Origin of the sequence: Kluyvera sp. CHPC 1.251 (assembly GCF_036759945.1) — a bacterium.
Classification (GTDB): domain Bacteria; phylum Pseudomonadota; class Gammaproteobacteria; order Enterobacterales; family Enterobacteriaceae; genus Kluyvera; species Kluyvera sichuanensis.
In genome coordinates, this window is record NZ_JAPKIC010000012.1 from 1 (window position 1) to 114875 (window position 114875).

At 56.2% G+C, this 114875-nt stretch carries 108 protein-coding genes and 1 pseudogene (1 of these 109 running past the window's edge); 67 read left to right on the plus strand and 42 right to left on the minus strand.

Going from position 1 to position 114875, the window contains the following annotated elements; all coding sequences use genetic code 11:
- Window positions 1-320: 320 nt before the first annotated feature.
- Complete coding sequence (queG, locus tag V6940_RS19440) at window positions 321-1460, minus strand: tRNA epoxyqueuosine(34) reductase QueG (RefSeq protein WP_333496988.1); 1140 nt, start codon at window positions 1458-1460, stop codon at window positions 321-323.
- On the opposite strand from queG, the gene nnr reads away from it, so the two are divergent.
- The 15 genes from nnr (at window position 1459) to V6940_RS19515 (ending at window position 19363) form a co-directional block, all read left to right on the plus strand.
- Complete coding sequence (nnr, locus tag V6940_RS19445; protein ID WP_333496989.1) at window positions 1459-2985, plus strand: bifunctional ADP-dependent NAD(P)H-hydrate dehydratase/NAD(P)H-hydrate epimerase; 1527 nt, start codon at window positions 1459-1461, stop codon at window positions 2983-2985. The genes queG and nnr overlap by 2 nt on opposite strands.
- Window positions 2978-3439, plus strand: a complete 462-nt coding sequence (gene tsaE / locus V6940_RS19450; RefSeq protein ID WP_123651147.1) for a tRNA (adenosine(37)-N6)-threonylcarbamoyltransferase complex ATPase subunit type 1 TsaE — start codon at window positions 2978-2980, stop codon at window positions 3437-3439. Before nnr ends, tsaE begins: the two co-directional genes overlap by 8 nt.
- A gap of 16 nt (window positions 3440-3455) precedes the next feature.
- The gene (gene amiB / locus V6940_RS19455) at window positions 3456-4841 is read left to right on the plus strand and encodes an N-acetylmuramoyl-L-alanine amidase AmiB (protein ID WP_333496990.1); all 1386 of its coding nucleotides are present in this window, start codon (window positions 3456-3458) and stop codon (window positions 4839-4841) included.
- A gap of 9 nt (window positions 4842-4850) precedes the next feature.
- Window positions 4851-6719, plus strand: a complete 1869-nt coding sequence (gene mutL, locus V6940_RS19460) for a DNA mismatch repair endonuclease MutL (RefSeq protein ID WP_333496991.1) — start codon at window positions 4851-4853, stop codon at window positions 6717-6719.
- Entirely contained in the window at window positions 6712-7662 is a 951-nt protein-coding gene (miaA, locus tag V6940_RS19465; RefSeq protein WP_333496992.1) for a tRNA (adenosine(37)-N6)-dimethylallyltransferase MiaA, read from the plus strand. The genes mutL and miaA overlap by 8 nt, the downstream gene beginning before the upstream one ends.
- Window positions 7663-7796: 134 nt before the next feature.
- The gene (gene hfq, locus V6940_RS19470; protein ID WP_333496993.1) at window positions 7797-8102 is read left to right on the plus strand and encodes an RNA chaperone Hfq; all 306 of its coding nucleotides are present in this window, start codon (window positions 7797-7799) and stop codon (window positions 8100-8102) included.
- Between the two features lie 75 nt (window positions 8103-8177).
- On the plus strand, window positions 8178-9458 hold the full coding sequence (hflX, locus tag V6940_RS19475; RefSeq protein ID WP_333496994.1) for a ribosome rescue GTPase HflX: 1281 nt from the start codon (window positions 8178-8180) through the stop codon (window positions 9456-9458).
- Between the two features lie 155 nt (window positions 9459-9613).
- The gene (hflK, locus tag V6940_RS19480; protein ID WP_035893322.1) at window positions 9614-10876 is read left to right on the plus strand and encodes an FtsH protease activity modulator HflK; all 1263 of its coding nucleotides are present in this window, start codon (window positions 9614-9616) and stop codon (window positions 10874-10876) included.
- Between the two features lie 2 nt (window positions 10877-10878).
- The gene (hflC, locus tag V6940_RS19485) at window positions 10879-11883 is read left to right on the plus strand and encodes a protease modulator HflC (protein WP_333496995.1); all 1005 of its coding nucleotides are present in this window, start codon (window positions 10879-10881) and stop codon (window positions 11881-11883) included.
- Between the two features lie 70 nt (window positions 11884-11953).
- Window positions 11954-12151, plus strand: a complete 198-nt coding sequence (locus V6940_RS19490; protein WP_064546860.1) for a DUF2065 domain-containing protein — start codon at window positions 11954-11956, stop codon at window positions 12149-12151.
- A gap of 102 nt (window positions 12152-12253) precedes the next feature.
- A complete protein-coding gene (gene purA, locus V6940_RS19495; protein ID WP_185669316.1) occupies window positions 12254-13552 on the plus strand; it encodes an adenylosuccinate synthase in 1299 nt (432 codons plus the stop codon).
- Between the two features lie 227 nt (window positions 13553-13779).
- Window positions 13780-14205, plus strand: a complete 426-nt coding sequence (nsrR, locus tag V6940_RS19500; protein ID WP_035893314.1) for a nitric oxide-sensing transcriptional repressor NsrR — start codon at window positions 13780-13782, stop codon at window positions 14203-14205.
- 38 nt (window positions 14206-14243) lie between these two features.
- Window positions 14244-16703 carry a ribonuclease R gene (gene rnr, locus V6940_RS19505; RefSeq protein WP_333496996.1) on the plus strand — a complete coding sequence of 820 codons (2460 nt, stop codon included), beginning with the start codon at window positions 14244-14246 and terminating at the stop codon, window positions 16701-16703.
- Between the two features lie 120 nt (window positions 16704-16823).
- A complete protein-coding gene (gene rlmB / locus V6940_RS19510; RefSeq protein ID WP_035893302.1) occupies window positions 16824-17555 on the plus strand; it encodes a 23S rRNA (guanosine(2251)-2'-O)-methyltransferase RlmB in 732 nt (243 codons plus the stop codon).
- A gap of 185 nt (window positions 17556-17740) precedes the next feature.
- Complete coding sequence (locus tag V6940_RS19515) at window positions 17741-19363, plus strand: isovaleryl-CoA dehydrogenase (RefSeq protein WP_333496997.1); 1623 nt, start codon at window positions 17741-17743, stop codon at window positions 19361-19363.
- A 61-nt stretch (window positions 19364-19424) separates the two neighbouring features.
- Here V6940_RS19515 and yjfN read toward each other — a convergent pair whose 3' ends face one another.
- The gene (gene yjfN / locus V6940_RS19520) at window positions 19425-19712 is read right to left on the minus strand and encodes a DUF1471 family protease activator YjfN (RefSeq protein ID WP_305067772.1); all 288 of its coding nucleotides are present in this window, start codon (window positions 19710-19712) and stop codon (window positions 19425-19427) included.
- A 116-nt stretch (window positions 19713-19828) separates the two neighbouring features.
- A complete protein-coding gene (bsmA, locus tag V6940_RS19525; protein ID WP_220439642.1) occupies window positions 19829-20137 on the minus strand; it encodes a biofilm peroxide resistance protein BsmA in 309 nt (102 codons plus the stop codon).
- 206 nt (window positions 20138-20343) lie between these two features.
- Between bsmA and yjfP the strand changes: the two genes are divergently transcribed.
- A complete protein-coding gene (gene yjfP, locus V6940_RS19530) occupies window positions 20344-21081 on the plus strand; it encodes an esterase (protein ID WP_333496998.1) in 738 nt (245 codons plus the stop codon).
- Here the strand turns inward: yjfP and ulaR are convergent.
- Together ulaR and ulaG are read right to left on the minus strand one after the other, a co-directional pair.
- Window positions 21078-21833, minus strand: coding sequence for an HTH-type transcriptional regulator UlaR (ulaR, locus tag V6940_RS19535; RefSeq protein WP_333496999.1), 756 nt, complete (start codon window positions 21831-21833; stop codon window positions 21078-21080). The genes yjfP and ulaR overlap by 4 nt on opposite strands.
- A 223-nt stretch (window positions 21834-22056) precedes the next feature.
- On the minus strand, window positions 22057-23121 hold the full coding sequence (gene ulaG, locus V6940_RS19540; RefSeq protein WP_333497000.1) for an L-ascorbate 6-phosphate lactonase: 1065 nt from the start codon (window positions 23119-23121) through the stop codon (window positions 22057-22059).
- Window positions 23122-23483: 362 nt separating this feature from the next.
- On the opposite strand from ulaG, the gene ulaA reads away from it, so the two are divergent.
- Genes ulaA through V6940_RS19570 form a run of 6 tightly spaced genes read left to right on the plus strand, consistent with a single transcriptional unit; the run spans window position 23484 to window position 27894 of the window.
- Entirely contained in the window at window positions 23484-24884 is a 1401-nt protein-coding gene (gene ulaA / locus V6940_RS19545) for a PTS ascorbate transporter subunit IIC (protein ID WP_185669106.1), read from the plus strand.
- A 12-nt stretch (window positions 24885-24896) separates the two neighbouring features.
- Complete coding sequence (ulaB, locus tag V6940_RS19550) at window positions 24897-25202, plus strand: PTS ascorbate transporter subunit IIB (protein WP_185669107.1); 306 nt, start codon at window positions 24897-24899, stop codon at window positions 25200-25202.
- A gap of 9 nt (window positions 25203-25211) precedes the next feature.
- Complete coding sequence (gene ulaC / locus V6940_RS19555) at window positions 25212-25682, plus strand: PTS ascorbate transporter subunit IIA (protein ID WP_185669108.1); 471 nt, start codon at window positions 25212-25214, stop codon at window positions 25680-25682.
- Window positions 25683-25695: 13 nt separating this feature from the next.
- Window positions 25696-26346, plus strand: a complete 651-nt coding sequence (gene ulaD / locus V6940_RS19560) for a 3-keto-L-gulonate-6-phosphate decarboxylase UlaD (RefSeq protein WP_333497001.1) — start codon at window positions 25696-25698, stop codon at window positions 26344-26346.
- Window positions 26347-26356: 10 nt separating this feature from the next.
- Window positions 26357-27211 carry an L-ribulose-5-phosphate 3-epimerase gene (locus V6940_RS19565; RefSeq protein ID WP_333497002.1) on the plus strand — a complete coding sequence of 285 codons (855 nt, stop codon included), beginning with the start codon at window positions 26357-26359 and terminating at the stop codon, window positions 27209-27211.
- Entirely contained in the window at window positions 27211-27894 is a 684-nt protein-coding gene (locus tag V6940_RS19570) for an L-ribulose-5-phosphate 4-epimerase (protein WP_333497003.1), read from the plus strand. The genes V6940_RS19565 and V6940_RS19570 overlap by 1 nt, the downstream gene beginning before the upstream one ends.
- A 125-nt stretch (window positions 27895-28019) precedes the next feature.
- Here V6940_RS19570 and V6940_RS19575 read toward each other — a convergent pair whose 3' ends face one another.
- Complete coding sequence (locus V6940_RS19575) at window positions 28020-28295, minus strand: DUF1471 domain-containing protein (protein WP_185669112.1); 276 nt, start codon at window positions 28293-28295, stop codon at window positions 28020-28022.
- 340 nt (window positions 28296-28635) lie between these two features.
- Here V6940_RS19575 and rpsF point away from each other — a divergent pair, with 340 nt between their 5' ends.
- From rpsF to V6940_RS19600, 5 genes are all read left to right on the plus strand, one after another.
- Window positions 28636-29031, plus strand: coding sequence for a 30S ribosomal protein S6 (gene rpsF / locus V6940_RS19580; protein WP_035893279.1), 396 nt, complete (start codon window positions 28636-28638; stop codon window positions 29029-29031).
- A gap of 6 nt (window positions 29032-29037) precedes the next feature.
- Window positions 29038-29352 (plus strand): primosomal replication protein N, encoded by a 315-nt coding sequence (priB, locus tag V6940_RS19585; RefSeq protein ID WP_062776065.1) that lies wholly within the window; start codon window positions 29038-29040, stop codon window positions 29350-29352.
- A 4-nt stretch (window positions 29353-29356) separates the two neighbouring features.
- The gene (gene rpsR / locus V6940_RS19590; protein WP_002210155.1) at window positions 29357-29584 is read left to right on the plus strand and encodes a 30S ribosomal protein S18; all 228 of its coding nucleotides are present in this window, start codon (window positions 29357-29359) and stop codon (window positions 29582-29584) included.
- Between the two features lie 39 nt (window positions 29585-29623).
- Window positions 29624-30073: a 50S ribosomal protein L9 gene (gene rplI / locus V6940_RS19595; RefSeq protein WP_064546889.1), complete on the plus strand. Its 450-nt coding sequence runs from the start codon at window positions 29624-29626 to the stop codon at window positions 30071-30073.
- Between the two features lie 146 nt (window positions 30074-30219).
- Entirely contained in the window at window positions 30220-31146 is a 927-nt protein-coding gene (locus V6940_RS19600) for a DMT family transporter (protein WP_333497004.1), read from the plus strand.
- A gap of 52 nt (window positions 31147-31198) precedes the next feature.
- On the opposite strand, the gene V6940_RS19605 is transcribed toward V6940_RS19600, so the two are convergent.
- On the minus strand, window positions 31199-31840 hold the full coding sequence (locus tag V6940_RS19605) for an OapA family protein (protein ID WP_333497005.1): 642 nt from the start codon (window positions 31838-31840) through the stop codon (window positions 31199-31201).
- 209 nt (window positions 31841-32049) lie between these two features.
- Between V6940_RS19605 and fklB the strand changes: the two genes are divergently transcribed.
- The 3 genes from fklB to nudI all read left to right on the plus strand — a co-directional run bounded on the left by fklB (window position 32050) and on the right by nudI (window position 34997).
- Window positions 32050-32670, plus strand: coding sequence for an FKBP-type peptidyl-prolyl cis-trans isomerase (fklB, locus tag V6940_RS19610; RefSeq protein ID WP_220439636.1), 621 nt, complete (start codon window positions 32050-32052; stop codon window positions 32668-32670).
- Between the two features lie 302 nt (window positions 32671-32972).
- A complete protein-coding gene (gene cycA / locus V6940_RS19615; protein ID WP_185669115.1) occupies window positions 32973-34379 on the plus strand; it encodes a D-serine/D-alanine/glycine transporter in 1407 nt (468 codons plus the stop codon).
- A gap of 192 nt (window positions 34380-34571) precedes the next feature.
- Window positions 34572-34997 carry a nucleoside triphosphatase NudI gene (gene nudI / locus V6940_RS19620; protein WP_035893267.1) on the plus strand — a complete coding sequence of 142 codons (426 nt, stop codon included), beginning with the start codon at window positions 34572-34574 and terminating at the stop codon, window positions 34995-34997.
- Window positions 34998-35035: 38 nt separating this feature from the next.
- On the opposite strand, the gene ytfE is transcribed toward nudI, so the two are convergent.
- A complete protein-coding gene (ytfE, locus tag V6940_RS19625) occupies window positions 35036-35698 on the minus strand; it encodes an iron-sulfur cluster repair protein YtfE (RefSeq protein ID WP_333497006.1) in 663 nt (220 codons plus the stop codon).
- Between the two features lie 231 nt (window positions 35699-35929).
- On the opposite strand from ytfE, the gene V6940_RS19630 reads away from it, so the two are divergent.
- Window positions 35930-37579 carry a methyl-accepting chemotaxis protein gene (locus tag V6940_RS19630; protein WP_333012830.1) on the plus strand — a complete coding sequence of 550 codons (1650 nt, stop codon included), beginning with the start codon at window positions 35930-35932 and terminating at the stop codon, window positions 37577-37579.
- A 3-nt stretch (window positions 37580-37582) separates the two neighbouring features.
- On the opposite strand, the gene V6940_RS19635 is transcribed toward V6940_RS19630, so the two are convergent.
- From V6940_RS19635 to V6940_RS19645, 3 genes are all read right to left on the minus strand, one after another.
- Window positions 37583-38548 carry a DMT family transporter gene (locus tag V6940_RS19635; protein WP_333497045.1) on the minus strand — a complete coding sequence of 322 codons (966 nt, stop codon included), beginning with the start codon at window positions 38546-38548 and terminating at the stop codon, window positions 37583-37585.
- 76 nt (window positions 38549-38624) lie between these two features.
- Complete coding sequence (locus tag V6940_RS19640; RefSeq protein WP_220439634.1) at window positions 38625-39449, minus strand: AraC family transcriptional regulator; 825 nt, start codon at window positions 39447-39449, stop codon at window positions 38625-38627.
- A gap of 81 nt (window positions 39450-39530) precedes the next feature.
- Window positions 39531-40379 (minus strand): SDR family oxidoreductase, encoded by an 849-nt coding sequence (locus V6940_RS19645; protein ID WP_333497007.1) that lies wholly within the window; start codon window positions 40377-40379, stop codon window positions 39531-39533.
- An 84-nt stretch (window positions 40380-40463) separates the two neighbouring features.
- Here V6940_RS19645 and V6940_RS19650 point away from each other — a divergent pair, with 84 nt between their 5' ends.
- The gene (locus V6940_RS19650) at window positions 40464-40850 is read left to right on the plus strand and encodes a winged helix-turn-helix transcriptional regulator (protein ID WP_220439632.1); all 387 of its coding nucleotides are present in this window, start codon (window positions 40464-40466) and stop codon (window positions 40848-40850) included.
- 106 nt (window positions 40851-40956) lie between these two features.
- Here the strand turns inward: V6940_RS19650 and V6940_RS19655 are convergent, their stop codons facing one another.
- The gene (locus tag V6940_RS19655; RefSeq protein WP_333497008.1) at window positions 40957-42900 is read right to left on the minus strand and encodes a bifunctional 2',3'-cyclic-nucleotide 2'-phosphodiesterase/3'-nucleotidase; all 1944 of its coding nucleotides are present in this window, start codon (window positions 42898-42900) and stop codon (window positions 40957-40959) included.
- Between the two features lie 212 nt (window positions 42901-43112).
- Here V6940_RS19655 and cysQ point away from each other — a divergent pair, with 212 nt between their 5' ends.
- Entirely contained in the window at window positions 43113-43859 is a 747-nt protein-coding gene (gene cysQ, locus V6940_RS19660; protein ID WP_185669123.1) for a 3'(2'),5'-bisphosphate nucleotidase CysQ, read from the plus strand.
- Here the strand turns inward: cysQ and V6940_RS19665 are convergent.
- Window positions 43856-44410, minus strand: a complete 555-nt coding sequence (locus V6940_RS19665; RefSeq protein WP_333497009.1) for a YtfJ family protein — start codon at window positions 44408-44410, stop codon at window positions 43856-43858. The two genes, cysQ and V6940_RS19665, sit on opposite strands and share 4 nt — an antisense overlap.
- 321 nt (window positions 44411-44731) lie before the next feature.
- Here V6940_RS19665 and V6940_RS19670 point away from each other — a divergent pair, with 321 nt between their 5' ends.
- Window positions 44732-44938, plus strand: coding sequence for a DUF1107 domain-containing protein (locus V6940_RS19670; RefSeq protein WP_035893246.1), 207 nt, complete (start codon window positions 44732-44734; stop codon window positions 44936-44938).
- A 70-nt stretch (window positions 44939-45008) separates the two neighbouring features.
- Here the strand turns inward: V6940_RS19670 and V6940_RS19675 are convergent, their stop codons facing one another.
- From V6940_RS19675 to V6940_RS19705, 7 genes are all read right to left on the minus strand, one after another.
- On the minus strand, window positions 45009-46352 hold the full coding sequence (locus tag V6940_RS19675; RefSeq protein ID WP_185669125.1) for a hemolysin family protein: 1344 nt from the start codon (window positions 46350-46352) through the stop codon (window positions 45009-45011).
- A gap of 261 nt (window positions 46353-46613) precedes the next feature.
- The gene (locus V6940_RS19680; RefSeq protein ID WP_333497010.1) at window positions 46614-47417 is read right to left on the minus strand and encodes an acyltransferase; all 804 of its coding nucleotides are present in this window, start codon (window positions 47415-47417) and stop codon (window positions 46614-46616) included.
- Window positions 47418-47521: 104 nt separating this feature from the next.
- Window positions 47522-49066: an MFS transporter gene (locus V6940_RS19685; RefSeq protein WP_333497011.1), complete on the minus strand. Its 1545-nt coding sequence runs from the start codon at window positions 49064-49066 to the stop codon at window positions 47522-47524.
- A 91-nt stretch (window positions 49067-49157) separates the two neighbouring features.
- A complete protein-coding gene (locus V6940_RS19690; protein ID WP_333497012.1) occupies window positions 49158-50177 on the minus strand; it encodes a Gfo/Idh/MocA family protein in 1020 nt (339 codons plus the stop codon).
- A 12-nt stretch (window positions 50178-50189) separates the two neighbouring features.
- Window positions 50190-51257 (minus strand): Gfo/Idh/MocA family protein, encoded by a 1068-nt coding sequence (locus tag V6940_RS19695; protein WP_333497013.1) that lies wholly within the window; start codon window positions 51255-51257, stop codon window positions 50190-50192.
- 2 nt (window positions 51258-51259) lie between these two features.
- Window positions 51260-52438: a Gfo/Idh/MocA family protein gene (locus V6940_RS19700; protein ID WP_333497014.1), complete on the minus strand. Its 1179-nt coding sequence runs from the start codon at window positions 52436-52438 to the stop codon at window positions 51260-51262.
- 19 nt (window positions 52439-52457) lie between these two features.
- Window positions 52458-53612 (minus strand): Gfo/Idh/MocA family protein, encoded by a 1155-nt coding sequence (locus V6940_RS19705; protein ID WP_333497015.1) that lies wholly within the window; start codon window positions 53610-53612, stop codon window positions 52458-52460.
- Window positions 53613-53803: 191 nt separating this feature from the next.
- Between V6940_RS19705 and V6940_RS19710 the strand changes: the two genes are divergently transcribed.
- Window positions 53804-54859 (plus strand): LacI family DNA-binding transcriptional regulator, encoded by a 1056-nt coding sequence (locus V6940_RS19710; protein ID WP_333497016.1) that lies wholly within the window; start codon window positions 53804-53806, stop codon window positions 54857-54859.
- Between the two features lies 1 nt (window position 54860).
- Here V6940_RS19710 and msrA read toward each other — a convergent pair whose 3' ends face one another.
- Window positions 54861-55499, minus strand: coding sequence for a peptide-methionine (S)-S-oxide reductase MsrA (gene msrA / locus V6940_RS19715; protein WP_333497017.1), 639 nt, complete (start codon window positions 55497-55499; stop codon window positions 54861-54863).
- Window positions 55500-55768: 269 nt separating this feature from the next.
- On the opposite strand from msrA, the gene tamA reads away from it, so the two are divergent.
- From tamA to V6940_RS19730, 3 genes are read left to right on the plus strand one after another with little or no spacing between them, the layout of a single operon-like run.
- On the plus strand, window positions 55769-57502 hold the full coding sequence (tamA, locus tag V6940_RS19720) for an autotransporter assembly complex protein TamA (protein ID WP_333497018.1): 1734 nt from the start codon (window positions 55769-55771) through the stop codon (window positions 57500-57502).
- A complete protein-coding gene (gene tamB / locus V6940_RS19725; RefSeq protein ID WP_333497019.1) occupies window positions 57499-61275 on the plus strand; it encodes an autotransporter assembly complex protein TamB in 3777 nt (1258 codons plus the stop codon). Before tamA ends, tamB begins: the two co-directional genes overlap by 4 nt.
- A gap of 2 nt (window positions 61276-61277) precedes the next feature.
- The gene (locus V6940_RS19730) at window positions 61278-61622 is read left to right on the plus strand and encodes a gamma-glutamylcyclotransferase family protein (protein ID WP_035896263.1); all 345 of its coding nucleotides are present in this window, start codon (window positions 61278-61280) and stop codon (window positions 61620-61622) included.
- 109 nt (window positions 61623-61731) lie between these two features.
- On the opposite strand, the gene ppa is transcribed toward V6940_RS19730, so the two are convergent.
- Window positions 61732-62259 (minus strand): inorganic diphosphatase, encoded by a 528-nt coding sequence (gene ppa, locus V6940_RS19735; RefSeq protein ID WP_005134479.1) that lies wholly within the window; start codon window positions 62257-62259, stop codon window positions 61732-61734.
- A 402-nt stretch (window positions 62260-62661) separates the two neighbouring features.
- On the opposite strand from ppa, the gene ytfQ reads away from it, so the two are divergent.
- From ytfQ to V6940_RS19760, 5 genes are all read left to right on the plus strand, one after another.
- Window positions 62662-63618 (plus strand): galactofuranose ABC transporter, galactofuranose-binding protein YtfQ, encoded by a 957-nt coding sequence (gene ytfQ, locus V6940_RS19740; RefSeq protein WP_123651118.1) that lies wholly within the window; start codon window positions 62662-62664, stop codon window positions 63616-63618.
- Between the two features lie 131 nt (window positions 63619-63749).
- Entirely contained in the window at window positions 63750-65252 is a 1503-nt protein-coding gene (gene ytfR / locus V6940_RS19745) for a galactofuranose ABC transporter, ATP-binding protein YtfR (RefSeq protein WP_333497020.1), read from the plus strand.
- A 10-nt stretch (window positions 65253-65262) separates the two neighbouring features.
- Complete coding sequence (ytfT, locus tag V6940_RS19750; RefSeq protein ID WP_220439619.1) at window positions 65263-66288, plus strand: galactofuranose ABC transporter, ATP-binding protein YtfT; 1026 nt, start codon at window positions 65263-65265, stop codon at window positions 66286-66288.
- A complete protein-coding gene (gene yjfF / locus V6940_RS19755) occupies window positions 66275-67276 on the plus strand; it encodes a galactofuranose ABC transporter, permease protein YjfF (protein ID WP_185669137.1) in 1002 nt (333 codons plus the stop codon). Before ytfT ends, yjfF begins: the two co-directional genes overlap by 14 nt.
- A gap of 86 nt (window positions 67277-67362) precedes the next feature.
- Window positions 67363-68925 (plus strand): methyl-accepting chemotaxis protein, encoded by a 1563-nt coding sequence (locus V6940_RS19760; RefSeq protein WP_333497046.1) that lies wholly within the window; start codon window positions 67363-67365, stop codon window positions 68923-68925.
- A 110-nt stretch (window positions 68926-69035) separates the two neighbouring features.
- Here the strand turns inward: V6940_RS19760 and fbp are convergent, their stop codons facing one another.
- Window positions 69036-70034 carry a class 1 fructose-bisphosphatase gene (gene fbp, locus V6940_RS19765; RefSeq protein WP_185669138.1) on the minus strand — a complete coding sequence of 333 codons (999 nt, stop codon included), beginning with the start codon at window positions 70032-70034 and terminating at the stop codon, window positions 69036-69038.
- Between the two features lie 176 nt (window positions 70035-70210).
- Between fbp and mpl the strand changes: the two genes are divergently transcribed.
- Together mpl and V6940_RS19775 are read left to right on the plus strand one after the other, a co-directional pair.
- Window positions 70211-71581 (plus strand): UDP-N-acetylmuramate:L-alanyl-gamma-D-glutamyl-meso-diaminopimelate ligase, encoded by a 1371-nt coding sequence (gene mpl, locus V6940_RS19770; protein ID WP_106927557.1) that lies wholly within the window; start codon window positions 70211-70213, stop codon window positions 71579-71581.
- Window positions 71582-71771: 190 nt separating this feature from the next.
- A complete protein-coding gene (locus tag V6940_RS19775; RefSeq protein ID WP_333497021.1) occupies window positions 71772-72293 on the plus strand; it encodes a GNAT family N-acetyltransferase in 522 nt (173 codons plus the stop codon).
- A 12-nt stretch (window positions 72294-72305) separates the two neighbouring features.
- On the opposite strand, the pseudogene V6940_RS22800 reads toward V6940_RS19775, so the two are convergent.
- Window positions 72306-72383, minus strand: a pseudogene (locus V6940_RS22800) (hypothetical protein); the annotation flags it as partial.
- Between the two features lie 66 nt (window positions 72384-72449).
- A complete protein-coding gene (yjgA, locus tag V6940_RS19780; RefSeq protein ID WP_185669140.1) occupies window positions 72450-73001 on the minus strand; it encodes a ribosome biogenesis factor YjgA in 552 nt (183 codons plus the stop codon).
- Between the two features lie 106 nt (window positions 73002-73107).
- On the opposite strand from yjgA, the gene pmbA reads away from it, so the two are divergent.
- The 12 genes from pmbA to V6940_RS19840 all read left to right on the plus strand — a co-directional run bounded on the left by pmbA (window position 73108) and on the right by V6940_RS19840 (window position 83920).
- Complete coding sequence (gene pmbA, locus V6940_RS19785) at window positions 73108-74448, plus strand: metalloprotease PmbA (RefSeq protein ID WP_333497022.1); 1341 nt, start codon at window positions 73108-73110, stop codon at window positions 74446-74448.
- Window positions 74449-74508: 60 nt separating this feature from the next.
- On the plus strand, window positions 74509-74895 hold the full coding sequence (gene cybC / locus V6940_RS19790; RefSeq protein ID WP_035892750.1) for a cytochrome b562: 387 nt from the start codon (window positions 74509-74511) through the stop codon (window positions 74893-74895).
- Window positions 74896-75185: 290 nt separating this feature from the next.
- Window positions 75186-75524 carry a glycine dehydrogenase gene (locus V6940_RS19795; protein WP_185669143.1) on the plus strand — a complete coding sequence of 113 codons (339 nt, stop codon included), beginning with the start codon at window positions 75186-75188 and terminating at the stop codon, window positions 75522-75524.
- Window positions 75525-75534: 10 nt separating this feature from the next.
- Entirely contained in the window at window positions 75535-75897 is a 363-nt protein-coding gene (locus V6940_RS19800; RefSeq protein WP_004206501.1) for an SFCGS family glycine-rich protein, read from the plus strand.
- 2 nt (window positions 75898-75899) lie between these two features.
- Window positions 75900-76199 carry a DUF4312 family protein gene (locus V6940_RS19805; protein ID WP_035892752.1) on the plus strand — a complete coding sequence of 100 codons (300 nt, stop codon included), beginning with the start codon at window positions 75900-75902 and terminating at the stop codon, window positions 76197-76199.
- Window positions 76200-76220: 21 nt separating this feature from the next.
- Window positions 76221-76997 (plus strand): DUF4311 domain-containing protein, encoded by a 777-nt coding sequence (locus V6940_RS19810; protein WP_333012840.1) that lies wholly within the window; start codon window positions 76221-76223, stop codon window positions 76995-76997.
- A 12-nt stretch (window positions 76998-77009) separates the two neighbouring features.
- Window positions 77010-77654, plus strand: a complete 645-nt coding sequence (locus V6940_RS19815; protein ID WP_035892755.1) for a DUF4310 family protein — start codon at window positions 77010-77012, stop codon at window positions 77652-77654.
- Window positions 77655-77696: 42 nt separating this feature from the next.
- A complete protein-coding gene (locus V6940_RS19820; RefSeq protein WP_333497023.1) occupies window positions 77697-78830 on the plus strand; it encodes an amidohydrolase/deacetylase family metallohydrolase in 1134 nt (377 codons plus the stop codon).
- Complete coding sequence (locus V6940_RS19825) at window positions 78814-79932, plus strand: DgaE family pyridoxal phosphate-dependent ammonia lyase (RefSeq protein WP_333497024.1); 1119 nt, start codon at window positions 78814-78816, stop codon at window positions 79930-79932. Before V6940_RS19820 ends, V6940_RS19825 begins: the two co-directional genes overlap by 17 nt.
- A complete protein-coding gene (dagF, locus tag V6940_RS19830) occupies window positions 79929-80669 on the plus strand; it encodes a 2-dehydro-3-deoxy-phosphogluconate aldolase (protein WP_333497025.1) in 741 nt (246 codons plus the stop codon). Before V6940_RS19825 ends, dagF begins: the two co-directional genes overlap by 4 nt.
- A 166-nt stretch (window positions 80670-80835) precedes the next feature.
- Window positions 80836-81987, plus strand: a complete 1152-nt coding sequence (locus V6940_RS19835) for a lactonase family protein (RefSeq protein ID WP_333497026.1) — start codon at window positions 80836-80838, stop codon at window positions 81985-81987.
- A 22-nt stretch (window positions 81988-82009) separates the two neighbouring features.
- Entirely contained in the window at window positions 82010-83920 is a 1911-nt protein-coding gene (locus V6940_RS19840) for a BglG family transcription antiterminator (RefSeq protein WP_333497027.1), read from the plus strand.
- A gap of 17 nt (window positions 83921-83937) precedes the next feature.
- Here the strand turns inward: V6940_RS19840 and nrdG are convergent, their stop codons facing one another.
- The 5 genes from nrdG to treR all read right to left on the minus strand — a co-directional run bounded on the left by nrdG (window position 83938) and on the right by treR (window position 91305).
- Entirely contained in the window at window positions 83938-84402 is a 465-nt protein-coding gene (gene nrdG / locus V6940_RS19845) for an anaerobic ribonucleoside-triphosphate reductase-activating protein (protein ID WP_123651106.1), read from the minus strand.
- A 108-nt stretch (window positions 84403-84510) separates the two neighbouring features.
- Window positions 84511-86649 (minus strand): anaerobic ribonucleoside-triphosphate reductase, encoded by a 2139-nt coding sequence (gene nrdD, locus V6940_RS19850; RefSeq protein WP_333497028.1) that lies wholly within the window; start codon window positions 86647-86649, stop codon window positions 84511-84513.
- 395 nt (window positions 86650-87044) lie between these two features.
- The gene (treC, locus tag V6940_RS19855) at window positions 87045-88688 is read right to left on the minus strand and encodes an alpha,alpha-phosphotrehalase (protein ID WP_333497029.1); all 1644 of its coding nucleotides are present in this window, start codon (window positions 88686-88688) and stop codon (window positions 87045-87047) included.
- 54 nt (window positions 88689-88742) lie between these two features.
- Window positions 88743-90164 (minus strand): PTS trehalose transporter subunit IIBC, encoded by a 1422-nt coding sequence (gene treB, locus V6940_RS19860; RefSeq protein WP_185669153.1) that lies wholly within the window; start codon window positions 90162-90164, stop codon window positions 88743-88745.
- 193 nt (window positions 90165-90357) lie between these two features.
- Window positions 90358-91305 (minus strand): trehalose operon repressor TreR, encoded by a 948-nt coding sequence (gene treR / locus V6940_RS19865; RefSeq protein WP_333497030.1) that lies wholly within the window; start codon window positions 91303-91305, stop codon window positions 90358-90360.
- A gap of 355 nt (window positions 91306-91660) precedes the next feature.
- Here treR and mgtA point away from each other — a divergent pair, with 355 nt between their 5' ends.
- The gene (gene mgtA, locus V6940_RS19870; RefSeq protein WP_333497031.1) at window positions 91661-94369 is read left to right on the plus strand and encodes a magnesium-translocating P-type ATPase; all 2709 of its coding nucleotides are present in this window, start codon (window positions 91661-91663) and stop codon (window positions 94367-94369) included.
- 130 nt (window positions 94370-94499) lie between these two features.
- Here the strand turns inward: mgtA and ridA are convergent, their stop codons facing one another.
- From ridA to V6940_RS19890, 4 genes are all read right to left on the minus strand, one after another.
- On the minus strand, window positions 94500-94886 hold the full coding sequence (ridA, locus tag V6940_RS19875) for a 2-iminobutanoate/2-iminopropanoate deaminase (protein ID WP_333497032.1): 387 nt from the start codon (window positions 94884-94886) through the stop codon (window positions 94500-94502).
- A gap of 73 nt (window positions 94887-94959) precedes the next feature.
- Window positions 94960-95421 carry an aspartate carbamoyltransferase regulatory subunit gene (gene pyrI / locus V6940_RS19880; RefSeq protein ID WP_123651198.1) on the minus strand — a complete coding sequence of 154 codons (462 nt, stop codon included), beginning with the start codon at window positions 95419-95421 and terminating at the stop codon, window positions 94960-94962.
- A gap of 12 nt (window positions 95422-95433) precedes the next feature.
- The gene (gene pyrB, locus V6940_RS19885; protein WP_333497033.1) at window positions 95434-96369 is read right to left on the minus strand and encodes an aspartate carbamoyltransferase; all 936 of its coding nucleotides are present in this window, start codon (window positions 96367-96369) and stop codon (window positions 95434-95436) included.
- A gap of 36 nt (window positions 96370-96405) precedes the next feature.
- On the minus strand, window positions 96406-96510 hold the full coding sequence (locus tag V6940_RS19890) for a pyrBI operon leader peptide (RefSeq protein ID WP_072351778.1): 105 nt from the start codon (window positions 96508-96510) through the stop codon (window positions 96406-96408).
- Between the two features lie 263 nt (window positions 96511-96773).
- Here V6940_RS19890 and V6940_RS19895 point away from each other — a divergent pair, with 263 nt between their 5' ends.
- A complete protein-coding gene (locus tag V6940_RS19895) occupies window positions 96774-97226 on the plus strand; it encodes a YhcH/YjgK/YiaL family protein (RefSeq protein WP_185669164.1) in 453 nt (150 codons plus the stop codon).
- Window positions 97227-97396: 170 nt separating this feature from the next.
- Here V6940_RS19895 and argF read toward each other — a convergent pair whose 3' ends face one another.
- Window positions 97397-98401: an ornithine carbamoyltransferase gene (gene argF, locus V6940_RS19900; RefSeq protein ID WP_333497034.1), complete on the minus strand. Its 1005-nt coding sequence runs from the start codon at window positions 98399-98401 to the stop codon at window positions 97397-97399.
- 160 nt (window positions 98402-98561) lie between these two features.
- On the opposite strand from argF, the gene rraB reads away from it, so the two are divergent.
- From rraB to V6940_RS19915, 3 genes are all read left to right on the plus strand, one after another.
- On the plus strand, window positions 98562-98984 hold the full coding sequence (gene rraB, locus V6940_RS19905) for a ribonuclease E inhibitor RraB (RefSeq protein WP_035892780.1): 423 nt from the start codon (window positions 98562-98564) through the stop codon (window positions 98982-98984).
- Between the two features lie 52 nt (window positions 98985-99036).
- Complete coding sequence (gene miaE, locus V6940_RS19910) at window positions 99037-99795, plus strand: tRNA isopentenyl-2-thiomethyl-A-37 hydroxylase MiaE (protein ID WP_333497035.1); 759 nt, start codon at window positions 99037-99039, stop codon at window positions 99793-99795.
- Window positions 99796-99920: 125 nt separating this feature from the next.
- The gene (locus tag V6940_RS19915) at window positions 99921-100751 is read left to right on the plus strand and encodes a topoisomerase II (protein ID WP_333497036.1); all 831 of its coding nucleotides are present in this window, start codon (window positions 99921-99923) and stop codon (window positions 100749-100751) included.
- Between the two features lie 26 nt (window positions 100752-100777).
- Here V6940_RS19915 and V6940_RS19920 read toward each other — a convergent pair whose 3' ends face one another.
- Window positions 100778-101278 (minus strand): GNAT family N-acetyltransferase, encoded by a 501-nt coding sequence (locus tag V6940_RS19920; protein ID WP_333497037.1) that lies wholly within the window; start codon window positions 101276-101278, stop codon window positions 100778-100780.
- Between the two features lie 205 nt (window positions 101279-101483).
- Between V6940_RS19920 and V6940_RS19925 the strand changes: the two genes are divergently transcribed.
- Window positions 101484-102338: a DUF3289 family protein gene (locus V6940_RS19925; protein WP_333497038.1), complete on the plus strand. Its 855-nt coding sequence runs from the start codon at window positions 101484-101486 to the stop codon at window positions 102336-102338.
- Window positions 102335-102859, plus strand: coding sequence for a DUF943 family protein (locus tag V6940_RS19930; protein WP_333497039.1), 525 nt, complete (start codon window positions 102335-102337; stop codon window positions 102857-102859). The genes V6940_RS19925 and V6940_RS19930 overlap by 4 nt, the downstream gene beginning before the upstream one ends.
- A gap of 39 nt (window positions 102860-102898) precedes the next feature.
- Here the strand turns inward: V6940_RS19930 and V6940_RS19935 are convergent, their stop codons facing one another.
- The 3 genes from V6940_RS19935 to pepA all read right to left on the minus strand — a co-directional run bounded on the left by V6940_RS19935 (window position 102899) and on the right by pepA (window position 107822).
- Window positions 102899-105754: a valine--tRNA ligase gene (locus tag V6940_RS19935; protein ID WP_333497040.1), complete on the minus strand. Its 2856-nt coding sequence runs from the start codon at window positions 105752-105754 to the stop codon at window positions 102899-102901.
- Window positions 105754-106197 (minus strand): DNA polymerase III subunit chi, encoded by a 444-nt coding sequence (gene holC, locus V6940_RS19940; RefSeq protein WP_035892786.1) that lies wholly within the window; start codon window positions 106195-106197, stop codon window positions 105754-105756. The genes V6940_RS19935 and holC overlap by 1 nt, the downstream gene beginning before the upstream one ends.
- Window positions 106198-106310: 113 nt before the next feature.
- Window positions 106311-107822, minus strand: coding sequence for a leucyl aminopeptidase (gene pepA / locus V6940_RS19945; RefSeq protein WP_035892787.1), 1512 nt, complete (start codon window positions 107820-107822; stop codon window positions 106311-106313).
- Window positions 107823-108089: 267 nt separating this feature from the next.
- Between pepA and lptF the strand changes: the two genes are divergently transcribed.
- Complete coding sequence (gene lptF / locus V6940_RS19950) at window positions 108090-109190, plus strand: LPS export ABC transporter permease LptF (protein ID WP_333497041.1); 1101 nt, start codon at window positions 108090-108092, stop codon at window positions 109188-109190.
- On the plus strand, window positions 109190-110272 hold the full coding sequence (gene lptG, locus V6940_RS19955; protein ID WP_333497042.1) for an LPS export ABC transporter permease LptG: 1083 nt from the start codon (window positions 109190-109192) through the stop codon (window positions 110270-110272). The genes lptF and lptG overlap by 1 nt, the downstream gene beginning before the upstream one ends.
- Window positions 110273-110445: 173 nt before the next feature.
- On the opposite strand, the gene V6940_RS19960 is transcribed toward lptG, so the two are convergent.
- On the minus strand, window positions 110446-111945 hold the full coding sequence (locus V6940_RS19960) for a helicase HerA-like C-terminal domain-containing protein (RefSeq protein ID WP_035892791.1): 1500 nt from the start codon (window positions 111943-111945) through the stop codon (window positions 110446-110448).
- Between the two features lie 135 nt (window positions 111946-112080).
- Here V6940_RS19960 and V6940_RS19965 point away from each other — a divergent pair, with 135 nt between their 5' ends.
- Window positions 112081-113718, plus strand: coding sequence for a dihydroxyacetone kinase subunit DhaK (locus V6940_RS19965; RefSeq protein WP_333497043.1), 1638 nt, complete (start codon window positions 112081-112083; stop codon window positions 113716-113718).
- Window positions 113719-113760: 42 nt separating this feature from the next.
- Here V6940_RS19965 and ahr read toward each other — a convergent pair whose 3' ends face one another.
- Entirely contained in the window at window positions 113761-114780 is a 1020-nt protein-coding gene (gene ahr / locus V6940_RS19970; RefSeq protein ID WP_123651094.1) for an NADPH-dependent aldehyde reductase Ahr, read from the minus strand.
- 74 nt (window positions 114781-114854) lie between these two features.
- Window positions 114855-114875, minus strand: the final stretch of a protein-coding gene (locus V6940_RS19975; RefSeq protein WP_333497044.1) for a class I SAM-dependent methyltransferase. Its footprint extends 561 nt past the window's final position; only the last 21 of its 582 coding nucleotides appear in the window; its start codon lies beyond the right edge, outside the window; the stop codon is at window positions 114855-114857.

The following is a 114875-nucleotide window of genomic DNA, read 5'->3' on the forward strand; positions in this document are numbered from 1 at the left end:
ACGACCTTGCCAAGGTCGGGGTCGCGAGTTCGAGTCTCGTTTCCCGCTCCAAATTTTCTTCCAAATCAAAAATACTTCCACAATGCGTTAAGTCATTGAGGTTGTTTTTTTCGTTTCTGAAATACTCTTGTAAACAGAGTTATCCACAGGCTGTTATCACGTTCTTCGCTCGCTAATGTTTTCTGAATTTTTACAGTTTTTCTTAACTTATTGAAATGTAATGAGATATATCATTTCAAAATGTTAGCGAGATCGCTTGACGAACTTTGGCGTGTTGAAACGCAATGTCTTTTTATTTTTACTCACAGGCTGTGAATATATCACGCATCGCGCGGTAGCCCTTTTTCCACCACTCTCACCAGACGCTGTTTCTTCGGCAGCTGCACCTCAACCACGTTCTCATTTCGACGCGTAATTTGCTGCGACACAGCCCATTCAATGTGTTCATCGAGTAGTGGGTGCTCACCTCGGCGGCTCTCCAGCGCGTTTAGCGTAGCGTCGCTCCACGGGGCGTTACCCAGCGCAACGGCGATATTGCGCAGCCAGCGCAGGTGGCCGATACGGCGAATGGCCGAACCTTCCGTCACCTTCAGGAAATGTGCTTCGTTCCAGGCGAACAGCTCGATAAGCTCAGGGGCATGCAGCGCCTTGCGCGGACTAAAGTCGGCTTCATCGGTCAGCTGTGAGAAGCGGTTCCACGGGCAGATTAGCTGGCAGTCATCGCAGCCGTAAATACGATTGCCCAATAGTGGACGAAATTCTTCCGGGATGGCGCCTTCGAGTTCGATGGTCAGATAGGAGATACAGCGGCGAGCATCAACGGTGTAGGGCTCGACGATCGCGCCGGTGGGGCAGATGGTCATGCAGGCCACGCAGCGCCCGCACTCTTCGGCTACCGGTTGATCGATGGGCAGGGGGATATCAACCAGCAGTTCGCCGAGGAAAAAGAACGATCCGGCATCGCGGTTGAGGATAAGCGAGTGCTTACCTGTCCAGCCAATTCCTGCTTTTTCCGCTAGCGGGCGCTCAAGAATAGGCGCAGAGTCGACAAACGGTCTAAAATTCAGCGAGACGCACTGTTCCTGAATCATTTCGCCGAGCTTTTTAAGGCGGTTACGCAACAGCTTATGATAATCACGCCCCAGGGCATAACGGCTGACGTAACCTAGATCGGGATTTTTCAGCGTGCTGGCAAAGGCCGCATTGGCGGGAAGATAGTTCATGCGAACGCTAATCACCCGGAGCGTACCGGGCTGCAGTTCGTGCGGACGCGCGCGCATCATACCGTGACGCGCCATCCACTCCATCTCGCCGTGATATTGTTTATCCAGCCATGCCTGCAGTTTGGGCTCGGAGGCGCTGAGATCGGTATCGGTGATGCCGACCTGCTGAAAGCCCAGTTCGGTGCCCCATTGTTTGATTTGTTGCGCTAATTGATTGAGATCGAGGGGCTGTGACATGACGGACCATACATTGACGAGTAACCCCCAAAGTATACCACACTCCATTTGGCCTGCGGATGACCTGCGTCGCGCTGAAAAAACGGCGGCACAGAGCCTCGGCCTTTCCCTTTACACCCTAATGCAGCGCGCGGGCGAAGCGGCGTTTAACCTCGCGCGTGCCGCGTATCCCGCTCGCCGTCGCTGGATTGTCCTCTGCGGGCATGGCAATAACGGCGGTGATGGCTACGAGGTTGCGCGGCTGGCGCAGGCCGCTGGTATTCAGGTGACGCTGTTGGCGATAGCCAGCGATAAGCCGCTGCCAGAAGAGGCACACGCGGCTCGTGAGGCGTGGCGTGCGGTGGGCGGCGAGATTTACCCGGCGGATTCGGATTGGTCGCAGGATGCTGATCTGATTATTGATGGCCTGCTCGGCACCGGACTACAAAGCGCACCGCGCGAGAACGTCGCGAGCCTGATTGAGCGGGCTAACGCCTTCCCGGCACCGATTATCGCGCTGGATATTCCCTCCGGGCTGAACGCTCAGACCGGCACGACGCCCGGCGCGGTTATCCAGGCCGCTCACACCATCACCTTTATCGCTCTGAAGCCAGGTCTGTTGACCGGCAAGGCGCGCGACGTTGTTGGGCATCTGCACCATGATGCGCTGGGTCTCGATGCCTGGCTGGCAACCCAGCACACCAACATTCATCGATTTGATGCTTCACAGTTGATCCAGTGGTTTGCGCCACGCCGCCCAACGTCGCACAAAGGCGATCACGGTCGTTTGGTGGTGATCGGTGGCGATCAGGGTACTGCCGGCGCTATCCGTATGACCGGTGAGGCGGCACTACGAGCCGGTGCGGGGCTGGTGCGGGTGCTGACTCGCACTGAAAACGTCGCGCCGATTATTACCGCACGGCCTGAACTGATGGTGCATGAACTGACGCCGCAGACCCTCGATGAGGCGCTGGAATGGGCGGATGCTATCGTGATTGGCCCCGGCCTGGGGCAGGCCGAATGGGGCAAACAGGCGCTGCGGAAAATCGACAATTTCCGTAAACCCACCCTTTGGGATGCCGATGCGCTGAACCTGCTGGCAATCAAACCGGATAAACGTCACAATCGCGTGATCACGCCGCACCCCGGCGAAGCCGCACGGCTGCTCAACTGTCGGGTGGCCGACATTGAGAACGATCGCTTACTTTCCGCGCAGCGTCTGGTAAAACGGTACGGCGGTGCGGTGGTGCTGAAAGGCGCCGGTACGGTCGTGGCAGATGAGCAGGGCGCGATCGGAATTATTGATGCGGGAAATGCCGGTATGGCCAGCGGCGGAATGGGCGATGTGCTTTCGGGCATCATCGGCGCATTGCTGGGGCAGGCATTATCGCCGTATGATGCAGCGTGCGCAGGGTGTATCGCCCACGGTGCCGCCGCCGATGAACTGGCGGCGCGCTATGGCACCCGCGGTATGCTCGCGACAGACCTCTTTTCCACGCTACGGCGTGTTGTTAACCCGGATGTGATTGACGTAAACCATGACTAATCGAGTGATTCCTTTATCTGACGAGCAGGCAACCCTGGACCTTGGCAACCGAGTGGCGAAAGCCTGCGTCGGTGCAACCGTCATCTATCTGTACGGCGATTTAGGTGCCGGGAAAACCACCTTTAGCCGTGGATTCCTGCAGGCGTTAGGTCATAACGGCAACGTCAAAAGCCCCACCTATACCCTGGTCGAGCCGTATCAGCTCGCCGACCTGATGGTTTATCACTTTGATCTGTACCGCCTTGCCGATCCCGAGGAGCTCGAATTTATGGGGATCCGCGATTACTTTGCTAACGATGCCATCTGCCTGGTGGAATGGCCGCAACAGGGCGCAGGTGTTCTGCCCGAGCCGGATATCGAAATACACTTAGATTACCAGGCGCAAGGGCGTGAGGCGCGCATCAGCGCGGTCTCCTCATTAGGTGAGTCTCTGCTGGCGCGGTTTGCCGGTTAATTTAAGGGATCCCAGGATGATTTTTCGCGCAAAAGGGTGGTTGATGGCCGCGCTGATGCTGGTCGGTGTACCGGCAATGGCGGCGAGTTTATCCGATATTCAGGTGGCGAACAGTGAAACGCAGGCGCGGATCACGTTCAGCTTTATGGGCGATCCAGAGTACAACTTTAGCCAGGACGACAAACGTAGCGTCGTGCTGGATATCAAACAAACTGGCGTGATTCAGGGGCTGCCGCTGCGCTTTAGCGGCAACAACCTGGTGAAAGCCATTCGTTCCGGTACGCCGAAAGACGATCAGACTTTACGACTGGTGGTCGATCTGACCGAGAACGGCAAAACCCGAGCGGTGAAGCAGCAGAATGGCGCGAACTATGTCGTGGTGTTTACCATTAACGCCGACGTTCCCCCACCGCCGCCTCCACCGCCAGTCGTGGCGAAGCGAGTGGAAACCCCAGTTGTAACGCCAGCACCGACGCAGCCGGGGCGTAACCCGTTCAGCGGCAGCCGTAACGGCGGTAGCACTACGAACAGCGGTAACGATAGCGGCAGCTTCAGCGGCGAACGCCAGCCGGCGATTGCCAGCACCGTGACGCCAACCCCGCGTCCGTCTTCCCGCGCGCGCAGTGTCTCGGGGGATAAAGTGATTATCGCTATCGACGCCGGTCACGGCGGTCAGGACCCTGGGGCGATTGGTCCTGGCGGCACGCGTGAGAAAAACGTCACCATCGCCATTGCGCGTAAGCTGCGTGGGCTGTTAAACGATGACCCGATGTTTAAGGGCGTGCTGACCCGCGACGGCGACTACTTTATTTCGGTGATGGGCCGTTCTGATGTGGCGCGTAAGCAGAATGCCTCTTTCCTGGTGTCGATTCACGCGGATGCCGCGCCGAACCGCGATGCGACCGGTGCTTCCGTATGGGTGCTCTCTAACCGTCGCGCGAACAGCGAAATGGCGGGCTGGCTCGAACAGCATGAGAAACAGTCCGAACTACTGGGCGGCGCGGGTGATGTACTGGCCAACAGCCAGGCTGATCCATACCTGAGCCAGGCGGTGCTGGATCTGCAGTTCGGCCATTCGCAGCGCGTAGGGTATGATGTCGCGACCAGCGTGATCAGCCAGCTTCAGCAGGTGGGGAATCTGCATAAACGTCGCCCTGAACATGCCAGCCTTGGCGTGCTGCGTTCGCCGGATATTCCGTCCATTCTGGTCGAAACCGGCTTTATCAGTAACAGCAGCGAAGAGCGCCTGCTGGGCAGCGATGATTATCAACAGAAGATCGCGGAAGCTATTTATAACGGTTTACGTAACTATTTCACGGCGCATCCGATACAATCCGGCCCTCGTGACGAACAGTCGCAGACCGCCAGCGCCGCGTCATCATCCAGGACGCTCGTTAACTAAGGAGTTTTCATGCCGATACAGGTTTTACCGCCGCAGCTTGCGAACCAGATTGCCGCGGGTGAAGTGGTTGAGCGGCCTGCATCGGTAGTGAAAGAGCTGGTGGAGAACAGTCTCGATGCGGGAGCAACCCGCATCGATATTGATATCGAACGCGGCGGCGCCAAGCTTATCCGTATTCGCGATAACGGCTGCGGCATCAAAAAAGACGAGCTGGCGCTCTCGCTGGCACGTCACGCGACCAGTAAAATCGCCTCGCTTGATGACCTTGAGGCGATTATCAGCTTAGGTTTTCGCGGCGAAGCGCTGGCGAGTATCAGCTCGGTCTCGCGTCTGACCATCACCTCACGGACCGCAGAGCAGCAGGAGGCGTGGCAGGCCTACGCAGAAGGGCGCGATCAGGACGTGACGGTAAAACCGGCGGCGCATCCGGTAGGGACGACGCTGGAAGTGCTGGACCTGTTCTACAACACCCCGGCGCGGCGCAAGTTTATGCGCACCGAGAAAACCGAATTCAACCATATCGATGAGATTGTTCGCCGCATTGCGCTGGCGCGCTTCGATGTGAGCATTAACCTGACCCACAACGGCAAAGTGGTTCGCCAGTATCGCGCGGTGGCCGAAGGCGCACCGAAAGAGCGTCGGCTGGGGGCGATTTGCGGCGTGCCGTTCCTTGAGCATGCGCTGGCCATTGAGTGGCAGCACGGCGACCTGGCGCTGCACGGCTGGGTGGCTGACCCGAAACACACCACGCCTGCGCTGGCTGAAATACAGTACTGCTACGTGAACGGCCGCATGATGCGCGATAGGCTCATCAACCATGCGATTCGTCAGGCGTGTGAAGATAAACTCGGCGCTGACCAGCAGCCGGCGTTTGTTCTTTATCTCGAGATTGACCCGCATCAGGTCGACGTGAACGTTCACCCGGCGAAGCACGAGGTGCGTTTTCATCAGTCCCGCCTGGTGCATGATTTTATCTATCAAGGGGTGCTCAGCGTGCTGCAACAGCAGCTGGATGCGCCTCTGCCGCTGGCGGAAGATGATGAACCGGCGCCGCGCGTTCTGCCGGAGAACCGCGTTGCCGCTGGACGCAACCAGTTTGCTGAACCGGCGGTGGCACGCGAGCCAGATATGCCGCGCTATCAAGCGCCAACCGGCGGCGGTAGCGCTGGGCGAAGTAGCGGTGGTGGTGCCAACGGCAGTTGGCCAAACGCTCAGCCGGGCTATCAGAAACAGCAGGGGGCGCTCTATCGCCAACTGCTGAATACCCCAGAGAAGACGCCGGAACCGGTAAAAGCACCGGAGGCGGATAATCTTGCCGGGCACAGCCAGAGCTTCGGGCGTGTGCTGGCGATTGTCGCCGATAGCTGTGCGCTGCTGGAGCGTGGCGACAAGCTCAGCCTGCTGGCGTTGCCGGTCGCGGAGCGCTGGCTGCGCCAGGCGCAGTTGACGCCGGGTGAGGCAACTATCTGCGCGCAGCCGCTGCTGATCCCGCTGCGTCTAAAGGTGACCGACGACGAGCGGAAAACGCTGGAGCGGGCTCAAGAAACGTTGAACCTGCTCGGCATTGAAATACTGCTCGAAGGGCAGCACGCCACGATCCGCGCCGTGCCTTTACCCTTACGACAACAAAATTTACAAATCTTGATTCCTGAACTGATAGGCTACCTGGTGGAGCAGAGTATGGTTGACGCCGGGAACGTTGCGCAGTGGCTGGCCCGTAATCTGGCAAGCGATCACGCGCAATGGAACATGGCGCAGGCCATTTCGATGCTGGCAGACGTTGAACGTCTTTGCCCGCATCTGGTCAAAGCTCCGCCGGGTGGTCTGTTACAACCCGTTGATTTAGATTCTGCGATGAACGCCCTGAGACATGAGTGACGTAACCGAGGCGAGCCTGCCTAAGGCAATTTTTTTGATGGGGCCAACCGCTTCGGGCAAGACGGCGCTGGCTATTGAATTACGTAAAGTTTTGCCAGTAGAGTTGATTAGTGTTGATTCTGCCCTCATCTATCGGGGAATGGATATCGGCACCGCTAAGCCGAGTGCGGAAGAGCTAGAAGCCGCGCCGCATCGACTGTTAGATATTCTCGATCCGTCGCAGGCATACTCTGCGGCGGACTTCCGCCGCGATGCGCTTGCGCAGATGGCGGAGATCACCGCCGCAGGGAAAATTCCGCTGCTGGTCGGTGGCACGATGTTGTATTTCAAGGCGTTGCTTGAAGGTTTATCACCGCTGCCCTCAGCCGACCCGGAAGTTCGGGCGCGGATTGAGCAGCAGGCGGCAGAGCAAGGATGGATGGCGCTGCATCAGCAGCTACGGGAAATCGACCCCGTTGCCGCTGAGCGTATTCATCCGAATGATCCGCAAAGACTTTCCCGAGCACTGGAAGTTTTTTTCATTTCGGGTAAAACTTTAACGGAGCTGACACAAACGTCAGGAGACGCTCTGCCCTATAAGGTGCATCAGTTCGCCATCGCCCCGGCGAGCCGTGAACTGCTCCATCAGCGCATTGAGCAGCGTTTTCATCAGATGTTAGCTTCAGGTTTTGAAGCAGAAGTGCGGGCGCTATTTGCCCGTGGAGATTTGCATACGGATATGCCTTCCATTCGTTGTGTGGGATATCGCCAGATGTGGTCGTACCTTGAAGGCGAGATTTCATATGATGAAATGGTTTATAGAGGAGTTTGTGCCACGAGACAGCTAGCGAAGCGCCAGGTGACGTGGTTACGCGGTTGGGAAGGGGTTCACTGGTTAGATAGTGAGCAGCCGGAGCAGGCGTTTAGCCAATTATTACAGGTAGTGGGTGCTAGTGTAGACTGAATGTGTAAAATTGAGTCGTATCGTGCGCAATTTTCAGAATCGTAAGGTTCATACGCAACATCGCTCAAGTTGCCGCAATGCGGCTTGAAAGACGACGTGTATAAGTACAAATAAGCATATAAGGAAAAGAGAGAATGGCTAAGGGGCAATCTTTACAAGATCCGTTCCTGAACGCACTGCGTCGGGAACGTGTTCCAGTTTCTATTTATTTGGTGAATGGTATTAAGCTGCAAGGGCAAATTGAGTCTTTTGACCAGTTCGTGATCCTGTTGAAAAACACGGTCAGCCAGATGGTCTACAAGCACGCAATTTCTACCGTAGTTCCGTCTCGTCCAGTTTCCCATCACAGCAACAATGCTGGCGGCGGCACTGGCAGCAACTACCACCACGGTAGCAACGCGCAGAGTTCTGCGTCGCAAGACAGCGAAGAAACCGAATAAGGTTGATGGCTGTTTATCCATGTCGGGGAGCCGGATTATTCGGGTTCCCCGCTGGTATTTCAGGAGATATAACGCTTGTTTGACCGTTATGACGCCGGTGAGCAGGCGGTGCTGGTACACATCTATTTTACGCAAGACAAAGATATGGAAGACCTCCAGGAGTTTGAATCTCTGGTCTCTTCCGCCGGCGTCGAAGCATTGCAGGTGATTACTGGTAGCCGTAAAGCGCCGCACCCAAAATATTTTGTTGGTGAAGGTAAGGCTGTCGAGATTGCGGAAGCCGTCAAAGCGACGGGCGCTTCCGTTGTGCTGTTCGATCATGCACTTAGCCCAGCGCAGGAGCGTAACCTTGAAGCCCTGTGTCAATGCCGGGTTATCGACCGTACCGGTCTGATCTTAGATATTTTCGCCCAACGTGCGCGTACCCATGAAGGTAAGCTGCAGGTTGAGCTGGCGCAGCTGCGCCATCTGGCCACGCGTCTGGTGCGCGGCTGGACACACCTTGAAAGACAAAAAGGCGGTATCGGTTTACGCGGCCCGGGTGAAACCCAGCTCGAAACCGACCGTCGTTTACTGCGTAACCGTATTATGCAGATCCTCTCGCGCATTGAGCGAGTAGAGAAACAGCGTGAGCAGGGACGTCGTGCCCGCGTGAAGGCCGATGTGCCAACGGTGTCGCTGGTGGGTTACACCAACGCCGGCAAATCGACGCTGTTTAACCATATTACGCAGGCGGAGGTTTACGCCGCCGACCAGCTGTTTGCGACCCTTGACCCAACGCTGCGTCGTATTGACGTGGCGGACGTGGGCGAAACCGTGCTGGCGGATACCGTAGGCTTTATTCGTCACCTGCCGCACGATCTGGTGGCGGCCTTTAAAGCCACCTTGCAGGAAACCCGCGAAGCGACGCTGTTGCTTCACGTGATTGACGCAGCGGACGTTCGGGTACAGGAAAACATCGACGCGGTGAACACGGTTCTCGAAGAGATCGACGCGCACGAGATCCCAACCCTGCTGGTGATGAACAAAATCGATATGCTGGACGATTTCGAGCCGCGTATTGATCGTGATGAAGAGAACAAACCTATCCGGGTGTGGCTGTCTGCGCAAACCGGGGTAGGCATACCACTCCTTTTTCAGGCGTTAACCGAACGGTTAGCCGGCGAAGTTGCGCAGCACACGCTGCGTTTACCTCCGCAGGCCGGGCGTTTGCGTAGCCGCTTTTACCAGCTTCAGGCAATTGAAAAAGAGTGGATGGAGGAGGACGGCTGCGTCAATTTGCAGGTTCGTATGCCAATTGTCGACTGGCGTCGCCTCTGTAAACAAGAACCGACACTGGCAGACTACGTCGTCTGACCGTGCAGCTTGCCTGAACATTAGCCCTTTGGGCACCCAGCGGTTCAGATCGCCTCAACGCGACCGTCACCACCAGGAAGGCGATGACGGTTAACCGCGAAAAGATCTGAACTGGGAAAAGGTATATCACCGCATAACAAATATGGAGCATAAACATGGCGTGGAATCAGCCCGGTAATAACGGACAAGACCGCGACCCGTGGGGAAGCAGCAATAATCAAGGCGGCAACTCCGGGGGGAATGGAAATAAAGGCGGTCGCGATCAGGGTCCGCCGGATTTGGATGATATCTTCCGTAAGCTGAGCAAAAAGCTCGGTGGATTTGGGGGCGGTAAAGGGGGTTCCGGCAACGGAAGTTCAACCCAGGGGCCGCGTAGTCCTATGGGCGGACGTATTGTCGGTATCGCTGCCGCAGCCGTTGTCGTCATCTGGGCGGCCAGCGGGTTCTATACCATTAAAGAAGCCGAGCGTGGTGTCGTGACGCGCTTTGGTAAGTTCAGCCATCTGGTTGAGCCGGGTCTGAACTGGAAGCCGACCTTCGTTGATGAAGTCACTCCAGTGAACGTTGAAGCGGTTCGCGAACTGGCCGCGTCCGGCGTGATGCTGACCTCCGACGAAAACGTCGTGCGCGTTGAAATGAACGTGCAGTACCGCGTGACCGACCCGCAGAAATATCTGTTCAGCGTGACCAGCGCTGATGACAGTCTGCGTCAGGCTACCGACAGCGCCCTGCGTGGCGTTATCGGCAAGTACACCATGGACCGTATTCTGACCGAAGGTCGTACCGTTATTCGTAGCGATACCCAGCGCGAGCTGGAAGAGACCATCCGTCCGTACAACATGGGTATCACCCTGCTGGACGTCAACTTCCAGGCCGCTCGTCCGCCGGAAGAGGTGAAAGCCGCGTTTGATGATGCGATTGCCGCACGTGAGAACGAGCAGCAGTACATCCGTGAAGCGGAAGCGTACACCAACGAAGTGCAGCCACGTGCGAACGGTCAGGCGCAGCGTATTCTGGAAGAAGCGCGTGCGTATAAGACTCAGACCGTACTGGAAGCACAGGGTGAAGTGGCGCGCTTTGCGAAAATCCTGCCGGAATATAAAGCCGCACCGCAGATTACCCGCGAGCGTCTCTATATCGAGACCATGGAAAAAGTGCTTAGCCATACCCGCAAAGTGCTGGTTAGCGACAACAAGAATGGCAACCTGATGGTACTGCCGCTGGATCAAATGCTGAAAGGCGGCAACGCCCCGGCAGCAAAGAGCGATAGCAGTGGTGCGAATAACCTGTTGCGCCTGCCGCCTGCGTCCTCTTCCAGCAGCAGCGCAAGCAACACGTCGTCTGCCAGTCAGGGCAATATCATGGACCAACGCCGCGCTAACGCGCAGCGTAACGACTACCAGCGTCAGGGGGAATAACGATGCGTAAGTCAGTTATTGCGATTATCATCATCGTGCTGGTAGTGCTTTACACCTCTATCTTCGTGGTTAAAGAAGGCGAGCGTGGGATTAAGTTCCAGTTCAGCAGCGTCGTGCGTGACGGCGACAAGAAACCGCTGATTTATGAGCCAGGTCTGCACTTCAAGGTGCCGTTCATTCAGTCGGTGAAAATGCTCGATGCCCGTATCCAGACCATGGATAACCAGGCCGACCGTTTCGTGACCAAAGAGAAAAAAGACCTGATCGTCGACTCTTACATCAAGTGGCGCATCAGCGACTTTAGCCGTTACTTCCTGGCGACCGGCGGCGGTGACGTCTCCCAGGCCGAAGTACTGCTGAAACGTAAGTTCTCTGACCGTCTGCGTTCTGAGATTGGTCGTCTGGACGTGAAAGACATCGTTACCGACTCCCGTGGTCGTCTGACGCTGGAAGTTCGTGACGCCCTGAACTCCGGTTCTTCCGGTGCTGAGGACGAAGTGGCTACGCCAGCTGCGGATAACGCGATTGCCGAAGCCGCTGAGCGTGTAGAGCAGCAGGCAAACATCAAAGGGCCAACCATTAACCCGAACAGTATGGCGGCGTTAGGGATTGAAGTGGTCGATGTGCGTATTAAGCAGATCAACCTGCCTGCAGAGGTTTCTGAAGCTATCTACAACCGTATGCGCGCCGAGCGTGAAGCTGTTGCCCGTCGTCACCGTTCACAGGGTCAGGAAGAGGCAGAAAAACTGCGCGCTACCGCTGACTATGAAGTGACGAAGACGCTGGCAGAAGCTGAACGTCAGGGTCGTATCATGCGTGGTGAAGGTGATGCAGAAGCCGCTAAGCTGTTTGCTGATGCCTTCAGCCAGGATCCAGACTTCTATGCCTTCATCCGTAGCCTGCGTGCGTACGAAGCGAGCTTCGATAGCAATCAGGACGTGATGGTACTGAGCCCGGATAGCGACTTCTTCCGCTACATGAAGAACCCAGGCAACACGACGCGTTAATCGCGCGCAAGCCTGAACAAAACCACCGCCTCCTTTGGGAGTCGGTGGTTTTCTTTTATAAGGATGATCAATGAATTCCACAATCTGGCTGGCGCTTGCGCTGGTGTTAGTGCTTGAAGGCCTGGGGCCGATGCTTTATCCGAAAGCCTGGCGCAAGATGATTTCTACGATGACTCAATTACCGGATACGATGTTACGTCGATTTGGCGGTGGTCTTGTGGTCGCTGGAGTCGTGATCTACTACATGTTGACGAAAACGATTGGCTGATTAAAAAGAGAACACTAAAGCACGATTTTATGGGTAAAAAGTGCTGTATATCTGAAAAAGCGATGGTAGAATCCATTTTTAAGCAATCGGTGATTTTGAAAAATGGGTAACAACGTCGTCGTACTGGGCACCCAATGGGGTGACGAAGGTAAAGGGAAGATCGTCGATCTTCTTACTGAGCGTGCAAAATATGTTGTTCGCTATCAGGGTGGTCACAACGCAGGCCATACTCTCGTAATCAACGGTGAAAAAACCGTCCTCCATCTTATTCCATCAGGTATTCTCCGTGAGAATGTAACCAGCATCATCGGTAACGGTGTTGTGCTGTCTCCGGCTGCGCTGATGAAAGAGATGAAAGGCCTGGAAGACCGTGGTATCCCGGTTCGCGAACGTCTGCTGCTTTCCGAAGCATGCCCGTTAATCCTCGACTATCACGTCGCGCTGGATAACGCTCGCGAAAAAGCTCGTGGTGCGAAAGCTATCGGTACTACCGGTCGTGGTATCGGTCCTGCTTACGAAGATAAAGTGGCTCGTCGCGGTCTGCGCGTGGGTGACCTCTTCGATAAAGCAACCTTCGCCGACAAACTGAAAGAAGTGATGGAATATCACAACTTCCAGCTGGTGAACTTCTACAAAGCTGACGCGGTTGACTACCAGAAAGTGCTGGACGATGTGATGGCGGTTGCCGACATCCTGACCAGCATGGTTGTTGACGTTTCTGACCTGCTGGATCAGGCTCGTCAGCGCGGTGACTTCGTGATGTTCGAAGGCGCGCAGGGTACGCTGCTGGATATCGACCACGGTACCTATCCGTACGTGACCTCTTCCAACACCACCGCAGGTGGCGTAGCAACCGGTTCTGGCCTTGGCCCGCGCTATGTTGACTACGTACTGGGCATCATCAAAGCGTACTCCACTCGCGTGGGTGCCGGTCCATTCCCGACCGAACTGTTTGATGAAACCGGTGAGTTCCTGTGCAAGCAGGGTAACGAATACGGCGCCACTACCGGCCGTCGTCGTCGTACCGGCTGGCTGGACTCCGTTGCCGTGCGTCGCGCAGTGCAGATCAACTCCCTGTCCGGCTTCTGCCTGACCAAGCTGGACGTTCTGGACGGCCTGAAAGAAGTGAAGATCTGCGTGGGCTACCGCATGCCGGATGGCCGCGAAGTGACCACCACTCCGCTGGCAGCTGATGATTGGGAAGGTATCGAGCCAATCTATGAAACCATGCCGGGCTGGTCTGAAACCACCTTTGGCGTGAAGGAACGTAGCGGCCTGCCACAGGCAGCGCTGGACTACATCAAGCGTATTGAAGAACTGACCGGCGTGCCGATCGATATTATTTCGACTGGCCCAGACCGTACCGAAACCATGATCCTGCGCGACCCGTTCGACGCATAATTCTGGTTCGTCGTGCAGCGCCCGATGGCGCTGCGCTTATCAGGCCTACTACTCGGTAGGCCGGATAAGACGTAAAGCGTCACCATCCGGCTTAATCGTGCGTTAAATCCTCGCTTTTTCCTTCCCGAACTGAAATAAATTAGCGGCTCAGTCGCTGGCTGGTTTATCATCAATATAATTAATATCAACAGGCTCACCCTGTTTTTCCCCTTTTTCCTGAGGTTGATGTGCAGTTAACAAGTTTTACCGATTATGGACTACGTGCGCTGATCTACATGGCGTCACTGCCGGAAGGCAACATGACCAGCATCTCGGAGGTAACCGAGGTCTACGGCGTGTCGCGTAACCATATGGTTAAAATAATCAACCAGCTCAGTCGCGCCGGATACGTGATGGCCGTGCGGGGAAAAAATGGCGGGATCCGTCTGGGTAAACCAGCAAAGGATATCCGCGTCGGAGACGTGGTGCGTGAACTCGAACCGTTATCGCTGGTGAACTGCAGCAGCGAATTTTGCCATATTACGCCAGCCTGTCGTTTGAAACAGGCGCTTGCTCAAGCCGTGCAATGTTTTCTCAAGGAGTTGGATAACTACACACTGGCTGATTTGGTTGAAAAGAATCAACCACTATATAAATTATTGCTGGTGGAGTAACGACTCCCGCCAGCAGCGATGATGACGGAGGAACCGACATGTCAAAAGATCCTTTCCTGGAACGCGAAGCAGAAAAATATTCGAATCCTATCCCGAGCCGGGAATTTATCCTCGAACACTTAACAAAACGCGAAAAACCGGCCAACCGTGAAGAACTGGCCGTCGAACTCAATATTGAAGGCGAAGAGCAGATTGAAGCGCTGCGCCGCCGCCTGCGCGCTATGGAGCGCGATGGGCAACTGGTCTTTACCCGCCGCCAGTGCTATGCGCTGCCGGAACGTCTCGACCTGCTGAAAGGCATGGTCATCGGCCACCGCGATGGCTTCGGCTTCCTGCGCGTTGAAGGCCGTAAAGACGACCTGTATCTGTCGAGTGAACAGATGAAAATGTGCATGCACGGCGATGAAGTGCTGGCACAGCCGCTGGGCGCGGACCGTAAAGGCCGCCGCGAAGCGCGTATCGTCCGCGTACTGGTGCCGCGTAATGCGCAGATCGTCGGCCGCTACTTTACCGACGCCGGTGTGGGCTTTGTCGTCCCGGACGACAGCCGCCTGAGCTTTGATATCCTCATCCCGCCTGAGTCGGTGATGGGCGCACGCATGGGCTTTGTGGTGGTGGTCGAACTGACCCAGCGCCCAACCCGCCGTACCAAAGCGATTGGTAAAATCGTTGAAGTGCTGGGCGACAACATGGGTACCGGCATGGCCGTTGAGATGGCGCTGCGCACCCATGAAATTCCCTACGTCTGGCCGCCAGCGGTTGAAGCACAGGTTGCCGGGCTGAAAGAGCAGGTGCCTGAAGAGGCGAAAGTGGGTCGTGTAGATCTGCGCGACCTGCCATTGGTCACCATCGACGGCGAAGACGCCCGTGACTTCGATGATGCGGTCTACTGCGAGAAAAAACGCGGTGGCGGCTGGCGCCTGTGGGTTGCCATTGCTGACGTCAGCTACTACGTGCGCCCACCGACGCCGCTGGATGGCGAAGCGCGCAACCGCGGTACATCGGTCTACTTCCCAACGCAGGTTGTGCCAATGCTGCCGGAAGTGCTCTCCAACGGCCTGTGCTCGCTGAACCCGCAGGTTGACCGCCTGTGTATGGTTTGCGAAATGACCATCTCGTCGAAGGGCCGCTTAACCGGCTTTAAATTCTACGAAGCGGTGATGAGTTCCCACGCGCGTCTGACCTATACCAAGGTCTGGCATATGCTGCAGGGCGACCAGGAGCTGCGTGAACAGTACGCGCCGCTGGTGAAACACATTGAAGAGCTGCATAACCTCTACAAAGTGCTGGATCAGGCTCGCGCTGAGCGTGGCGGGATCTCGTTTGAGAGCGAAGAAGCGAAGTTCATCTTCAACGCCGAGCGCCGCATTGAGCGTATCGAACAGACCCAGCGTAATGACGCGCACAAACTGATTGAAGAGTGCATGATCATGGCGAACATCTCGGCGGCGCGTTTCGTCGAGAAAGCTCAGGAGCCTGCGCTGTTCCGTATTCACGACAAGCCAACGACCGAAGCGATTACCGCGTTCCGTTCGGTGCTGTCTGAACTTGGCCTCGAACTGCCTGGCGGCAACAAACCGGAGCCGCGTGACTACGCCGAGCTGCTGGAATCCGTCGCCGACCGTCCTGACGCCGAAATGCTGCAAACCATGCTGCTGCGTTCGATGAAACAGGCTATCTATGACCCGGAAAACCGCGGTCACTTTGGCCTCGCGCTGCAGTCCTATGCGCACTTCACTTCGCCGATTCGTCGTTATCCTGACCTGTCACTGCACCGCGCCATTAAGTATCTGCTGGCGAAAGAGCAGGGCCATAAGGGCAACAGCACCGATACCGGCGGCTACCATTATTCGATGGAAGAAATGCTGCAGCTGGGTCAGCACTGCTCGATGACCGAACGCCGCGCTGACGAAGCCACCCGTGACGTATCTGACTGGCTGAAGTGTGACTTCATGCAGGATCAGGTGGGTAATGTCTTTAACGGCGTGATCGCGAGCGTGACCGGCTTTGGCTTCTTCGTGCGTCTGGACGAGCTGTTCATCGATGGTCTGGTTCATGTTTCTTCACTGGACAACGACTACTATCGCTTTGACCAGGTCGGTCAGCGTCTGATTGGTGAATCTGGCGGCCAGACCTATCGTCTTGGCGACCGCGTGGAAGTTCGCGTGGAAGCGGTCAACATGGACGAGCGTAAAATCGACTTCTCGCTGATCTCCAGCGAGCGCGGTCCGCGTAACGTCGGTAAAACCGAGCGCGAGAAAGCGAAGAAAGGCAGCGGCGGCAAGCCGAACGCCAGCCGTCGTCGTCAGGCGGGCAAGCGCACGAACTTTGAGCCGGACAGCGCCTTCCGCGGTGAGAAGAAAGGTAAAGCGAAAGCTAAACCGGCTTCTACCGAGAAAGGGGCGGCGAAGAAGGCCAAAAAGCCTTCTACCAAAACCCAGAAAATCGCCGCAGCGACCAAAGCTAAGCGCGCCGCGAAGAAGAAAGTAGCGGAATAACCTCATTCCCCTTACCCCGACCCTCTCCCCTTAGGGGCGAGGGAGGGCTGTTCCTCTCCCTTCCAGGGAGAGGGCTAGGGGGAGGGTAATCACAACGTAGAATTAACAACGAGTATATTCATGAGTGAAATGATTTACGGCATCCACGCAGTGCAGGCACTGCTGGAGCGCGCGCCTGAACGTTTTCAAGAAGTTTTTATTCTGAAAGGCCGCGACGATAAGCGCCTGATGCCGCTGATCCATGCGCTCGAAGCGCAGGGCGTGGTGATTCAGCTGGCGAACCGTCAGTTCCTGGATGAGAAAAGCGAAGGTGCCGTGCACCAGGGCATTATTGCGCGCGTGAAGCCGGGCCGTCAGTATCAGGAAAACGATCTGCCGGATCTGATCGCTTCGCTCGACAGCCCGTTCCTGCTGATCCTCGACGGCGTGACTGACCCGCACAACCTCGGTGCCTGCCTGCGTAGCGCCGATGCCGCTGGCGTGCACGCGGTTATCGTCCCGAAAGACCGTTCGGCGCAGCTGAATGCGACGGCGAAAAAAGTAGCCTGTGGCGCCGCCGAAAGCGTACCGCTGATCCGCGTAACCAACCTGGCGCGTACCATGCGTATGCTGCAGGAAGAGAGCGTCTGGATTGTTGGCACCGCCGGTGAAGCGACCCACACGCTGTATCAGAGCAAAATGACCGGCGCGATGGCGTTGGTGATGGGGGCGGAAGGCGAAGGTATGCGCCGTCTGACCCGCGAACACTGCGATGAGCTGATCAGCATTCCAATGGCGGGCACCGTATCGTCGCTGAACGTCTCCGTGGCAACCGGCATCTGCCTGTTTGAAGCGGTGCGCCAGCGCAGCTAACCGCCTGATGGCGCTGTGTTTATCAGGTCTACAAAGCCTGCAGCCCGTCCAGGCGAAGCGCCGCCGGGTTCTGCGTCAAACCACGCTCTGTATGATCTAAGCCACCCTTTCGGGTGGCTTTTTTATTGTGCATCTTCCCTGACCGTCCATACTTAACTGGTTGCCCATTGACGGAGGGAGACACAATGAATTGGCAAACACATACCGTTTTTAATCAACCTATCCCTTTAAATAACAGCAACCTGTTCCTCTCTGACGTCGCGCTGCGTGAGGCTGTTACCCGCTATGATGCCGGCTGGGACAGCGAGCTGCTGGCGAGCATCGGCCAACAGCTTGGCACCGCCGAGTCGCTGGAGCTTGGCAGACTTGCCAACGCTCATCCTCCTGAACTATTACGCTATGACCCACAGGGGCAGCGGCTTGACGATGTTCGCTTTCACCCCGCCTGGCATCTGCTGATGCAGGGGCTTTGCGCTAACCGGGTGCATAACCTTCCCTGGGAGGAAGAGGCCCGCAGCGGGGCGTTTGTCGCTCGCGCCGCGCGCTTTATGCTGCATGCGCAGGTGGAAGCCGGCACGCTGTGCCCCATTACCATGACCTTTGCTGCCACGCCGCTGCTGCTAAAAACACTGCCGCCGCTTTTTGCCGACTGGCGCTCGGCGCTGCTTAGCGATCGCTATGATCCGCACCAGCTACCGGGTGCGCAGAAACGCGGGCTTCTGATCGGCATGGGGATGACCGAAAAACAGGGTGGTTCGGATGTGCTGAGCAACAGCACGCGGGCGGAACGGCTGGAGGACGGCAGCTATCAGCTTACCGGGCATAAATGGTTTTATTCGGTGCCGCAAAGCGATGCGCATCTGGTGCTGGCACAGGCCAGCGGCGGGTTAACCTGTTTCTTTGTACCGCGCCTGCTGCCTGATGGCACCCGCAATGCGATTCGCCTTGAGCGGCTGAAAGACAAGCTTGGCAATCGCGCCAATGCCAGCAGCGAAGTGGAGTTCCAGCAGGCGCTTGGCTGGCCGCTGGGCGAAGAGGGCGACGGTATCCGGCAAATCCTCAAAATGGGCGGACTGACGCGCTTTGACTGCGCGCTGGGCAGCCATAGTCTGATGCGTCGCGCGCTGTCGGTAGCGCTGTACCACGCCTTCCAGCGTCAGGCATTTGGCCATAACCTTGTCGACCTGCCGCTGATGCGCCAGGTGCTGGGGAAAATGGCGCTCCAGCTGGAAGGGCAGACCGCGTTTATGTTCCGTCTTGCCAGCGCCTGGGGTCAGAATCATCAGCCACAGGAGGCGCTGTGGGCGCGTCTTTTCACCCCAGCAGCCAAATTTGCCATCTGCAAGGCGGGCATTCCGTTTGTGGCGGAGGCGATGGAGGTGCTGGGTGGGATCGGCTACTGCGAAGAGAGCGAGCTGCCGCGCCTGTACCGGGAGATGCCGGTTAACAGTATCTGGGAAGGCTCAGGCAATATTATGTGTCTCGACGTGCTACGAGTGCTGGTGAAGCAGCCGGATGCCGTGGCGCTGCTGATGGCTGAATGCAATGAGGTGAAGGGCCAGGATCGGCATTTTGACCGGCACTGGCGGCAGCTACAGCAGCGGCTGCGGAAGCCTTCCGAATCTCAGGGACGTGAAATCACGCATCAGCTGTACCTGCTGGGGGTTGGCGCACAGATGCTGCGTCATGCGTCGCCGCCGATGGCTCAGGCCTGGTGCCGGATGATGTTGGATCCGCGAGGCGGTGCGTTGCTCAATGAGGCGGTGATGAATGACCTGCTGTGTCGGGCGACGGGCGGAGGACGATAGGCAAGAGAAGCGGGTGGAAGAGGCGTGACGAGCGTAACGCTTCTTCCACTAGTGATGAGTGTTAGGCATAGATAATCGCCTGTGCACGCCAGTTATCCTGCTGGGGCTCTTCATACATCTGCACAATACGATACCAGGAAGCGCCCTGTTCATCCGCCTTACGGGCGATGACCTGTTCGACATCTTCCAGGCTTCCGGTGACGTTATTCACCGAAATCAGCCCAATTTCATTTAGCCCCGTTACGCAGTCTGCGCTGGCGAACTCTGCAGATTGCGCCGCCGCGGCATGGCTGCCGCCTGACAAAAGCAGGGTAGATAAGGTAAGTGTTTGTTTCATCGTCAGCTCCATTTCACATAACCCAGTGGGGGCAGTCCATAGCAGACGCATATCCTGTATCCAGACAGAGGCGCCATTGTGCATCAGGGAAACGTGAAACGGTGCAAACCTACGTAAAGCTCGTAAAACTACTTACGGTAAAGGATGGCCTGCGCATACCACTGGCCTGGCACTACGGTGTCATCCATCATGACTATCACGTAGTAATCTGCCTTTTGCGCGGTGACTTTCTCTTTGATAGACGCTTCAACATCCATCGGAGAGCCAAACACCAACGCGCTAACCGTACCCATGCGCTGCAAACCTTCCGTCTGGTTGCGGCGAATCTCCTGCGGGTGGTCGGTGACCGGTGGAGGCGCTTCAGGAGTGCCTTCCAGAATGGTACAACCGCTCAACAAGAGCGCCAGCAACAGTGGGATAAACCGTCGTTTAGCCATTTCCCGTTTCCTGATAGTCATAGTGTAGTGGGGAAAACATTTCGCTTTAGGCGAATGTTCCTGATTTGTTAACCATAGCGCTATTTTCGAATGAAAATATCACGATTTCGTAACCGGGTTCTCAATGTTATAAATCAGGGGTATTGTCGTCATCATACTGCATCAATTTTCGTATGCCATCTCAGCATAGCTAAAGGAGATAACCCATGATTGAACTGGAAATGCGTACCCTGGCAGGACAGCAAATTTTGCATGCTTACCCAAAGGGATGTAGTGAAAAGGCGCTTCCCAGCATAGTGTTTTATCACGGTTTCACCTCGTCGAACGTTGTTTATAGCTATTTTGCCGTGGCGTTAGCGCAGGCGGGCTTTCGGGTGGTGATGCCCAACGCTGCCGAGCACGGGGAGCGCTTTAACGGTGATGGCGCCGAGCGGCTACAGCATTTCTGGCAGATTCTGGTGCAGAACTTTACCGAGTTCCCGGCGCTACGCGATGCGCTACTGGCAAGCGGGCTGGTGAGCGATGGGCGGTTAGCGGTGGCGGGAGCCTCGATGGGTGGCATGACCGCGCTGGGGCTGATGGCGCAGCATCCGGAGCTGAAGTGCGTGGCGAGCCTGATGGGGTCGGGCTATTTCACTTCGCTTTCCCAGACCTTATTCCCACCGTCAGCAGCAAACACCATCGAGAAGGCGCGCCTGCTGGCACCGCTGGCGAAGTGGGATATCGGACATCAACTGGCACGTCTGGCGGACCGGCCTTTGCTGCTCTGGCATGGAGAGGAGGATGATGTGGTGCCGGCGGGGGAGACGTTCCGTCTACAGCAGGCGCTATGTGAGTCCGGGTTGGACGCGCGTCTTACCTGTGTCTGGCAGGCGGGCGTTCGCCACCGTATTACGCCTGAAGCGCTGGACAGTACGGTGGCCTTTTTCCGCCAGTATCTTTAAACGCGGATGACCTTCACACCCTGATCCTCAAGCTTCTTGAGGATCTCCGGATCAGCCTGTTTGCCGGTGATCAGCATATCGATCTCATCGGCGCGGCTGAACAGCATGCCCGCCCGTTCGCCAACCTTGCTGCTATCGACCAGTACCACAAGTTTACCCACCACGTTCAGCATTTTCTGTTCTGCCATGGCGGTGAGCATGTCAGTTTTGTATAACCCCTCCGCCGTCAGCCCTTTGCCGCTGGTAAACATCCAGTGCCCGGCGTACAGGCTGTTTTCGCTGCCCTGTGGGCTGAGCGTGATGGCGTGGCTGCGGTTGTACTGCCCGCCCATAATGATCACGCTGTCGTGCTCTTGATCGATAAGGTAATTCGCCAGCGGCAGATAGTTGGTGATGATCTGTACCGGTTTGCCGCAGATCTCCTGACCCACCAGGAAAGCGGTCGATCCGCAGTTGATCACCACGCTTTCACCTGGCATCACCAGCTGCGACGCCGCTTTCGCGATGCGCACTTTCTCGTCGTGATTTTGTGCCTGGTGAATGTTCATCGGTGACCAGCGCGGGCGCTGCTGGTTTACGGCCTCGGCGCCGTTGCGCACTTTTTTCAGCTTGCCGCTTTCATCAAGCTTGTTGATGTCCCTGCGGGCCGTGGCGGGTGAGATCCCCAGACGGGAAATCACCTGCTCTACTGTTATAAAACCCGCTTGCGCCAGCAGGTCCAGTAGAATCTGATGTCTTTGCGCTTCCGTCATGAGCTAATCCGAAAAAAAATGATGATTAAAGATGATATTTGAAAAATAGCCAAAATACTAAAAGTATATGGGCTATTTCCCGGAGTCGATGCTGATGCATCTCGTCCGGGCGACAGAGTGGGGAGGCCTGATAAGCGTAGCGCCATCAGGCAACACGGAGCAGGATGCCGGATGGCGGCGTAACGCCTTATCCGGCCTACAAAGGTTCGCTCGGCCCCTAAATTTACAAGAACGATTTAAACGGCAGATCCGGCTCAATGGTAAAGCAATCATCGAAGCCGCGCGGATAGTGATATTCGAAGTTATCTTTATCCAGCGGCCAGGTAAACTTGCCGCCAACCTGCCAGATAAACGGCTTGAATCCGTATTTCAGGCGATCTTTTTTCATTTCCCACAGCACGCGAATTTCCTGAGGGTCGGCCTGGAAGTTTGACCAGATATCGTGGTGGAAAGGGATCACCACTTTGGTGTTCAGCGCTTCGGCCATACGTAGCATATCGGCGCTGGTCATTTTGTCGGTGATTCCGCGCGGGTTCTCGCCGTAGGATCCTAGCGCCACGTCGATATGGTGCTCGTTGCCGTGTTTGGCGTAGTAGTTCGAGTAGTGGGAGTCACCACTGTGATACAGGGTGCCGCCCGGCGTTTTGAACAGGTAGTTTACGGCGCGCGCGTCCATACCGTCCGGCAGAATGCCAGCGGCTTTTTGATCGGCAGGCAACGTAATCAGTGCAGTGCGATCAAAGGCATCAAGTGCATGAATTTCAATGTCTTTTACCTTCACCACGTCGCCTGGTTTCACCACGATGCAGCGTTCTTTTGGTACGCCCCAGCCCACCCACAGATCGACGCAGGTTTGTGGCCCGATAAACGGCACATCGTCCGCGCAGTTCTGCATGACGGCGGCCGCCACGTTCACGTCGATATGATCGTTATGATCGTGAGTTGCCAGTACCGCGTCGATCTGACGGATAGCGAACGGATCCAGCACAAACGGCGTGGTACGCAGATTCGGCTGTAATTTTTTCACCCCCGCCATGCGCTGCATCTGGTGACCCTGCTTCATCAGCGGGTTGCCGTGACTCTGTTTCCCCGTACCGCACCAGAAATCGACGCAGATGTTGGTGCCGCCCTGTGATTTCAACCAGATACCGGTGCAGCCCAGCCACCACATCGCAAAAGTGCCCGGCGCGACCTGCTCCTGCTCAATCTCTTCATTCAGCCAGCTACCCCATTCAGGAAAGGTGCTCAGGATCCAGGATTCTCGCGAGATGGTTTCAACTTTACTCATCGTGTTTTCCTCTTAAATCGTCATAAGTAATCACATTGTGATTTGTTGTGATTGATACTGTCACCGTTTTTTCATTATTGCAATGATGTTTTTTGACGTGTGAGAGGACGATCTCAATGGGTGGTAACCATAAATCAATAATTGTTAATCTATGTTTTATTATTATATTGTTGATTTAATTGATTTAATTTTGTGTTTTTTGAATGGTTATTAATTCCACCCTTTAAATGTGCTTATTATTGCGGCGTGCGTCACATTTAATCAAATTACATCTTGTTGTGATTATTTTTGATTATTAGAGTGTGTCACACCACCGCTGAGCAGGGTTGCTGGTTCAGCCACTTCATTTATCGGAGAGCGTTATGGAGATCCTCTACAACATCTTTACCGTCTTTTTTAATCAGGTGATGACTAACGCCCCGCTGCTGCTGGGTATCGTGACCTGTCTCGGTTATATCCTGCTGCGCAAAAGCGTCAGCGTGATTATCAAAGGCACCATCAAGACGATTATCGGCTTTATGCTGCTGCAGGCGGGGTCCGGCATCCTGACCAGCACCTTCAAACCGGTGGTGGCAAAGATGTCCGAGGTCTATGGCATCAACGGCGCCATCTCTGATACCTACGCCTCAATGATGGCAACCATCGAACGCATGGGTGATGCCTATAGCTGGGTGGGATATGCGGTGCTGTTAGCGCTGGCACTAAACATCTGTTATGTGCTGCTGCGGCGCATTACGGGGATCCGCACCATCATGCTCACCGGGCACATCATGTTCCAGCAGGCTGGGCTGATTGCGGTGTTCTTCTATATCTGCGGCTACTCCATGTGGACCACCATTATCTGCACCGCGGTGCTGGTGTCGCTCTACTGGGGTATTACCTCCAATATGATGTACAAGCCGACCCAGGAAGTGACGGATAACTGCGGCTTCTCCATCGGTCACCAGCAGCAGTTTGCGTCATGGATTGCCTACAAGGTTGCGCCGTTCCTCGGTAAAAAAGAGGAGAGCGTGGAGGATCTGAAGCTGCCGGGCTGGCTCAATATCTTCCACGACAACATCGTCTCTACCGCCATCGTGATGACGGTCTTCTTCGGCGCGATTCTGCTGTCGTTTGGTCTGGATGTGGTGCAGGCGATGGCCGGTAAAACCCACTGGACCATCTACATCTTGCAAACCGGCTTCTCGTTTGCGGTGGCGATTTTCATCATCACCCAGGGCGTACGTATGTTTGTCGCCGAGCTGTCCGAAGCCTTTAACGGTATCTCTCAGCGCCTGATCCCCGGTGCCGTGTTGGCGATTGACTGCGCCGCCATTTATAGCTTCGCGCCCAACGCCGTCGTATGGGGCTTTATGTGGGGCACCATCGGCCAGCTGATTGCCGTGGGCATTCTGGTCGGCTGCGGCTCTTCCATCCTGATTATTCCGGGCTTTATCCCGATGTTCTTCTCCAACGCCACCATCGGCGTCTTTGCCAACCACTTCGGCGGCTGGCGCGCGGCGCTCAAAATTTGTCTGGTGATGGGGATGATCGAAATCTTTGGCTGCGTATGGGCGGTGAAGCTGACCGGCATGAGCGCCTGGATGGGCATGGCCGACTGGTCAATTCTGGCACCGCCGATGATGCAGGGCTTTGCCTCCATCGGGCTGATTTTCATGGCTGTCATTATCGTGATTGCCCTGGCTTATATGTTCTTCGCTGGCCGCACCCTGCGTGCCGAAGAAGATGCGGAAAAACAAATGGCAGAAGTTTCTGCTCACTAAGGAGTGTTGATTATGACCGTACGTATCCTGGCTGTATGTGGTTGTGGGCAAGGCAGCTCCATGATTATGAAGATGAAAGTCGACCAGTTCCTCAAAGAGCAGGGCGTTGATCACACGGTAAACAGCTGTGCGGTAGGCGAGTACAAAAGCGAGCTGAGCGGGGCCGACATTATTATCGCCTCCACTCACGTAGCGAGCGAAATCACCGTCTCCGGCAATAAATACGTGGTTGGCGTACGCAATATGCTCTCGGCGGCCGACTTCGGTCCGAAGCTGATGGAAGTCATCAGCGCGCATTTCCCGAAAGACGTGAAGTAAGGACAACCCATGAAGCTACGTGATTCATTGGCGGAGAATAAATCTATCCGCCTGCAGGCGGAAGCCAATAGCTGGCAAGAAGCGGTCAAAGTGGGTGTTGACCTGCTGGTGGAGGCCGGTGTGGTGGAGCCGCGCTACTTCCAGGCGATTCTGGATGGCGTTGAGCGTTTCGGCCCGTACTTTGTGATTGCTCCAGGTCTGGCGATGCCGCACGGCCGCCCGGAAGAGGGGGTGAAGAAAAACGGCTTTGCGCTGGTCACCCTGAAAACGCCGATGGTGTTTAACCACGAAGACAACGACCCGGTCGATATTCTCATCACCCTGGCGGCGGTTGATGCTCGTACCCATCAGGAAGAGGGCATCATGCAGATCGTCAATCTGTTTGAAGATGAAGCCAATTTCGACCGTTTACGCGCCTGCCGCACCGAGCAGGAAGTACTGGATTTAATCGATAGCGCCACCCTGGCGGCGACAGCTTAAGAAGGAATTGAATATGTCATTACCGATGTTGCAGGTTGCGCTGGATAACCAGACGCTGTCCCACGCGTACGAAACTACCCGTCTGATTGCGGAAGAGGTAGATATCATTGAAGTTGGCACCATCCTTTGCGTCGGCGAAGGGGTGCGCGCGGTGCGCGATCTTAAGGCGCTGTACCCGCATAAAATTGTGCTGGCTGATGCCAAAATTGCTGATGCGGGCAAAATCCTCTCCCGTATGTGTTTTGAGGCCAACGCAGATTGGGTCACCGTGATCTGCTGTGCGGATATCAACACCGCCAAAGGCGCGCTGGACGTAGCAAAAGAGTTTAACGGCGACGTGCAGATTGAACTGACCGGCTACTGGACCTGGGAGCAGGCCAAAGAGTGGCGTGATGTGGGCATTCAGCAGGTGGTCTATCACCGCAGTCGCGACGCGCAGGCCGCCGGTGTGGCGTGGGGCGAGGCGGATATCAGCGCCATCAAACGTCTGGCGGAGATGGGCTTTAAAGTGACCGTCACCGGCGGGCTGGCGCTGGAAGATCTGCCGCTGTTTGCAGGTATCCCTATTCACGTCTTTATTGCCGGTCGTAGCATTCGTGATGCGGCATCTCCAGTAGAAGCTGCGCGTCAGTTCAAGCGTTCTATTGCGCAGCTTTGGGGCTAAGGAGCGGCCTATGTTGTCGAAACAGACTCCGCTTGGTATCTATGAAAAAGCGCTCCCTGCCGGGGAGTGCTGGCTGGAGCGCCTACGTCTGGCGAAAGCGCTGGGCTTTGATTTCGTTGAAATGTCGGTGGATGAAACCGATGAGCGTCTGTCGCGCCTCGACTGGAGCCGCGAGCAGCGTTTAGCACTGGTGAGTGCGATTGCGGAAACTGGTGTGCGGGTGCCGTCGATGTGCCTGAGCGCCCATCGCCGCTTCCCGCTGGGCTGTGAAGATGACGACGTTCGCAACCAGGGGCTGGAGATTATGCGTAAAGCCATCTGCTTTGCGCAGGATATCGGTATCCGGGTGATTCAACTGGCGGGATACGACGTCTATTATCAGCAGGCGAATGACGAGACGCGTCGGCGTTTTCGCGACGGCCTGAAGGAGAGCGTTGAAATGGCCAGCCGCGCGCAGGTCACGCTGGCGATGGAGATCATGGATTACCCACTGATGAACTCCATCAGCAAGGCACTCGGCTACGCGCACTATCTGAATAACCCATGGTTCCAGCTGTACCCGGACATCGGCAACCTGTCGGCGTGGGATAACGACGTGCAGATGGAACTGCAGGCCGGGATTGGGCACATCGTCGCCGTGCACGTGAAAGATACCAAACCGGGCGTCTTTAAAAACGTTCCCTTTGGTGAGGGCGTTGTCGATTTCGAACGCTGCTTTGAAACGCTACGCGAGAGCGGCTACTGCGGCCCGTATCTGATTGAGATGTGGAGTGAAACCTCAGACGACCCGGCGGGTGAAGTGGCAAAAGCGCGCGATTGGGTGAAGGCCAGAATGACCCGCGCCGGACTGGTGGAGGTGGCATAATGCAAAAGCTAAAACAGCAGGTGTTTGACGCGAATATGGATTTGCCGCGCTATGGTCTGGTGACCTTTACCTGGGGCAACGTCAGTGCTATCGACCGTGAACGCGGTCGGGTGGTGATTAAACCCAGCGGTGTGGCGTATGAGACCATGACCGTGGATGACATGGTCGTTGTGGATATGGACGGCAAGGTAGTGGAAGGGCGCTATCGCCCATCCTCCGATACCTCGACGCACCTGGCCATGTATCGCCGCTACCCGTCGCTCGGCGGCGTAGTGCATACCCATTCCACGCATGCGACCGCGTGGGCGCAGGCCGGCCTGGCGATTCCCGCACTAGGTACCACCCATGCAGACTATTTCTTTGGCGATATTCCCTGTACCCGTGCGCTAACGGAAGCCGAAGTGCAGGGCGAATATGAGCTGAACACTGGCAAGGTAATTATCGAGACGCTGGGTGACGTGGAGCCGCTGCACACGCCGGGGATCGTGGTGTATCAGCATGGCCCGTTTGCCTGGGGGAAAGACGCGCACGACGCGGTGCATAACGCGGTGGTGATGGAAGAGGTAGCGAGGATGGCGTGGATTGCGCGCGGTATCAACCCGGCGCTTAGCCCGATCGACAGTTACCTGATGAATAAGCACTTCATGCGTAAGCATGGGCCGAACGCCTATTACGGGCAGTGACCGTTGACCCAAAAATTGTGCTCCGGGATTTGTACGCCTTCGGGATGTTACTGGTCTGATTCCGGGGCCTTTTTACGGCAGGCGTTCTTCGCCCTCAGGACGGGGGCGAAGAACGAAGCACGGGATTAGCGATACAGCGCAGCGCTCGCGTGGATCAAACCGTTGCTTCCGGGCTCATGTATCAGGATGGGCTGAAAGTATTTCGCCCCCTGAGCATCGCTCTCCTGACTGAGCGCCTGGTCGGCCTCTTGCTCAGTGGCGATATTATGGTTGATATAGATAACCCCCAGGCTCTGAACATCGTCCATGTTACGTGCCTGATGGCCATCGATCTTAATGGCAGCCTGTGCACTGGCGCTTGCCAGTAACACAGCCATTGCGGCAATGACGATAGATTTCATACTCGACTCCTTACTGATAGTCCTGGCGCTAACGCGGGGGCTCTCCTCTTGCTGTGGTTGACTACTGACTTAATTGTAATCGGTCTTTGGCAACTGTATGGCGACCTTTTCTGATGCTGTTGTTCAAAAAATTGCCGCATTCGGGGCTGTTTAATTTTAAATCACTGACTTAGGTCGACTTTACGTTTTGTGTGAATTTTTTGCGCAATCAGCTTGAGTTTCCCGGGGCTGGCAAGTATTATTACGCGTCATTTTTCAGCCGACCTTTAACACGTTCCTTGCCTCCATGGGCCTCGGCTGACCCAGACAGGAGGCTGAATAATCCGTAAGGAGCAATTCGATGCGTCATTACGAAATCGTTTTTATGGTCCATCCTGACCAGAGCGAACAGGTTCCGGGTATGATCGAGCGCTACACTGGTGCAATCACTGCAGCAGAAGGCACGATCCACCGTCTGGAAGACTGGGGCCGCCGTCAGCTGGCTTACCCGATCAACAAACTGCACAAAGCTCACTACGTTCTGCTGAACGTTGAAGCGCCGCAGGAAGTGATCGATGAGCTGGAAACTAACTTCCGCTTCAACGATGCCGTTATCCGCAGCATGGTTATGCGTACTAAGCACGCTGTTACCGAAGCGTCTCCGATGGTTAAAGCGAAAGACGAGCGTCGTGAACGTCGCGATGATTTCGCAAACGAAACCTCAGATGATGCTGAAGCTGGGGATTCTGAAGAGTAATTTCTGATGACCAATCGTCTGGTGTTATCCGGCACAGTGTGCAGAACACCGCTTCGCAAGGTCAGCCCATCAGGAATTCCTCATTGCCAGTTCGTGCTTGAGCATCGTTCTGTGCAGGAGGAAGCCGGTTTTCACCGGCAGGCGTGGTGCCAAATGCCCGTTATTATTAGCGGACACGAAAACCAGGCCATTACTCACAGTATAACGGTCGGTAGTGCAGTCACCGTTCAGGGTTTTATCTGTTGCCACAAAGCAAAGAATGGCCTGAGCAAAATGGTTCTGCATGCCGAGCAGATTGAATTGATAGATTCTGGAGACTAGCCATATGGCACGTTATTTCCGTCGTCGCAAGTTCTGCCGTTTCACCGCGGAAGGCGTTGTTGAGATCGATTACAAAGACATCGCAACGTTGAAAAACTACATTACCGAAAGCGGTAAAATTGTCCCGAGCCGTATCACCGGTACTCGTGCAAAATACCAGCGTCAGCTGGCTCGCTGCATCAAGCGCGCTCGCTACCTGTCCCTGCTGCCGTATACCGATCGTCATCAGTAATCGGCCGCTGTCTATTAACGACTTTAAGAGGATAAGGTAATGCAAGTTATTCTGCTTGATAAAGTAGCAAACCTGGGTAGCCTGGGTGATCAGGTTAACGTTAAAGCGGGCTACGCTCGTAACTTCCTGGTACCACAGGGTAAAGCTGTTCCTGCTACCAAGAAAAACGTTGAATTCTTCGAAGCACGCCGCGCTGAACTGGAAGCCAAACTGGCTGACGTTCTGTCTGCTGCTGAAGCTCGTGCTGCGCAGATCAATGCACTGGAATCCGTAACCATCGCGTCTAAAGCAGGCGACGAAGGTAAACTGTTCGGTTCCATCGGTACTCGCGACATCGCTGATGCTGTAACTGCAGCTGGCGTTAAAGTTGCTAAGAGCGAAGTTCGTCTGCCGAACGGCGTTCTGCGTACCACTGGTGAGCACGAAGTGGACTTCCAGGTTCACAGCGAAGTGTTCGCTAAAGTTATCATCAACGTTGTTGCTGAGTAATCTGCAACCCACGTTTTGATAACAACAAACCGCCGGCCTTGTGCCGGCGTTTTGCTTTTTAGTCCCACCACTTTTCGACTGGCTATCTTTCGTCCTTTTCGCGATAATCAAAAAATTAAAACAATATTTTAATTTTTGGTGAAAGAATGGAAACTCTGCGCCAGCATCCTCTGTTTTCCCGTAAAAACATCGTCTATCTCTGTGCCGCATTCTGTTGTCTGCTGTGGGGAAGCGCCTACCCGGCGATTAAGAGTGGGTATGAGCTGTTTCAGATCGCCGCCGATGATATCCCGACTAAAATCGTCTTTGCAGGCTATCGCTTCCTGTTTGCCGGGCTGATACTGCTTCTGCTGGCAATGGCGCAGCGCAAGCCGGTGGCGCACCTGAGCGCACGCCAGTTCGGTCAACTGACCCTGCTGGGGCTGACGCAGACTTCGCTGCAGTACATCTTCTTCTACATCGGCCTTGCCTTCACCACCGGGGTGAAAGGGTCAATTATGAACGCCACCGGCACCTTCTTTAGCGTGCTGCTGGCGCACTTTATCTACCAGAACGACCGGCTGAGCTATAACAAGACGCTGGGCTGTATTCTCGGCTTTGCCGGGGTGATGGCGGTGAACTTCAATAGCGGGCTGTTGGACTTCAACTTTAGCCTGGGCGATGGCTCGGTGGTGCTGGCGGCGTTTATCCTGTCGGCGGCATCGCTGTACGGAAAACGCATCTCCCAAACGGTAGACCCGACGGTGATGACCGGCTACCAGCTGGCGCTGGGCGGTCTGGCGCTGGTGGTCGGGGGCTATCTGAGCGGCGGAACGCTGACCTTCCACGGTTTCTCATCGGTGGCGATTCTCGGCTATCTGACGCTGCTCTCGTCGGTCGCTTTTGCGCTGTGGAGCATTCTGCTTAAGTACAACCGCGTGGGAATGATTGCGCCGTTTAACTTCCTGATCCCGGTATCGGGGTCGGTGCTGTCGGCGATTTTCCTCGGGGAAAATATTCTCGAGTGGAAATACGCGTTGGCGCTGGTGCTGGTTTGTTCGGGGATTTGGTGGGTCAATAAAGTTAAAAAGTAGCCCGGCCAAGCGAAGCGACGCCGGGAAGACTCGGCGTCGCGATCAAGATGTGTTAACGCGCGCGAATAAAGCTGCCATCCGGCTGGCGGGTAAACAGCACCTGGCCGTTGTCGGACTCAATGGTTAACCCGGTTACCACGCCGTTAGCATTCTTGCGAATCTGTACCTTCTGGCCGTTTTTCAACGTGCTGAGCGGTTTACCTGCGCCTTCGACCTGCGCCATGGCATATACGTCCGTTGGCGGCAGATTATTGTCACGGAACAGCTGTGCCAGCGTTTTTCCGGCCTCTACCTGATAGGTATGCCATTCGTTGCTGCTGCGGCTCTCCTGATACGGCTGAGTGCGCGACGGCGCAGCCTGCTGCTCGCTCGGCTGCTCTTCCTGCACCGGTTCCGGCGCGACAGGGGCAACCTGATCGAGATCGTTAGATGGCGTCACCAGCTGAGCATGAAGCGGCTGGGCGTCTGGCTGCGGCGTTTGTGACTGCGACTGGAAGTCCAGCTGGGCGGAACGCGTGACCTGCGCCGGTGGTCTGTCGTCAGCGGAAGGCAGCAGGAAGCCGACAATAATCGCCAGCGCAGCAACAATCACGCCGCGACGGTGGGCAGGCGGCAGCGGGTCCAGGATGCGAAGATCGTCCGGCGCGTGCCAGATTTTCACCAGCAAAGGTTTTATTTCAAATCTCCCGGGCATGGCTCTCCTCCTGCTCCGTGTCGATGCTATCCAGTATAGATGGCTAACTGCCTGATGAACGTGGCAAAGCGCACTTTCATCATATCCTATAGGCAAAGTGTATTGTTTCTTTTTCCCGGTAATTTGTCATCTTTCCTGACACAAAGTTTACCCTGTGCGGCGTGGCTGCTATGCTGCCCGCTACTTTATACCCGAAGAAAGGAAAGACGATGGCCACCCCGACTTTTGACACTATTGAAGCACAGGCAAGCTACGGTATCGGCCTGCAGGTAGGGCAGCAGCTGAGCGAGTCCGGTTTGCAGGGTTTACTGCCGGAAGCACTGGTTGCCGGTATCGCCGATGCGCTGGAAGGCAAACAGCCTGCCGTGCCGGTAGACGTTGTTCATCGTGCGCTGCGTGAAATCCACGAACGTGCTGATGCCGTGCGTCGTGAACGTTTTGCGGCGATGGCCGAAGACGGCGTGAAATATCTGGAAGAAAACCGTGAGAAAGAAGGCGTCAACAGCACCGAATCCGGTCTGCAGTTCCGTGTTCTGACCCAGGGCGAAGGCGCAATCCCAGCGCGTACCGATCACGTTCGCGTGCACTACACCGGTAAGCTGATTGACGGCACCGTATTCGACAGCTCCGTCGCGCGCGGCGAGCCAGCTGAATTCCCGGTTAACGGCGTTATCGCTGGCTGGATTGAAGCGCTGACCCTGATGCCGGTTGGCTCTAAGTGGGAACTGACTATCCCTCACAACCTGGCCTACGGCGAGCGCGGCGCGGGTGCTTCCATCCCTCCGTTCAGCACGCTGGTCTTCGAAGTCGAGTTACTGGAAATCCTGTAATCCTCGCACTTATCCTCTCTCCGTCCGGGGAGGGGATACAAACTCCTGAAGTTAGATATATGTTGGGATTTAATCTTGCAAATACAGCAATTGCGTGTATTTTTGTGAGCTGTTTCCCATGGGTGAGGTGATATAACACTCACTTTAAACATAAAATTAACATTATATTTAAATCATAGTATTCATCCCTCCGATTCTTACCTAATATCGAGACATCCTATAGATAGGATCGTCTTGCATGACGACATAAAGGGCCAGTAGAGCCCGCACAACACAGACAGAAACAACAGGAAGAAAAATACATGGTTGATCAGATCAAAGTCGCTGCTGCCGCTGAGCAGGAGCCGGCTGAACAATCGCTACGGCGAAACCTCACAAACCGACATATTCAGCTTATTGCCATCGGCGGTGCCATCGGTACCGGGCTGTTTATGGGATCGGGCAAAACTATCAGTCTCGCTGGGCCATCGATCATCTTCGTTTATATGATCATCGGTTTTATGCTTTTCTTCGTGATGCGCGCGATGGGTGAGCTGCTGCTCTCCAACCTCGAGTACAAATCGTTCAGCGACTTTGCCGCTGACCTGCTTGGCCCATGGGCCGGGTATTTTACCGGCTGGACCTACTGGTTCTGCTGGGTGGTGACCGGGATGGCGGACGTCGTTGCCATCACCGCCTACGCGCAGTTCTGGTTCCCCGGACTCTCTGACTGGGTAGCCTCGCTGGCGGTGGTGGTTCTGCTGCTGAGCCTTAACCTCGCCACCGTGAAGATGTTCGGTGAGATGGAGTTCTGGTTTGCGATGATCAAAATCGTTGCCATCGTGGCGTTGATTATCGTCGGTCTGGTGATGGTGCTGATGCACTTCAAATCACCGACCGGCGTAGAAGCGTCGTTCGCTCACCTGTGGAACGACGGCGGCTGGTTCCCGAAAGGCATCAGTGGCTTCTTTGCGGGCTTCCAGATAGCGGTCTTCGCCTTCGTGGGGATTGAGCTGGTGGGTACCACTGCAGCGGAAACCAAAGATCCTGAGAAATCGCTGCCACGCGCGATTAACTCCATTCCAATCCGTATCATCATGTTCTACGTGTTCGCGCTGATCGTGATTATGTCCGTGACCCCGTGGAGCTCGGTCGTTCCGAACAAGAGCCCGTTCGTTGAGCTGTTCATGCTGGTCGGCCTGCCGGCGGCGGCGAGCATCATCAACTTTGTGGTGCTGACCTCGGCGACTTCTTCTGCCAACAGCGGCGTGTTCTCAACCAGCCGTATGCTGTTCGGTCTGGCGCAGGACGGCGTAGCGCCAAGTCTGTTCGCGAAGCTCTCTAAGCGTGCGGTACCGGCAAAAGGGCTGACCTTCTCCTGTATCTGCCTGCTGGGCGGCGTGGTAATGCTGATGGTGAACCCAAGCGTGATCGCGGCCTTTACCATGATCACCACCGTGTCGGCGATTCTGTTTATGTTCGTCTGGACGATTATCCTGTGCTCTTACCTGGTATACCGTAAGCAGCGTCCACACCTGCATGAGAAATCCATCTACAAAATGCCTTTGGGCAAAGTGATGTGCTGGGTCTGCATGGCGTTCTTCGCCTTCGTTCTGGTACTGCTGACTCTGGAAGCGGACACCCGCGAAGCGCTGATGGTGACGCCAATCTGGTTCATCGTGCTGGGGCTGGGTTGGATGTTCCTGCGTAAGAACAAGCTGGCTAAGTAAGCGAATTTCCCCCTCACCCTAACCTTCTCCCCAAGGGGGAGAAGGGACCGTCCGGTGCGGTTTACGGGGTGAGGAGAAACGACACAAAGCGCCCATCGTGGCGCTTTCTTTGTTTTTGAGCCCCACCTCGTAGTCCCCCCTTTGTTAACGTGCTACTTTCCCCGCCACAAACGAAAAGCGTATGGAGATGAAATGCGTCAGAGAACGATTGTCTGCCCGGTGATTCAAAATGAGGGCGAATACCTGCTGTGCAAAATGGCCGATGACCGTGGTGTTTTTCCCGGACAGTGGGCGATTTCCGGTGGTGGCATGGAGCCGGGCGAAACCATGGAAGAGGCGCTGAGACGCGAGATTGGTGAAGAGCTGGGAGACGCGCTGGAGATTACCGAAGTGAAGCCGTGGACCTTTCGTGATGATGTGCGGGTAAAAACCTACGCCGACGGAACGACCGAGCAGATCTACATGATTTATCTCATCTTCGACTGCGTGAGCGCCAACCGGGATATTACTTTCAACGAGGAGTTTCAGGAGGTCGCCTGGGTCAAACCCGAAGCGTTGGCCGATATGGATCTTAACGTGGCGACGCGGGAAACTTTCCGCCAGAAAGGGCTGCTGTAATAGAAAACGCCTCCCGCATGGGGAGGCGCTTAGCCATCTTATTCGCCTTTGAGCGCGCGTGGGAACAGCACGTTATTCTCGAGGCTGATGTGCTCCATCAGATCGTCGATCATCTCGTTGATGCCGTTATACATCGCCTTCCAGGTGGTGCAGGCTTCCGGCGGAATGGTGACGTTCTGGGTGGTGTGCTTGATCACTTCCAGCAGTTCGCCCGCGTCATCATGCTCGCTTTCCATTACGCTGATTGGCCCCATCGCCTGGCTGCCCATACCTTGTTTGATCATCGGGAACAGAATCTGCTCCTCTTTCATCATGTGGCTGGAAAGCTCCTGATGCAGCATGGTCAGGTATTTCGCCAGGCCTTTCGGTACGTTCGGTTTGTCGGCGTGTACACGTTCAACTTTGGTAGCCTGCAGAATCAGCTCTGGCAGCTGTTCGCGGTGACGGTCGTGGTAGCGCACGATGATGTGGTCGATGATTTCGGCTAGCGGCGCAACGCGCCAATCTTTTTCAACCGGCTGCTCGGCCAGTTTCGCCAGCTCGGCTTCAATCACGGCAACGTCGAGCTCTTTGCGGTCCGCCGCACGGGCCAGCGTCTGCTTACCGCCGCAGCAGTAATCCATATCGTATTTACGGAACAGCGCGGATGCGCGTGGGATGGAGAGCGCCAGCTCGCCTAATGGTTGGTCGCGAAAGGCCATTGCAGTTACCTCGTCATCAATAATATAAGATGCATTTTAAATGCATCTTTAAATCGAAGATATACCCCTTTGTAGGCAGGGGAAATTAAGTGATGGTTGTCACAAAAATTTATTACGCTTTAACGTGCTGAATCTTATTAAGAATGACGCTGGTAAGACCTGAATCGATTAAACAAGCGCGTGGCGCTGCCGATAGTGAGACTTCAGACCACCTGCACTTAAAGGCAAAAGATGTTTAAAAGAATAAAAGTGATTACCGTCCTGATTGTCGTACTGGTCGCGCTGGGCGCGATGCAGCTGATTTCGGCGGGCGTATTTGTACGCGCGCTGAATAACGACAAGCAGAATTTTACCGTTTCGCAGCTCTCCAGCCAGAACGTGGCGGAGTTTACCGATGCATGGATTAGCCTCAACCAGGCGCGCGTGACCCTTAACCGCGGCATGCTGCGTCTGCAGGGCACGATGGCGAGCAGCGTTAACGGTGGCGAACTGAAAACGTTAGTGGAGACGGCCAACAATTTGCTGGCCGATGCGAAACGTCATTACGACACCTATTACGCATTACCGGAAACGCCGGGCATGGACGGCCATCTGTCAGACAGCCTTGAGAAACAGTACGGCATCTACTCCGCAACGCTTGCCCGCATGAATGAACTGCTGGCAGAAGGCAAGCTGGAAGAGATGTTCAAGCAAAACGCTGAGCAAAAACAGCAGGCGATGCAGGCGGTTTATCAGGACTGGCGTGCGGCGCAGGCAACGCTGACCAGCGCCGGGGTGAAACAAAATGAGAGTGACTACGTGCGGATTTTGTGGAGCCTTGGCGTCATGCTGGCAGTGGCGCTGGCGGTTATTGTGGTGAGCTGGGTGGCGATGCAGCGTGTGCTGCTTAAACCGCTGCATAAAGTGATGGACCACATTCGCCACATTGCCGAAGGTGACCTGACCAACGATATCAATACCGAAGGCAGCAACGAAATGGCGCTGCTGGCGCGTAACGTCAACGATATGCAGCAGTCGCTGGCGAAGACCGTCGGCGTGGTGCGTGAAGGCGCTGACACCATCTACACCGGCGCAGGTGAAATTTCTGCTGGCAGTAACGATCTCTCTTCCCGCACTGAACAGCAGGCAGCCTCGCTGGAACAGACCGCTGCCAGCATGGAACAGCTGACCGCGACGGTGAAGCAGAACGCCGACAACGCGCGTCAGGCTACCCAACTGGCGCAGAACGCGTCTGAAACCGCGCAGAAGGGCGGAAACGTCGTCGACGGTGTGGTGCGTACGATGGACGAAATTGCCGCCAGCTCCAGCAAAATCGCTCAGATCACCAACGTCATTGATGGCATTGCCTTCCAGACCAACATTCTGGCGCTGAACGCGGCGGTAGAAGCTGCGCGAGCCGGAGAGCAGGGACGCGGCTTTGCCGTGGTTGCCGGTGAGGTACGTACGCTGGCGCAGCGCAGCGCACAGGCCGCGAAAGAGATTAAAGGGCTGATTGATGACTCGGGCAACCGCGTCAGCGCCGGCTCCGCGCTGGTGCACGAAGCCGGTGAAACGATGGCGGAGATTGTCAACGCCGTCACCCGCGTCAGTGACATCATGGGCGAAATTGCTTCCGCCTCCGATGAGCAAAGCCGCGGTATTGACCAGGTGGGCCAGGCCGTCGCCGAGATGGACCGCGTCACTCAGCAGAACGCCTCGCTGGTGGAAGAGTCCGCCAGCGCTGCGTCAGCGCTGGAAGAGCAAGCGGCACGTCTGAATGAAACGGTGGCGGTATTTAAAATCTCCCGCCAACAATCCATGCAGAAAGCGCCGATGAAAAAAGCCTTCGTGCCAACGGCGAAAGCCGCACCGCTCAACGAAGCGAACTGGGAAACGTTCTAAGCCTCAGACCTCAGAGACCGGCACCACCGCCGGTTTCTGCGGTTTTGACCGCACCGCAATCACCACGCCTATCACCAGCAGCGCAATCCCGCTCAGCGTTAGCATCGGTGGCATTTCCTGGCGCAGCAGGAAGGTATACAGCAGCCCCGCCAGCGTTTCGAAGACAATCAATGGCCCAAGGATCACCGTTGGCAGCCGTTGGCTCGCCACGTTCCAGCACAATGCACCCACCCACGAACAGAGCACGGCAATGGCGATCATCAACCCAATAAATACCGTTGGCCGTGGGCCGAAAGGTAGCGCAAACTCCGGCGTCTGGACGTTCAGCCACAGACAGGCCGCGACGTATCCGATAACGGACACCGGCAGCGTGACCAGCGCCTGCGCGGTGGCCCACATCAGCGGCGGCTGGTGCGGATTCTCCCGCAGCCAGCGGGCGTTACGCAGGGCATACCACGCCCAGCACACCACCGACACGCTCGCCAGCGCAATCCCGGAGCCGTAGCGCCAGCCGCTGAAGTCCGGCAGCCCCTGACGCAGCTCGGCGATATTCACGCACAGCAGCCCAATGCCAATCAGCACCAGCGCGGGCATCAGCCGCATCCACGACAGCTTACCGTCGCGCTGGCTATAGAGCAGGTTGGCAAAAATCGGGATCACCACCGGCAGGGTAGCGATGATCATCGTCGAGATCGGCGCCCCGGTGCGCTGAATGGCACTGGCAAGACAGACATAATAGATAAGGTTGCCGACCATCGTCAGCCCCAGCGCCGTCCACCAGTCCTGACGCGTAAGCTGGCGCAGACGCGCCCGGCCCAGCCACGCCAGCGGCAGGGCAATCAGCCCCAGCGCCAGATAGCGCCCCATCGACTGCAATACCGCCGGGTAATCCGGCACGATTAACGGCCCGACAAAAATCAGCCCCCACATCAAACCCGCTAACAGGGCATACAGCACACCGCTAATCATCATGATTTCCACTTCTGTTGAACATGCTGAAAAGTGTAGGAGGGGAAAGCTGCGCCGTATTGTATGAGATTGCTGATTAGCGACGGACAACCTGTTTTTGGTAGCGCACTGGCGTAATGCCGTAGCGCTGGGTAAAGGCGCGGGTGAGGTGCGACTGGTCGGTTAGCCCGGTTGCGGCGGCGACTTCAGCGGCGGGCATGCCGTGGGTCAGAAACTCTTTGGCGCGCCATAAGCGTACGGCCATCAGCATCTGGTGCGGCGTGACGTGGAAATGGGCTTTGAACTGACGCTGGAAGTGCCACGGGCTCAGCGCTGCAACGTTCGCCAGCTCGTCGAGGGTGATGGGGTGCATATAGTTATCGTAGAGATAGTCGCGCACGTGGGCAAAGCGGTGCGCCCCTTCAGCCAGTACCGGCGCATGACAGGCCAGCGGCTGGAAGGTGTCGATCATATCCAGCAGTAGCCCTTTTTGTGCGAGCGGGTCGTCGGTATGCCAGAGGGCGTGGATCTGGCGACCAATCAACAGCGAGCGCTGCGGGTCGTGGCGGGTGACATCATCAAACCACCAGTGACGAACGCCGGTGACCTCTTCAAGCAGGTCGGGCTGGAGGTAAATCATCCGGTAGCGCCAGCCGTCGGCGGTTTCCGCCTCGCCGGTGTGCAGTTCGTCCGGGTTCATGGTGACAACCGAGTGAATTGGCGCAACGTGCTGGGTACCGCGATAGCGAAAGCGCTCGGCACCGGCTTCAATCACGCCAATACCAAAGGCTTCGTGGGTGTGGGGTTCAAAGGCGTAGCGGGAGATATGGGCATGATAAAGCTCAACGCCCGGCACCTGCGCCAGATGGCGAAAGCGGGCGCTGTCTTTCTCATCGCTGAACTGTTCTGGTACGCCTTGCACGTGATGTTTCCCCCTGGACCATTCTTTTATTATCAGAGATGGCCCGCGGGGGCGCTACCACATTTAACCGATTTTTAACGATTACAGGATGCCTTTGACGCTCTCAGCAAGCGGCGTGGTTGGGCGACCAATCAGTTTGCTCAGGGTATGGCTGTCGTCGAACAGACCGCCTTTGGAGGCACCAACGTCAGAGTCCGCCAGCATATCGGCCAGCCCGGCAGGCAGGCCCACGCTTTTGAGCGCGGCGGCGAAATCGGCCTGGCTCAGGTTCTGATAAACCACTTTTTTACCGCTCTGTTTTGCCAGTTCTGCGGCCAGTTCGCTGAGCGTCCAGCCGTGGTCCCCTGCCAGTTCGTACACTTTCCCCGCGTGGCCTTCTTCAGCGATGACGCGTGCCGCTGCGGCAGCATAGTCTTCACGGGTTGCCGAGGCGATTTTGCCTTCACCTGCCGCACCGATAAACACGCCGTGCTCCAGCGCAGGCGGTGCGCTCGCCAGATAGTTTTCGGTGTACCAGCCGTTACGCAGCAGCGCGTAAGGAATGCCGGAATCGGCCAGCATTTTCTCGGTTTCGACGTGCTCAACATGCAGGCCCAGCGGTGATTTATCGGCGTGCAGCAGGCTGGTGTAGGCGATGAACTTCACGCCCGCCGCTTTGGCGGCATTGATGATATTGCGGTGCTGCGGCGCGCGCTGGCCGACTTCGCTGGAGGAGATAATCAGTAGCTTATCCACGCCCTGCAAGGCTTTGGTCAGCGCCGCTTCGTCGCCGTAATCGGCCTGACGAACAACGATACCTTTCTGGCTCAGCGCTTCGGCTTTCGCCGGGTTGCGGACAACGGCAACTAGCTGGCTGGCCGGGGTGGTGTTGAGCAGGTTAGCAATGACGTGCTGGCCAAGCTGGCCGGTGGCTCCGGTAATGGCGATCATGGGTCTTCTCCTTCGTGTTCGTATGGTGTTGTGGTAAGCTATCACCATAACTAACTTTTAGTAAGTACGTACAAAAAGGTAAGTATGAAAGAAATAAATCCGACGCTGACGCAAAAGCTACGCAACGGCAATCTGTTTGCCGAAAGCTGCCCTTCACGGGACGTGCTCAAACACGTGACCAGCCGTTGGGGCGTACTGATTCTGGTGGCGTTGCGCGAAGGCACGCATCGCTTTAGCGACCTGCGCCGCAAGATGGGCGGGGTTAGCGAAAAAATGCTCGCCCAGTCGCTACAGGCGCTGGAGCAGGACGGTTTCATCAACCGTATCTCCTACCCGGTGGTGCCACCGCACGTTGAGTATAGCCTGACGCCGCTGGGTGAAGAGGTGAGTGAGAAGGTGGCGGCGCTGGCGGACTGGATTGAGGTGAATTTGCCGGTGGTGATGGCACAGCAGATCCCGGCGTCGGCGTAAACGCCTCGGCCGGACGACGTTCGCCGGATGGCGCTGCGCTTATCCGGCCTACCATGCTAACTCGCGTGTAGGTCGGGTAAGGCGTAGCCGCCACCCGGCAGGTCTTTTACTTACTCAAATCCAGTTGATAAATCGCGAATCCAATATCATCCGTCGCCACCTGCTTCATCGGATACTGGGCTTTCTCTTTGATAAACGCCGCCGCTTTTTCTGACGGAGAGGTTTCAAAGCGGATATCCAGTTTGGTGTCGCTGTGGATCGGGGCCAGGCGCCAGTTGTTATCTGCCGCCGGGTGAATTTCCCCGTTGTTCTTCGACTGTTCGCTAATCCACGCCGCCAGCACCGAACGGTTTTCATCCGGTGAAGCGAAAGCGATATGGCTGTCGCCGGTACCCGCGAACTTACCGCCATAAGCGCGGTAGTTGTTGGTGGCGACGAGGAACGTAGCGTTCGGGTCAATCGGCTTGCCGTTAAAGGTCAGGTTCTTGATACGCTCAGATGTCGGGTTAATGCTCTGGCATTCGCCGTCGTAGCGCGCTGGTTGGGTCACATCAATCTGATAATCCACGCCGTCGATAACGTCGAAGTTATAGGTACGGAAACCATCCCAGTTGATAAGCTCCTGCGGTTTGCTGCTGTGTGGGTCGATCTGGTTGAACTGCCCGGCGGAGCATTCCAGCCACTCTTTCACCTCTTTACCGCTGGCTTTTACCACCACCAGAGTGTTCGGGTAGAGGTAGAGGTCGGCGGCATTGCGGAAGGTAAGCTGGCCTTTTTCCACTTCGACGTAGCTTGCCGGGTCGTTCTTACGTCCACCGACTTTGAACGGCGCGGCAGCAGAGAGCACCGGCAGTTTTGCCAGGTCCGGGTCGCCCTGAATAAAGTGCTCAACGTAGGCTTTTTGCGCCATGTTCACCACCTGCACGGTCGGGTCGTCCTGCACCAGCGACAGGTAGCTGTACATATTGTCGGAAGACTTGCCGATAGGCTTGCTGACAAACTCGCGGGTGGCATCGTGATCGGCCTTCAGCGCATCAACCAGCTTGTGGTCTTCTGCCGCCAGCGATTTCTTCGCTGCCGCATCGTAAATCGGGCGCGCCTGCGCTTGTGCGGAGGTCACCTGCCATTTGCCGCTGTCGTTGTTCAGCACCAGGTCAACCACGCCCAGATGGTCGCCCCACATCCCTGGCATTACCGCTGGAATCCCGTTAAGCGTGCCTTTGGCGATATCCGCCCCTTTGATGCTGGCGAAGTCTTTGCTCGGGAACACCGCGTGCGCGTGGCCAAACATAATGGCATCGACGCCCGGCACCTGGCTTAAGTAATAGACGGAGTTCTCTGCCATCGCCTGATAGGGGTCAGCGGAGAGACCGGAGTGGGCAATTACCACCACTACGTCTGCGCCGCTGGCGCGCATCTCTGGGACGTATTGACGCGCGGTTTCGGTAATGTCGTTCACCGTCACTTTGTCGCTCAGGTTGGCCTTATCCCAGGTCATGATCTGCGGCGGCACAAAGCCGATATAGCCAATCTTCAGCGTCTGCTTTTGACCGTCTTTATCGACCACCTCAGTTTCTTTAATCAGATAGGGCGTAAATAGCGGCTTTTTGGTCTTAACATCGATGATATTGGCGTTAACGTACGGGAATTTAGCTCCTGCCAGCGCTTTATGCAGATAATCCAGACCGTAGTTGAATTCGTGGTTACCGAGATTGCCGACGCTGTAATCGAGCAGGTTCATGGCCTTATAAACCGGGTGTACATCGCCCTGTTTCAGCCCTTTGGCCGCCATGTAATCGCCCATCGGGCTGCCCTGGATAACGTCACCGTTATCGACCAGTACGCTGTTTTTTACTTCATCGCGGGCGGCGTTAATCAGGCTCGCGGTGCGCACCAGGCCGAATTTCTCGGTAGCGGTATCTTTGTAGTAATCAAAATCCATCATATTGCTGTGCAAATCAGTGGTTTCCATAATGCGGAGATCCACCGTTGCGGCATTTACGCTGGCAGCAATCAACGTCGCCAGAAGCGTTGCGCTAAACTTGATCATCAGAGGCATCCTTTTTTTAGATCTGAGACACAGATTTAAATGTATTTGTATTCTGTTACTTACGAGGATGTGAATCATGCCAGAAATGCGTGACAGGAAATCGGCAGCGGTTCACAGATATCCGGGACGATGATGGGAATAGCAGAATTAACGGCGATGCGATATAAATAAAACAATAAGTTAACGCCACTGTAATCTCAACGAGGTGGAGAATGTTAGAACAAGTCTGTCAGCTTGCGCGTGACGCAGGCGATGCCATTATGCAGGTGTACGACGGAAAGCTGCCGCTGGATGTCACCAGCAAGCAGGATGATTCACCGGTTACGGCCGCCGATATCGCTGCGCACCATGTGATTATCAAAGGGCTGAAGGCGCTGACGCCGGACGTGCCTATTCTCTCGGAAGAGGACCCGCCGGGCTGGGACGTACGCCAGCACTGGCAGCGTTACTGGCTGGTGGATCCGCTCGACGGCACCAAAGAGTTCATCAAGCGCAACGGCGAATTCACGGTCAATATCGCGCTGATTGAAAACGGGAAAGCGGTGCTTGGCGTGGTGTTCGCGCCGGTGCTGAAGGTGATGTATAGCGCAGAAAACGGCAAGGCGTGGAAAGAAGAGTGCGGTGTGCGTAAGCCGATTCAGGTGCGCGACGCGAACCCGCCCAAGGTGGTAGTGAGCCGTTCCCACTATGCTAACGATGACGAGCTGAAAGAGTATCTGCAGCAGTTGGGCGAGCACGATACCGCATCCATTGGCTCATCGCTGAAGTTCTGTCTGGTGGCGGAAGGTGAAGCGCAGCTTTACCCGCGCTTCGGGCCAACCAACATCTGGGATACTGCAGCAGGGCACGCGGTGGCTGCCGCAGCCGGCGCTCACGTCAACGACTGGCAGGGGAAAACGCTGGATTACACCCCACGCGAATCGTTCCTGAACCCCGGCTTCCGGGTCTCTATTTTTTAATTGAGTAGCTTATGCAGCAGGGCAACCACCTGCTGCACTTCTGTCTGTGTCAGCGCCCCATCTTTGGCCCACTGAACCCGCCCCTCTTTGTCCAGAACCACAATGGCAGAGCTGCCTTCATCCAGTTGCCAGGCTTTACGCACCAGTCCATCGCTGTCGACGATAAACTGTGACCACGGATAGAGCTTTTTATTGCTTTCAATGCTGCTGCGCACAAACATCGACGAGCCGGGGATCGCGTCGTCTGTATTCACAATCGTGGTGGTCTGGTAGCGGTCGTGCGGCAGATTCGCCGCTTTAATCGCCTCGACGAGGGTCGCATTTTTCTCTTTTGCTGATGAACGCCCGGCAATATGTTGCACTACCCTCACTTTTCCAGGCAACTGCGCGCTATTCCAGTTTTTATAGCTAAACTTATCGTTATCGAGAATGAGTTCGCCGCGATCCGCCACGCCAACCGGCGAAACACGTTGTCCATTTGTAAAGTTATGCGCGGTTGCCATTAACGGCATTAACAGGCATGAAACCGCCAGCAGGGTACGTAGGGTCATGGTTTTTCCTTTTTATATGCAGGTGATCAGACCACTTGGCCGATAGCTTTAATCATATGTGCGATCTATGGTTTTTTCCCGCAAAGGCGGTGCCAGTTTGTGGAGGAACGCACACAATCTCACGAAATCGAAGGCTTATACTGTGTTCGTCGTATAGCTGAAAAGAAAGTTCTGAATTATTGTAATAAAAAGGTAAATAAGGTCCTCTAAGATAGAGGACCTCTGTTGTTATGGACTATAGTTAACAAGTACTTCACTTTGCGCCCCGGAGCGTTGAGCCAAATGTGGACAACAAGGGCGTAGTACTTGCAGGAGATTAGAATGAAAATTTTCCAACGCTACAACCCGTTTCAGGTAGCCAAATACGTTAAGACCCTGTTCCGTGGACGGTTGTACATCAAGGACGTTGGCGCTTTTGAATTTGATAAGGGCAAAATTCTTATCCCAAAAGTCAGAGACATTCAGCACCTTTCTGTAATGTCTGAAGTTAACCGCCACGTGTTACGCCTACAGACTGACATGGCGTAATCAGAACACGATGCGGCAGAATTAAAAACGGCTCCCAATGGGAGCCGTTGATGTTTCTGGCACTCGCGTTTTACGCGGTGCGCTGTTCGCTTTCTATGATATCAGCCTGTTTCGGCACCAGCACCGTCGGCTTGTTATCAATGCGCGTCACCAGCAGCTGGTCGATGCGGTAGTTATCAATATCCACCACCTCGAACTTGTAGCCGGAGAACTTCACCGCATCGGTACGTTTCGGGATTTTACGCAGCATAAACATCATAAAGCCGCCGATGGTTTCGTAGTTGTCCGACTGCGGGAAATCGTCGATATCCAGCACGCGCATCACGTCATCGATCGGCGTACCGCCATCAATCAGCCAGGAGTTTTCGTCACGGGCGACGATCTGCTCTTCCAGCCCCTGGCCGACCAGGTCGCCCATCAGCGTGGTCATCACGTCGTTAAGGGTGATGATCCCCACGACCAGCGCGTATTCGTTCATGATAACCGCGAAGTCTTCACCGGCGGTTTTGAAGCTTTCCAGCGCCTCTGAGAGGGTGAGGGTGTCCGGCACGATCAGCGTGTTGCGGATCTGCACGCCGCTGTTCAGCGCCATGCTCTGGTTAGCCAGTACGCGGTTCAGCAGGTCTTTGGAGTCGACGTAGCCAATGATGTGGTCAATGTCTTCGTTACACACCAGGAACTTGGAGTGCGGGTGTTCGGCGACTTTATTTTTCAGGCTCTGTTCGTCTTCATGCAGATCGAACCAGATGACGTTTTCGCGCGGGGTCATCGACGACGGCACGGTACGGGATTCCAGTTCGAACACGTTTTCAATCAGCTCGTGCTCCTGCTTACGCAGCACGCCAGCCAGCGCGCCGGCTTCCACCACCGCATAGATATCGTCGGAGGTAATATCGTCTTTACGCACCATCGGCAGCTTAAAGATACGGAAGATGATGTTGGCCATGCCGTTGAAGAACCACACCAGCGGCCGGAAGACCGCCAGGCAGAAGCGCATCGGGTTGATGATACGCAGAGCCACGGCTTCAGGCGCAATCATACCGATGCGTTTCGGGGTTAAATCCGCGAACAGGATAAACATCCCGGTCACCAGCGAGAAGGAGAGAATAAAGCTCAACTGCTCGGAGAGTTCCGCTGACATATATTGGGAGAACAAGGAGTTGAATGCGGGAGAGAAAGCTGCGTCGCCGACGATACCGCCGAGAATGGCAACGGCGTTAAGGCCGATTTGCACCACGGTAAAGAACATACCGGGGTTTTCCTGCATTTTTATAACACGTAAGGCGTTGGTATTGCCTTCATCAGAAAGCAGTTTCAGTTTAATTTTGCGCGATGCTGCAAGTGAGATCTCAGAGATTGAGAAGAACGCACTGACTGCGATCAGACAAAGTATTATGAGTATACTGTTTAACATATCTTATCTAACCCGTGGGGTCAGATCCTCGGAAGGGGAAGTTGATAAATCCGTGTGAAATACACATTGAAAATCGCCTCGTAGGTGATGGGGCGACAATTTCAGCGGTTAGTATAGCGTAAAGCACTGTAAAGCCGCCAGAGGTCACATTTTGTTTAGGTGGGGAGCGGTAGGCCGGATAAGCGAAGCGCCATCCGGCAATGCACGCGGGGTCTGCCGGATGGCGTTTTGCTTATCCGGCCTACGGCGTTATTTTCCTTGTCAGCCGTAAAAGCGATTTTTATCCTGGTTTTGCAGTACCTTGCTCAGCAAAAGCTTAAATCTATCGGCAGACGTTTTGGCGTGATTAAGCCTGTCCTCCAGCGCATTAATATCAATTACGCGTTCATTTTGCTCAAACGTAAAGCGCCCGTTATCGCAGACGTCATGCTGCATGGTTATCTCATTGGTCCAATGGTGTACGCATTCGCCTGACCAGAACACGTTGTCCTTGACCTTCCTCGCCGGGTTGCCCACCCAGCAGCTATTGGAACCTATCTCTTTTCCTGCCACCAGGCTCATAGCGCCGACAATGCTTCCGGAATGGATAATTGATCCTTTCAGTATCATCGCGTTTTGTCCCAGCCAGACGCGATCGCCAATGTAGATGCTTCGGGAAGGGTTGATCCGGGTATTGCTGTTCGCGCTGAAGATCAGATGCGGATCGGCATTACGCATCCAGATGCCATGTGAAATGCAGCATTCATCGCCTATCAGGATGTGCCGTTCTTCAGAGAGGACTAGCGTCAGCGTATCGTTGATGTAGCTATTCCGGCCGAAATAACACACCGAGTGATTATGGGTGGCGATATTAACGATGTAAGGTGTGCGGCTCGCGCCGAGATAGATAATCGAATGGCTGGCGTTAAAATTGAGCTGTGAGTTTTGCAGCGTCACGCCCTTTTCGCAGGCCAGAATATTATTTGTGCCTGAGAAGGTAATGGTACTGTTGATCAATTCAGGAGGATCGCCAAGGAACAGGTTTCCTTTGAGTTGGCGAAGCGCCTCTTTTTCGGTGATAACCATTTTTCTGCCCCTTTGCTCAATGTAATGAATCAAACAAAGCGGCAGAAAAACTATGGAGCTTAAGCGGCGAGCGGCGGTAAGAGCACGCCGGTCAAAAGACCTTGTTATCCGCTCGTGGCGAGCGATTTGCCTTTCGCCCGTCCTTTAGGCTCAGCATCCCAGACTTCATTATACGTATACCCCGTCAGCGCCATAATCACCTCGCGCGTCTCCAGGTCGCAGTCCTCTGCATTTCCCCCTAACTTCCGTCGCGCCACCTCTTTAATCAGCAGGCTGTGCGTCTTCTGCGTCAGTTTAAAGCGATAGGTCATGTAGAAGCTCACGGCCAGCATCCCGGCGGTGGCGAACACCATCAGACCGATGATGGCGTGCAGGGCGCTGGCAGGCTGTGCGCCGCCGCCTTTTACGAAGCCGCTCTCTTCCAGCACGATGCCAATCAGCATAATCGCCAGCGCCACGGTGCTTTTACGCGTCAGTACCATCACGCCTGCGAAGATCCCTTCCCGGCGTTGGCGAGTGACAATTTCATCGACGTCAGGAATGAAGCTATAGATGTTCCAGGGAATGTAATACAACCCGGCCTTCGCCAGCCCCAGCAGCACAAACACGGCGGAAAACAGCAGCGTCGGTACCTGTAAATTACCGATATAGACGATAAACAAAAATGCCAGCACTACCATAATGCTGCCGTACGAGAGCCTCAGCGCTGCCGAAGGCGTGAGGTTAAATTTATTCATCAGCATCATAAAGCCGAAGGTGCCGGGAATCGAAACAAAAGCGGCAATACTTAATAGCCCGGAGACCATTTCGGTATCGTGATGCAAGGCGTAAACCACGTAATAGGTAAATACCGAACCAAAAATATCCATCGCGGTAAATGAGCAGATGTAAATGATAATATGCTGACGAAATATTCTGATTTTAAATGAAGAGATAAGATCGATAACCATATATTTTAGATGGTTAAAAAGGCCGCTGCTCCGGTGACTATCGGACTGAAATTCATACTCCTCTCGAACGTCTTTCGCTTCCCAGGTACAAGCCCAGGTGGTAAATACGGCAACGCAATAAATGGTCGCAAAAACAATCCCGGTTAACGTGTAGGTGAGCGAATTATCTTTACCGGTGTATTGCATAATAATTCCCGGTACGGACACCGCCAGAAAACCGCCGAGCGCAGAGCACATCATACGTACGCCGGAGAGACGTGTACGCTCGCTGAAGCGGTTGGTCATTTCCGCCGACAGCGTTTCCCACGGCACCAGCACCATTGCGGAAAGCAGTTCAATGGAGAGGTAGGTGCCCAGGTAGTACCAGTAGTTCATGTCGGTAATCCACACCAGCGCGTAGAGAAACATCAGCGGAGAGCTTATCAACAGAAAGAAGCGTCGGCGGCCAAATTTACGGCCAAGCCAGGTATTACCAAAATTATCCGTAACATAGCCCATCACCGGGCTTAAAATAGCATCAATAATACGAGCAATAGCAAATATTGACCCGGCTTCTAAAACGCTCAGGCCACAATAGGTGGTGTAAAAGAATAAAAGCCAGGTTCCTATAACGGCAAATGCGCCGCCGCCAAATAAATCTGTTACGCCGTAGCCAATAGCGGTGCCATAGCCAACGCGGCGTTCGGTTGGTTTAACCATAATATTATTATTCCTGTACTGGTAGGGTGTCAGTGCAGAGTTACCCCTGCACCTTATATTATTGACAGCAGGAAAAATCGGATGACGATCGCTAGTTTATATTCACCCATTTCCTCAATAGTGACGAGTGGTAAATAGCATTAACCATCTGTAATGATTTGGCCGCCTCAGCAATATCGCAGTAGTCTGCACAGGCGGGATCGTTTAATGCCTGATAAAAGTGGAGAATGGCCAGCCGGTGGCCGATTCCCCAGTAGCTTTTGCCGATGCCATCGGGCGCAGCATCGCTGGCAAGCTGCGTACGTTTGTCGTCGCTGAACTGCCACAACACATTGTCCGTCAGGCGCAGCATTCCTCGTTCAAACTCCAGCTCCAGCAGCAGCGGCGAGTCGCTGATATGGCTGTTGCTGGCGTAAAACAGCCCGCGCGCGCCGTTGTGAAAACGCAAGGTGACCATCGCACTGTCTTCAGTTTCAATCTCGTCGGCAAGCCAGGCGCTGTCGACGACTCCTTTCAGGCTCTTGACCCCCTCGCCAAACCACTGCATCAGATCCAGCGTATGAATTGCCTGATTAATCAACAAGCTGCCGCCTTCGGTGGCAAAGCTGCCGCGCCACGGACTGGCGGCATAGTAATCCCCAGAGCGCGACCAGGTGAGCACTGCTTTGATGGCACGCAGGCTGCCTAGCGTACCGTCAGCGATACAGCGCTGAATGGCTAAGCTGGTGGGGTTCAGGCGATTCTGGTAGCAGACGCCGACGCGACGCTGGTGGCGCGTCGCTGCCGCCTGAATCTCGTTGACCTCCAGCGGGTTCATCACCACCGGTTTCTCGCAGAAAACCTGTTTCCCTGCCGCCAGCGCGGCAAGGATCATCGGTTTATGCAGGTAGTGCGGCGTGCAGATATGCACCACGTCAATGGCATCATCCAGCAGCATCTCGCGATAGTCCTGATAAAAATCACAGCCATAGTCGGCCGCAAGCTGGCTTCCTTTGGCACTATCAATATCAACAATCGCGCGCAGGACAACGCCCGGCACATGGCGCAGCGCGTCTACGTGGCAGGTATGGATGGCGCCGCAGCCAATAATGGCCGCATGACGTGTTTTCATTTCAGCCTCCCGTTATTCCACCGCGTTCGCCAGCATCTGCGCTTTCACGCACAGCTCGGCCGCTTTAAAGGTGTGCGCCTGGGTCATGGCGTTTTCGGTGCGGTTCAGGCAGTCCCGAATCAGCTCGCCGAAATAAGGGAAGCCTACCTTGCCTGCCACCGGATAGCGGAACTCGCCTTCTTTGTTAACCAGATAGACCACGTCCTGCTCGCCGTGGGTGATATCGACGTATTTACGGATTTCGATATAACCCTCGGTGCCAAGCAGCGTTAAGCGGCCGTCGCCCCAGCTGGAGAGGCCATCCGGCGTAAACCAGTCGCAGCGGAAGTAGCCGGTGGCGCCGTTGTCACCTGCCAGCATGGCATCGCCGAAATCTTCAAACTGCGGGTACTGCGGATGGTTCACGTTGCGAACCTGGCTTGCCACGATGCGCGCATCGCTGTTGCCGGTATAAAACAGGAACTGCTCAATCTGGTGGCTGCCGATGTCACACAGAATGCCGCCGAAGAATTCTTTTTCGTAGAACCAGTCCGGGCGACCGGTGCCTTCGCGGTGTGGGCCGACGCCCAGCGTCTGCATCACGCGGCCAATCGCGCCTTCGGCAACCAGCTGCCCGGCAAAGACGGCGCTTTCCACGTGCAGGCGCTCGCTGTAGTACACCGCGTATTTACGCCCGGTTTCCGCCACTTTGCGCTTCGCGGCTTCAAGCTGCGCCAGCGTGGTCAGCGGGGCTTTATCGGTGAAGTAGTCTTTCCCGGCATCCATCACCTTCAGCCCCAGCGCGCAGCGCTCGGACGGAATCGCCGCTCCGGCAACGAGCTGGACGCTGCCGTCGTTTAAAATCGTTTCCAGCGTCGGCGCAACCTGCGCCTGCGGGTACTGCTGCACGAACTTATCAACCTTTGCCGGGTCCGGATCATAAACCCATTTCAGCGTCGCCCCGGCTTCTATCAGACCGTTACACATCCCGTAGATATGGCCGTGGTCTAACGCCGCCGCCGCAATAATAAACTCGCCCTTGCCAACAACCGGCTGTGGTTTGCCCACCGGGGCGTAGTTCATACCGTCTTTGATGCTCATGTTTATGCTCCTTTGTCCAAATCTTTACCCAACGGAATTGCGCCCACTTCGCTGAAGTTCTCGACTGATGCCGCCTTCTCGTAGAAGTGTGGGGCGAGGGAAACCAGGCCACCGGTTTTATACCAGGGCTCATTCGGGCTGACGGGCAGCGTCACGACGCGCCCGGTAATGGAAGATTGATAGATGGCGGTAATCAGCTCGAGCGAGCGTTTACCCTGTACGCCATCAATCAGCGGTTCGCCATGCTGCTCTACAGCGTTCAGCAGGTCGTTAATCTGCCCGGTATGCAACGTGTAGTTGAGCTTCGGCGTATTGCGGAAGAGTGAGTCCAGCCGCGCTTCCAGCTCGTCGTTATGCTGCTCCTGTGGGAAGCCGTTATCGGCGGAGACGCTGGCCCACACGTCCCACGGGGCGGAGATGCGCGCTTTATCGCCCTGAATCACGATTTTCTGGTCTTCACCGTGATGCACCACCGAGGCGGTCAACTGCGTCAGCGCGCCGCTGCTGTAGCGGAAGATGGCGGCGGAAAGGTCTTCCACTTCGGCGTTATCGTGGGCAACGTTGGTCATCATCGCCACCACTTCCGTTGGGAAGCCCAGCATCCACTGGATGGCATCGATATGGTGCACCGCATGGTTCAGGGTGCAGCCGCCGCCCTCTTTTTCCCAGGTACCGCGCCACCACAGGTCGTAGTAGCAGTGGCCGCGCCACCAGAACGAGTCCACCTGTGCGTGGCAGATTTTCCCCAGTTCGCCGGAGTCCACCACCTGCTTTAAGCGCCAGAAGGCATCGGTGAAGCGGTTCTGGGCGATAATGGAGAGGATTTTGCCGCTGGCGCGCTGGGCGGCGATCATCGCGTCGCACTCCTCCAGCGACGCCGCCATTGGCTTCTCACACAGCACATGTTTACCGGCGTTTAAGGCATCGATGCTGATTTCCGCATGCACGTACGGCGGAGTACAAACATCGACAATATCCACCTCAAGGCCAGACTCCAGCAGCGCCTGATGGCTGCTGAATACTGTAGCGTCCGTCAGCCCGTAGCGGGCTTTCTTCTCCTGCGCTTTTTCCGGATAGATATCGACCAGCGCGACTATCTGGCAGCGGTCGGCAAACTCCTGATATCCCTGAATATGGTTGTGGGAGATGTTCCCGGTTCCCACTATTGCAATGCGTAACATGTGTCTCTCCTGAGGCGGATTACCAGGTGCCGGAGGCATCCAGCGTTTTACTTTCGACCTGTTTTTCAACGGAGGTGGCAATGCGTTCGTCTAACAGCTTTTTAAACAGCGCCTCGTCAAACGGCAGGTTGACCCAGTCGTCGGTCCAGGTGGAGAGGTGCATCGCATTAGAGAGCGTCAGGCCGCGAATCCCGTCGGTGCCGGGGGCAATCAGCGGTTTACCGTGCAGCACGGCATCGCAGAAGTTGGCGGTGACCACGTGGTGCTCGCTGCTCTCAGGCGGAGTCGGGATGATGACTTCCCAGCACTCCGGCTCGCCAAAGCCGTTCTGCCAGCGGGCGTTGAATTCCGGCTCGGATTCGCGCAGACGCCAGAAGCGCAGGCGGCCTTCTTCCACCACCACTTTGCCGCGATCGCCGGTGATTTCCAGACGGTTGGTGCCCGGCGCTTCTGCGGTGGTGGTAATAAAGACCCCGGTTGCGCCGTTGGCGTACTCGGCGTAGGCGGTGACATCATTTTCCACTTCAATATCGCGGTGCTTACCGAACTGGCAGAACGCACGCATGCGCACCGGCATGCCGACCAGCCACTGCCAGAGGTCGAGCTGATGCGGGTCTTGATTCAGCAGCACGCCGCCGCCTTCACCTTTCCAGGTAGCGCGCCAGCCGCCGGAGTTGTAGTAGCTCTGCGAGCGATACCAGTTGGTGATAATCCAGTTGGAGCGACGGAGTTCGCCCAGCTCGCCGCTGTCGATCAGCTCTTTGACTTTCTGATACAGCGGGTTAGGGCGCTGGTTGAACATCATGCCGAACACCACATTGCAGCCGCGGGCATATTCGTTCATTTCGCGCACCTGGGCGGTATAGACCCCGGCCGGTTTTTCGCAAAGGGTATGGATACCATGGCGCATCGCCATCATCGACAGGCCAGGATGGTCGTAGTGCGGGGTGGAGACGATAACCGCGTCGATCAGCCCGCTTTTCAGCATGGTTTCGGCATCGTCGAATAGGGTTATGCCGTCGCCAACAAGCTGGCGAATGGCCGGATGCTTGCTGAGATCGTTATCGCACACTGCCGTCAGGCAGGCCTCTTTCACCGTACCTGCCATCAGGTAACGGGCGTGAAGTGTACCAATGTTACCCACGCCGATAATGCCAAAACGCACCTTATCCATGTTGCACCTTAACCGTGATAGGAATGACTGAAATCTGAAAATAGGGAAGGCAGGGAAAGTGGACAAACGGAATTTGTGAGAATGCTCGCAGGCTGGACAGGAATCTGCGCGGGAAACTGAAAATGGGTTTTAAAATCAGCAAACTGCATCTGCAAAAATTTGCAAAACATGATTGCGACAGAGGTCACACTATGTCCGGCAAGCTAAAAATGGATGAAATTGCCGCCCAAACGGGCTATTCGGTCAGCACCGTTTCCCGGGTGTTGAGCGGCAAATCCTACACCAGTGAAAAGGCGCGGGAAGCTATCGTCAGCTGCGCGCGCAGGCTGGGAGTGCTCGATGATTTAGCCAGTGGTCGTTTGCTGATTAACGGCATTGCGGTGTTCGCGCCGCAGCGCACCTTTACCGCCCAGGGGGATACCTACTATCTGGAGGTAACGCGCGGCATTGCCGAGGCGGTCTCGCCGCACGATGTCTACGTGAGCTACTGCGGGCTGGATGAGCAGCGCGCCGATATCAAGGTGTTCCTCGAAAAGGTCAGCCATAAGAATATCAACGCGATAATTATCATCGGCATTGATGATCCCACCATCCACAAGCTGGCGCAGTCGCTCGGTAAACCGTGCGTACTGATTAATTCGCGGGATAAAGAGGGGCTGCTGGACTCTGTTTCGCCGGACCACCGGGCGATTGGCTATCGGGCGGCCAGCTATCTGTTTGAACAGGGCCACCGACGTATTCTGAGCGTTACCAGCCTGCGCCGTGAAACCATGTACTGGCGGCTTGAAGGGATTAAAGAAGTATACCGGCAGTATCAGCTGCCTTTTGATGCGCAGCGCGACCTGCTGGTCACCGAAGGTTTTTCCGAGGAGGAGACCGAACGGGCGATTGCCGACTGGTTTGCCTCAACGCCGTCATCAATGTGGCCGGAGGTGATTTTCTGCGCCGGTCTGCCGATGTCGATGGGCGTTCAGCACGTGCTGGAAAAGCAGGGCGTACGCGTACCGCAGGATATCTCGCTGATGACCACCTACGTCTGGGAGCTGGATGCGCGAATGCGCGACGAAACCACCGGTATTGCCATTCCCTGTCGATCGCTCGGCGTGGAGGCGGTGCATTTGCTGCAAACGCGGCTTAACCGCCCAAATGCCCCCGTGTTTAACCTGCTGCTGCAGGGGCAAATCTATGAGCTTGGGACGGTGACGCACGCCACGCGCCATGCTGCACGCGTGGTGATCTCCCAGTAACTTAGGCCTGAGGCGGCAGGCACACGCCAATGCCACCGATGCCGCAGTAGCCGTGCGGATTTTTGTACAGGTACTGCTGGTGCTCATCCTCGGCATAGTAGAACGGCTTCGCGTTGGCGATGTCGGTGGTGATGGTGCGAGCATCGCCCGAGAGGCGCATCGCCTCCTGGAACTGCTTCAGGCTGGCATGTGCTTCCTGATCTTGTTCCGGCGTGACGGGGTAAATTGCCGAACGGTACTGCGTGCCCTGATCGTTGCCCTGTCTCATCCCCTGCGCCGGGTCGTGGTTCTCCCAGAACACTTTCAGCAGCTCGCCATAGCTGACGACCGTCGGGTCATACACCACGCGTACCGCTTCCGCGTGCCCGGTCTGGCCGCTGCACACTTCGCGGTAGGTCGGATTTGGCGTATAGCCGCCGGTGTAACCCGCTGCGGTGCTGTAAACCCCTGGTATCTGCCAGTACAGGCGTTCGACACCCCAGAAGCAGCCCATGGCGAATAAGGCGACCTCCATCCCCTCCGGAACGTGCGTCATTGAGTGTTCTGTCACAACATTGAGCGTGGCGACCGGCATCGGCGTATTTCTTCCGGGTAATGCATCCGATTGAGATACAAGGTGTTTTTTATCAGCTAGACTCATGGGATAGGCCTCCGGTGTACGGTAATTTCCGTTAAGGTTGTAACCGAGCGTGTCTTTTAACACAATAAACACGCCGAATACGTCTAAATTTAAACATAAGAATAATTTGGGGCTCTGTCTTTATTTCAACCCGACAAAGAGTGGGTTTTTTGCGCTGACGTTGAATGCCGTGCGCCCTCAGAGCGCAGTAATGGTGAAAACGCAGTTGTGGCCGCGGAGCGGGCTTTCGTTTCCCGTTGGGGTGGGAACAAGGATATTCAGGAGAAAATGTGCGACAAATCCGCCAGTTATGTTTGGTGAGCTTGCTGCTGACCAGCGGTGTTGCCAGTGCAGCAAACGTCCGTCTGCAGGTTGAAGGGCTCACAGGCGAGCTACAAAAAAACGTGCGTGCGCAGCTTTCGACGATCGACAGCGATGAAGTTACCGCCGATCGTCGTTTTCGCGCGCGCGTTGATGATGCTATTCGTGAAGGGCTGAAGGCCCTCGGCTACTATGAGCCGACCATTGATTTCGAACTCAAGCCGCCGCCGGCCAAAGGCCGCCAGGTGCTGCTGGCGAAAGTCACGCCCGGTGAACCGGTGCTTATTGGCGGCACCGACGTTATCCTGCGCGGCGGCGCGCGGACCGACAGTGATTATCTGGCGCTGCTGAAAACCCGGCCGAAAATTGGATCCGTCCTGGATCACGGCGATTATGACCACTTTAAAAGCTCGCTAACCAGCGTGGCGCTACGCAAAGGCTACTTTGATAGCGAGTTTAAAAAGAGCCAGCTCGGCGTGTCGCTCGAACGTCATCAGGCGTTCTGGGATATCGACTATGATAGCGGCGAACGCTACCGCTTTGGCGACGTCACTTTTGAAGGCTCGCAGATCCGCGAAGAGTATTTGCAGCATCTGGTGCCATTTAAAAAAGGCGATTATTACCAGTCCAGCGATCTCGCTGAACTGAACCGCCGTCTCTCTGCTACCGGTTGGTTTAACTCGGTGGTGGTGGCCCCTGAATTTGATAAATCCCGGGAAACGAAGGTGCTACCGCTGCATGGCGTCGTCTCGCCGCGCAGCGAAAACACCGTTGAACTGGGTGGCGGCTACTCCACCGACGTGGGGCCGCGGGTGAAAGCCTCATGGAAAAAACCGTGGGTTAACTCCTACGGCCACAGCCTGACAACCAGCGTCAGCGTGTCCGCGCCAGAACAGCAGCTGGATTTCAGCTACAAAATGCCACTGCTGAAAAACCCGCTGGAGCAGTATTACCTGGTGCAGGGCGGTTTCAAAAGTACCGACCTTAACGACACCAAAGCGGACTCCACCACGCTGGCGGTTTCACGCTTCTGGGATCTGTCGAGCGGCTGGCAGCGCGCTATCAACCTGCGCTGGAGCCTCGACCACTTTACCCAGGCCGATGTCACTAACACCACCATGCTGTTCTACCCTGGGGTCTCCATCAGCCGAACCCGCTCGCGCGGCGGCCTGATGCCAACCTGGGGTGACTCACAGCGCTACTCTATCGACTACTCCAACACCGCCTGGGGTTCGGACGTCGACTTCTCGGTGATTCAGGCCCAAAACGTCTGGATCCGTACGCTCTATGACCGCCATCGCTTCGTGATGCGCGGCAATCTGGGCTGGATTGAAACCGGCGACTTCGACCGCGTACCGCCAGACCTGCGATTTTTCGCCGGTGGTGACCGCAGTATTCGCGGCTATAAGTACAAATCGATCGCCCCGCGTGACGATAATGGCAAGCTGATCGGTGCCTCCAAACTGGCTACCGGCTCGCTGGAGTATCAGTACAACGTGACCGGGAAGTGGTGGGGCGCGGTGTTTGTTGACGGCGGTGAAGCGGTCAGTGATATCCGCCAGAGCGACTGGAAAAAAGGCGCAGGCGTCGGCGTACGCTGGCAGTCGCCGGTTGGGCCTATCAAGCTCGATTTCGCCGTTCCGGTGGGCGACAAAGAAGAACATGGATTGCAGTTTTATATCGGACTGGGGCCTGAACTATGACGTTATGGAAGAAAATAAGCCTCGGCGTACTGATTTTTCTCGTGCTGCTGGTGGGGATCGTCGGATTCCTCGTCGGCACGACGACAGGGTTACATCTGCTGTTTAACGCGGCAAACCGCTGGGTTCCGGGGCTGGAAATCGGCAAGGTTACCGGCGGCTGGCGCGATCTGACGCTGAAAAACGTCCGCTACACCCAGCCGGGCGTGGCGGTAGATGCCGGGGAATTCCATCTGGCGGTGGATCTCAACTGCCTGTGGCACAGCAGCGTGTGCGTGAACGATATTGCACTCAGCAACATTAACGTGGCTATCGACAGCAGCAAAATGCCGCCCGCCGCGCCGGTGAAAGAGGAGGACAGCGGCCCGCTGAACCTCTCCACGCCGTACCCGATTACCCTCAAGCGGTTTGCGCTTAACAGCGTCAATATCAAGATTGATGACACGACGGTGTCGGTGATGGACTTTACCAGCGGGCTGACATGGCAGGATAAAAACCTGACTCTGACGCCAACCACGCTGCAAGGGCTGCTGATCGCCCTGCCGAAGGTGGCCGACGTGGCGCAAAAAGAGGTGGTTGAACCGAAAATCGACAACCCGCAACCGCAGGAAAAACCGCTCGGCGAGACCATGACCGAGCTGTTCTCCAAACCGGTGCTGCCGGAGATGACCGATGTTCATCTGCCGCTGAACCTGAACATTGAGTCCTTTAGCGGCGAGCAGCTGCGCATTACCGGCGACACTGACCTGACGGTCTACAAAATGCTGCTGAAGGTGAGCAGTATCGACGGCAATATGAAGCTCGATACGCTGGACGTCGACTCCAGTCAGGGGACGGTGAATGCCAGCGGTACCGCGCAGTTGATCAACGACTGGCCGGTAGACATCACGCTCAACAGTACGCTGAACATCGACCCGTTGAAGGGCGAGAAAGTGAAGCTGAAAGTGGGCGGTGAGGTGCGTAAACAGCTGGAGCTGGGCGTGAATCTGTCAGGCCCGGTGGATATGAGCCTCCGCGCTCAGACGCAGCTGGCGGAAGCTGGGCTGCCGTTCAACCTTGAGATCAACAGCAAACAGCTTTACTGGCCGTTTACCGGCGAGAAGCAGTATCAGGCCGATGATCTGAAGCTGAAGCTCGGCGGCAAGATGACCGACTACACGCTTTCATTCCGCACTGCGGTGAAAGGGCAGGGCGTGCCGCCAGCGGATATCACCATTGACGCGAAAGGTAACGAGCGGCAGGTGAGTCTCGATAAGCTGACCGTGGCGGCGCTGGAGGGGAAAACCGAACTGACCGCGCTGCTCGACTGGCAGCAGGCGATCAGCTGGCGCGGCGAACTGGCGCTCCGTGGGATCAACACCGCGAAGGTGGCGCCGGACTGGCCATCGAAGCTGGATGGCCTGATTAAAACTAACGGTAGTCTCTACGGCGGCACCTGGCAGATGAACGTACCGGAGGTGAAAATCACTGGCAACGTGAAACAGAATAAGGTGAACGTCGATGGTTCGCTGCGCGGCAACAGCTACATGCAGTGGACCATTCCTGGGTTGCACGTGGCGCTGGGTAACAACACGGCCGATGTGAAGGGCGAGTTGGGAGTGAAAGACCTCAACCTGGATGCCAACATTGATGCGCCGAAGCTCGACAACATGCTGCCGGGCCTTGGCGGCACGGCGAAAGGGCTAGTGAAAATCCGCGGCACGGTGGAAGCCCCGCAGCTGCTGGCGGATATCACCGCGCGCGGCCTGCGCTGGCAGGAGCTGTCGATTGCCCAGGTACGCGTGGACGGCGACGTCAAGTCGACCGATCAGATTGCCGGGAACCTCGATGTGCGCGTGGAACGCATTGCGCAGCCGGGCCTGAATATTGGCCTGGTGCATCTGGCGGCCAAAGGCAACGAGAAGCAGCATGCGCTGCAGCTGCAGATTCAGGGTGAACCGGTCTCCGGCCAATTAGCGCTGTCGGGCAGCTTCGACCGCAAAGAAGAACGCTGGAAGGGGGCGCTCAGCAATACGCGCTTCCAGACCCCGGTTGGCCCGTGGTCCATCAACCGCGATATCGCGCTGGATTACCGCAACCTCGAACAGAAAATCAGCATCGGGCCGCACTGCTGGGTGAACCCGAACGCCGAGCTTTGCGTGCCGCAGACGATTGATGCCGGGGCGGCAGGCCATGCGATAGTGAACCTCAACCGCTTCGACTTAGCGATGCTCAAACCGTTTATGCCGGAAGCAACGCAGGCGAGCGGCGTGTTCAGCGGCAACGCTGATGTCACCTGGGACACCACCAAAGAGGGGCTGCCGCAGGGCAAAGTGACGCTCTCCGGGCGCAATGTGAAGGTCACGCAAATCGTCAACGATGCGCCGCTGCCGGTGGCTTTCGATACGCTGAATCTGAACGCTGACCTGCACAACAACCGCGCCGAGCTGGGCTGGCTTATCCGCCTGACCAACAACGGTCAACTGGACGGGCAGGTGCAGGTCACCGACCCGCAAGGGCGGCGTAATCTGGGCGGTAACGTCAATATCCGTAACTTCTCGCTGGCGATGATTAACCCCATCTTCTCCCGCGGCGAAAAGGCAGAAGGGAAGCTTAATGCGAACCTGCGCCTTGGCGGCGATGTGCAAAGCCCACTGCTTTACGGGCAGATGCAGTTGAACGGTATCGACGTCGACGGCAACTTTATGCCGTTCGACATGCAGCCAAGTCAGATAACCATGAACTTCAACGGCGCGAGCTCAACGCTGCAGGGCGATATCCGTACCCAGCAGGGACAAATTAGCCTGGACGGCGACGCGGACTGGCGGCAGATAGACAACTGGCGTGCGCGTATTGCCGCGAAAGGCAGCCGGGTTCGTATAACCGTGCCGCCGATGGTGCGCCTGGATGTGTCACCGGACGTTGAATTTAAAGCCACGCCAAGCCTGTTCACGCTGGATGGTAACGTCGATATTCCATGGGCGCGTATTGTGGTGAAAGACGTGCCGGAAAGCGCCGTCGGTGTCTCCAGCGACGAAGTGATGCTTAACAGCAACCTTCAGCCGGAGAAAACGCAGTCCGCGTCGATCCCTATCAACAGCAACCTGAATATCCATGTCGGCAACAACGTCCGTCTGGATGCTTTCGGCCTGAAGGCGCGCCTGACCGGCGACCTGAAGGTGGCGCAGGATAAACAGGGGCTGGGGCTGAACGGGCAGATCAATATTCCGGAAGGGCGCTTCCACGCCTACGGCCAGGATCTGATCGTGCGTAAAGGCGAGCTGCTGTTCTCCGGCCCACCGGATCAACCGTTGCTGAATATCGAAGCCATTCGTAACCCAGAGTCCACCGAGAACGACGTGATCGCCGGCGTTCGCGTCACCGGCTCCGCCGACCAGCCTAAGGCGGAAGTCTTCTCCGACCCGGCGATGTCGCAGCAGGAAGCGCTCTCCTACCTCATTCGTGGGCAGGGGCTGGACAGCGGTCAGAGTGACAGTGCGGCCATGACATCTATGCTTATTGGTATGGGGGTTGCACAAAGTGGTCAGGTTGTGGGTAAAATCGGCGAGACGTTTGGCGTAAGTAATCTGGCTCTGGATACGCAAGGGGTGGGTGATTCCTCCCAGGTGGTGGTCAGTGGTTACGTATTGCCGGGTCTGCAGGTGAAATATGGCGTGGGGATCTTTGACTCTTTAGCGACGCTCACGTTACGCTATCGCCTGATGCCTAAGCTGTATCTGGAAGCGGTGTCTGGCGTAGACCAGGCGCTCGATTTGCTCTATCAGTTTGAGTTTTAGCAATGCGAATATTTGTGTACGGCAGTTTACGGCGCAAACAAGGTAACAGCCACTGGATGACCAACGCCCAGTGGCTGGGCGATCACAGCGTTTTCGATTATCAACTGTACAGCCTGGGCCACTATCCAGGCGCGGTGCCCGGCGAAGGCACGGTACACGGTGAGGTTTATCGGATCGACGCATCGACGCTGGCCGAACTGGATGCGCTGCGCACCAAAGCAGGTGAATATGCACGTCATCTCATCCAGACGCCCTATGGCAGTGCCTGGATGTACGTCTATCAGCGCCCGGTCGATGGGCTGAAGCTGATAGAAAGTGGAAACTGGTTGGACAAAGACCAGTATTGAATACGACAACGCCACCCTAGGGTGGCGTTGTTTTTTGTATTGCTGATACCGGGATCCGCACAAACAAAAACACCGCCCGAAGGCGGTGTTTTGTCACGCTCGAAAAATATTATTTCTTCGCGCGTTCGAAGGAAGCAACGATTTCAGCTTTAGCCGCTTCAGCGTTGTCCCAACCGTCAACCTTAACCCATTTGCCCGCTTCGAGGTCTTTGTAGTGCTCGAAGAAGTGGGTGATCTGCGCTTTCAGCAGGTCTGGCAGGTCGTTCACATCTTTGATGTGATCGTATTCTTTGCTCAGCTTGGTGTGCGGTACCGCAACCAGCTTCGCATCTTCACCGGATTCGTCGGTCATTTTCAGCACGCCAACTGGACGGCAGCGAATGACGGAACCTGGTTCCAGTGGGTATGGCGTTGGGACCAGAACGTCTACCGGGTCACCGTCCAGAGACAGGGTGTGGTTGATGTAACCGTAGTTGCACGGATAGAACATCGCGGTGGACATGAAACGGTCAACGAACAGCGCGCCGCTCTCTTTGTCGACTTCGTATTTGATAGGATCTGCGTTAGCCGGGATTTCGATGACTACGTAGATATCTTCCGGCAGATCTTTACCCGCAGGGACGTTGAGTAAGCTCATGTCTGTTTCCTTTAGAATGTATGGCAAACTAGTGCCCGGTATTATAGCCAACTCGCCGGGAAAGTCTTGACCTGTTTTACGCCTCTCCCCCTGGAACCCGGCCTTTTCAGTGCCTTCTTACGGCAGAAAAATCCATAAACGTAGCCGCATCATGAATAAAATCATGAAACCGTTTACAACACGGTAAAAAATGGCAGCGTTGTGGTCAAAAAAAACACAAAAACGATAGCCATCAATGGGTGCGTGACACCTACTCCTTCCTGAACTCTGATGTTTGCTGCTAATTAACAAATAATTTACTTTTTTGAATTGTGATGTAACGCATTCCGTTACATATCCCATTGTCTATAGTTTTTCCGCAGATGAATATTTGACCAACAATAACCCTACGAGGATAACTCTATGTGGAAGCGCTTACTTCTTGTCACAGCAGTTTCCGCAGCCATGTCGTCTATGGTCATGGCTGCTCCTTTAACGGTGGGATTTTCGCAGGTCGGATCTGAATCCGGCTGGCGCGCGGCGGAAACCAACGTCGCGAAGCAGGAAGCGGAGAAACGCGGTATTACCCTGAAGATCGCCGACGGGCAGCAAAAACAGGAAAACCAGATTAAAGCGGTTCGCTCGTTTATCGCCCAGGGCGTAGACGCCATCTTTATCGCCCCGGTGGTCGCCACCGGTTGGGAGCCGGTGCTGAAGGAAGCCAAAGAGGCCAAAATCCCGGTTTTCCTGCTCGACCGATCCATTGATGTCAAAGACAAATCGCTCTACATGACCACGGTGACCGCCAACAACGTGCTGGAAGGTCAACTGATTGGCGAGTGGCTGATTAAAACCGTCGACGGCAAACCGTGTAATGTCGTCGAGCTGCAGGGCACCGTCGGCGCGAGCGTGGCGATTGACCGTAAGAAAGGCTTCGCCGATGCGATTTCGAAAGCCTCAAACATCAAGATTATCCGCTCTCAGTCTGGCGACTTTACCCGCAGTAAGGGTAAAGAGGTGATGGAGAGCTTTATCAAGGCGGAGAACAACGGCAAGAACATCTGCATGGTTTACGCCCATAACGACGACATGGTGATCGGTGCTATTCAGGCCATCAAAGAGGCCGGGCTGAAGCCGGGCAAAGATATCCTGACCGGCTCTATTGACGGCGTGCCGGATATCTACAAAGCGATGATTGCCGGTGAAGCCAACGCCAGCGTCGAGTTGACCCCGAATATGGCTGGCCCGGCGTTTGATGCGCTGGAGAAATTCAAGAAAGACGGCACCATGCCGGAAAAAGTGACGCTGACCAAGTCCACGCTGTATCTGCCGGATACGGCGAAAGAGGAGTTAGAGAAGAAGAAAAATATGGGCTATTAAGCGGGTTGTACCCTCACCCCAACCCTCTCCCTGAAAGGGAGAGGGAGCCGGGCGGTGCGGGCTGCAAGTTGGGCACAATATGTCCCCTCTCCCCCTCGGGGAGAGGGCTAGGGTGAGGGGGAGAGCACACAATGACCACTGAAATCAACCCGGAAATCCTCCGCACCGAGGGGCTCTGCCAGTACTTCCCCGGCGTCAAGGCGCTGGATAACGTCAACTTCAGCCTGCGGCGCGGTGAAATTATGGCGCTGCTCGGTGAAAACGGCGCGGGGAAATCGACGCTCATCAAGGCGCTGACCGGCGTCTACCACGCCAACAGCGGCAGCATCTGGCTGGAAGGCCAGCAAATTAACCCGAAAAATACCGCCCATGCCCAACAGTTGGGGATTGGCACCGTCTACCAGGAAGTGAACCTGCTGCCGAACATGTCGGTGGCGGACAACCTGTTTATTGGTCGTGAACCCAAACGCTTTGGCTTTATCCAGCGCAAAGAGATGGAAAAGCGCGCCACCGCGCTGATGGCCTCCTACGGCTTCTCCCTCGACGTGCGTGAGCCGTTAAACCGCTTTTCCGTGGCGATGCAGCAAATTGTCGCCATCTGCCGGGCTATCGATCTCTCGGCAAAAGTGCTGATCCTCGATGAACCGACCGCCAGCCTCGATACCAAAGAAGTGGAGATGCTTTTCACCCTGATGCGCCAGCTACGCGATCGTGGTGTAAGCCTGATCTTCGTCACCCACTTCCTCGATCAGGTCTATACGGTCAGCGATCGGATCACCGTGCTGCGTAACGGATCGTTCGTTGGCTGCCGGGAAACCCGCGAGCTGCCGCAGATTGAGCTGGTCAAAATGATGCTCGGCCGTGAGCTGGAACATCAGGCGCTACAGCGCGCCGGGCGTACGCTGCTCAGTGACAAACCGATCGCCTCGTTCGAGGGATACGGCAAAAAAGGCACCATCGCGCCGTTCGATCTGCACGTTCGCCCCGGCGAGATCGTCGGCCTGGCGGGGCTGCTGGGATCGGGGCGCACCGAAACCGCCGAAGTAATCTTCGGTATCCATCCTGCTGACAGCGGCCAGGCGATGATCAAAGGTAAACCGCAAACCCTGCGATCGCCGCATCAGGCCTCCTGTCTGGGGATTGGCTTCTGCCCGGAGGACAGGAAAACCGACGGCATTATTGCCGCCGCCTCGGTGCGGGAAAATATTATCCTCGCCCTGCAGGCTCAGCGCGGCTGGCTGCGGCCGATTCCGCGCAAAGAGCAGAACGACATTGCTGAACGCTTTATCCGCCAGCTGGCAATCCGCACTCCCAGCGCCGAGCAGCCGGTAGAGTTTCTCTCCGGCGGCAACCAGCAGAAGGTGCTGCTCTCCCGCTGGCTGCTAACGCGCCCGCAGTTCCTGATCCTCGACGAACCGACCCGTGGGATCGACGTGGGCGCCCACGCGGAGATCATTCGCCTGATCGAAACGCTCTGCGCCGATGGCCTGGCGCTGCTGGTGATTTCGTCCGAGCTGGAAGAGCTGGTGGGCTACGCCGACCGGGTGATCATCATGCGCGATCGCCAACAGGTGGCGGAGATCCCGCTCGATAAGCTTTCCGTTCCCGCCATCATGAACGCTATTGCGGCCTAAGGAGTACACCGTGATGCCTCGATCCGTTCCTCAACCCGGCCAGCCCGCGCGACGTTTTCGCTGGCCGCCGGGCATGCCGCAGATTGCGGCGCTGATTCTGGTGCTGCTGGTTGATAGCCTTGTCGCGCCGCACTTTTTCCAGATAACGCTGCAGGACGGCCGCCTGTTCGGCAGCCCGATTGATATCCTCAACCGCGCCGCCCCCGTGGCGCTGCTGGCGATTGGTATGACGCTGGTGATTGCCACCGGCGGCATCGATCTTTCCGTGGGCGCGGTGATGGCGATTGCCGGGGCCACCGCCGCCTCAATGACCGTGGCCGGGCACAGCCTGCCGGTGGTGCTGCTGGCGGCGCTAGGCTCCGGTGTGCTGGCGGGGCTATGGAACGGCATCCTGGTCGCTATCCTCAAAATTCAGCCCTTTGTGGCAACGCTCATCCTGATGGTGGCCGGGCGCGGGGTGGCGCAGCTGATCACCTCCGGGCAGATTGTTACCTTCGACTCGCCGTCGCTGGCATGGATCGGCAGCGGCAAGTTTCTGCTGTTCCCGACGCCGGTGATTATCGCGCTGGTGACGCTGGTCCTCTTCTGGCTGCTGGCGCGTAAAACCGCCCTCGGCATGTTTATTGAAGCGGTGGGGATCAACATCCGCGCGGCGAAAAACGCGGGGGTTAATACCCGTATCGTGGTAATGCTGGCCTACGTGCTGAGCGGTGTCTGCGCGGCCATTGCCGGCACCATTGTGGCGGCGGACATTCGCGGAGCTGATGCCAACAACGCCGGGCTGTGGCTGGAGCTGGACGCCATTCTGGCGGTAGTGATTGGCGGTGGCTCGCTGATGGGCGGGCGCTTTAATCTGCTGCTGTCGGTGGTCGGCGCGCTGATTATTCAGGGCATGAACACCGGTATTCTGCTCTCCGGTTTCCCGCCAGAGCTTAACCAGGTGGTGAAGGCGGTGGTGGTGATGTGCGTGCTGATCGTCCAGTCGCCGCGCTTTATTCAGATGCTGAAGAGGGTTCGCCGCGATGATAAAACGTAATTTACCGCTGATGATCACGCTGGGCGTGTTCATCCTCGGCTATCTCTACTGCCTGACCCAGTTTCCCGGCTTCGCGTCTACGCGGGTGATTTGCAATATCCTGACCGACAACGCCTTTCTGGGCATCGTGGCGGTAGGGATGACCTTTGTGATCCTCTCTGGCGGTATCGATCTCTCCGTCGGTTCGGTGATCGCCTTTACCGGCGTGTTCTTAGCCAAAGCCATTGGCGTATGGGGGCTGTCGCCGCTGGTAGCATTCCCGCTGGTGCTGGTGATGGGCTGTGCCTTCGGTGCGTTTATGGGCTGGCTGATTGATGCCCTGAAGATCCCGGCGTTTATCATCACCCTTGCCGGAATGTTCTTTCTGCGCGGCGTCAGCTATCTGGTCTCCGAAGAGTCGATTCCTATCGACCATCCGCTCTACGACACCCTCTCCGGGCTGGCGTGGACCATTCCCGGCGGTGGTCGCCTGAGCGCGATGGGGCTGTTGATGCTGCTGGTGGTGATTCTGGGGATCTTCCTTGCCCACCGTACCCGCTTTGGCAACCAGGTGTATGCCATCGGCGGCAGCGCTACCTCGGCGAACCTGATGGGGATTCCGACCCGCAGCACCATCGTGCGTATCTATATGCTGTCGACGGGGCTGGCGACGCTCGCCGGTATCGTCTTCTCTATCTATACCCAGGCGGGCTATGCGCTGGCAGGCGTTGGGGTAGAACTGGATGCCATTGCCTCGGTGGTGATTGGCGGTACGCTGCTGAGCGGCGGGGTGGGGACGGTGCTCGGTACGCTGTTCGGCGTCGGCATTCAGGGGCTGATTCAGACCTATATCAACTTCGACGGCACGCTCAGTTCCTGGTGGACGAAGATCGCCATCGGCATTTTGCTGTTTATTTTCATCGCGCTGCAGCGTGCGCTGACGGTGCTGTGGGAGAACCGTCAGAACGCGGCGGTGACTCGCGTTAGCGCGGCAGTAACAAAGGACTAACACGCTGAAACATTAATGTTTTTCCGGTAGCGGCCGATACTGACTTTTTACGCCAAACAGTACCCCTGCTACCGGACAACACTATGATGCTAAAAACGCTCTCTATCCGTACCGGCTTGCTGTCCCTGCTCGCCGTGATGACCCTGCTGCTGGTTTTAGTCAGCGGCATCGGCATTTATGCCCTCACCAAAAGCTCCACCTCTCTACAACGCATTGACCATCTGCAAAGCGATCAAATAACCCAGTTGAATGAAGGTTATACGTTGTTATTGCGCGCGCGTAACGAAGCTAGTCAGGCGGTCCGCTTGATGGAGATCGGCATGCTGGACGATGCGACGAAAGCGGTAAAAGTCCTCAACGGCGAAGTGGCCCAGGGGCAGAAGATTATTGCCGACGTGGGCCAGTCCTCAATGGATGATGCCGACGGCGCGCAGCTGCTGGCGAATGTAATGAAAAGCTTCGAAACCTACAACACGCAAGGGATCGTGCCGATGCTGGCGGCGCTGAATCAACAAAACGTCGACGGTTATTACGATCTGCTGGAAAAGACCATGATCCCGGTCTCCCGTCAGTTTGACGATGCAATCCACGCGTTCCAGGACTGGGGCGAGTCTCGCGGCCAGATTGAAGTTGCCGCGGTGCACAGCACCAAAAACCGCGTGCTGGTACTGATGGTTATCGCCATTCTCCTGACCGCAGGCGTGATGGCGCTGGGCTGGCTGCAGCTACGTCATCTGCTGCTTAAACCGCTGGCGGCGGCGATTGGCCAACTGGAGCAGGTCGCGGCGGGGGATTTAACCGATTCACCGCTGAAGGCGAACAGCGCGGAAATTAAACGTCTGAACGTGGCGATCGCCGGTATGCGCGAGTCGATGATGAACTCGGTGATGCGTGTGCGCGATGCCAGCTCGCAGATTGACGTGGGCAGCCGTGAGCTGACGGCGGGCAACAACCATCTGGCGCAGCGCACCGAGTCGACGGCGACGTCGCTTGAGCAGACCGCGGCCAGCATGGAAGAGATCACCGCCACCGTGAAGCAGAACGCCGATAACGCCGACCAGGCGCACAAACTGGCGCAGGAAGTTTCCGATACCGCCGACCGCGGTAGCGAAATGGTCTGCTACGTGATTGAAAAAATGCAGGATATTTCCGGCAGCGCCAACCGTATCGCCGATATCCTCAGCGTGATTGACGGGATTGCCTTCCAGACCAATATTCTGGCGCTGAACGCCTCGGTAGAAGCGGCGCGTGCAGGTGAGCAGGGGCGTGGATTCGCGGTGGTAGCAGGTGAAGTGCGTAACCTGGCAAGCCGCAGCGCGGATGCCGCTAAAGAGATTCGTCAGCTGATTTCCGCCTCGCAAACCCACGTCAGCGAAGGCAGTGACCTTGCGCAGCAGGCGGGGGAAACCATGGATGAGATTGCCAGTGAAGTGATGCGTATGACCAAGCTGATGCGCGAGATTGCCAGCGCGTCGCAGGAGCAGAGTCGCGGCATTGAGCAGGTGAATATTGCGGTAAGCCAGATGGATGAGACGGCGCAGCAGAACGCGGCGCTGGTACAGCAGTCGTCGGCGGCAACCCGTTCGCTGGAAGAGCAGTCGCAGGCGCTGGTGGCCGCGATGTCGTCGTTCCGGTTGCAGGTGTCGTAGCGAGGTTCCCCCTCACCCTAACCCTCTCCCCATAGGGGAGAGGGGACCGTCCGGTTTTCTCCCTCGCCCCTTTGGGGAGAGGGCCGGGGTGAGGGGGCACCTCAATAAGATTACGCGTCCGGGAACTCGCGAATCAAACGTTCCACGTCTTCAACCATATGGTCGTTACCCACGAAGAACGAACGACGCTGGTGCAGTGTTTCCGGCACGATATCCAGAATACGCTCTTTCCCATCGCTGGCCTTACCGCCTGCCTGTTCCGCGAGGAACGCCATCGGGTTGCACTCATACAGCAGACGCAGCTTCCCATCCGGGTGGCTGGCGGTGCTTGGGTACAGGTAGATCCCGCCTTTCAGCAGGTTACGGTGGAAATCGGCCACCAGAGAACCGATGTAGCGTGAGGTGTACGGGCGCTGCGTGGACTTATCTTCTTCCTGGCAGAACTTGATGTACTTCTTCACCCCGTTCGGGAACTTGATGTAGTTACCTTCGTTGATGGAGTAGGTGCTACCGCGCTGAGGGAAGCGCATACGCTCCTGGCACAGACAGAACACGCCCAGCGACGGGTCGTAGGTAAAGGCGTGTACGCCACAGCCGGTGGTGTACACCAGCATGGTGGAGGAGCCGTAAACCACATAGCCCGCGGCGACCTGGCGGTTACCCGGCTGCAGGAAATCTTCTTCGGTGACCGGCGTGCCCACTGGGGTTACGCGGCGGTAGATAGAGAAGATAGTCCCGACAGAGACGTTAACGTCGATATTAGATGAGCCATCCAGCGGGTCCATCAGGACCACATACTTCGCGTGTTCGCAGCCGTCGAATACAACAATTTCGTCTTCTTCTTCGGAGGCGATACCGGCGACGATGTCACGGGCGCGGAGTGCGGCTTTCAGCTTCTCGTTTGCGAACAAATCGAGCTTTTGTTGTACTTCTCCCTGTACGTTTTCTGCGCCGCTGGCACCCAGGATATCTACCAGGCCGGCCTTATTGATATCGCGGTGGATGATCTTGGCACCTAACTTTATTGCCGACAACAAAGCAGTGAGCTCACCGGTAGCATGAGAGAACTCGTGCTGCTTTTCGACAATAAATTCACCTAACGTTTTCATAACACTTTCCCTGACAGTGGATGTTGAGTAAAACGACTGCAACAATCTTAACAAAGAATAAAAAAAAATCGCACAGGTGAATCGCGCCAGCAAACTACGGAATATCCTGAAATGCATTTCTCTGCCGGCAAACATATGGGTAAAATGCGGGGCAGATAAAAAAAGGATAGTGACGTATGCGCATTCATATTTTGGGTATTTGTGGCACCTTCATGGGCGGTCTGGCGATGCTGGCTCGTTCGCTGGGTCATGAAGTCACGGGTTCGGATGCCAATGTGTATCCCCCGATGAGCACGCTGCTGGAAAAGCAAGGTATTGATTTAATTCAGGGTTATGACGCAAGTCAGCTCGACCCGCAGCCGGATCTGGTGATCATCGGCAACGCCATGACGCGCGGTAATCCCTGCGTAGAAGCGGTGCTGGAGAAGAACATTCCGTATATGTCCGGCCCGCAGTGGCTGCACGACTTCGTGCTGCGCGACCGCTGGGTTGTGGCGGTTGCCGGTACCCACGGCAAAACCACCACCGCCGGTATGGCGACCTGGATCCTTGAAGAGTGCGGCTACAAGCCGGGCTTCGTGATCGGCGGCGTTCCGGGTAACTTCGAGGTTTCCGCGCGTCTGGGCGACAGCCCGTTCTTCGTGATTGAAGCCGATGAATACGACTGCGCCTTCTTCGATAAGCGCTCCAAATTCGTGCATTACTGCCCGCGCACGCTGATCCTCAACAACCTTGAGTTCGATCACGCGGACATCTTCGACGATCTGAAAGCTATCCAGAAACAGTTCCACCACCTGGTGCGTATCGTTCCGGGTCAGGGTCGTATCATCCTGCCGGAAAACGACGCCAACCTGAAACAGGTGATGGCGATGGGCTGCTGGAGCGAGCAGGAGCTGGTGGGTGAGCAAGGCCACTGGCAGGCGAAAAAACTGAACACTGACGCCTCCGAGTGGGAAGTACTGCTCGATGGTGAAAAAGTCGGTGAAGTGAAGTGGGGCCTGGTCGGCGAACACAATATGCATAACGGCCTGATGGCGATTGCCGCCGCGCGTCATGTGGGTGTGACCCCGGCTGATGCCGCTAACGCGCTGGGCAGTTTTATCAACGCCCGTCGTCGCCTGGAGCTTCGCGGTGAAGCTAACGGCGTTTGCGTTTACGACGACTTCGCGCACCACCCAACGGCTATCCTCGCGACGCTGCAGGCGCTGCGCGGCAAAGTTGGCGGCACGGCGAAAATCATCGCCGTGCTGGAACCGCGTTCGAACACCATGAAAATGGGCGTCTGCAAAGATGACCTGGCGCCGTCTCTGGGTCGCGCTGACGAAGTGTTCCTGCTGCAGCCGCAGCACATTCCGTGGCAGGTTGCGGAAGTGGCAGAAGCCTGCGTGCAGCCTGCGCACTGGAGCGCTGACGTGGATACGCTGGCCGATATGATTGTGAAGAGCGCCGAGCCTGGCGACCATATTCTGGTGATGAGTAACGGCGGCTTCGGCGGCATTCATCAGAAGCTGCTCGACGGGCTGGCGAAGAAAGCGCAGCAGGAGTAATTCGCTGATGTTGCGCTGAGCGGGTTGCCCCTCACCCTAACCCTCTCCCCACAGGGGAGAGGGGACCGCCCGGTTTTCTCCCTTACCATACGAGCAGAAGGCACGGACGGTTTTCTCCCTCGCCCCTTTGGGGAGAGGGCCGGGGTGAGGGGGGACTCGCTCGATATAGCCCATTCCCCGGAACCTAAAAATGCTCACCGCCAAAAAAATCACCTCAACCAACTCTGTCTTATTCCCCCCACTAGACACCCTTTACACTCACGCCTTCCCCTGGCACGAACAGCGCGAACTCCCCGCTAAACAGCGCGCGCTAAACTCCCCGCACTACGCGCTGGAAGCGTGGTTCGATGGTGAGCAGTTTATTGGCATGAGTGGATGCTGGGCGTTCGACGGCTACGTCTATATTGAACATCTGGCCGTCGACAGCAGTCTGCGTTCACAGGGTTACGGCAAACGTCTGCTGGGGCAGATCCTCGAGCGCGCGCCGAAAACCATTCTGGAAATCGACCCGCTGACCACCGAGATAGCCCACAAGCGCCTGCGGTTCTATGAAAGCATGGGATTCTTCGCCAACCCGTGGCCGCACGCGCACCCGACCTATCATGCCGGCATCGCCGATCATGAGCTCATCGTGCTGAGCTACCCGCAGCCGATTGATGAAGCGCAGTACCAGCGCTTCAACCATGATTTGTGCCAGATTGTGATGGCATAGCGAGGCATCATTGCCGGATGGCGGCGTAAACGCCTTATCCGGCCTACAATTGGCACCGAATGTAGGCCGGATAAGCGTAGCGCCATCAGGCGGTTTCGCGCATACCTACCGAGTAGATAAAAAAATACCCTCACGAAGAGGGCATTTTCTCGAAGCTTAGTCCTGGTGTTCGGACAGCTCGCGCAGATACTGGAAGATCTGGCGGGAAGATTTTGGCGGCTTATTACCGGCTTTTTCTTTCCTGGCGTTACGCACCAGTGAACGCAGCTGCTGACGGTCGGCGTCAGGCCACAGGTTCATCACTTCTTCGATGGCTTCATCGCTACCGTCAACCATACGGTCACGCAGTTGTTCCAGTTTATGGAAAACAACAACCTGCTGGTTGTGGCGGTTTTTCAGCTTATCCAGCGCCTGACGGAAAGGTTCTACGTCACGCTGACGCAGCATTTTACCAATCAGCTGCAGCTGGCGGCGGCGGCCTTCCATCTTAATACGCTGCGCCAGTTCAATGGCGGCGCGCAGGTCGGCGTCCAGCGGGATTTTATCCAGCGCGTTCTTACCGAGCTCAACCAGTTCTACCCCAAGCTTCTTCAGCTCTTCGGCATCACGTTTAATTTCACTCTTGCTGACCCAGATAATTTCATCATCTTCGTCTTCGATATCATCACCGGGGACGTCGTCGAGCCAGTCTTCGGGCTGCTTTGTCATTTCAGGCTCCTTAAAAAAGAGGCTAATACTAACAGCTTGAGCGCATACTGAGAAAGGGTTCTCTGTTAGACTTCATTTAACTTTACCTCAGATTATGGCTTAGACGATGAAAGTGATCACACAAGTTGCACAACAACGTATTGCGCTGGAAAAAGCGGTCTCTATGGCGCTGGAACTGGCAGCCAGTCAATCAGACGGCGCGGAAGTGGCGGTCAGTAAGACCACCGGTATCGGCGTAAGCACCCGTTATGGTGAAGTCGAAAACGTCGAATTCAATAGCGACGGGGCGCTGGGGATCACCGTATATCACCAGAACCGTAAAGGCAGCGCGTCGTCCACCGACCTGAGCCCGGATGCTATCGCCCGTACCGTACAGGCGGCGCTGGACATCGCGCGCTACACCTCGCCGGACCCTTGTGCAGGCGTGGCAGACAAAGAACTGCTGGCCTTTGAAGCCCCGGATCTTGACCTGTTCCACCCGGCGGAAGTCTCCCCGGATGAAGCCATCGAAATGGCGGCCCGCGCTGAGCAGGCTTCCCTGAAGGCCGACAAACGCATTACCAACACCGAAGGCGGCAGCTTCAACAGCCACTACGGGATTAAAGTCTTTGGCAACAGCCACGGCATGCTGCAAAGCTACTGCTCAACCCGCCATTCCCTGTCCAGTTGCGTGATTGCCGAAGTGAACGGCGACATGGAGCGTGACTATGCCTATACCATCGGCCGTGCGCTGGGCGACCTGCAGTCCCCTGAATGGGTCGGTGAAGAGTGCGCGCGTCGCACCCTGTCCCGACTGGAGCCGCGTAAGCTCTCCACCATGAAAGCGCCGGTGATTTTTGCCAACGAAGTGGCAACCGGGCTGTTTGGTCACCTGGTGGGCGCGATTGCGGGTGGTTCGGTGTACCGTAAATCCACCTTCCTGCTGGACTCTCTCGGCAAGCAAATTCTGCCTGAATGGCTGACCATTGAAGAGCATCCGCATCTGCTGAAAGGGCTGGCGTCGACGCCGTTTGACGGCGAAGGTGTGCGCACCGAGCGTCGCGACATCATCAAAGACGGCGTGCTGACCCAGTGGCTGCTGACCAACTACTCCGCGCGTAAGCTGGGCCTGAAGAGCACCGGCCACGCGGGTGGCATCCACAACTGGCGAATTGCCGGTCGCGGCCTGAGTTTTGAAAAGTTGCTTAAAGAGATGGGCACGGGTCTTGTCGTGACTGAACTGATGGGGCAGGGTGTTAGCGGCATCACCGGCGACTACTCTCGCGGTGCATCCGGCTTCTGGGTTGAGAACGGCGAAATTCAGTATCCGGTGAGTGAAATCACCATCGCTGGCAACCTGAAAGACATGTGGCGCAATATGGTCACCATCGCCGACGATATTGAGACACGCAGTAACATTCAATGTGGTTCCGTACTGCTTCCGGAGATGAAAATCGCCGGGCAGTAATCACGTATTGGGCGCATCCTGCTGCGCCCGTTCGCTTAAATAATAAAAAGGAAGTGAGCAATGCGTAAAAAACTGGTTGCGATGCTGGCGGTCTCCGCGCTGGCGCTAGGTTCGGCTTCTGCCTTTGCTGACCTGGGCGAAGACATGGACACCCTGGCGGAAAATCTGCAAGTCGTGCAGAAGACCACCGACGCGGGTGAACTGAAAGCGGCCCTGACGAAGATGCGTACCGCCGCGGAAGACGCCAAAAAAGAGACCCCGCCAAAGCTGGAAGGCAAAGCGGCAGACAGCGCGGAAATGAAAGACTATCGTCATGGTCTGGATACGCTGATTGGTCAGATTGACGGTGCGATGAAGCTGGCGAACGAGGGCAAAGTAAAAGAAGCCCAGGCCGCCGCGGAAGATTTCAAAACCACCCGCAACGAGAACCACAAGAAGTTCCGCTAATCCTATCTCCGGAAGGTGTCGCCTGACGCCTTCCGTCTTTCTCCCCTCGAAAAACTTCACCGATATCACACTTTTCACCTTGGTTTTGCCATTCGTCTTTCCAATGACCTTGTCCCGCAGACGTGACATTCATCACGCGAATATATCGAAATCGTTATTTTCGTGGCGAATGTGTGAATCCGATCACTCAAGCCGTCTACCTTTCCACTTCGAAGTGGAAAACAACTCGCTACAAACTCCCATCCCCCGGCGTTAGGTTTATCCCCAGAGACATTAGCGGGGTAACACGAGTGAATAACGGAGCGGTAATACACGACGCAGGGGAGCAGGCGCTACAGACCGAACGGCTGGCCGACAAGATGTTGCAGCAGGTGTTCGCGCTGTTACGCCGCCGCGATATCACCCCTAACGACGTGCAGGAGCAAATGCTGACCTCCCACGTGCGGGCTATGGCCCACCGGTCCATCAGCGGCGAGCCGCTGCCGGAAGTGGATGAAAGCCTGTTTGAAGAGATTTCTGACGATTCAATGATGCTTGCCCGCGAAGTGGTCGCGGAGTTCGGCAACCTGCCTGATGAAGAGGCCTGGCTGCTCTCCGTTCACTTCGAAGTAGCAAAAGACAACCTGTAAGGAGCAACAAATGGAACAGATCACCGTAGTAATTGGCGACCGCCTGGGTAAAGGACAAAAAGTTGCCGCTGGCGCGGAAAAAGCCGGTGCTCGTGCAGTTGTGGTACCGGGCGTCGCCGCCGACATGAAGCTGGGCGACATGATGAAGGCCGAGAACGCGACCTTCGGTATCTCCTTCTGCGGCAGCGGCGGTGCAGGTGCTATCACCGCGCAGACCAAATATGGCTACAAAGCGAAATACGGCATGCGTTCAGTGGAAGAGGGCGTCACCGCCATCAACGAAGGCTGCAACGTGCTGGGCTTTGGCTTTATGGACAAAGAAGAGCTTGGTGAACGCCTGGTAGAGGCCTGGAAGAAGAAGTACGGCGCTTGAGTATGAAAGAGCAATTCACCACCACGGTGAGGGTCACGGGCAAAGGCGAGAGCAAAACACGGGCGTTCGCCGATGCCCTGAACCACGTGCAGGCAGCGGTGATGAAAACATCATCGCGCATCTTACTGCGTATTGAGCCACAGGATGTGCAGGTTGTTCATGCGCGCGAAGCGGTACGAAAAGAGGCGTTCTTATTCTTCTTTTTACGCCGTGAACGACGAGCGTACAGCGTGGAGCTGGACGTGACCGTCAACGTGACCGCCATCGATATCGATAAAGTGGATTTCGTCACGCAAACCTGATTTTCACCAAAGGGTTAGACTATGTTCCTGATAATTTTAATAAAATCGCTCATTATCGGCGGCCTGGTTGGCGTCGGCGTGGGCGCCGGAGCGGCACGCATGTTTCACGCGCCCACCACGCAGGGGATGGGGGCGTTTCGTACGTTGGGCGAGCTGAACTCCTGCGAAGGCGATCCGGCTTCCCACTTCTCCTTTGGCCTCGGCTTCTTCTTTAACGCCTGGGCTTCTTCCGTCGCAGCAGGTTCCTTCACCCAGGACGTTGACCACCGCATTATCCCGAACTGGGGCGCGGCGGCACTGATGGTGAAAAACCGCAACGTCGGTGAGACGCTGCATGACCCGCGCAAAATGGCGATTGCCTGCGGCATCATCGGCATGATCGTGGTGGCCTTCCTTAACCTGACGGCCTCTTCCGTACCGCAGGCGCTGCAGGTCACCGCCGTTAAGGTACTGGTTCCGGCAGCCAACCTGCTGGTGAACACCGTGATGCCGGTTATCTTCTGGCTGGCGGCGATTGATGCCGGTAAGAAATCAGGCTTCTGGGCCACCATCTTCGGCGGCGCAGCGCAGCTGATTATGGGTAACGCCGTACCGGGCCTGGTACTGGGTATTCTGATCGGTAAGGGTGTTGAAGAGAGCGGCTGGCATCGCGTCACCAAAGTGATGATGGGTGCGATTATTGCGCTGTTCGTCCTGAGCGCCTTCTTCCGCGGCTTCGACATGAAGATGATCGAATCCTTCCACCTGACCGTACCGAACTGGCTGGATCTGATCCACAGCTCAATCAGCGGCAAATAACGGGAGCCTGACATGGAACAAAATAAAGGTTTTTGGTATGCCGACTGGTCGTTCCCGATCTTCGTTGGCCTGCTCTCCTCCGGCGTGTTCGCCGGGACGCATATGTACTACCTCTACGGCATCGGTGCCTTTAACGAAGTGGCCTTCGTGGCGATGCTGAAAGCCGGGATTGATACCGGGGCTTACGGTGCCGTTGCCGCGTTCGGTGCGAGCTTCCTGTTCGCCCGTATCATCGAAGGTTCGCTGGTGGGGATCCTCGACATCGGCGGCGCGATTCAGACCGGCGTAGGTCTTGGGGTTCCAGCGCTGCTGCTGGGCGCGGGCATCATGTTCCCGGTGACCAACTTTATCGCCTCCCTGATTACCGGGCTGGTGATTGGTCTGGCGATTGGCTACATCATCATCCTGGCGCGTAAGTTCACCATTAACCAGAGCGACTCCACCTACGGGGCCGACGTGATGATGGGCGCGGGTAATGCCTCCGGCCGTTTCCTTGGCCCATTGATTATCCTCAGTGCCATGACTGCTTCGATTCCTATCGGTGTGGGCTCACTGATTGGCGCGCTGATTTTCTATGTCTGGCAGAAGCCGATTACCGGCGGCGCCATTCTGGGCGCGATGCTTCTGGGCTCTATCTTCCCGGTAGCGATTAGTTAAACCCTGCGGGCGCTCTGGCGCCCGCCTTAACAGGAGAGAGATATGTTTGATTTACTCCTGCGCCGTGCGCGCCTCGTCGACGATACCCTGACTGATATCGCCATCAAGGACGGTTCAATCGCGGCGCTGGGCGAGATTAGCGCGCCTGCCCTGAAAACCATTGAGCTGGACGGCAAATACTACGCCAGCGCCGGCTGGATTGACTCCCACGTCCATTGCTACCCGAACTCACCAATTTATCACGACGAACCGGACAGCGTCGGTATCGCTACCGGTGTGACCACCGTGATTGATGCTGGCAGCACCGGTGCCGATGACGTGGATGATTTCTACCAGCTGACCCGCAAAGCCGCGACCGAGGTCTATGCGCTACTCAACATCTCCCGCGTCGGGCTGATTGCCCAGAACGAACTTGCCAATATGGCCAATATCGATGCGGAAGCGGTGAAGCAGGCGGTGGCGCGCCACCCGGACTTTATCGTCGGCCTGAAAGCGCGCATGAGCAGCAGCGTAGTCGGTGAAAACGGCATTACGCCGCTGGAGCGTGGCAAAGCCATCCAGAAAGAGAACGGCGACCTGCCGCTGATGGTGCACATTGGCAACAACCCGCCAAACCTCGATGAAATTGCCGAGCTGTTGAGTTCCGGCGACATCATCACCCACTGCTACAACGGCAAACCAAATCGCATTCTGACGCCGGAAGGTGAACTGCGCGGCTCTATCGTGCGCGCCTTAAAGCGCGGCGTGCGCCTCGACGTCGGCCACGGCACCGCCAGCTTCAGCTTTGAAGTGGCCCGCCGGGCGATTGCAATGGGCATTCTGCCGCACACCATCAGCTCCGATATCTACTGCCGTAACCGCATCGACGGCCCGGTACGTTCGCTGGCGCTGGTGATGTCGAAGTTCCTCGCCATCGGTATGTCGCTGCCGCAGGTTATTGACTGCGTCACCGCCCATGCCGCCGACGGCCTACGGCTGACCCGTAAAGGGCAACTGGCGGTGGGGTATGACGCCGATCTGACGCTGTTTACCGTTGCCCAGATCCCAACGGTGCTGGTGGATGCGGAAAAAGAGAGTCTTCAGGCTGACAAGATTTTGCTGCCGCTTGCCGCGATTCGCGCGGGCAAGGGCTATCTGACCGAACAAGGGAGTGCGGAAAATGCCTTCGATTTTTGAGAAATACGATTTAAAACAGGTGATTAATACCTCCGGCCGTATGACGATCCTTGGCGTCTCTACGCCGCGTCCGGAAGTGGTGGAAGCCGCGATGGCGGGCATGAACCAATACTTCGAGATGAAAGATCTGGTGAATAAAACCGGTGCCTACATTGCGAAGCTGCTGGACGTAGAAGGGGCGACCGTCGTCTCCTGCGCCTCCGCCGGGATTGCGCAGTCGGTGGCGGCGGTGCTGGTAAAAGACAGCGACTGGCTGCTGGAAAACCTGCACGTCACCCCAATTGAAAACAACGAAATCGTGCTGCCAAAAGGCCACAACGTTAACTTTGGCGCACCGGTTGGCACTATGGTGGCGCTCGGCGGCGGCAAGCTGGTGGAAGCGGGCTACGCCAATGAATGTTCTGCCGACCAGCTGGCGGCGGCTATTACCCCGCGTACCGCGGCCATTCTGTACATTAAATCTCACCACTGCGTGCAGAAAAGCATGCTCAACGTGGCGCAGGCCGCGGCGGTCGCGCGTAGCCACAATCTGCCGCTGATTGTCGATGCGGCGGCGGAAGAAGATTTACAGGCCTACTATCGCGCGGGCGCGGATCTGGTTATTTACAGCGGCGCGAAGGCCATTGAAGGGCCAACCAGCGGGCTGGTTATCGGTAAAACCCAGTACGTGGAGTGGGTCAAACGCCAGTCGAACGGTATTGGTCGTGCCATGAAAGTGGGCAAAGAGGGCATTCTTGGCCTGACCTGCGCCATTGAACATTACCTGACGGCGACCAAAGAGAGCGGCGAAGAGATGGTGGCGAAAATGACCCCATTCATCGACGCGCTTAATACGCTCAACGGCGTGACCGCTCGCGTGGTGTGGGACAGCGCGGGCCGCGACATTGCGCGCGCCGAGATTAAATTTGATGAAGCCGTGACCGGCATCCACACCGGTGACCTGGTGGCGGCGCTGAAGCAGGGCGAATACGCCATTTACTTCCGCGGCTACAAGGCCAACGAAGGCATTATCGAAGCCGATGTCCGCAGCGTGGATGCGCAGCAGCTGGAGATTGTCTCCCGCCGTATTGCTGAAGTCTTAAACCAGGAGAAAAAAGCATGAAACTAACCCCAAACTTTTACCGTGACCGCGTCTGCCTGAACGTTCTGGCAGGCAGCAAGCAGAACGCCAGCGAGATTTACGAAGCGGCGGAAGGTCATGTGCTGGTGGGCGTGCTCTCCAAAAACTATCCGGACATCGCCAGCGCGGTAGCCGATATGCGTGAATACGCAAAACTGATTGATAACGCACTGTCTGTTGGCCTGGGCGCAGGCGATCCGAACCAGTCGGCGATGGTCAGCGAAATTTCCCGCCAGGTGCAGCCACAGCACGTAAATCAGGTCTTCACCGGCGTCGGCACCAGCCGCGCGCTGTTGGGGCAGAACGAGACCGTGGTCAACGGCCTGGTGTCGCCAACCGGCACCGTCGGCATGGTGAAAATCTCCACCGGCCCGCTCTCCAGCAATGCGCCGGACGGCATTGTGCCGCTGGAAACGGCGATAGCTCTGCTGAAAGATATGGGCGGCAGCTCGATTAAATACTTCCCAATGGGCGGCCTGAAGCATCGCGATGAGTTTGTGGCGGTAGCGGAAGCCTGCGCACGTCATGATTTCTGGCTGGAGCCGACCGGCGGCATTGACCTCGACAACTACGGCGAAATCCTGAAAATTGCGCTGGATGCTGGAGTTAGCAAAATTATCCCCCATATCTATAGCTCGATTATTGATAAGGCGAGCGGTAATACGCGTCCGGCGGATGTGCGCCAACTGCTGGACATCACGAAACAGCTTGTTAAGTAGTGCGATTACCCCCCTCACCCCGGCCCTCTCCCCATAGGGGAGAGGGAGAAAACCGACCGTACTTTTTTGCGCCGATCATACGTAAACGCACTGAACGGTCCCCTCGCCCCTCTGGGGAGAGGGTTAGGGTGAGGGGGAAAACCCACCGAACCATCAAGGAGTCACCATGCCAACCGCTCGTCACCTGCTTGTTGCTTCACTCTCTCTGCTTGCCGCCAGCGCCGTCGCGCAAACCCAGTACGCCTGGGTGGGTACCTACAACCCTAACGGCGAAGGTCTGTACCGTTTTACCGTCGATGGAAAAACCGGCGAGCTGCGCGATAAAGCGCTTGTCAGTTCGCTGCCGAACGTCGCGCAGCTGACCGTCAGCCAGGATGGCAAAACCCTGTACGCCGCCAGCGAAGTAGAAAAAGGTGTGGTGCAGGCGTGGCGCATTGCCGCCAACGGCGAGCTTAGCGAGCTGAATCAGGTGGCTTCCGGCGGCGCAGGCCCGGTCTATCTCTCGCTGACGCCAGATGGCCGCCACCTGCTGGTGGCGAACTACGTGAGCGGGTCGATTGCCGTCCTGCCGGTGAAAGAAGATGGTAGCTTGGGTGAGGCGGTGGATGTGCATCAGGATCAAGGCCCTGCTGGCGCAGCGCGACCGGCTGCGGCGGCTGAAGGCAGCTTTGCCGTCAGCGATCATAACGGCCCGCATGCCCATATGATCTCGGCCGATCCGAGCGGGAAGTTTGTCTTTTCGACCGATCTGGGGCTGGACAGGATCTATCAGTACCGTATTGACAGTGCCAGCGGCAAGCTGACGCCGAATGACCCGCCGTTTATCGCCGCATCGTCCGCCGGGGCGGGGCCACGACATTTTGTCTTCACGCCTGCCGGGAATGGACTATGGTTGATTAACGAAGAAGCTTCCACGCTGACGTTTTATCACCTCGATAAACAGAGCGGACTGCTGCGCGAAGGGAAAACGGTCTCTGCCTTACCGAAAGAGTACAAAGGCACCAGCTTTGCCGCCGGTCTGGTATTAAGCCAGGACGGCAAGCAGCTGTACGTCGCTAACCGCTTACACAACAGTATCGCCCACTTTACCGTGATGGCCGATGGCACCCTGAAACATCAGGATGACATCTGGACGCGTGGCGACTATCCACGAACGTTAACGCTGGATAAGCAAGGGCACTGGCTCTATGTGATGAATCAGCGTAGCGACAATATCACCCGCTTTAGCGTAGCGCCGAAGGACGGAAAACTGACGTTCTCCCCGGACTACACCCCGGTTGGCAGCCCATCCCAGATGGTGATTTCTGCCACCCCATAAGCCGTAACAGGAAGGAACCGACATGAGATTTCCCAATCAACGTTTAGCGCAACTCTTTACTCTGCTGCAAAACGAAACGCTGCCACAGGATGAACTGGCGCAGCGCTTGTCGGTTTCGACCCGCACCGTACGCGCCGATATCACCGCGTTAAACGAGCTGCTGATGCATCACGGCGCGCAGTTTGTGTTGGCCCGCGGCAGCGGTTACCAGCTGAAGATTGACGATCCGTCGCGCTATCAACAGTTGGAAGCAACGGCGCCTAAGCCGCAGCACATTCCCCGCACCGCCCAGGATCGCATTCATTTTCTGCTGGTGCGCTTTCTGACCTCGGCGTTCTCCATTAAGCTTGAGGATCTTGCTGACGAGTGGTTTGTCAGCCGCGCGACGCTACAGGGCGATATGGTGGAAGTGCGCGAGCGCTTTCAGCGCTATCAACTGACGCTCGAGACTCGCCCGCGCCACGGCATGAAGCTGTTTGGCAGCGAGGTGTCGATTCGCGCCTGTCTGACCGACCTGCTGTGGGAGCTCAGCCAGCAGGGGCCGCTCAACCCGATGATCCGCCAGGAAGCGTTTGATGACAGCGTGCCAGCCCTGCTGGAGGCCGTGCTGGAAGAGACGCTTGTCCGTCATCATGTGCGCTTGACCGATGTCGGGGAACGCTTTATCTGCCTGTACGGTGCGGTCGTCGCACGCCGCGTAAGTGACGGCTATCCGCTGGCGGATTTCAGCGCCGAAGAGGTCGCGCAGAACGTGCGTGATGTTGCCCATGATGTGGCCAGCGCCCTGCAAAAGCTCACCGGAAAGCCGTTCTCCCAGGCGGAAGAAGCCTGGCTGTGCGTGCATCTTGCCGCCCGCCAGGTGCAGGACGTTGACCCGGAAACCATCAGCGCCGACGACGACGAAGCGCTGGTGAACTATATCCTGCGCTATATCAATCAGCAGTATAACTACAACCTGCTGGAGGACGCGCAGCTCCACGCGGATCTACTGACCCATATTAAGACCATGATCACCCGCGTGCGCTACCAGATTATGATCCCCAACCCGTTGCTTGATAACATCAAGCAGCACTACCCGATGGCGTGGGATATGACGCTGGCGGCGGTCTCGAGCTGGGGGAAATATACCCCTTACACCATCAGCGAAAATGAAATTGGTTTTCTGGTGCTGCACATCGGCGTGGGGTTAGAGCGCCACTACAATATCGGCTACCAGCGCCAGCCGAAGGTGCTACTGGTGTGCGATGCCGGTAACGCCATGGTGCGGGTGATTGAAGCCATTCTGCAGCGCAAATATCCGCAGGTGGAGATTGCCGCTACGCTGTCCCAGCGTGAGTACGAACAGCTGGAGAGCGTGAGCGAAGATTTTGTCATTTCTACGGTGCGTATCAGCGAAAAAGAGAAGCCGGTCGTCACCATTTCGCCGTTCCCCACGGATTACCAGCTGGACCAGATTGGTAAGCTGGTGCTGGTCGACCGCACGCGCCCGTGGATGCTGAACAAGTTCTTCGACGCCGCCCATTTTCGGGTTATCGACGGGCCGACGGACCAGCAGACGCTGTTCGCCGAACTCTGCCAGCAGCTTGAGCAGGAAGGGTTTGTCGACGAAGCGTTCCATGCCTCGGTGGTGGAGCGTGAAGCGATTGTCAGCACCATGCTCGGCGATGGCATCGCGCTGCCGCACGCCCTGGGGCTACTGGCGCAAAAAACCGTGGTCTACACCGTGATTGCCCCACAGGGCATCGTCTGGGGCGATGAAACCGCCCACATCATCTTCCTGCTGGCGATCAGCAAAAGCGAGTATGAAGAGGCGATGGCCATCTACGATATCTTCGTCACTTTCCTGCGCGAACGCGCCATGACACGCCTGTCGGCAACCCGCAGCTTTGATGAGTTTAAGGCGGTGGCGATGGAGTGCGTCAGCCGGTTTTGAGAGGCTGACGTAGGGGGTTAACGCAGGTGGTGCACCACCTGATTACTGCTGCCGCGCCAGATAAGCGCCGGGTCTTTTAAGTCCTGCACAAACTTACCGTCAACCAGCACGTTGATAAGGTCGACGACCTCCATCTGCGCGGCGTTCAGTTCGTCAATTTTGTAGCCGGTCCAGACCCAGATATCTTTGCCGGGGCATTCGGCGTGAATGCGCTGAACCAGTTTGAGGATTTCCGGCACGTTTTGCGGGTGCAGTGGGTCGCCGCCGGAGAGGGAAATTCCCTGGCGTTTTACGCGGGTGTCGTTCAGGTCGGCGATGATGCGGTCGGCCATCTCGGCGGTAAACGGCTGGCCGGAGTTCACGCGCCAGGTGCTCTTGTTGTAGCAGCCGGGGCATTCGTGAACGCAGCCGGAAACAAACAGCGTGCAGCGTGTACCCGGCCCGTTAACGATGTCGACGGGGTAGTATTGATGGTAATTCATGTTCGCGTTCCAGATTTTCGGCCGGTATACGGTCGTGCAGCGAGCGGTAAAACGATCCCCTCTCCCCTGAGGGGAGAGGGTTAGGGTGAGGGGACAAACCGCTCGAACTTAACCGAGCTGCCCGTTACCCAGGTGCTTAACGCGGCGTTTCACTTCTTCCTGCTTACCGGCGTTGAACGGACGGGCGTCCGGGCTGCCGAGGTAGCCGCACACACGGCGAGTCACGGAGACGCGCGCAGCGTCGTGGTTACCGCATTTCGGGCAGGTGAAGCCTTTGCTGGTGCACTCGAACTCACCGGTAAAGCCGCATTCGTAGCATTCGTCGATTGGCGTGTTGGTACCGTAATACGGCACGTGCTGATAGCTGTAATCCCACACGTCTTCCAGCGCCTTCAGGTTGTGCTGAATGTTCGGGTACTCGCCGTAGCAGATGAAACCGCCGTTAGCGATTGGCGGGTAGGCCGCTTCAAAATCAATCTTGTCGTACGGGTTCACCTTCTTCTCCACGTCGAGGTGGAAGCTGTTGGTGTAGTAGCCTTTGTCGGTAACGCCTTCAACAAGGCCGAACTCGGCGGTGTCCAGACGGCAGAAGCGGTCGCACAGGTTTTCACTTGGCGTGCTGTACAGGCTGAAGCCGTAGCCGGTTTCGTCTTTCCACTGGTCAACGGCATCGCGCAGGCGCTGAACAATCGCTACGCCTTTCTCACGCAGCATCTCGCTGTCGTACATATGCTGGTTGCCGAACAGCGCGTTGATGGTCTCGTGGATACCGATGTAGCCCAGAGAAATAGACGCACGACCGTTTTTGAAGATCTCAGAAACGTCGTCGTCCGCTTTCAGACGCACGCCGCAGGCACCTTCCATATACAGGATTGGCGCAACGCGAGCTTTCACCCCTTCCAGACGAGCGATACGGGTCATCAGCGCTTTACGCGCCAGCACCAGACGTTCGTCCAGCAGTGACCAGAACGCGGCTTCGTCGCCTTTCGCTTCCAGCGCAATACGTGGCAGGTTGAGGCTGATAACGCCAAGGTTGTTACGGCCATCGTGAACCTGTTCGCCGTCCTCGTTTTCCCACACGCCGAGGAAGCTGCGGCAGCCCATCGGGGTTTTAAACGAACCGGTGACTTTCACTACCTGATCGTAGTTGAGGATGTCCGGATACATGCGCTTGCTCGCGCATTCCAGCGCCAGCTGTTTGATGTCGTAGTTGTCATCGCCCGGCTTGTGGTTCAGGCCATCGCGAATGGCGAAGACCAGTTTCGGGAACACCGCGGTTTTGCGGTTCTTGCCGAGGCCCGCGATACGATTACGCAGAATGGACTGCTGAATCAGACGGGATTCCCAGCTGGTGCCAAGGCCGAAACCAAAGGTCACGAACGGGGTCTGGCCGTTAGCGGTATGCAGCGTGTTGACTTCATATTCCAGCGACTGGAAAGCGTCGTAGCACTCTTTCTCGGTACGCGAACGGGCATACTCTTCCGCATTCGGGATCTGCCACTCGTCGGCGGTTTTACGATGCTTGTTGAAGCTGGCGGTCACAAACGGTGCCAGCACTTCATCGATACGGTTGATGGTGGTGCCGCCGTAAATGTGGCTAGCCACCTGTGCGATGATCTGCGCGGTTACCGCGGTAGCGGTTGAGATGGATTTTGGCGGCTCGATCTCCGCGTTGCCCATCTTAAAGCCCTGAGTCAGCATGCCTTTCAGATCGATCAGCATACAGTTGAACATCGGGAAGAACGGCGAGTAGTCGAGGTCGTGGTAGTGGATAACACCGCGCTCGTGCGCCATCACCACGTCGTGCGGCAGCAGGTGCTGGCGAGCGTAGTGCTTAGCGACGATACCGGCCAGCAGGTCGCGCTGGGTCGGGATCACTTTACTGTCTTTGTTGGCGTTCTCGTTCAGCAGCGCCGAGTTGGTCTGCTCAACCAGGCCGCGAATTTCCTGGTTCAGACGACCGCGTTTTTCGCGCTGGCTGTCGCGGTCGTGGCGATATTCGATATAGGCACGCGCGAGCTGCTTGTACGGCCCGGACATCAGCTGGTTCTCAACGGCGGTCTGAATCACGTTGATATCAACCTGCGCCTGGCCCTGCATTTGTTGGCTAACGATTGCTGCGACGGTGGCGCAATAGTCTGCGTCATCGACTCCCGCTGCTTTAGCTGCACGCAGAATTGCTTCTTTGATGCGCTCTGATTTGAACGGCACTTTACAGCCATCTCGTTTCATCACATGCGGTGTCATGATCACTCCAATTTTATAAGTACGTTATAAGAACAGGTTATCCACAGAGGCGGGAAAACGACGATTGGCGTAATCACTCCATTAACCAATACTTTCCCTCGTGTGCGGCCCAGGTTATCCACATACCGACTATCTTTTTGGTGATTATCATTGTTGCAATGATAGTCGATAAATACCATATGTTGGGCCGGGACGCATTTTAAGTTCTATATGTAGTGATTTGCATCAAAGATGTTTGCGCTTTTATTGATTCAGAACAAAGTAAAAATGCAAGAGTACAGATGGCAAGCGTTGAGGGTAATGTAAATTTTGCTGCTCAAGAAGTGTCCAAAAAAGGACCGAAAAACAGCGTGATGCGAAGGAGCCCGGCAGCAGGGCGCTACCGGGCCGGAGGGTTAACGCTGAAGCCACCAGATAGCTTCAAACGGACGCAGCGTCATGCCAGCAGGGGTGTCGTAGTTGCTCATCAGCACCTCGCCATCGGTGGAGCCAGCCGGTGGCTCCCAGGCCTGCGGCTCGCCGCTGAGGTTGGCGGCGACCAGCAGCGTTTGCCCCTGCCACTGACGGCGGTAGCACCACAGCGACGGGTGCTCAGGCAGCAGATCCTGATAGTCGCCCCAGGTCAGCACCGGTTCAGATTTACGCAGCGCAATCAGCTGTTGGTAGGCGTAAAACACCGAATCAGGCTCTGCCAGCGCGCGTTCGGCGTTGATCTCAGCATAGTTGTGGCTGACGCCAATCCACGGTTTGCCTTCGGTAAACCCAGCGTTAGGGCTAGCATCCCACTGCATTGGTGTACGGCTGTTATCGCGGGATTTGCTGGCAAGAATCGCCAGTAGCTCGTCGGCGTCTCGTCCCTGCGCCAGCAGCTCGTTATACATGTTATGACTCTCCACGTCGCGGTACTGCTCAATCGTCGTGAAGTGCGGGTTGGTCATGCCAATCTCTTCGCCCTGATAGATGTACGGCGTGCCCTGCATCCCGTGCAGCACCATCGCCAGCATCTTCGCAGCGGTGACGCGGTGTTCACCTTCGTCGCCAAAGCGCGAAACAATGCGTGGCTGGTCGTGGTTACACCAGAACAGCGCGTTCCAGGCGCGGTTGTGCATTCCCTGCTGCCAATGGTTAAACAGTGATTTCAGCGCCACAAAGTCCGGGCGTGCCAGCGTCCATTTCTCGCCGCCAGGGTAGTCCACCTTCAGGTGGTGGAAGTTAAAGGTCATCGACAGCTCTTTACCGTCGAGAGAGGCGTACTGCTGGCAGTTTTCAAGCGTGGTCGAGGACATCTCACCGACGGTCATCAGGCCGCGCGGGGTAAAGACATCACGGCTGAACTCCTGCAGGAACTCGTGGGCGCGTGGGCCATCGGTATAGAAACGGCGGCCGTCGCCCTGATGGTCGTCCGGGAAACTCTGGTCTTTGGAAATGACGTTGATGACGTCGAGGCGCAGACCATCAACGCCGCGATCGGCCCAGAACTCACAGACCTTTTTCAGCTCGGCGCGTACCGTCTCATTTTCCCAGTTGAGATCCGCCTGCTCGGTGGCGTACAGGTGCAGATAGTACTGGCCGCTGGCTGCGTCCCATTGCCAGGCGTTGCCGCCAAACTTCGAGCGCCAGTTATTCGGCGGCGTGTCCGGCGTGCCGTCGCGCCAGATATAGAACTGGCGGTATGGGCTCTCTTTGTTCAGCGACTCTTTAAACCACGCATGATGGGTGGAGGTGTGGTTGAGCACCATGTCCAGCACGATGCGAATCCCGCGCTTATGCGCTTCGGCAACCAGCTGGTCAAAATCGTCGATCGTGCCGTAAGAGGGGTCGATCTCGGTGTAGTTGGCAATATCGTAGCCGTTATCGACCTGCGGTGAGACGTAGAACGGCGTTATCCAGATGGCATCAACGCCGAGTTTTTGCAGATAGTCGAGACGTGAGGTGACGCCGCGCAGATCTCCCGTTCCGCTGCCGGTCGTGTCCTGGAAGCTTTTCGGGTAGATCTGGTAAATCACGCCGTTTTGCCACCAGTGAGGTAGTGTATTCATTCGGTTGTCCTCTAATAAGAATCAGGGGCGCAAGTGCGCCCCGAAGAAGGTGTGTTACATGACGGGCAGCGTGCCCTGACGCTCTTTGCGTTTGTAGACCATCACCGTCAGGAGAATCGGTACCACGATGGTGATAATCATCGCGATGCTGTAGACGCCCCAGAAGGTTGGCTTAATCGACAGGATGCCCGGCAGGCCGCCGACGCCGATACCGTTCGCCAGCACGCCGTACAGGCCGCACAGCAGGCCCGCGATGCCGGAACCGATCATCGCGCAGAGCATCGGGAAGCGGTACTTCAGGTTGATCCCGTACATGGCCGGTTCGGTCACGCCGAGGTAGGCGGAGATCGCCGCCGGAACGGAAATTTCACGCTCTTTGGCCTTACGGCTGCAAATGATAATGCCGACGACGGCAGAGGCCTGCGCGATGTTCGACAGGGCAATCATTGGCCACACCGGGGTGCCGCCCATGCTCTGAATCATCTGCATATCAATAGCCAGCGTGGTCTGGTGCACACCGGTGATTACCAGCGGCGCATACAGGAAGCCGAACAGCGCGGCGCCAATCGGTGCGAAGCTGCCGGTCAGCAGGTGACGCACGGCGAAGGCCACACCGTCGCCAATCAAGCGGCCGAATGGCCCGATAATCGCGTGAGCGAGGAATACCGCCAGGATCAGTGAGCACACCGGTACGATAACGAGGTACAGGTAGTCCGGTACGATGCGTTTGAGGCGTGTTTCAATAAAGCCGAGGGTCAGACCCGCCAGCAACGCGGGGATAACCTGCGCCTGGTAGCCGACTTTAGCGATGGTAAACAGGCCGAAGTTCCACACTTCTGGCACCTGCTGACCCAGCAGATAGGCGTTCATCAGCTGTGGGGAAACCAGCGTGACGCCGAGCACGATGCCGAGGATCGGCGTGCCGCCCATTTTCTTCACCGCAGACCAGCAGATACCGACCGGCAGATAGAAGAAGATAGCCTCACCAATCAACCACAGGAAGTCATAGATGGTTTGCAGCGACGGGTGCATCTGCGCCAGCGTCTGCCCGTTGCTCATCGGCAAGTCGCCGATTACGTTGCGGAAGCCTAAGATCAAACCCCCGCTGATCAGCGCTGGTAGCAGCGGGAAGAAGATCTCAGCGAAGTGCGAGATCATCTGCTCGTGCCATTTCATATTCTGGCGAGCCGCCGTTTTGGCCTGCTCTTTATCCGCGCCGGTCTGGCCGGTGGTGGCCAGCAGCGCCTGGTAGTAGTCGCCCACTTCCGTGCCGATAACCACCTGGAACTGCCCGGCGTTGGTGAAGCAGCCTTTGACCATCGGCAGCTCTTCGATAGCTTTCGGGGAGGCCTTGGCCGGATCGTTAAGCACAAAGCGCAGGCGCGTGATGCAGTGGCTGACGGTGGCGATGTTTTCGCGCCCGCCAACCAGCTCGATAAGTTTATCGATGTTCTTTTGGTCTATTTTTTTGCTCATGATAGGGCCTTAAAACAGAGGTGATATCTCCCCGATACCGCCACTTCAGACGCTCTTTTAAGCAAGCGATCTGACGGACACAGGATCGAACCGTTATTAATACGTTGAATATTAGCGTAACGGGTTTGCGGTTTCGGGAAAATGGGAACGTTCCCGAAACGCTGCGGCGATCACATTAAAGCTGATGTTAAGCTTAGGACAGAATGGCGGGGATCACGATCTGATGCGGTTCGCTTCGACCGCTGATCTGGGCGATAAGCTGCTCTGCGGCGCGGTGTCCCGCCTCGGCGTAGCCGGGATCGACGGTGATAATTTCCGGGTGCAGGAACTTGGTCAGCGGCGTATTACCGACGCTCGCCAGCTGGACGTTGTCGATGCGCTGCTCCTGCAGATACTTGCTCACGCCAAGGGCGAGGGTGTCTGTCGCACAGATAAGCGCGGTGGTCTCTGGAGTGATAACCTGGCTTGCGAAGTCATAGCCCTGCTTCATCGCCAGGCCCGGCAGTGCGGCGACCGGTGTAAGCTTGTGGCGTTTGCAGAACGCCTGATAGGCATCGTGACGACGCTGCCCGGTGGTGACGTCTGAAGGGGGAACGCCGAGGAAACTAATATGGCGATGGCCCAACTCGAACAGGCGCTGCATGAGCTGCGTAATCGCCCCGGTGTCGTCATAGCAGACGGAGGCAAAACCGTTGGCATCACGAGCCATCAGCACCAACGTCGAGTGCCAGTCGCCCAGAATCGCTTCGGTCACGCCGGTAAAGCCAAACAGGATCACGCCGTCAATATTGCGGCGTTTCAGCATCGCCAGATGTTCGACCACTTTTTCCGGCGAGAACTGGCTTTCCATCATGATGGGGTCATAGCCCTGCTCGTAGAAGGCGGGCAGCATGGTCTGTACCGCCAGATTTTCCGACAGCGAGTCCAGACGGGTGACAATAATCGCCACTACCTTATCGCTCTGCCCACGCATGGCGCGCGCGGAGCGGGAAGGGGAGAAGCCGTGCTGCGCCATCACTGCTTCGACGCGTTCGCGGGTACGGTCGCTGACGCCGCTCTCGTTATTCAGCACGCGGGAGACGGTTGATTTCCCGACACCGCTCAGGCGAGCGATATCTTTAATAGTCAGCCGATTTTCCATAATAGTTGCCCCGCGTGAATATTTTATGCCGTCTACCTGATGGTTGACGTACCGTTGAATTGCCTGACGTTATTATATCGCTCTAATTGTCACAAACCTTATGAATTTCTGCGTATAATCCGCGGCGTTTTCTATTATCAATCTTACCGGAGGCTGTATGGATCCCGATCCCACCCGTCTCTCCAACTGGAGAGTAATTTTCCGGTAAGCCAGCTTCTCGCTGCCTTGCCGATGATGTGAGGCAGTGACACGTCTTAATGTCCCTGCAATAAAAATGAAGTGCCTTTACGGTACAGATTGACTGTGCCCACAGGCCTATCTGCGGTTGCCCCCGGCGACTGCGGAGGACTTTTGTATGCTGAAAAATTTAACACGGCAGCTGTTTGCGCAGCTTGGCCGCCATTTGCCGCGCCGTCTGGTACAGCGCGATCCTATGCCTTCTCAGCAGAGCGTTGCTCACACGCCTATTCCGCCATCGCTCAGCGAACAGTGCCTGAAAATGGCGCACCTCAGCGAACAGGCGCTGTGGGAAACTTTTAATACTCATCCGGAAGGGCTGAACGCCGCGGAAGTTGAGCTGGCGCGCGTTGCTCATGGCGAAAACAAGCTGCCAGCGCAGCAGCCGCAGCCGTGGTGGGTGCATCTGTGGCTCTGCTACCGTAACCCGTTCAACATCCTGCTGACCGTGCTGGCCGCCGTCTCTTACGCGACAGAAGATCTGTTCGCGGCGGTGGTCATTGTGCTGATGGTGGGTATTTCCACGCTGCTGAATTTTGTCCAGGAAGCCCGCTCGACCAAAGCGGCAGACACCCTGAAAGCGATGGTGAGCAACACCGCGACGGTGCTGCGCGTTATCAATGACAAGGGCGAGAGCAGCTGGGTGGAACTGCCTATCGACCAGCTGGTGCCGGGCGACATCATCAAACTGGCGGCGGGGGATATGATCCCGGCCGACCTGCGCGTGATTCAGGCGCGCGATCTGTTCGTGGCGCAGGCATCGCTGACCGGCGAATCCTTGCCGGTTGAGAAAGTGGCGCATACCCGCGAGCCGGATCAAACTAACCCGCTCGAGTGCGACACTCTGTGCTTTATGGGCACCAACGTGGTGAGCGGCACCGCGCAGGCGATGGTGATTGCCACCGGAGCCAACACCTGGTTTGGGCAACTGGCCGGTCGCGTAAGCGAGCAGGAAAGCGAGCCGAACGCCTTCCAGAAAGGCATCAGCCGCGTCAGCATGCTGCTGATCCGCTTTATGCTGGTGATGGCACCTATCGTGTTGGTGATTAACGGCTATACCAAAGGCGACTGGTGGGAAGCGGCGCTGTTTGCCCTCTCCGTCGCGGTGGGCCTGACCCCGGAAATGCTGCCGATGATCGTCACCTCGACGCTGGCGCGCGGGGCGGTGAAGCTGTCAAAACAGAAGGTTATCGTTAAGCACCTCGACGCGATTCAGAACTTTGGCGCGATGGACATCCTCTGCACCGACAAAACCGGTACGCTGACCCAGGATAAAATTGTGCTGGAGAACCACACCGATATCTCCGGCAAGGTGAGCGAACGCGTGCTGCAAACCGCGTGGCTGAACAGCCACTACCAGACCGGGCTGAAAAACCTGCTGGATACCGCGGTGCTGGAAGGGGTGGATGAAGTGGCGGCCCGCGAGCTGTCGACCGCCTGGCAGAAAGTGGATGAAATCCCGTTTGATTTCGAACGCCGCCGCATGTCGGTGGTGGTGAGTGAAAAACCGGATGTGCATAAGCTGATTTGCAAAGGGGCGCTGCAGGAGATCCTCAACGTCTGTACGCAGGTCTACCACAACGGCGAAATCGTGCCGCTGGATGAGACCATGCTGCGCCGTATCCGTCGCGTGACCGATACCCTGAACCGTCAGGGGCTGCGCGTGGTGGCGGTGGCGAGCAAGTTCCTGCCAGCGCGTGAAGGCGACTATCAGCGTATCGATGAGTCCGATCTGATCCTCGAAGGCTATATCGCCTTCCTCGATCCACCGAAAGAGACCACCGCACCGGCGCTGAAAGCGCTGAAAGCGAGCGGCATCACCGTGAAAATTCTCACCGGCGACAGTGAGCTGGTGGCGGCGAAAGTGTGCCATGAAGTGGGTCTGGATGCGGGTGACGTGATTGTCGGCAGCGAGATTGAGCACCTGAGCGATGATGAACTGGCGAAGCTTGCCCAGCGCACCACGCTGTTTGCTCGCCTGACGCCAATGCATAAAGAGCGCATTGTGACGCTGCTGAAACGCGAAGGGCATGTGGTGGGCTTTATGGGCGACGGCATCAACGATGCGCCAGCGCTGCGCGCGGCGGATATCGGTATTTCCGTGGACGGTGCGGTAGATATCGCCCGTGAAGCGGCGGATATCATCCTGCTGGAAAAGAGCCTGATGGTGCTGGAAGAGGGGGTGATCGAAGGTCGCCGTACCTTCTCGAACATGCTGAAGTACATCAAGATGACCGCCAGCTCCAACTTCGGTAATGTCTTCAGCGTACTGGTGGCCAGCGCCTTCCTGCCGTTCCTGCCAATGCTGCCGTTACACTTACTGATTCAAAACCTGCTGTACGATGTATCCCAGGTGGCGCTGCCGTTTGATAACGTCGATGACGAGCAGATTCGTAAACCGCAGCGCTGGAACCCCGCCGATCTGGGCCGTTTTATGGTGTTCTTCGGGCCAATCAGCTCTATCTTCGACATTCTGACCTTCTGCCTGATGTGGTGGGTATTTAAAGCCAACACGCCAGAAATGCAGACCTTGTTCCAGTCCGGCTGGTTTATTGAAGGGCTGCTGTCGCAGACGCTGATTGTGCATATGATTCGTACCCGCCGCATTCCGTTTGTGCAGAGCCGCGCTGCGTGGCCGCTGTTTGCCATGACGCTGCTGGTGATGGCGATTGGTATCGCGCTGCCGTTCTCGCCGCTGGCAAGTTATCTGCAACTGGAAGCGCTGCCGCTGAGCTACTTCCCATGGCTGGTAGCGATTCTGGTTGGCTACATGACCTTCACGCAGATGGTGAAAGGGTTCTTCACTCGCCGCTATGGCTGGCAGTAATCGGTGAGGGCCCCGGGGTCACTACGTTCTTGCTTACTGTAGCCCGGCCAAGCGAAGCGCCGCCGGAAAACCCACCGCACTAAAACAAAAAAGGCAGCCATTGGCTGCCTTTTCTTCATACTGCGTGTAATCAGCGACGTACGGCAATCGCTTCGATTTCAATCTTCACGTCTTTCGGCAGACGTGCCACTTCGACGCAGGAACGCGCTGGGAAGGTGGCATGGTGCTCGGTGAAGAACGCTTCGTAAGTGGCGTTAACGGTCGCGAAATCGTTAAGATCTTTAACGAATACGGTGGTTTTCACGATATCGCCCACTTTCAGGCCAGCGGCCTCAACGATAGCTTTCACGTTTTCCAGCGACTGACGCGCCTGAGCAGAGACGTCTTCCGGCACGCTACCGGTTTTCGGGTCTACCGGGATCTGACCGGAAGTGATGATCATACTGCCCAGGTCAACGCCCTGAACGTATGGTCCGATAGCTGCTGGTGCATTTTCCGTCGCAATAGTTTTGCTCATGATATCTCCAGATGAACTGCAGTATTAAGGTGTTAGCCATTATAGAGAGGCAACATTTCAATACCAACCGCAATTAGTTGGCCAGCACCACATAATGAGAAAACTCTTTTTCACAGTATTTGCATTTGAGCGCAACGTCATCGGCACGTTTTTTCACTGCGAAGCTAGAGGAAACGGGTTCGGCATGGCTGATGCAATTGCTGTTCGGGCATACCAGCACGCTCTCGATGCGTTCCGGCAGGCTCGGGCGAGATTTGCCCACCACTTCGTAGTTATCGATGCGGTTCACGGTCGCCTCTGGCGCGTACAGCGACAGTTGGTTGACCTGCTCATCGGTCAGGAAGGTGTTTTCAATTTTAATCAGGTCTTTACGGCCCATCTCACCGGACGGCAGGTTCAGGCCAATGGTGATGCGCTGGTCGGTTTCGGTCAGCTTGAACAGGGTCAGCAGCTTAAAGCCAACCTGGGCCGGGATATGGTCAATTACGGTGCCGCGTTTGATGGCTTCTACTTGTAATTTGTTGTCGTGTGTCATCGTCATTTCCCCTTACAGAACCAGTTCGCTATTCAGTACCAGTGCCAGTAACGCCTGGCGGGCGAAGATGCCGTTGCCGGCCTGTTGGAAGTACCAGGCGTGCGGCGTTTTATCGACATCGGTGGTGATCTCATCAATGCGCGGCAGCGGGTGCAGCACCTTCATGTTATCGCGCGCGCCAACCAGATCCGCCGCACGCAGGATGAACTGCGCTTTGACGTTGGCGTATTCGGATGGGTCGAGGCGCTCTTTCTGCACGCGGGTCATGTAGAGAATATCGACCTCTGCCATCACCTCATCGATGGAGCTATGCAGGCTCCAGACGATATCTTTCTCGTCCAGCATATCGAGGATGTACTGCGGCATCGCCAGCGCGTCCGGGGCGATAAAGTAGAAGCGGTTACCGTTAAATTTCGCCAGCGCCTGGGTCAGCGAGTGGACGGTACGGCCGTACTTCAGGTCGCCGACCATCGCGATGTTCAGGTTCTCCAGGCGGCCCTGAGTCTCCTGAATGGTGAACAGATCCAGCAGCGTCTGGGTCGGGTGCTGGTTTGCGCCGTCGCCGGCGTTCAGTACCGGAATGTTGCCGGAGAACTCGGTGGCCAGACGCGCCGCGCCTTCCTGTGGGTGGCGCATCACGATGGCGTCGACGTAGGTGCTGATGACCGAGATGGTGTCGGCCAGGGTTTCACCTTTCTTACCGAGCGAGGTATTGGCGCTGTCGGAGAAGCCAACTACGCTGGCCCCCAGACGGTGCATGGAGGTTTCAAAAGAGAGACGGGTGCGCGTCGAGGCCTCGAAGAAACAGCTGGCGATAACCTTGTGCTTCAGCAGCTCCGGCTGTGGGTTCGCTTTCAGGCTGGCGGCGGTCGCCAAAACCAGTTCAAGGTCTTCGCGGCTGAGATCGTTTATGGAAATGATGTGTTTTTGATACAGCGGATTAGCCATGGTTATCTCCTGACGACGGCGCAAAAAAAAAGCCCCTTAAATAAGGGGCTTTACGAATACGGATGCTACGGAAAGGAAAAACGGCAGGCCAGCGTCTGTTTTCAGACGCGGTAAGACGCGATGTCGTACACACTGAACCATAATTCCTCCCGGCAAAACGGGTGGCATTATACGCAGCTTTATCTGGCAATCAAGCGTCTGATTCACATTTTAATCAACGAAAACGATTCTCATGGAATAAGTATTCTATTTTTGTGCGTATAAATTCAACTTTTATGCAGGGTAGCAAAAGTGTGCGCTAAACCAGCAGGATGGCAGAGTCATGATAAAAAGTACTGGTATGGTATCGCGAATTTACGTATAACAACTGAAAATTGAAACATTGTTTTATTTGTGGAGTCATCATGATTATTGGCAACATCCATCACCTCCAGTCCTGGCTGCCGGAAGAGCTGCGTCAGGCTATTATCCACCTTATGGCGAACGTGACCGATGCTACCCCGGAAGGGAAATATGACATCGACGGTAACCGCCTGTTCTATATGATTTCTGAGAACATGACCGAACCGTTTGCTGACCGTCGTGCGGAGTATCATGCGCGTTATCTGGATATCCAGGTGGTGCTGAAAGGTCAGGAAGGGATGGCGTTTAGCACCCAGCCTGCTGGCGAGCCGGACACCGACTGGCTGGCGGATAAAGACATCGCGTTTCTGCCGGAAGGTGTGCAGGAAAAGATGGTGGTGATGAGCGAAGGTGACTTTGTGGTCTTCTACCCAGGTGAAGTCCACAAGCCGCTGTGCGCGGTGGGGCAGCCTGCGAAAGTGCGTAAAGCGGTTGTGAAACTTCTGGTCGAATGACGAACGGTAGGCCTGATAAGCGGAGCGCCATCAGGCACAACGGTGCAGATTGCCGGATGGCGGCTTCGCCTTATCCGGCCTACACCAATCGGTAGCCCGGACGAGGCGCGATAGTGCCGACTCCGGGGCTTTACCGGCGTCGCTGCGCTCGGCCGGGCTACTGGTTGAGTTTATTTGCTTAGTGTCGCGACCATCACTGCTTTGATGGTGTGCATCCGGTTTTCCGCCTGATCGAACACGATGCTGGCCGGAGATTCAAACACCTCATCGGTCACTTCCATCCCGCCATGCATGCCGTATTCAGCGGCCATTTTCTTACCTACGGTCGTCTGGTCATCATGGAACGCAGGCAGGCAGTGCAGGAATTTCACCTGCGGATTGCCGGTCAGCTTCATCATGGCGCTATTCACCTGATAGCCGCGCAGCAGTGCAATACGCTCTGCCCACTTCTCTTTGGCTTCGCCCATCGATACCCACACGTCGGTGTAGATAAAGTCCGCGCCCTTCACGCCTGCGGCAATATCTTCCGTCAGGGTCACGTTGCCACCGTTCTTCTGCGCCAGCGCCTTGCATTCCGCCACCAGGCTCGCTTCTGGCCAGCATTCCTGTGGTGCCACCAGACGCAGATCGAGGCCGGTTAACGCTGCGGCTTCCAGCATCGAGTTACCCATGTTATTACGCGCATCGCCTGCATAAACCAGCGTCATTTCATTGAACGCTTTACCCGGCAGGTGTTCCTGCATGGTCAGCAAATCGGCAAGCAGCTGGGTCGGGTGGAACTCATCGGTCAGGCCGTTCCACACCGGCACGCCGGAGTACTCGGCCAACGTTTCCACCACTTCCTGGCCGTAGCCACGGTACTGGATGCCGTCGTACATGCGGCCCAGCACGCGAGCGGTGTCTTTAATCGATTCTTTGTGGCCAATCTGGCTGCCGCTGGAACCAAGATAAGTGACGCGAGCGCCCTGATCGTATGCGGCAACTTCGAAAGAGCATCGTGTACGGGTTGAGTCTTTTTCGAAGATGAGCGCGATGTTTTTACCGGTCAGGTTCTGCGACTCCGTGCCGCTTTTTTTATCCGCTTTTAGTTTTGCTGCGAGCTGCAGCAGGGTGGTGATTTCTGCAGGGGTAAAATCGAGTAATTTTAAGAAGTTCTTTTTATACAGAGTAGACATAATTCCCTCACCTGGCTCAAGCCACTTATTGAATTAAAATTCACTTTATATGGATGAATATTCATTTGCAACCCCAATAACAAATCTTTATCGGAAAGGTGGAGGCAATGGCAACGGTATGTGACAATAAGAGTATCAGCCACATTATGAGGAACGAGCCATGGCAAACCCTGAACATCTGGAAGAACAGCGCGAAGAGACCCGTCTGATTATTGAAGAACTGCTGGAAGACGGCAGCGATCCTGACGCGCTGTACACCATTGAACATCACCTTTCCGCAGACGATTTCGAAAGTCTGGAGAAAGCGGCGGTAGAAGCGTTCAAGCTGGGCTACGAAGTGACGGAACCGGAAGAGCTGGAAGTGGAAGAAGGCGACACCGTGATCTGCTGCGATATCCTGAGCGAAAGTGCGCTGAACGCTGAGCTTATCGACGCTCAGGTTGAGCAGCTGATGAACCTGGCTGAGAAGTTCGAAGTGGAATACGACGGTTGGGGAACTTACTACGAAGACCCGAACGGCGAAGAAGGCGATGATGACGACGAAGATTTTGTCGACGAAGAAGACGACGGCGTTCGCCACTAAGTCATCTCATACCCTACGGCAGCGCCCGCTGTCGTAGGGCAAGGATTTTGGTATGGATTACCCGCAAATACTCTCCCCGGTTCTCAACTTCCTGCACTGTAAAACGCCTCAGGCGTGGCTTGATAAAGCCCGTGATCCGGCCAATCTTCCTCTGCTGCTGACCGACCATTTAGTCTGTGAGCTAAAAGCGGCGCAAACCGCGATGCTGCTGGTGCGTAAATATGTAGCGGATAAAGAGGGGGCGCAGGCGCTGCTCGACGGGCTGAAACCGTATGAGGCCTTTACCTTTCGCGACGGCGTTGAGCCGGACTTTACCGCGCTGCATAAGCAGATTGGTAAAAGTGTGATGCCGCAGACTGACGACCCGTGGGGGCGACAGCTTATCGACAGCATGGTGCTGCTGATAAAAGAGGAGTTGCACCACTTCTCGCAGGTGCGTGAAGCGATGCTAAAACGCCATATCCCGTACGTGAAAATCACCGCTAGCCGCTATGCCAGGGGGATGCTCAAAGCGGTACGAACTCATGAACCTCTTACGCTGATTGATAAGCTGATCTGCGGGGCGTACATCGAAGCCCGATCCTGCGAACGGTTTGCCGCGCTGGCGCCGTATCTTGATGATGATTTGCAGGCGTTTTACCTGTCGCTGCTGCGTTCTGAAGCGCGGCACTATCAGGACTACCTCACGCTGGCGCAGCAAATCGCTGACGGCGATATCAGCGAGCGGGTGCGTTTCTTTGGTGAAGTGGAAGCCTCGCTCATTTCCACGCCTGACGTTGAGTTCCGCTTCCACAGCGGCGTGCCCGCCTAGTTTATCTCAGCTTCCGGCAGAAAAATCTGGTGGCTGGAAATACATCACTTTTGCCGCAATAATCGACATACATTACGGGAAAGTATAATTCCCGGCATATTTATCGATTTGGCTAAGGATAATCAATGAACTGGGCACACGTATTACAGGCGGGGTATATCGGGGCGGTTATCACCATCATCGTTGGCGTATTTCGCAAAAAAGGTTGGATTGGCAAGGTCGCAGGTGGTGTGATTTTTATCGTTGCAATCGTTGGCTGGAATCTGTTCGACGTGCACTACCTAATCCCGCGTGAAAACCCGGACTATGGCCTGAGCGAAGCGCAAAAGTTTGAAAATGCGATGCTGACGATGCCGGTTTACCAGTTGCTTAAAGCGCAAGAACCCGCGCTTTGGGAGCGTATTCGTAATCAGGCTGCGCAGATGAAAGAGGCGGGGAAAAGCGAGCAGCAGATCATCGATGCTATCCAGCCACAGATTCTTCAACTACAAATGGCGCGTTTGCAGCAGGCCCCTGATAACAATGTTATCGAGTACATGAAGATTAACCTCGAACAGATTGCTGCGGTGAAGAACGTGGGCGACGACGAATGTTTTCGCTTTCTGTTCCCTGCGGTAAAAGGGGGGATTAACCCGGTTCGTCTCATACCTCACGAGATTATGGAACAGCGTATGGCGAGCGATATGGCGATGATGCATGCTGCCTATGGCCCAGATAAACATACGGTCACGGCGGAAGAAAAAAAGTTAGCGCTGGAGGATCTGCAAGCTATCAGCCCGGGGCTGGTTCAGCGCTATGGGCCGGATATTCAGATTATGGCTGAACCGAGCAAAGGGGTGGGTAAAGAGAAAATGGCTTGTGAAATGGTACAGGATCTCTGGACTCAGGTTCTCAAGTTGCCGACCGCGCGCGCCGCCGGCGTAATTCGCTTCACGCTCTCTGCCGAGATGCAATAAGGTAGACCGAGCCCTTCTGATTCCTCTCAGAGGGGCTTTAACATCCGTACTTCACAATCGACATGCCCGGTGCAGCCCAGCGGCTCGGCGATATGTTCGAATCCCAGATGTTCATAGAGACGAATGGCATCTGTCAGAAAAGCCGTGGTCTCAAGATAGCACTGCTTAAAACCCTGCTCGCGGGCGTAATCAAGCGCCATCAGCGCCAGCTTTTTCGCCAGTCCTTGACCGCGAACGCTCGGCAGAAAATACATCTTTTGCAGTTCGCAAATTTCCGGCTCGCTACAGCCTAACGGCGCGATACCGCCGCCACCGACCACCTGACCATTCTGCTCAACCACCCAGTAGGCCGCGCCAGGCTGGCTATAAACCTGATACAGCTCGTCCAGATTGGGGTCGGCCACCGTGTAGCCTTTATCGGCGGTCAGGCCGTGCTCGGCAGAAACCTGGCGGATAACGTTGGCAATGGCGGCGTTGTCGCTGGCGGAGATTCGGCGTAGCGTGGAGGGTAACTGCGTAGCACTCATTTTATTACTCAATCAAACGATAAATTATCATAGTCATATTTGATACCATCCTCTTTTCGAACATGCAAGACAGTTATTATCTGTGGAGAAAATTTCATCATTAGAGCGTTATTTCCGTTGTTTTGATCAATTTTCATTATTTGAAATTACCTTAATTTATTTCTCCAACATAAACGTGTGGTGCTATTTATTAGGGTTATAGGTTATGAATGGGAATGTTTACTTATCAATGAGTCTGCCCTGCGAGATTTTTTCTACGTTCCATCGCTTCGAAAATTATTATATTGATGATATGCAATGTGGTGATATGGATGATTGGGACTTTCAGAAATTGGAATTGGTGGATATCTCGGCACGAGTTGACCCATTCAAGTGTTTGCAATTTGAAACGATGTCTTCATTTAATATCCATACCCTGGACTTCCCCCATCAGAAACTGCAAGGGAGACCGATTAGTCGCCAGCAATGTGCTGATATTATGTTTGATGAGATGAAAGCGCTATCGTCACAATTCGCCACCGGGCAGTATGCGCCTCTTATCGGTAAGTTGATTGATCATTTTCATTATGGCAACGGACAGCCATGGACTGGTGAACTTCTGAATCGCGCGTATACAGAGGTTGTTAGTGGCGTTGGGACACGCGATATGTTGGTCAAAATTCAGGAGGCAATAAATGAACGGTTGTATTTAAAACGACAGGCAAGCTTAGGGTATGATTTTTTTTCGAAACTTAACGAATCAATAAAAGAAAAATCAAGGCTACCAAAATTTAACCGCTTCGTTGACAGATTTAATGGATTAGGGATCAGCGTACATGATATTTATGCGCAAAAAGTTAGTCTTGTTCGATTACAGCGTTATGCTATGTCATGGGATGGGTTGCTTTCCTTTAAAGGACAGGATCATTTTGGCCTTGGTAAAGAAGATATTACTAATGCTCTCTATGAAAAATTTCGTTTTTTTCGTATCTGGTTTTTTCTACAACGTCATCGTGATTATGCTTACAGACCGTTCATGACAAATTTTAGTACTCATATTAGTATTAATGGTGGGATATGAGAACTAAATATAATTTGGTTATCGCTAGTTTGATAGTAGTGGTCTGCGGTTATCTGCTCTGGACCCAGAGACCGGTGACGATCATTCGGGCAGGAAATCAGATTGAATATGATCCTCTCTTTTTACATGGGCTTGATGGCGGTATGAAACCTGTATCTAGTGAATCAGATTTTTATTTTATTGTCGTCGACCATTTTCCATTAACCGAGTGGGGGCGAATCCATTGGTATTGGAAGCATAAAGATGAGTTAAAGGAAAAATATCATATTCCCATCAGTGCTTCCTATAACATTACCTTTTGGGATATAGGACATGGGTTTACCAGTATTCAGAAATCTGGAGATAGTGACCTTCATTGTTTTCCCCCCAGAGAGAACGAAAAAGAACATTGCCTTGAAAAAAATTGGCTTTTAAATGTGGAATATGATGCGGGGGACTATGAGAGATTTTCTTTCGATGATAGCGAGTATTACTGGATCACCATGCCAGATGGGAAGCTTGTGAGAATAAAAGGCGCATAAAATAAAACGCCGGAGAACTTCTCCGGCGTTTCCATAACATTACAGCGCGGCGATGACCGCCTGCTGCTCAATCAGCTTCGCTTTCGCTTCCGCGTAACCGTCCAGCTTCTCACGCTCTTTAGCAATGACCGCTTCCGGTGCGCGAGCAACGAAACCTTCGTTGGAGAGCTTGCCTTCGATACGGGCAATCTCACCTTCGATTTTCGCCACTTCTTTTGCCAGACGCGCCAGCTCATCTTCTTTGTTGATGAGGCCAGCCATCGGGATCAGCAGCTCGGCGCCGTCGATGATTTTGGTCACGGAAACCGGACCTTTGTCATCGGCTGGCAGCACGGTGATGCTTTCCAGACGGGCCAGGTTCAGCAGGAAGCTACGGTTGTCGTTCACGCGACGCATCGCGTCAGCGCTGCAACCACGCAGCAACAGCTCCAGCGGTTTGCCTGGGGCAATGTTCATTTCCGCACGGATGTTACGTACGGCAACGATCGCCTGCTTCAGCCATTCGGTATCGGCCAGCGCAGCTTCATCAACCTGGGCCGCGTTATATTCCGGGAACGGCTGCAGCATGATGGTATCTGCGGTGTTGCCGCAAATGACTTTCACGCGCTGCCAGATGGTCTCGGTGATGAATGGAATAATCGGGTGCGCCAGGCGCAGCAGACCTTCCAGCACGGTGACCAGCGTATTGCGGGTACCGCGCAGTTCAGACTCGGAACCACCGGTCATTACCGGCTTAGTCAGCTCCAGATACCAGTCACAGAACTGGTTCCAGGTGAACTCGTACAGGATGCCCGCGGCGATATCGAAGCGGAAGTTATCCAGCGCTTCGCGGTACGCTTTCACGGTCTGGTTGAATTCAGCCAGGATCCAGCGGTCAGCCAGAGACAGGGTCATTTCGCCGCCGTTGAAGCCGCAATCCTGATCTTCGGTGTTCATCAGCACGAAGCGGCTGGCGTTCCACAGCTTGTTACAGAAGTTACGGTAACCTTCCAGACGCTTCATATCCCAGTTGATGTCGCGGCCAGTAGAAGCCAGCGCTGCCAGGGTGAAACGCAGGGCGTCGGTGCCGTGCGGCTCGATGCCGTCCGGGAACTGTTTCTCGGTACGTTTGGCAATTTTCTCAGCCAGCTGCGGCTGCATCATGTTGCCGGTACGTTTTTCCAGCAGATCTGCCAGGGAGATACCGTCGACCATATCCAGCGGGTCGATAACGTTACCTTTGGACTTGGACATCTTCTGGCCTTCGTCGTCACGAATCAGACCGGTCATGTAGACGGTCTTGAACGGAACCTGTGGCTTGCCGTTTTCATCTTTGATGAAGTGCATGGTCATCATGATCATGCGGGCAATCCAGAAGAAGATGATGTCGAAGCCGGAAACCATCACGCTGGTTGGGTGGAACTGACGCAGCGCGTCGGTGTTTTCCGGCCAGCCGAGGGTAGAGAAAGTCCACAGCGCGGAGGAGAACCAGGTATCCAGAACGTCTTCGTCCTGACGCAGCGCAACGTCGGCGCCGAGGTTGTTTTCCTGACGCACTTCGTCTTCGGTGCGGCCAACGTAGACGTTGCCGTCGTTGTCATACCATGCCGGAATACGGTGACCCCACCACAGCTGACGGGAGATACACCAGTCCTGAATATCGCGCATCCAGGAGAAGTACATGTTTTCGTACTGTTTTGGTACGAACTGAATGTCGCCGTTCTCAACCGCTTCAACCGCCGGTTTTGCCAGCACGTCGGCACGGACGTACCACTGGTCGGTCAGCATTGGCTCGATAACCACGCCGCCACGGTCGCCGTAAGGAACGGTCAGATCGTGAGGTTTGATCTCTTCCAGCAGGCCCATCGCATCAATGGCAGCCACGATCGCTTTACGCGCAGCAAAACGTTCCAGCTTTTGGAACTCAGCCGGGATAGCGTTGGCGTAAACGTCAGACTCTTCGCCCTTGGTGTCGTAGACTTCTGCGGTTTCACGGATGTCGCCATCAAAGGTCAGAATGTTGATCATTGGCAGCGCGTGACGACGACCCACTTCATAGTCGTTAAAGTCGTGCGCAGGGGTGATCTTCACGCAGCCGGTGCCTTTTTCCATATCGGCGTGTTCGTCGCCCACGATAGGAATACGGCGGTCAACCAGCGGCAGAACAACGAATTTGCCGATCAGATCTTTGTAGCGCGGATCTTCCGGGTTCACGGCCACGCCGGTATCGCCCAGAATGGTTTCCGGACGGGTGGTTGCTACAACCAGGTAATCTTTACCGTCTGCGGTTTTCGCGCCGTCGGCCAGCGGATAGCGGATGTGCCACATCGAGCCTTTAGACTCGCGGTTTTCCACTTCCAGGTCAGAGATGGCGGTGCGCAGTTTCGGGTCCCAGTTTACCAGGCGTTTGCCACGGTAAATCAGGTCTTCTTTGTACAGGCGGACAAAGACTTCTTTCACGGCATTGGAAAGGCCTTCGTCCATGGTGAAGCGCTCGCGCTCCCAGTCAACAGAGTTGCCGAGACGGCGCATCTGACGGGTAATGGTGCCGCCGGATTCCGCTTTCCACTGCCAGATTTTGTCGATGAAGGCATCGCGACCGTAGTCGTGACGAGTTTTACCTTCTTCCGCGGCAATCTTACGCTCAACCACCATCTGGGTAGCGATACCCGCGTGGTCGGTACCCGCCTGCCACAGGGTGTTTTTACCCTGCATGCGCTGGTAGCGAATCATGGTGTCCATGATGGTTTGCTGGAAAGCATGACCCATATGCAAACTGCCGGTGACGTTCGGCGGCGGGATCATGATGCAGAAGGACTCTTTGCTTTCGTCGCCGTTAGGCTTGAAATAGCCCTGCTGTTCCCAGTGCTCGTAAAGCGGCTGTTCGATATCTTGCGGGTTATATGTCTTTTCCATTATTTCCAGGTTGCCGTATTCAGGTTAAAACCAGCCACGCGGTAGGCTTTGTAGCGATCGCGTGCGAGTTGTTTCAGAGTTTCTTCGTAAGGGACGAAGTCTACCACTTCTGTGAAAGCGGTGGCAAAATCTGCAAAGTTTACCCGCAGACTTATCAGTATATCCCGTGGGCTGCTGTTGCGCTTGGCAGGCCAGGCTATCTCCACCGGCGCACCGCCTCTTGGGCCTTCGCCCGCCAGATTATGCGGCACAAAACTGTCCGGAGGACGGCTCCACAGGGCTTCATCCAGGCGAATGGCCTGCTGCTCGTCTTCGCAGGCGATCAGCACGCGCTTGCCTGCGCGCCAACGTTCTGCGGCAATTTCACACACCAGTTGCTCGACGGCGCTGAGGTCGTCGACGGTGGTGTCATTGTCCAGAAGATAGAACGTCGCATTCTTCATATATGGGGCTTCTTGTGATGGATTTAAATCGCCCCCTGACACCCTTCCCGAACACGGGGAAAGTCAGTCCCCTCTCCCCAGTGGGGAGAGGGTGAGGGTGAGGGGGTTATGCCTTACTCTTCGCCGTTAAAACCCGCGCGGTTCAGCAGGAACTGCGACAGCAGCGCGACCGGACGGCCGGTTGCGCCTTTGGCCTTGCCGGAACGCCATGCGGTGCCGGCGATGTCCAGGTGCGCCCAGTTGTACTTACGGGTAAAGCGCGCCAGGAAGCAGCCCGCGGTGATAGCACCACCAGGACGGCCGCCGATGTTAGCCATATCCGCGAAGTTAGACTCCAGCTGTTCCTGATACTCATCGCCCAGCGGCAGACGCCACGCGCGATCGCCAGCCTGCTCGGACGCGCCAATCAGCTCGTGCGCCAGCGGGTTGTGGTTCGACATCAGGCCGGTGATGTGATGGCCCAGGGCAATCACGCAGGCACCGGTCAGCGTTGCCACGTCGATAACCGCTTCTGGCTCGAAGCGCTCAACATAGGTCAGAACGTCGCACAGCACCAGACGGCCTTCGGCGTCGGTGTTCAGCACTTCAACGGTCTGGCCGGACATGGTGGTCAGTACGTCACCCGGACGATACGCGCGCCCGCCAGGCATGTTTTCACAGCCCGCCAGCACGCCGATCACGTTGATTGGCAACTGTAGCTCCGCGACCATACGCATCACGCCGTACACCGCCGCTGCGCCGCACATGTCGTACTTCATCTCGTCCATGCCTTCGGCAGGCTTGATGGAGATACCGCCGGAGTCGAAGGTCAGGCCTTTACCAACCAGTACGATTGGGCGAACGTCTTCGGAAGCCACGCCTTTATACTCGATGACCGACATCAGCGATTCGTTCTGCGAACCGTTGCCGACCGCGAGGTAGGAGTGCATGCCCAGCTCTTTCATCTGCTGTTCGCCGATGACGCGGGTGATGACGTTTTTGCTGTAGCTGTCTGCAAGCTGACGCGCCTGAGAGGCCAGGTAGGCCGCATTACAGATGTTTGGCGGCATGTTGCCGAGGTCTTTCGCTGCTTTGATACCGGCAGCAATCGCCAGACCGTGCTGGATAGCACGTTCGCCGCTGGTCAGCTCACGGCGGGTTGGCACATTGAAGACCATTTTACGCAGCGGGCGACGCGGCTCGCTTTTGTTGGTTTTAAGCTGGTCGAAGCTGTACAGCGTCTCTTTTGCCGTCTCAACCGCCTGGCGTACTTTCCAGTAGTTATTGCGGCCTTTAACGTGCAGTTCAGTCAGGAAGCAGACGGCTTCCATTGAACCGGTGTCATTCAGGGTGTTAATGGTTTTCTGAATGACCTGCTTGTACTGGCGCTCGTCGAGCTCGCGCTCTTTACCGCAACCAATCAGCAGAATACGTTCTGACAGCACGTTTGGTACGTGGTGCAGCAATAAGGTCTGCCCCGGTTTGCCTTCCAGTTCGCCGCGACGCAGCAGCGCACTGATATAGCCGTCGCTGATTTTATCGAGCTGTTCGGCGATAGGAGAAAGGCGGCGTGGTTCGAATACGCCCACGACGATACAGGCACTCCGCTGCTTCTCCGGGCTACCACTTTTTACACTGAACTCCATGCACTACGCTCCTGAATCTTAAAGACAACGGCGGTGGCTACGGATAGAATTGCAAGCTTACGTAACTCATTTCCGCTGTTGCGGTGACTTCGTGTTAATCTTAACGTTATTACGGTCCTGGCACGTCAGAACAAGTCCTGAAACGTGAAGCCGCTGAGTCATTTAATCTTAGCGATGTTTTCGACGACTCAAGAGAATAAATGACGTTTAAGCCATGAAACAAGCTATTTTCCTGCAATAAGACGGGTTTTTACGGGCGTATTTATAGTGATAATCATACGATATCTGGTGCGGGAGACGCTTAAAAGCCAGCTTGCCATCCTCTTCATCCTGCTTTTGATCTTTTTCTGTCAGAAACTGGTGAGGATCCTTGGCGCGGCGGTCGATGGTGATATCCCGACAAACCTCGTGCTCTCATTGCTCGGGCTCGGCGTGCCTGAAATGGCGCAGCTTATCCTACCGCTGAGTCTGTTCCTGGGTCTTCTGATGACCCTGGGTAAACTGTATACCGAAAGTGAAATCACGGTGATGCACGCCTGCGGCCTGAGTAAAGCCGTGCTGGTGAAAGCGGCGATGGTCCTCGCGCTGTTTACCGGCATCGTTGCTGCTGTCAACGTGATGTGGGCGGGGCCGTGGTCGTCTCGCCATCAGGATGAAGTGCTCGCCGAAGCTAAAGCCAACCCCGGTATGGCGGCGCTGGCGCAGGGCCAGTTCCAGCAGTCTACCGATGGTAACGCGGTGTTATTCATTGAAGGCGTGAATGGTGCAAGCTTCCATGACGTTTTCCTGGCGCAGCTCCGGCCGAAAGGCACCGCGCGCCCTTCCGTGGTGGTGGCCGACACCGGCCAGCTCTCGCAGCGTAAAGACGGCTCTCAGGTGGTGACCTTAAATCAGGGTACCCGCTTTGAAGGTACCGCGATGCTGCGTGATTTCCGCATTACCGATTTTAAAAACTACCAGGCGATTATTGGTCATCAGACCGTTGCCGCAGACCCGACCGATACCGAACAGATGAGCATGACCACGCTGTGGAACACGGATAATGACCGTGCTCGCGCGGAGCTGCATTGGCGTATCACGCTGGTGCTGACGGTCTTTATTATGGCGCTGATGGTGGTACCGCTTAGCGTGGTGAATCCACGTCAGGGTCGCGTGCTGTCGATGCTTCCCGCTATGCTGCTGTATCTGGTGTTCTTCCTGCTGCAGACGTCGCTGAAGTCGAATGCGGGCAAAGGCAAAATCGACCCGGCGATATGGATGTGGGCGGTCAACCTGGCGTACATCGCGCTGGCCGTCATGCTGAACCTGTGGGATACCGTCCCGATGCGCCGTGTTCGCGCCCGTTTTACGCATAAAGGAGCGGTGTAATGCAGCCATTCGGTGTACTTGACCGCTATATCGGTAAAACTATTTTCACCACCATCATGATGACGCTGTTCATGCTGGTGTCGCTGTCCGGCATTATCAAGTTCGTTGACCAGTTGAAGAAAGCCGGGCAGGGGAGCTATGACGCACTAGGTGCGGGCATTTATACCCTGCTCAGCGTACCGAAAGACGTGCAGATCTTCTTCCCGATGGCGGCACTGCTTGGTGCGCTGCTCGGCCTGGGGATGCTGGCTCAGCGTAGTGAACTGGTGGTGATGCAGGCTTCCGGTTTTACCCGCTTCCAGGTGGCGCTCTCGGTAATGAAAACCGCTATCCCGCTGGTGCTGTTGACCATGGCAATGGGCGAGTGGGTTGCTCCGCAGGGCGAGCAGATGGCGCGTAACTATCGTGCTCAGCAGATGTACGGTGGCTCTTTACTCTCTACCCAGCAGGGCATGTGGGCGAAAGACGGCCACAACTTTGTCTACATCGAGCGCGTAAAGGGCACCGATGAGCTGGGTGGTGTGAGCATCTACTCCTTCAATAATGAGCGTCGCCTGCAGTCCGTACGCTATGCGGCCAGCGCGAAGTTCGATCAGGAGCAGAAAGAGTGGCGCCTGTCGCAGGTGGATGAATCTAACCTGACGGACCCAAAACAGATTACCGGCTCGCAAACGGTAAGCGGTACCTGGAAAACTACGCTGACGCCGGATAAGCTCGGCGTGGTGGCGCTGGACCCGGATGCGCTCTCTATCAGCGGCCTGCACAACTACGTGAAGTATCTACAGGCCAGCGGCCAGGATCCCGGTCGCTATCAGCTCAATATGTGGAGCAAAATCTTCCAGCCGCTCTCCGTGGCGGTAATGATGCTGATGGCGCTGTCGTTCATCTTTGGCCCGCTACGTAGCGTGCCGATGGGTGTGCGCGTGGTGACGGGGATTAGCTTCGGCTTTGTGTTCTACGTCCTCGACCAGATCTTCGGCCCGCTGACGCTGGTATACGGTATCCCGCCGATCATCGGGGCGCTGCTGCCAAGCGCTAGCTTCTTCCTGATAAGCCTCTGGCTAATGATGCGAAAAGCCTGACCCCTACTGTAGCCCGGCCGAGCGAATGCGACGCCGGGTTTTTTATGCCTGAAATTTCTGTATTCCTTTGGAACATCTGTGTTATCCCCGGGCTCGCATTCGCTAGCCCGGGCTACGAGTCGTAGGCCGGATAAGGCGTTTACGCCGCCATCCGGCAAACCGGCGATGACGAACTAACGTCGCCGCCCACCCAGCAGGCTACCCAACATCCCGCGTACAATCTGGTTTGTTACCTGACGCACGGCGCTTTTCGCTGCCGTTTGCACCAGACCATCGTGCTTGCCGCCGCGCGGCCCGGTGGTGCCGAAGATAATATCTTTCAGCCCACCAAGGATGCCGTCATCAGCGCTTTGCTGGCCTTTAGCGGGCGGTGCGTCCGCCTGACCGGCGCTGTTCTGCACCCCTTTTTGCAGCATCTCGAACGCTGATTCACGGTCAATCTCATCTTCATACTTACCGTACAGCGGTGAGTTATTAATAAGACCATTTCGCTCGTCGTCGGTCACCGGCCCCATACGTGAACACGGCGCGATAACCATCGCCCGCTCAACGATGGACGGACTGCCTTTGGCATCGAGGAACGAAATCAGCGCCTCGCCGGTACCCAGTTCCTGAATCGCCTGCTCAGTATTAAACGCTGGGTTAGCGCGCATAGTTTGCGCCGCCGTCTTCACCGCTTTCTGATCTTTCGGCGTAAAGGCGCGCAGCGCGTGCTGCACGCGGTTGCCTAGCTGGCCCAGCACCGCATCGGGAATATCCGACGGGTTCTGCGACACAAAGTAGACGCCTACGCCCTTAGAGCGAATCAGGCGGATCACCTGCTCGATTTTATCCAGCAGCACCTGCGGCGCATCGCTAAACAGCAGGTGCGCTTCATCGAAGAAGAAGACCAGCTTCGGTTTTTCGAGGTCGCCCGCTTCCGGCAACTGCTCGTAAAGCTCGGAGAGCATCCACAGCAGGCTGGCGGCGTAGAGCTTCGGCATCTGGTAGAGCTTCTCTGCGCTGAGGATATTGATGATGCCTTTACCGTTGCTGTCGGTGCGCATCCAGTCTTTGATGTCGAGCATCGGCTCACCGAAGAAGTGCTCGGCACCTTGTTGTTCCAGCGTCAGCAGCCCGCGCTGGATGGCACCGACGGAGGCGGTACTGATATTGCCGTACTGGTTCTGGAAGGATTTGGCGTTATCGCCGATGTACTGGGTGATGGCCCGCAGGTCTTTGAAATCCAGTAATAGCAGGCCCTGATCGTCAGCGATGCGGAAGATAATATTCAGCACCCCGGACTGCACCTCGTTGAGGTTAAGCAGGCGAGCCAGCAGCAGCGGGCCGAGATCGGAGACCGTGGCGCGAACCGGGTGGCCTTTTTCACCGAAGATATCCCACACCACCACCGGGTTAGCATGCGGTTCCCAGTCGGTCACACCGATATTATTCAGGCGCGTCATTAGCTTTTCTGAGGCCTGGCCTTCCTCTGCCACGCCGGTCAGGTCGCCTTTCACATCCGCCATAAAGACCGGCACGCCAATCTCCGAGAACGACTCGGCCATTTTTTGCAGGGTAACGGTTTTCCCGGTGCCGGTGGCGCCGGTAATCAGCCCGTGACGGTTGGCCATATTGGGCAGCAGTTCAAGCTGCTTGTCCTGGGTGCGTGCGATAAGCAAAGGTGCGCTCATGGGTAATCCTCCATTTATTCTGCGTCGAGTATAGGCAAAACAACGACATCTCGCGGCAGTAAATTGTCTGTTTTGCGGCGCGTTATCCAGCGCCGACTATGCTTTGCATACGGTTTACTTTTTTTTTGGAATGCTATGTCCAGATTCTTCTTTAACGAGCGCAAACACCTTGTGGATGATGCGCTTGAAGGCTTAGTGTTGTCCGCACCTCACGCGAACCTGGTGCGATTGGATATCGACCCGGCGATTCGTATCGTCGCCCGCAGCGACTGGGATAAAAGCCGGGTGGCGATCATCTCCGGCGGCGGCTCCGGCCACGAACCGGCGCATGCGGGGTTTGTCGGCAGGGGCATGCTCACCGCTGCCGTATGTGGTGATCTCTTTGCCTCACCGAGCGTTGATGCGGTGCTGAACGCCATCGTGGCGGTAACTGGCGATCGTGGCTGTCTGCTGATCGTCAAAAACTACACCGGCGACCGCCTCAACTTTGGCCTTGCCGCCGAGAAGGCCAAGCGCTACGGCCTGAAGGTTGAGATGGTGATTGTCGCCGACGACGTTGCGCTGCCGGATAACAAACAGCCGCGCGGCATTGCGGGCACGGCGCTGGTGCATAAAGTCGCGGGCTACGCGGCAGAGCAGGGAAAATCGCTCAGCGAAGTACACGAGATAGCCCAGCAGGCGAGCCGCGGCGTATTCAGCCTGGGGCTGGCGATGGAGACCTGCAATTTACCCGGCGGCGAGACCGAAGACCGCATTAAGCCCGGTCAGGTGGAGCTGGGGCTCGGTATTCACGGCGAGCCCGGCGCTTCGACGGTCAGCAGCCATAACAGCAAACAGCTGATCGGCACGCTGGTTGAGACCCTGAAAGCCTCTGCGGGTGACAACCGCGTAGCGGTGTTGATCAACAACCTGGGCGGCGTGTCGGAGCTTGAGATGGCGCTGCTCGCCAAAGAGCTCGCGCACTCCGCGCTGCGTGAACAGATAGCCTATCTGATTGGCCCGGCGACGCTGGTCAGCTCGCTCGATATGAAGGGCTTCTCGCTCTCGCTGATTGTTCTGAATCAGGCCATTGAAGAGGCGCTGCTGGCCGACGTTGAGACCAGCGGTTGGGTAAAAGCCGTGGCCTTTGCGCCGCTGAGAACCCTGACGCATGCCAAAGTACACGACGCGCTGGAGGTACAACCGTCGGAGAACCCGCAGGTGCATGCGCTGGTGGCGCAGGCCACCCAAACGCTGTTGGGTTTAGAAAACCGCCTGAACGCGCTGGATGCCAAAGTAGGCGACGGCGATACCGGCTCGACCTTTGCGCTGGGGGCGCAGGATGTCGCTACGCTGCTCAAGCAGAACGTGCTGCCGCTGAACAACCCGGCGCAGCTTCTACAGCTGATTGGCGAACGTCTGGCAACGGTAATGGGCGGCTCCAGCGGCGTACTGATGTCGCTGTTCTTCACCGCCGCCGGGCAGGCGCTGGCGCAGGGCGAACCGCTGGCGAATGCGCTACTGGCCGGGTTAAAGCAGATGAAGTTCTACGGCGGTGCCGCACCCGGCGACCGTACGTTAATCGATGCCCTGCAACCGGCGCTAGAAGCGCTGCGTGATAAAGGGCTGGCAGAAGCGATTGCGGCAGCACAGCAGGGTGCTGACAGCACGGCGACGATGCAAAAAGCGAAAGCGGGGCGCGCGTCGTACGTGAACAGCGACAACCTGAACGGCGTGCCGGACCCTGGTGCCGTTGCCGTAGCGGAAGTCTTCGCAGCCTTCGCAAAAGCGTAACGACGAAGAGAAGAACCGGCGGCAGAACGCCGCCGGAAAACTTCAGAAATCAGCCTTCAGCACCACGCGGTAACGGGCTTTACCGTCACGCACGTGCTGGATGGCATCGTTGATTTTCGACATCGGGAACAGCTCGGTAATTGGCGCGACTTTGCTGCGACCGGCAAACTTCATCAGCTTGCGCAGTTCGAACGGGTTACCCGTTGCCGAACCAGAGACGCTGCGGTCGCCGCCAATCAGGGTAAACGCCGGTACCGGCAGCGGCGTCAGTACCGCGCCGACGGTGTGGAAGTTGCCGCCCGAGGCCAGCGCTTCGAAGTACGGCTGCCAGTTCAGGTCGACGTTGACGGTGTTGATGATCAGGTCAAACTGACCCGCCAGCTCTTTGAGTGCTTCCGGAGAACGGCTGTTAACCACATGGTCTGCACCCATCGCCCGCACTTCCTGCTCTTTCGATGGATTGGAGCTGAACGCTGTAACTTCAGCACCCATCGCGCGCAGCAGTTTAATGGCGATATGCCCCAGACCACCAATCCCAATCACCCCTACGCGGCTGGTGGCGGTAACGTGATGCATCAGCAGCGGTTTAAAGACGGTAATCCCGCCGCACAGCATCGGGCCTGCGGTTTCGATATCAATGTTGTCCGGCAGTGGAATAACCCATTGCCAGTCGGCGCGCAGCTTATCGGCAAAGCCGCCGTGGTTGAGGATGGTCGGCACCGAGCCTTCGGTACAGTTAATCTGGTTGCCATCGATACAGGCATCGCAGTGGCCGCAGCTTCGCGCCGTCCAGCCAATGCCCACGCGCTGACCAATCTTCAGCCCCTTACTCTGCGCCGCGCTGCCCAGCGCCACCACGTGACCAATCACCTCGTGGCCGGCAACCAGCGGATATTGAGAGAACCCCCATTCGTTGTCGATCATCGACAGGTCCGAGTGGCAGATCCCGCAGTAATCCACTTTCACCTCAACGTCTTCCGGCAGCAGCTCCCCGGCATCGTATTCCCAGACTTCCAGTTCTGCCCCGGCATTTTTCGCGGCGTAGCTTTTTATTATGGACATCGTGTATCTCTCAGTGTGGTGTTGAACTGAGAGTGTAGAGCATGTGGGGGCGGGGCGCTTGGCGGAAGGGGGGATTAAGAACGCTTCTGTAACAG

Coding starts and splice junctions, on each gene's coding strand:
- rraB (WP_035892780.1), top strand. CDS start 98,562: ATGGCAAACCCTGAACATCTGGAAGAACAGCGCGAAGAGACCCGTCTG.
- V6940_RS19605 (WP_333497005.1), bottom strand. CDS start 31,840: ATGCCCGGGAGATTTGAAATAAAACCTTTGCTGGTGAAAATCTGGCAC.
- ulaB (WP_185669107.1), top strand. CDS start 24,897: ATGACCGTACGTATCCTGGCTGTATGTGGTTGTGGGCAAGGCAGCTCC.
- V6940_RS19685 (WP_333497011.1), bottom strand. CDS start 49,066: ATGGTTAAACCAACCGAACGCCGCGTTGGCTATGGCACCGCTATTGGC.
- V6940_RS19800 (WP_004206501.1), top strand. CDS start 75,535: ATGGAACAGATCACCGTAGTAATTGGCGACCGCCTGGGTAAAGGACAA.
- fbp (WP_185669138.1), bottom strand. CDS start 70,034: ATGAAAACGTTAGGTGAATTTATTGTCGAAAAGCAGCACGAGTTCTCT.
- bsmA (WP_220439642.1), bottom strand. CDS start 20,137: ATGGCTAAACGACGGTTTATCCCACTGTTGCTGGCGCTCTTGTTGAGC.
- ridA (WP_333497032.1), bottom strand. CDS start 94,886: ATGAGCAAAACTATTGCGACGGAAAATGCACCAGCAGCTATCGGACCA.
- hflC (WP_333496995.1), top strand. CDS start 10,879: ATGCGTAAGTCAGTTATTGCGATTATCATCATCGTGCTGGTAGTGCTT.
- argF (WP_333497034.1), bottom strand. CDS start 98,401: ATGTCTACTCTGTATAAAAAGAACTTCTTAAAATTACTCGATTTTACC.
- priB (WP_062776065.1), top strand. CDS start 29,038: ATGACCAATCGTCTGGTGTTATCCGGCACAGTGTGCAGAACACCGCTT.
- V6940_RS19815 (WP_035892755.1), top strand. CDS start 77,010: ATGGAACAAAATAAAGGTTTTTGGTATGCCGACTGGTCGTTCCCGATC.
- nnr (WP_333496989.1), top strand. CDS start 1,459: ATGACGGACCATACATTGACGAGTAACCCCCAAAGTATACCACACTCC.
- mpl (WP_106927557.1), top strand. CDS start 70,211: ATGCGCATTCATATTTTGGGTATTTGTGGCACCTTCATGGGCGGTCTG.
- V6940_RS19965 (WP_333497043.1), top strand. CDS start 112,081: ATGTCCAGATTCTTCTTTAACGAGCGCAAACACCTTGTGGATGATGCG.
- V6940_RS19705 (WP_333497015.1), bottom strand. CDS start 53,612: ATGGATAAGGTGCGTTTTGGCATTATCGGCGTGGGTAACATTGGTACA.
- ulaD (WP_333497001.1), top strand. CDS start 25,696: ATGTCATTACCGATGTTGCAGGTTGCGCTGGATAACCAGACGCTGTCC.
- V6940_RS19670 (WP_035893246.1), top strand. CDS start 44,732: ATGAAAATTTTCCAACGCTACAACCCGTTTCAGGTAGCCAAATACGTT.
- tamB (WP_333497019.1), top strand. CDS start 57,499: ATGACGTTATGGAAGAAAATAAGCCTCGGCGTACTGATTTTTCTCGTG.
- treR (WP_333497030.1), bottom strand. CDS start 91,305: ATGGAAAATCGGCTGACTATTAAAGATATCGCTCGCCTGAGCGGTGTC.
- ulaC (WP_185669108.1), top strand. CDS start 25,212: ATGAAGCTACGTGATTCATTGGCGGAGAATAAATCTATCCGCCTGCAG.
- V6940_RS19650 (WP_220439632.1), top strand. CDS start 40,464: ATGAAAGAAATAAATCCGACGCTGACGCAAAAGCTACGCAACGGCAAT.
- ulaG (WP_333497000.1), bottom strand. CDS start 23,121: ATGAGTAAAGTTGAAACCATCTCGCGAGAATCCTGGATCCTGAGCACC.
- V6940_RS19915 (WP_333497036.1), top strand. CDS start 99,921: ATGAACTGGGCACACGTATTACAGGCGGGGTATATCGGGGCGGTTATC.
- cysQ (WP_185669123.1), top strand. CDS start 43,113: ATGTTAGAACAAGTCTGTCAGCTTGCGCGTGACGCAGGCGATGCCATT.
- rplI (WP_064546889.1), top strand. CDS start 29,624: ATGCAAGTTATTCTGCTTGATAAAGTAGCAAACCTGGGTAGCCTGGGT.
- V6940_RS19700 (WP_333497014.1), bottom strand. CDS start 52,438: ATGTTACGCATTGCAATAGTGGGAACCGGGAACATCTCCCACAACCAT.
- mgtA (WP_333497031.1), top strand. CDS start 91,661: ATGCTGAAAAATTTAACACGGCAGCTGTTTGCGCAGCTTGGCCGCCAT.
- miaE (WP_333497035.1), top strand. CDS start 99,037: ATGGATTACCCGCAAATACTCTCCCCGGTTCTCAACTTCCTGCACTGT.
- V6940_RS19680 (WP_333497010.1), bottom strand. CDS start 47,417: ATGGTTATCACCGAAAAAGAGGCGCTTCGCCAACTCAAAGGAAACCTG.
- V6940_RS19935 (WP_333497040.1), bottom strand. CDS start 105,754: ATGGAAAAGACATATAACCCGCAAGATATCGAACAGCCGCTTTACGAG.
- V6940_RS19820 (WP_333497023.1), top strand. CDS start 77,697: ATGTTTGATTTACTCCTGCGCCGTGCGCGCCTCGTCGACGATACCCTG.
- V6940_RS19810 (WP_333012840.1), top strand. CDS start 76,221: ATGTTCCTGATAATTTTAATAAAATCGCTCATTATCGGCGGCCTGGTT.
- V6940_RS19775 (WP_333497021.1), top strand. CDS start 71,772: ATGCTCACCGCCAAAAAAATCACCTCAACCAACTCTGTCTTATTCCCC.
- miaA (WP_333496992.1), top strand. CDS start 6,712: ATGAGTGACGTAACCGAGGCGAGCCTGCCTAAGGCAATTTTTTTGATG.
- cybC (WP_035892750.1), top strand. CDS start 74,509: ATGCGTAAAAAACTGGTTGCGATGCTGGCGGTCTCCGCGCTGGCGCTA.
- fklB (WP_220439636.1), top strand. CDS start 32,050: ATGGCCACCCCGACTTTTGACACTATTGAAGCACAGGCAAGCTACGGT.
- V6940_RS19565 (WP_333497002.1), top strand. CDS start 26,357: ATGTTGTCGAAACAGACTCCGCTTGGTATCTATGAAAAAGCGCTCCCT.
- hflK (WP_035893322.1), top strand. CDS start 9,614: ATGGCGTGGAATCAGCCCGGTAATAACGGACAAGACCGCGACCCGTGG.
- V6940_RS19645 (WP_333497007.1), bottom strand. CDS start 40,379: ATGATCGCCATTACCGGAGCCACCGGCCAGCTTGGCCAGCACGTCATT.
- V6940_RS19515 (WP_333496997.1), top strand. CDS start 17,741: ATGAATTGGCAAACACATACCGTTTTTAATCAACCTATCCCTTTAAAT.
- V6940_RS19630 (WP_333012830.1), top strand. CDS start 35,930: ATGTTTAAAAGAATAAAAGTGATTACCGTCCTGATTGTCGTACTGGTC.
- lptG (WP_333497042.1), top strand. CDS start 109,190: ATGCAGCCATTCGGTGTACTTGACCGCTATATCGGTAAAACTATTTTC.
- nudI (WP_035893267.1), top strand. CDS start 34,572: ATGCGTCAGAGAACGATTGTCTGCCCGGTGATTCAAAATGAGGGCGAA.
- V6940_RS19675 (WP_185669125.1), bottom strand. CDS start 46,352: ATGTTAAACAGTATACTCATAATACTTTGTCTGATCGCAGTCAGTGCG.
- V6940_RS19490 (WP_064546860.1), top strand. CDS start 11,954: ATGAATTCCACAATCTGGCTGGCGCTTGCGCTGGTGTTAGTGCTTGAA.
- V6940_RS19930 (WP_333497039.1), top strand. CDS start 102,335: ATGAGAACTAAATATAATTTGGTTATCGCTAGTTTGATAGTAGTGGTC.
- ppa (WP_005134479.1), bottom strand. CDS start 62,259: ATGAGCTTACTCAACGTCCCTGCGGGTAAAGATCTGCCGGAAGATATC.
- hfq (WP_333496993.1), top strand. CDS start 7,797: ATGGCTAAGGGGCAATCTTTACAAGATCCGTTCCTGAACGCACTGCGT.
- V6940_RS19600 (WP_333497004.1), top strand. CDS start 30,220: ATGGAAACTCTGCGCCAGCATCCTCTGTTTTCCCGTAAAAACATCGTC.
- ahr (WP_123651094.1), bottom strand. CDS start 114,780: ATGTCCATAATAAAAAGCTACGCCGCGAAAAATGCCGGGGCAGAACTG.
- holC (WP_035892786.1), bottom strand. CDS start 106,197: ATGAAGAATGCGACGTTCTATCTTCTGGACAATGACACCACCGTCGAC.
- ytfQ (WP_123651118.1), top strand. CDS start 62,662: ATGTGGAAGCGCTTACTTCTTGTCACAGCAGTTTCCGCAGCCATGTCG.
- V6940_RS19690 (WP_333497012.1), bottom strand. CDS start 50,177: ATGAAAACACGTCATGCGGCCATTATTGGCTGCGGCGCCATCCATACC.
- mutL (WP_333496991.1), top strand. CDS start 4,851: ATGCCGATACAGGTTTTACCGCCGCAGCTTGCGAACCAGATTGCCGCG.
- cycA (WP_185669115.1), top strand. CDS start 32,973: ATGGTTGATCAGATCAAAGTCGCTGCTGCCGCTGAGCAGGAGCCGGCT.
- V6940_RS19805 (WP_035892752.1), top strand. CDS start 75,900: ATGAAAGAGCAATTCACCACCACGGTGAGGGTCACGGGCAAAGGCGAG.
- msrA (WP_333497017.1), bottom strand. CDS start 55,499: ATGAGTCTAGCTGATAAAAAACACCTTGTATCTCAATCGGATGCATTA.
- purA (WP_185669316.1), top strand. CDS start 12,254: ATGGGTAACAACGTCGTCGTACTGGGCACCCAATGGGGTGACGAAGGT.
- ulaA (WP_185669106.1), top strand. CDS start 23,484: ATGGAGATCCTCTACAACATCTTTACCGTCTTTTTTAATCAGGTGATG.
- V6940_RS19635 (WP_333497045.1), bottom strand. CDS start 38,548: ATGATTAGCGGTGTGCTGTATGCCCTGTTAGCGGGTTTGATGTGGGGG.
- V6940_RS19920 (WP_333497037.1), bottom strand. CDS start 101,278: ATGAGTGCTACGCAGTTACCCTCCACGCTACGCCGAATCTCCGCCAGC.
- amiB (WP_333496990.1), top strand. CDS start 3,456: ATGATTTTTCGCGCAAAAGGGTGGTTGATGGCCGCGCTGATGCTGGTC.
- tsaE (WP_123651147.1), top strand. CDS start 2,978: ATGACTAATCGAGTGATTCCTTTATCTGACGAGCAGGCAACCCTGGAC.
- rnr (WP_333496996.1), top strand. CDS start 14,244: ATGTCAAAAGATCCTTTCCTGGAACGCGAAGCAGAAAAATATTCGAAT.
- V6940_RS19825 (WP_333497024.1), top strand. CDS start 78,814: ATGCCTTCGATTTTTGAGAAATACGATTTAAAACAGGTGATTAATACC.
- dagF (WP_333497025.1), top strand. CDS start 79,929: ATGAAACTAACCCCAAACTTTTACCGTGACCGCGTCTGCCTGAACGTT.
- yjfP (WP_333496998.1), top strand. CDS start 20,344: ATGATTGAACTGGAAATGCGTACCCTGGCAGGACAGCAAATTTTGCAT.
- V6940_RS19960 (WP_035892791.1), bottom strand. CDS start 111,945: ATGAGCGCACCTTTGCTTATCGCACGCACCCAGGACAAGCAGCTTGAA.
- V6940_RS19665 (WP_333497009.1), bottom strand. CDS start 44,410: ATGACCCTACGTACCCTGCTGGCGGTTTCATGCCTGTTAATGCCGTTA.
- pyrI (WP_123651198.1), bottom strand. CDS start 95,421: ATGACACACGACAACAAATTACAAGTAGAAGCCATCAAACGCGGCACC.
- yjfF (WP_185669137.1), top strand. CDS start 66,275: ATGATAAAACGTAATTTACCGCTGATGATCACGCTGGGCGTGTTCATC.
- rpsF (WP_035893279.1), top strand. CDS start 28,636: ATGCGTCATTACGAAATCGTTTTTATGGTCCATCCTGACCAGAGCGAA.
- V6940_RS19895 (WP_185669164.1), top strand. CDS start 96,774: ATGATTATTGGCAACATCCATCACCTCCAGTCCTGGCTGCCGGAAGAG.
- pepA (WP_035892787.1), bottom strand. CDS start 107,822: ATGGAGTTCAGTGTAAAAAGTGGTAGCCCGGAGAAGCAGCGGAGTGCC.
- ulaR (WP_333496999.1), bottom strand. CDS start 21,833: ATGACGGAAGCGCAAAGACATCAGATTCTACTGGACCTGCTGGCGCAA.
- V6940_RS19760 (WP_333497046.1), top strand. CDS start 67,363: ATGCTAAAAACGCTCTCTATCCGTACCGGCTTGCTGTCCCTGCTCGCC.
- V6940_RS19570 (WP_333497003.1), top strand. CDS start 27,211: ATGCAAAAGCTAAAACAGCAGGTGTTTGACGCGAATATGGATTTGCCG.
- rpsR (WP_002210155.1), top strand. CDS start 29,357: ATGGCACGTTATTTCCGTCGTCGCAAGTTCTGCCGTTTCACCGCGGAA.
- yjfN (WP_305067772.1), bottom strand. CDS start 19,712: ATGGAGCTGACGATGAAACAAACACTTACCTTATCTACCCTGCTTTTG.
- V6940_RS19730 (WP_035896263.1), top strand. CDS start 61,278: ATGCGAATATTTGTGTACGGCAGTTTACGGCGCAAACAAGGTAACAGC.
- nrdD (WP_333497028.1), bottom strand. CDS start 86,649: ATGACACCGCATGTGATGAAACGAGATGGCTGTAAAGTGCCGTTCAAA.
- V6940_RS19655 (WP_333497008.1), bottom strand. CDS start 42,900: ATGATCAAGTTTAGCGCAACGCTTCTGGCGACGTTGATTGCTGCCAGC.
- V6940_RS19710 (WP_333497016.1), top strand. CDS start 53,804: ATGTCCGGCAAGCTAAAAATGGATGAAATTGCCGCCCAAACGGGCTAT.
- V6940_RS19575 (WP_185669112.1), bottom strand. CDS start 28,295: ATGAAATCTATCGTCATTGCCGCAATGGCTGTGTTACTGGCAAGCGCC.
- V6940_RS19840 (WP_333497027.1), top strand. CDS start 82,010: ATGAGATTTCCCAATCAACGTTTAGCGCAACTCTTTACTCTGCTGCAA.
- rlmB (WP_035893302.1), top strand. CDS start 16,824: ATGAGTGAAATGATTTACGGCATCCACGCAGTGCAGGCACTGCTGGAG.
- V6940_RS19835 (WP_333497026.1), top strand. CDS start 80,836: ATGCCAACCGCTCGTCACCTGCTTGTTGCTTCACTCTCTCTGCTTGCC.
- yjgA (WP_185669140.1), bottom strand. CDS start 73,001: ATGACAAAGCAGCCCGAAGACTGGCTCGACGACGTCCCCGGTGATGAT.
- V6940_RS19925 (WP_333497038.1), top strand. CDS start 101,484: ATGAATGGGAATGTTTACTTATCAATGAGTCTGCCCTGCGAGATTTTT.
- treC (WP_333497029.1), bottom strand. CDS start 88,688: ATGAATACACTACCTCACTGGTGGCAAAACGGCGTGATTTACCAGATC.
- ytfR (WP_333497020.1), top strand. CDS start 63,750: ATGACCACTGAAATCAACCCGGAAATCCTCCGCACCGAGGGGCTCTGC.
- V6940_RS19695 (WP_333497013.1), bottom strand. CDS start 51,257: ATGAGCATCAAAGACGGTATGAACTACGCCCCGGTGGGCAAACCACAG.
- pmbA (WP_333497022.1), top strand. CDS start 73,108: ATGAAAGTGATCACACAAGTTGCACAACAACGTATTGCGCTGGAAAAA.
- queG (WP_333496988.1), bottom strand. CDS start 1,460: ATGTCACAGCCCCTCGATCTCAATCAATTAGCGCAACAAATCAAACAA.
- V6940_RS19890 (WP_072351778.1), bottom strand. CDS start 96,510: ATGGTTCAGTGTGTACGACATCGCGTCTTACCGCGTCTGAAAACAGAC.
- pyrB (WP_333497033.1), bottom strand. CDS start 96,369: ATGGCTAATCCGCTGTATCAAAAACACATCATTTCCATAAACGATCTC.
- nrdG (WP_123651106.1), bottom strand. CDS start 84,402: ATGAATTACCATCAATACTACCCCGTCGACATCGTTAACGGGCCGGGT.
- ytfE (WP_333497006.1), bottom strand. CDS start 35,698: ATGGCCTTTCGCGACCAACCATTAGGCGAGCTGGCGCTCTCCATCCCA.
- treB (WP_185669153.1), bottom strand. CDS start 90,164: ATGAGCAAAAAAATAGACCAAAAGAACATCGATAAACTTATCGAGCTG.